The sequence below is a fragment of the Microbispora triticiradicis genome (assembly GCF_005864065.1).
Taxonomy (GTDB): Bacteria; Actinomycetota; Actinomycetes; order Streptosporangiales; family Streptosporangiaceae; genus Microbispora; species Microbispora triticiradicis.
The window spans coordinates 343806-459148 of the sequence record NZ_VANP01000003.1; the positions used below are offsets into that span (position 1 = coordinate 343806).

The window sequence follows — 115343 nt, forward strand, 5'->3', positions numbered from 1 at the left end:
CGGTGGTGGGGGTGGTCGCGGGCGAGGGAAGCGGAGTGGGCTCGGGAGGCGGGCCGAGGGTGGCCGTCGCCGTCCACGCGGCCGCGTAGAGGATCACCCGGGCCGACAGGTTGATCCACAGCAGCAGCCCCACGACCACCGCGAACGTGCCGTACACGGGGTTGTGCAGGGTGCTGGAGAGGATCAGCGCGGCGAGCTGCTTCAGCACCCCGAATCCGACCGCGCCCAGCAACGCGCCCTTGAGCACGACGAGGAACGGCTGCCCCGGTTTGGCCAGCCAGCCGAGGATGACCAGGAAGAGCAGCAGGTCGGCGACGAGGCTCGCGGCCACCCCGGCGAGCCAGACGCCGAGACCGGCGAGTGGTGAGGAGCCGAGGCCGAGCCAGCCGGCGACCGTGCTCGTGGCCCCGGTGGCGAAGCCGCTCGCGATCACCGAGGCGAGCAGGACGACACCCATGAGCACGAGCGCGACGAGGTCGCGCAGCTTGCCGACGAAGTAGTTGAGCGGCGGCTCGCAGGTCATCCAGACGGTGCGCAGGGCCCCGCGCAGCGCGTCCATCGCGCCCAGGCCGGCGTAGACCAGGCCGAGCAGGCCGATGAGCCCGGCCCGCGCCCGCGCCCCGGCGAGCTGGTCGATGTGCAACTGCCCGGCGAGCCCGGGAAGCTGGCTGTTGATCGCCTCCGTGAGCGTGGCGAGCGCGTCCGGGCGGATCGTCACGACGTACCCGAACAGCGCGAAGGCCAGTGCGATCAGCGGGAAGAACGACAGGAACGCGAAGTAGGTGATGGCGCCGGCCAGCCGGTCGCCCGTCTGCACCTGGTAGCGCTGCACGGTCCGGATGAGGTGGTCGAGCGCGCGGAAGCGGATCCGGTTGCGCTCGATCCACACTCGGCCCGTCGCCTTGACCGCGTCCACCCGCCGGGTGACCTGCTCGACGATCCCCAACCTCATCGCGGTTGTCTACCCCGCGGAGCGGGCTCGATGCCTGCTCGCGCGGGCGTGCCGGTCAGTCGAGGGGCGGGGACGGCAGCAGGCCGAGGCGCTCGCGCACCTGGGCCATCGTCTCGCGGGCCACCGCCCGGGCCCGGGCCGCGCCCGCGACCAGCAGCCGGTCGAGCTCGGCCTCGTCGGCCAGCAGCTTCTCCGTACGCTCGCGGATCGGGGCGAACGTCTCGATGACCGCCTCGGCGACCTCCTTCTTGAAGGTGCCGTAGCCCTGCCCGGCGAACCGGGCCTCCAGCTCGGGGATCGGCGTGCCGGTCAGCGCGGAGTGGATCCGCAGCAGGTTGGTGACGCCCGGCTTGTTCTCCTCGTCGGCGACGACCTCGCTGCCGGTGTCGGTCACCGCGCGCATGATCTTCTTGCGCAGCGCGTTCGGCTCCTCCAGGACGTCGATGATGCCCTGCGGGCTCGACGACGACTTGGACATCTTCGCGGTCGGGTCCTGGAGGTCGGTGATCTTCTCGACCTCCTTGAGGATGTAGGGGTTCGGCACCTTGAAGGTCGGGCCGTAGCGGCTGTTGAAGCGCTGCGCGAGGTCGCGGCTGAGCTCCAGGTGCTGCTTCTGGTCCACGCCCACCGGCACCTGGTCGGCCTGGTAGATCAGGATGTCGGCCGCTTGGAGGATCGGGTAGGTGAACAGGCCGACTCCGGCCGAGCTCTCGCCGTACCTGGCGGACTTGTCCTTGAACTGGGTCATCCGCCCGGCCTCGCCCATGCCGGTCTGGCAGATGAGATACCAGGCGAGCTCGCTGTGCTCCCGTACGTGGCTCTGCGCGAACACCGAGGCGCGCTCCGGGTCGAGGCCCGCCCCGAAGAGCTGGGCGGCGGCGACCCTGGTGCGGCGGCGCAGCTCCTCCGGCTTCGGGGAGACCGTCAGCGCGTGCAGGTCGGCGATGAAGAAGAAGGCCTCGTGGGTGTCCTGCAACGCGACGTACTGCCGGACGGCACCGAGGTAGTTCCCCAGGTGGAACGAGTCGGCGGTGGGCTGGATGCCGGACAGGACGCGAGCGAGAGCCATGGGGCAATTCTGTCAGGACTCCCGGGCTGCCCGCGACACGCGCGCCGGGCCCCGGACGGCCGTCAGACGGTCGCGGCCGGGGGCTCTTCGGCGGAGCCCTCCTCCGCGGGGGGATTGCGGGTGACGCGGACGCGGGAGACCCGGCGGCCGTCCATCTCGGTCACGGTCAGCGTGACGCCCGGCGCCTCCGCGACCTCGCCGCGCTGCGGCAGGTGACCGAGGAAGGCCATGACGTAGCCGCCCAGCGTCTCGTACGGCCCGCCGGGCAGCCGCACCGCCGTCTGCGCGTGGAACTCGTCCAGGTTGACCAGCCCGTCGACCTCCACGTCACCGGCGATCACCCGTACGGCGTCGCCACTCTCGTCGTACTCGTCGCGGATGTCGCCGACGAGCTCCTCGACCAGGTCCTCCAGCGTCACGATGCCGTCGGTGCCGCCGTACTCGTCCACCACGATGGCGAGGTGGTGGCCCTCGTCGCGCATCTCGGCGAGCGTGGCGAGCACCCGCTTGCTGGCCGGCACGAGCTTGACCGGCCGGATCGGCACGACCTCGCTGATCGGCTCCAGCCGCCCGGTCCTGACCGGGTCGAGCAGGTCCCGTACGTGGACGAACCCGATGACGTCGTCGTAGGTGTCGCGGTAGACCGGGAAACGGGAGTGCGGCATGGCGGCGGCGAGCACCGCGGCCTCGGCGAGCGGCGTGTCCGCGGCCATGAACTCGACCTCGGTGCGGGGCAGCATGACCTCCCTGAGCTGGCGCTTGCCCGCCGCGAACACCTCGGCGATCACGTCGCGCTCGTCCTGCGTGAGTTCCTTGTGCCCCACGACCATGTCGCGCAGTTCCTCGGTCGTCATGGCCGCCCTGTCGGCGGACGGGTTGCCGCCCACCAGCCGTACGATGCCGTTGGTCGACTTCGACAGCGCCCAGATCACCGGCCGCGACAGCGTGGCGATCCGGTCGAGCAGCGGGGCGGTCATGAGCGACAGGCTCTCCGCCCGCTGACGGCCGAGCCGCTTGGGCGCGAGCTCGCCGAGCACGAGCGTGACGTACGAGATGGCGAGCGTGACCGTCACGAAGGCGGCGGGCGCGGCCACGTCCGGCCGCAGGCCCCACCCCTCCAGGACCGGGGCGAACTCCGGGCCCAGCGCGTCGGCGCCGAGGGCGGCCGACAGCACGGTCGCCACCGTCACGCCGACCTGGATCGCGGACAGGAAGCGGTTGGGGTCGCGGGCGAGCTTCTGCACCCGCGCGCCGCGGCGTCCCTCGCGGCTCAGACGGCGGATCTGGCTCTCCCGCAGGGAGACCATCGCCATCTCGGCCGCCGCGAAGAACCCGCCGATCAGGATGAATATGAGGACCAGGGCGATGGTCACCGCGACGTTGCTCACGTCAGTTGTCCGTTCGGGTGTCAGGCATGCCGGCCGGTCGCCGCGATCTCCGCGGCTCGCAGAGATTGCGGTACTGGTGGCATTTAACCCGCTCCTCAGGGGAAGCGCGTAAGCTAGGTCCCGGGCCTACATAATCAAACACTTTTGAACAGGAGTACACAGTGAAGCTGCTGGTTACTGGTGGAGCCGGGTACATCGGCAGCGTCGTGGCGGCGCAACTCCTGGAGCGCGGGCACGAGGTCACGGTGCTCGACGACCTGTCGACCGGGCACGCCGACGCGGTGCCGCCCGGCGCCTCGTTCGTGCAGGCGTCGATCACCGAGGCCGCGGGGGTGCTCTCCGAGGGGTTCGACGCCGTGCTCCACTTCGCCGCCAAGTCGCTGGTGGGCGAGTCGGTGGAGCGGCCCGGCCTGTACTGGTCGAACAACCTCGGCGGCACGCTGGCGCTGCTCGACGCCATGCGGCGCACGGGGGTGGACCGGATCGTCTTCTCCTCCACCGCCGCGACGTACGGCGAGCCGGAGCGCACGCCCATCGTGGAGACCGACCCGACCCGGCCCGGCAACCCCTACGGCGCGTCCAAGCTCGCCGTGGACACCGCGCTGACCGCCTTCGCCGGCCTGTACGGCCTGGGCGCGGTCAGCCTGCGTTACTTCAACGTGGCCGGAGCGTACGGCGAGTATCGCGAGCGGCACGCGGTCGAGACCCATCTGATCCCCAACATCCTGAAGGTGGCGCTCGGCGAGCGGGAGTCGGTGAGCGTGTTCGGCACCGACTACCCCACCCCGGACGGCACCTGCGTCCGCGACTACGTCCACGTCACGGATCTCGCGGTGGCCCACCTGCTCGCCCTGGACGCCTGCGCGCCCGGGGAGCACCGGATCTACAACCTGGGCAGCGGCAGCGGCTTCTCCGTGAAGGAGGTCGTCGAGGTGTGCCGGGAGGTGACCGGGCACCCCATCCCGGTGACCACCGCCCCGCGCCGCCCCGGCGACCCGGCCGTCCTGGTCGCGTCGCCGGAGAAGATCCAGCGCGAGCTCGGCTGGAAGCAGGCGCACGGCTCCCTGCGCGACATGGTCGCCGACGCCTGGGCCTCCTCCGCCAAGCCCGCCTGAGCCGCCCGGGCCGGCGGCCCGCGTGGTCGGCGGGCGGCGTTATCGGCGGGCGGCGTTATCGGCGGGCGGTGTGATCGGCGGGCGGTGTGATCGGCGGGCGGTGACGGCTCGGACGGCCGGTCAGGCGCGGCGCAGGGCCACGCGCATGCTGGCCTGGTTGTTGGCCGGGCGGCGGTCGCCGAACCGGCGCGAGTAGACGGTGGCCATCGTCGCCACGGCGCGCGAGGCCCGGGACGGCACCCGGAAGACCAGCTTGAGCAGCCCCCGCGACCCCGACCTGATCGGCGGCAGCGAGCAGCCGACGAACTGGCGGTTCCGGTGGCAGCGCGCCCCGGTCGCCGACAGGAGCCGGGCCTCCTGCGGCTGGAAGAACACGTAGGCGTCCCGGACAACCCGGGGCCCCCGGTTGCGCACCTCCGCCCGTACGGCGAACCAGTGCCCGGGACGGGTGTACCGGGTGGAGGAGCTGAACCGCATGGCCAGGTCGGCGCCCTCGTCGACCCTGGTCACCGTCTCGGCCGTGTTGTCGGTCTCGTCGTCGTCCAGCACCTCGGAGGTCAGGTCGGCGCGCGCGCGGAGGGGTCCGTGCGCGCCCGGCCGGATCATGCCCGTGATCGTCATGTCCCCCGAGCCGCCGGGCAGGACGTCGTCGGAGGACCGGCAGACCACCTCGTTGCGGACGGAGCCGGGCCCGCACTCGGCCACGCCGACGTTCAGGATCTGGAAGTCGCGGGGCAGCCGGACCCGCAGCGTCGGCAGCACCGCGTCTCCCGGGCCCTGGTTGTGCACGCTGACGTGGTAGGTCAGCGGCTGCCCGGGTTGCGCCACCTTCGGCGACGCGGTGATCCCGACCATGAGATCGGCGGTCCCCCACCGGCCCTGCGCCGGCGCCGCCCCCGGCGCGGCGAGCGCCGGGTGCGGCGTTCCGGCGACGAAGACACAGACCAAACCCGTGACGACCCTGCGACCCATGCTGCTCCCCCGAAAGCGTGAGATCAATTCAATCGTCCGGGCGGTCCCCGCGACCGCCCGACACGCCGCGCGCGGCCCCGCCGGGGCGGGGTGATCTCACGCCGTGACCAGGTCCTCCCGCGGTGCCGCGGACCGGTCGAGCCGCAGGTCGCGGTTGGGCAGCAGCGCGAGCGCGAGGAGGGCCACCACCGCGCCCGCGACCCCGAGCCAGGGGATCACCGTCGCGGTCGCGGCGGCGTGCGCGGCGGGCAGTCCGTGCGCCGGCGCCTCCCGGGTCACCACCGACGCGTACGCCGTGCCCGCGACGGCCAGTGCGACCGAGCCGCCGATCTGCCGGAAGAACGTCAGGTTCGCGCTGGCCGTGCCGACATACCGGGACGGCACGGACCTCTGGATCGCCACCGTCAGGCCCGAGAGCATGGGCCCCATCCCGAGACCGATCAAGGCCATCCAGACGACGAGCAGCGGTTCCGAGGTGCCGACGGCGAGGTTCGCGCACAACGTGGTGCCCGCCACCAGGAGAACCGTCGCGGCGACGAGCCAGGGCTTGTAGCGGCCGGTGCGGGAGATGAGCGCGCCGGTCACCGCGCTGCCGGCCACCATCGCCAGCATCAGCGGGTAGATGTGCAGCCCGGAGGAGGTGGCGCTGAGGCCGCGTGACTCCTGGAAGTAGCGCGGCAGGAAGACCACTCCCGCGTACATGCAGAACGCGGTGAAGAACGAGGCGACGTTGACCAGCGAGTAGGTGCGGTTCGCGAAGAGATGGAGCGGCACGATGGGCTGCTCCGCCCGGCGCTCGACCGCGACGAAGACCACGAGCAGCGCGAGCGACGCGGCGATCGGCCCGATCACCGGCCCGCTCGTCCAGGTGTGGCCGTCGACGCCCTTCTCGGTCAGCCCGACGAGCAGCGCGCTGATCGCGGCGCTGAAGACGGCGATGCCGAGGTAGTCGGGCCGCGCCCCGCCGTGCCCCGGCCGGTGCGGCAGCCGCCACACGATGATCGCCACCAGGACGGCGCCGATCGGCACGTTCACGTAGAAGGCCCAGCGCCAGCTCGCGTGGTCGGTGAACAGGCCGCCGAGGAACGGCCCGGCGAGGTAGCTCAGCGCCATGACCCCGCCGAGGGCGCCCTGCACGCGCCCGCCGCGCTCCGGCGGGAACAGGTCGACCACCAGCGCGAGCGACAGCGGCAGCAGCGCGCCCGCGCCCAGGCCCTGCAGGCCGCGGAAGGCGATGAGCTGCGCCATGCTCTGCGCGGCGCCCGACAGGATCGAGCCGAGCAGGAACAGCGCCACCCCCACCAGCAGGAGCGGCTTGCGGCCGTACGCGTCGGACAGCCGGCCGTACAGCGGGACCGTGATGGTCGAGGTCAGCAGATAGGCGGTGACCACCCAGGTGTAGAGGCCGGTGCCGCCGAGCTCGCCGACGATCCTGGGCAGCGCGGTGCCGACGATCGTCTGGTCGAGCATCGCGAGGAACATGCCGCCCAGCACGGCGAAGAGGAGGAGTCCGTTCTTGGATCGCATGTGTCGAAGGTGACATGTCAGTGCTTACATGTCAATACGGAGGTATAGTGGGGGGCATGTCCCTGCGCATCGCTCTCCTCGGCCTGCTGACCGCGTACGGCTCGGCGAGCGGCTACGACCTGGCCAAATCGTTCGAGAAGTCCGTGGCCCACGTCTGGCAGGCCGGCCACAGCCAGATCTATCCGGAGCTCGCCAAGATGGCGTCGGACGGGCTGGTGACGGTCGAGGCGGAGGGCGCCCGGGGCCGCAAGATCTACACGATCACCGCGGAGGGCCGCGCCGAGCTGCGCGAATGGCTGCTCGGCCACGATCCCACGGGCCCGGCGCGCAGCGAGGTCGCGCTGCAGGCGTTCCTCGTCCCGCTGCTCGAAACTCCCGAGGCGGTGGCCGTGCTGGAGCGGTTGCGGGCCCACTCGGAACGGAAGCTGGCGCAGCTGGAAGCCCTCTGGACGGCCAAGCACTCGGCGCCCATCCCGGAGGGGACGGCGCGGGTCAAGTTCGGCAATCTCGCCCTGGACCTCGGGATCCGGCAGACCCGCATGGTGCTCCAGTGGGCGGACGACGCCATCGCCGAGGTCCAGGCCCGGTCCTGAAGCGCGCAGTCCTGAAGCGCGCAGTCCTGAAGCGCGCAGTCCTGACGGCAGACGCGCGGGCCGGACTCAGCGGCAGGAGAGCGGGGCCGGGGCCTTCCGTTCTGAGTCGAAGTCGACGTTGCCGAAGTGCTTGCGCAGCAGGCTCCGCATCGTGCCGTCGTCGTACAGGTCCTGGATCGCGCCCTCGACGGCCGCGCAGGTGCGCAGGTCGTTCCTGGGCAGGCCGACGGCGTACCGCTGGTCCCTCAGCCGTACGCCGAGCACCGACAGCTTCAGGCCCGTCTCCCTGTTCGCGAAGCCAGCGATGATCAGGTCGTCTCCGGGGACGGCGTCGACCTTTCCGCTGGTCAGCAGGTTCATGCACTCCGCGTAGTTGCCGGCCGGGACCTGCTCGACGTCCACCCTGCCCGCGACGAGGCGGGCCGTCGCGCTCCCGGCGGGCGCGCACATCCGGCGGCCGGCGAGGTCGTCGAGCCTCCTGACCCGCGAGCCGGCGAGCACCAGCAGGTCGGCGTGGGCCGTGTAGTACGGGCCCGCGAAGGTGACGGCGTCGTCGCGGTTGTCGTCGTAGGAGTACGTCGCGACGACCATGTCCACCACGCCTTCGGCCAGGGCCCGCACCCGTTCGCCGACGCCGATCCGGTGGAAGGTGATCCCGCTCGCGGGGACCTTGAGACGCCTGGCGATGTACGTGGCGAGGTCGACCTCGAACCCGCTGGGTCCCGTCCCCTGCTGCAGGGCGACGCCCGGCAGGTCTCCGCGTACGCCGATGGTGAGCCGCCCGGTGCGCGCCACCTTGTCGAGCACGGACGTGAACGTGTGGCCGGGCCGGGGGCCGCTCGACGACGAGGTTCCCGCCTCGCCGGTCTCGCCGCCGGCGCCCGGGAGGAGGCCCATCCCGTTCGCGACGAGCACGCCCCCACCGGCCAGGACGGCGAGCACGGCCGCGCACGCGGCGATCAGGAGGTTCCTGCGCCGGGACCGCCGGGACGGGGCCGGCCCGGGATCGTGCGGCTCCACCCGCCCCCCGCCGTGCCGCCCTGATCCGTGCGGCTCTGATCCGTGCGGACCCACCCCGTGCGGCCCCGAACCCTGGGGCCCTGATCCGTGCGGCTCTGATCCGTACGGCCCTGATCCGTGCGGTCCGGTCTTCGCGGGCCTGGGCGCGGGGGCGGCGGCACCCGCGTCCCCGCCCGCACGCACGTCGGTGCTGACCGCGGGCGACAGGAACGCACGGGCCGCCTCGGTGTCCCAGGTTCCCACGCTCACCACGGGGCCCGTGGCGTCCTCGTAGCGGTCGCTCCAGGCCGCATCGCGGACCGGATTGTGAGCCGGATCGTGAGCCGTGTTGCGGACCGGGTTGTGGGCCGGATCGTGAGCCATGTTGCGGGCCGGGTTGTGGGCCGCGTTCTGGGCCGCGTTGTGGGCACCGCTGGGAGGGCCGTACCGGGCTCCGCCGGCGGAGTCGCGCGGGCCGCTGCCGGTCGCTCCCGTGAACCGGTGCGGGCCGCTTCGGGCGTCGCCGCCGGACCCGCCGTGCTGACTGCCGTACGAGCCGCCGTGTTGCCCGCCGTACGAGCCGCCGTGCTGGCCGCCGTGCTGAGGGGCCGCGCGTCCGGCGAAGGGCCTGGCCGCGGGATCGGCCGCGTGCGCGGCGCCCTCGGAGAGCACCGTCGTGGACGCGTCGCCCGACGCCGTACGGCCGAGCAGGCGCAGCAGGATCTGGTCGGCGGTCGGGCGCTCGTCCGGCGACTTGCGCAGGCACGCCCGCACCACCCCGGCGAGCGGCTCGGGCAGCGCCGAGGTGTCGATGTCGTGGTTCAGGATGCGGTTGAGCACGGCCGCGATCGAGTCACCGCCGAAGACGACCGTGCCGGTCGCGGCGTACGCGATCGTCGAGGCCCACGAGAAGACGTCGGCGGGGGGCCCGACCTTGCCGCCGGAGATCTGCTCGGGAGCCATGTAGGCGGGCGTGCCGATCGCCCGGCTGGTGATCGTCGCGGTCGAGTCGAGGATGCGGGCGATGCCGAAGTCGACCACCCGGGGCCCGTCGACGGCGAGCAGCACGTTGTCGGGCTTGAAGTCGCGGTGGACGATCCCCGCCTGGTGGATGGCGGTGAGCGCGGTGGCCGTGCCGACGGCCAGGCGCTCCAGCGCCGAGCCCGTCACCGTCCCCCGCTCCTCGACCGTCTCGCGCAGCGACCGCCCGTCGATGAACTCGCTCGCGATGTACGGCGTGTCGCCCTCCAGGTCGGCCGCCATGACCCGCGCGGTGCAGAAACTCGCCACCCGCTGGGCGGCCCGCAGCTCCCGGGCGAAGCGGGACCTGGCGACCGCGTCGCCGCTGAACTTCACGTGCAGCAGCTTCACCGCGGCCTGCTCGCCCGCCTGGTCCTCGCCGAGGTAGACCACGCCCTGGCCGCCCTCGCCGAGACGGCCGGACAGCACGAAGGGACCGAGCCGGGTCGGGTCCCCCGGTTGGAGCGGCGCGATCTGCGGCATCCCCGTTCCCCACGATTCGGCAAAGTACCGGCCAGCAGAACTTTACGGCCCCCGCGCGGCGCTTCCGGTTCCCGATACCACGCCGTGACGTCAGGAAGTCGTGACAATGCGGCGAGCGGTCCCCATCCCCAAGTGACGGAAAAGGGCCGCCCGGAATGTCTCCGGGCGGCTCCCCCTCCTGCCGGGCGGCGGGCGAGCGGCGGCCGGGTCAGACGCGGCGCGCTCCGATGGTCTTCAGCCACTTGTCGCAGTTGCCGCAGGCCTTGCGGGGCTGCCACACCTTTTTGTCCCAGTTCCACGTCTCGGCGTGGAAGTACAGGTTCTTGCCCTGGACATCGCTCAGGACCCGCGCCTTGATCTTGTAGAGGTACTTGTTCATCGCGTCGACCTCGGCGCAGTTGTCCACCGTCCACTCCTCGCCCTGGCCGACCTTGGCGAGGATCTCTTCCATGATCGGATGCTTCTCCGTCTGGGCGAGGTAGGGGTACGCGCCGCTCGTTCCGGTGAAGGTCTGCTGCGTGCCGAGGTCGGCCAGACCGGCGACCACCGTGCCCAGCCCGCCCACCGTCCTGGTCGCCTTCTGGGCCTCCGTACGGGCTTTGGCGATGAAACGCTGGATGGCCTGCTCGGCCTCGAGCCTGTTCGCTTCGGCGACCGCCTTGGCCTTCTCCTCCAGGTACCACGTGAAGCCGCCGTTCCAGTCGTTCTCGTAGACCCACGTGACGAAGGCCGCACGCGCCTCCGCCTCGGATTTCGTCTGGCTCACGAGGGCGCTCTCCAGCGCGCCGAGCCTCTTCCACACCTCCTCGGCGGCCGCCTTGACGTCGCTGCCGATCGTCGCCGTCCTAAGCCACTGGCCGAGCTCGATGCGGGCCTTGCTGGCCCACTCCTTGACCTTCGTCGTGGGCACCGCTTCGTCGGCGGGGTTGTGTGAGGCATGCGTCGTCTCTGCCATCGCGCTTCCTTCGTCGAGGGTCTTCGCCTGTGGTGGCCCGGCCCTCGACCAGGGTCGCCGGAAGCCGTCGGCGTCGGATTGCCGGGCGATCCGGATCCGATTGCCGGCGTACCCGCGGTTGTCCGGCGCGGCGGGAGAACGTCTCCCGGAGAAGGGCGTGACGGCCCATGGACGGCCCGTGGACGCGAATCGGCCTCCGCCCCGACGGGTGTAACCGCGGGCAGAGGCCGATTCTTCGTACCAGGCCGAGTCCTCGTGCTAGGCGGACATCTTCTTCTTCAGGTTCTCGTCGAGAGCCGCGAGGAAGTCCTGCGTGGTCAGCCACTCGGCGTCGCCGCCGACCAGGAGCGCGAGGTCCTTGGTCATCTGGCCGCCCTCGACGGTCTCGACGCAGACCTGCTCCAGCTTCTCGGCGAAGTCGATCACCTCGGGCTGGTTGTCGAGCTTGCCGCGGTGCTGCAGGCCGCGGGTCCAGGCGAAGATCGAGGCGATCGGGTTCGTGGACGTCGGCTTGCCCTGCTGGTGCTGGCGGTAGTGCCGGGTCACCGTGCCGTGCGCGGCCTCGGCCTCGACGGTGCGGCCGTCGGGGGTCATCAGCACGCTGGTCATCAGGCCGAGCGAGCCGAAGCCCTGGGCCACGGTGTCCGACTGGACGTCGCCGTCGTAGTTCTTGCAGGCCCAGACGTACCCGCCCTCCCACTTGAGGGAGGCGGCCACCATGTCGTCGATCAGCCGGTGCTCGTAGGTGATCCCGGCGGCTTCGAAGTCGGCCTTGAACTCGCTCTCGTACACCTCGGCGAAGATGTCCTTGAACCGGCCGTCGTACGCCTTGAGGATCGTGTTCTTGGTCGACAGGTAGACCGGGTAGCCGCGGTTGAGGCCGTACCGCATCGAGGCGCGGGCGAAGTCGCGGATCGACTCGTCCAGGTTGTACATCGCCAGGGCGACGCCGGGGCCGGGGAAGTCGAAGACGTTGAGCTCGATCGGCTCGCCGCCGTCCTTCGGGGTGAAGGTCAACGTCAAGGTGCCCTCGCCCGGCACCTTGAGGTCGGTGGCGCGGTACTGGTCGCCGAAGGCGTGACGGCCGACGACGATCGGCTTGGTCCAGCCGGGCACCAGCCGGGGGACGTTCGACATGATGATCGGCTCGCGGAAGATGACACCGCCGAGGATGTTGCGGATCGTCCCGTTCGGGGACCTCCACATCTTCTTCAGGCCGAACTCCTCGACCCGCGCCTCGTCCGGCGTGATCGTCGCGCACTTGACGCCCACGCCGTACTGCTTGATGGCGTTGGCGGCGTCGATCGTGACCTGGTCGTCGGTGGCGTCGCGGTGCTCAATGCCGAGGTCGTAGTACTTCAGGTCGACGTCGAGGTAGGGAAGGATCAGCTGGTCCTTGATGAACTGCCAGATGATCCGGGTCATCTCGTCGCCGTCGAGCTCGACGACAGGGCCCGCTACCTTGATCTTGGGCATGCGTGGGGTTCCCCTTCTGGTCTGACTGGCCAGCACGTCCTTTTTGAGGCTCACTGGCCGTTGAGGCTATCGGACGGGTGTGGTAAGCCCGCGACGAGGTCGCGTTCCTACGAGTCGTGCAGGCGCAGCAGCATGAGCAGCGAGCCGGCCACGAGCGCCACGCCGAACGCCGCCAGCGTGATCGCGTCGGTCCGCCTGCCGCGGACCGCGAGCACACCCGCCCGCCGGTCCGACGTCGCCAGCCGGGTGACGGACCCGGCGAGGAAGGCGCCTCCCATCACCACTCCGCCGGTCGACACCGGCGCCCCCAGCGCGATCGCGCCCAGACCGGCGGCCACACCGGCCGCCACCACCAGGTACGACCCCCAGGCCGTGCTCTCGCCCGTTCTCACGTCTCTCCCATGCCTGCCACCGCGGTCCTCCATGTCAGCGCTCACCGATGGGCGCCCATTTCTGGTCGCGCTCACCGATGTACTCGCTGTCGGGCCGGATCAGCCGATTGTCGGCGTGCTGCTCGATCACGTGGGCGGTCCACCCCGACATCCGGCTGACCGAGAACACGGGAGTGAACAGATCCGTCGGTATGCCCAGGTAGTGGTAGACGGTGGCCGCGTAGAAGTCCACGTTCGGGTACAGGTGTTTCTCCGCGAGGACGACCTCCTCCATCTCCCGGGACATCCGGTAGTAGGTGTCGTCGCCGGAGGCCTCGGCCAGTTCCTCCGACATCCGCCGCAGGTGCGTCGCCCGGGGGTCCTCCGTCTTGTAGACGCGGTGCCCGAATCCCATGATCTTCTCGCCCGCCGCCAGTCTGTCCCGTACGGCCTGGGCGACGCCGCGCGGGTCCAGCCCTTCCAGCGTACGCATGACCTGCTCGTTCGCGCCTCCGTGCAGGGGCCCCTTGAGCGTGCCGATGGCGGCGACGATGGCCGAGTGCATGTCGGACAGCGTTGCGGCGCACACCCGGGCGGCGAACGTCGAGGCGTTCATGGTGTGGTCGACGTGCAGCACGAGACAGGTGTCGAAGATCTCGGCGGCGCGCCGCTCGGGGCGCCGGCCGGTGATCTGGAGCAGGAAGTTCCCGGCGATGCTCAGCTCGGGATCGATCTCGGGCAGCGTCGCCCCGGTCCGCGCCGCGTGGTAGCGGGCGACCAGGATCGGCTGCTGGGCCGTCAGCCGCGCGGCCTTGCGCAGGTTGGCCTCGGGGGCGTTGGAATCCTTGTCCGGATCGTCCGCGCCGGCCAGGGAAACCAGCGTCCGCAGCGCCTCCATGGGCGCCTGCCTCTCGGCGATCTCGGGGATGTCGCGCTCGACGAGCGTGCCCAGGGTGCGGCCACGCGCCAGTTCCGCGCCGTAGTCGGCGAGTCGCGCCCGGGACGGCAGCGACCCGCGCTGGAGCAGGTGGGCGGTCTCCTCGAAGGTGGTGCGGCCGGCCAGGTCGTGGATGTCGTATCCACGGTAGAAGAGCCGGCCCGCCTTGCCGTCGATGTCGCTCAGCGCCGTGGACGCGGCGACGACGTCGGCGAGTCCTTTGGTGGGCTTGTCTGCAACCTCTCGGGGGGTTCCACCCCCCAAGTCCCCCCCGTCCGAGGAAGTCTGCTTCATAGTATTTCCTCCGCTTATCTCCGCCCGAAGTCTACCCGTGAGCAGGGAAGAAGCCCCTCAAAGGCCCAGATCGATTTCAGGGGAGATTCTGCTTATGGCAAAGGCGATTCCCCCTCGCCACGGGTGGGTAAGCCGCATCTATAGAGAAAGTAACGGCGGGCTACCTGGGGAGGAACTGCCGTGGAGGGGCCGTTCATACGGATCGAGGACAGCGGCGAGGTGGTACCGCTGCGCCCCGACGTCACCACGATCGGTCGCGGCCGGGGCGCGGACATCCGGCTGGCGGATCCGAGCGTGTCACGGCTGCACGCCGAATTCGTGCGTCGCGGGCCCTACCTGTACGTCGTGGACCTGGGCCTGTCCCGCAACGGCACACGGGTGAACGGCAGGCCGATCGCCCGGAGGGTGCTGGACGACGGCGACGTCGTCTCCTTCGGCGCCGCCCGGGCCCGGGTCGGCGGGATCCCGCGTGAGGACCTCGCGCCCGAGGTCGAACTGCGCCGCGCCGCCGCGCCGGAACTGACCCGCCGCGAGGTCGACGTGCTCACCTCGCTGTGCCGCCCCGCCCTGTCGGACGAGGCGTTCGTGGCGCCGGCCACGGCCCGGGAGATCGCCGACGACCTGGTGGTCACCGAGGCGGCGGTCAAGCAGCACCTGCTGCGGCTCTACCAGAAGTTCCGCATCCCGGAGGGCACCAACCGGCGGACCAGGCTGGCCAACGAGGTCGTCGCCCTCGGCCTCGTGCGGCCCACGCCGGTCGTGCCGCCGCAGCGCGCGAGCGGCCCGGCCGAACAGGAGCCGCAACGCGCCCCCGTAGGCCGCCGGGCCTCCTGAGCCGGTGACACACCGGCCGCGTGGAAGTGGAAGCCGTCCATCCCTCGCGGCCGGTGGAGCGTTCCCAACCGGTCGGCGCCGGCACCCGATGGTGACAAAAAGTGATTTATGAGCGAATAGGCTAAGATAAGGGAAGAGTTTTCTCGCACCGGTTGAACCGGGCTCCCCACTCATGGATTCGGTCGATCAGTTCGGGCGGATGGATGACGCGGAAATCGGCGCCGACCACGCCCAGCGCCAGAGCCGGCCAGTCCAGGGAGTCCGCCGTCATCCGCATCCGGCAGCGCTCGTCGTCGATCTCCTCGATCATGCTCCACCTGCCGATCCGTTCACGCACGGTCACGGCCGGGGCGTCGACCAGGACCTCCACCCGGTACGGCCGGGGCAGGTTGTCCCGGCCGGCCCGCACGAACTCGGCGGCGTCGGCGGCGGGCAGTTCCCGGGGCCGGAACCGGGAACCGGTGTGGTGGGGCGCGGCGAGCCGGTCGAGCCGGAAACTGCGCCAGTCATGCCGGACGAGGTCGTAGGCGACCAGGTACCAGCGGCGGCCGAGACAGACCAGCCGATGGGGTTCGACGTGCCGCTCGGTGTGCCTGCCGTCGGAGGCGGTGTAGGAGAAGCGGAGCTGTTCGTCGTCCCGGCACGCCAGCGCGACCGTGGTGAGCACGCCCGGGTCGACGCCCGCCCTGGCCGGGCCGTCCCAGCCGGCGGGCACGGTCATCGCGCGCAGCGCGTCGATCCGGCGTCGCAGCCGGGCCGGCATCACCTGCACCACCTTGGCCAGCGCCCGCACCGAGGACTCGGCGATGCCCTCCACCGCGCCCTGCGCGGCGGCCTGCAGTCCCAGGGCCAGGGCCACCGCCTCGTCGTCGTCGATCACCAGAGGCGGCAGTGCCGCGCCGGCGGCGAGCTGATAGCCGCCGTCCACGCCGCGCTGCGCCTCGACCGGATAGCCCAGTTCCCGCAGCCGGTCGACGTCCCGGCGCAGCGTGCGGACCGAGACCCCCAGCCGTTCGGCCAGTTCGGCGCCCGGCCAGTACCGATGGGTCTGCAGCAGCGACAGCAGCCGCAGCGTCCGCTCGCTGGTATTCGCCATGCCATGATTCTTCCGCAATTGAGGTCAGAAAGTGACCGTTGTGCCGCCTAGCGTGGGTTCTGACCGGCCATACAGGACAGCGAAGGCGGAGAACCATGAGCGAGACCACGACCGTCGGCGAGCCGACCACCCGCGACCTCACCGGCGAGCGCGCGGACCTGCTGGCGATGCTGGCCAAGCAGCGGCACTTCCTGCGCTTCACCACCCGCGACCTCACCGACGAGCAGGCCGGGCGGCGGACCACCGCCAGCGAACTGTGCCTGGGCGGGCTGATCAAGCACGTCACCTCGGTCGAACGGACCTGGGCGCGCTTCATCCTGGAGGGTCCGTCGGCCATGGGTGACTTCACCGCCATGACCGAGGCCGACTGGGCCCGGAGGGCCGACGAGTTCCGGCTGCTGCCCGGCGAGACGCTGGCCGGTGTGCTGGCCGACTACGCCGAGGTCGCCCGCCGGACCGACGAGCTGGTCGCCACCCTGCCCGACCTGGACGCCGCCCAGCCGCTGCCGAAGGCCCCGTGGCACGAGCCCGGCGCGTCGTGGTCGGCCCGCCGGGTGCTGATGCACGTCATGGCCGAGACCGCCCAGCACGCGGGCCACGCCGACATCATCCGTGAGTCCCTCGACGGCGCCAAGAGCATGGGCTGACCCCCCGGCGGAGGCGTGGCGGGGTCAGGAACGCCTCGGCCCTGAGCGCCGCGACGCCGATGCGCGGCAGGTCGCGCGATGCCGGGAAGACCAGGTGTACTGCTCCGGGAGGTTGGTGACGCGGCTGATGGGGGCTGGCCTTTCAGCGCGGTGTGTCCGCGGTGATGGTTGTACATGTGTAGCCAGGGATCAAGTGCGGCGCGGCGTTCGGCTTCTGAGGCGTACGGGCGGGCGTAGGCCCATTCGTCGGCCAGGGTGCGGTGGAAGCGTTCGACCTTGCCGTTGGTTTGGTGCCGGTAGGGGCGGGTGCGCTTGTGGGTGATGCCCAGCTGGGCGCAGGTCTCGCTCCACAGCCGGGAGCGGTAACAGCTGCCGTTGTCGGTCAGTACGCGTTCGATGGCGATGGTGCGGGCCGCGAACCAGGTCTGGGCACGCAGGAGGAATGCGGTGGCTGTTTCCTTGGTTTCATCGGCCAGGATCTCGGTGTAGGCCAGGCGGGTGTGGTCGTCCAGTGCCGTGTGCAGGAAGGCGTGGCCGAGGCGGGGGTTGCCGTGGGCGTTGCGTGAGGTGGTGGGGGTGGTCTGGCGGTTGCGCCGGCCGGCGGCGCGGTCCAGGACGCGGTGGCCGCCACCGTGGGGATGTTGCCCAGCTTCTTGACGTCGATGTGGACTAGTTCGCCCGGGCGGTCGCGCTCGTAGCGGCGGACGGGCGCACCGGTGGCCCGGTCCAGGTGCGTCAGGGGCGGCATTCCGTACCGGATCAGTACCCGGTGCACGGTGGAGGGGGCCAGGCCCAGGCGGGCGGCGAGTCGGGCGGGTCCGAGCCGATGGGTGACGCGCAGCTTGCGGATGCGCCGTTCGGTCCGCTGCGGGGTACGGGCCGGGCTGCGGCGCGGCCGGGACGACCGGTCGGTCATACCGGCTGGGCCCAGTTGTCGATAGCGGCGGGCCCAGCGGGCGGCGGTGGTGTGGGAGACCTGGAAGCGTTCGGCCGCGCGGCGGATGCTCCAGCCGTCCTCGACGATGCAACGCGCGAGCCGGAGTCTGCCGGTTTCAGTCAGCGGGGCATTACGGTGGGGCATGAGGGCCTCCGGGCGATGTGAATCTTGGTCGACTCACACCACGCCAGAAGGCCCTCACCCTTTTCAAGGCCATCGACAGCGTGTCGCCGATCCCCCTCCGCTATCACCAACGTCCATGGTCAGAACACCTAGACGAGTAAGTCCTAAGTCGCTGTGAGGAGCACTGCGGGGAACGGCGAAGGGTGTCGATGATCCGTTTGTGACGACAGACATCAACACCCTTCTCACCGCACTGTACGTCAAGATCGATTACTGGCTGGGGCGTCCGGCCCGGCTCGGACGCCCACCCAAGCTCACCGACGCCGAACTGCTCACCCTGGCCATCGCTCAAGCCCTGCTCGGCATCCGCTCCGAAGCCCGATGACTGCGCTTCCTGCCCAAGCACCTGCCCGGAGCCTTCCCCTACCTGCCCGGCCAATCCGGCTACAACAAGCGCCTGCGCGGTGCACTCCCACTCCTGCAACGCGCCATCCGCGCTCTGGCCCGCGACACCGACCTGTGGAGCGACCCGGTATGGACGATCGACTCCACCCCGGTCGAATGCGGCCGCTCCCGCCCCACCTCCCAGCGCTCTGATCTTGCCGGCTGGGCCGGCTACGGCTACTGCCGCTCCCACTCCCGCTACTTCTGGGGCCTGCGCCTGCACCTGATCTGCACCCCGGCCGGGCTGCCGATCACCTGAGCCCTTGCCACCCCCAAGCTCGACGAACGCCAGGTCCTGATGGCCGTACTCGACCACGATCCGCACCTGCTCGCCGAACGGCCCGACTTACTCATCGTCGCCGACAAGGGGTACGTCTCCGCCGATCTGGACGACTACCTGTCCGAACGCGGGGTGCGACTGCTACGCCCGTCCTACCGCAACCGCACACCCCGCCCCGGCGAGCAGCACCTCAAACCCATCCGCCAGCTCGTCGAATCGGTCAACGACACCCTCAAAGGCCAACTCGACCTGGAACTGCACGGCGGACGCAGCCCGCTGGGCGTCGCCGCCCGCGTCGCTCAACGGATCCTCCCGCTGACCGCGGCCATCTGGCACAACCGCGCCACCAGCCAGCCCATCACCCGATCACTGATCGCCTACGACCACTGACCAGACTTCGGACTTACTCGTCTAGCTCCGGCGCGGCCTCCAGGGCCCGCACGATCAGGAACTCGTTCAGGCCGGGATCGGCCCGGAGGTCACGGCGCATGAGGTCGAGCGACAGCCCGTCGCGTCCCCACGGGACGAAGTGCAGCACGGCCTGGACGTCCCCCGTCTCCTCCCCGCCCCTGGGCCCGGCCCCGGCGGCCGGTGGTGACACCTGCGCCGGGCCGTGGGCCGTCACCACCACGCAACCGGCGTCGGCGGGATCGCCGAACCGGCCCAGTGCCATCGAGAAGCCGCGCTCGGCGGTGGTGCCGCGCCAGGAGACGGCCGCGGCGTGGATGCGGTCCCGCTCGGCCTCGGTCAAGGTCACCGGCCCGCCGTACGTGGCAGGTGTATGCACACGGAACTCTGACCTCTGCAGCTAAAAATTCCTTGGCTGTCGTCCTGCTACAGGACGAATGCGGTCTTAACCCCGCAGCACCTGAAGTCTCATTCCTAAACATTGCGACAGGGACCAAATTGCTAGCACAGAACGATCACAAGAACACGTTGCGTGATGTGTTTTAGATCACATTTTATTTCTTCTTTACATCGAAGCCACCCACTTATACGTTGTGATCGTTTTTATTGAAGATCGTTCCGGTGTCGCGTAGCCGTCCCCCACGCTCGCTTCCTGTGGACGCCATGCGCACGGTCGACTGTGCGCTGACGGAGGTGGACGGGGTGCGACAGAGTCGGTTCGGCCTGGGAAAGCAGGGTCCGGCCCGGTGGCTGATGCGTTTCACGGCGATCGTGACAGTCGCGCTTCTTCCTGGAACGTTACAGCTGCCGGCCTACCCGGCGCCGGTGTCTCCACTGCGCGTTTTCCTAAACCTGCCGAACGTCGTTTCCGGCTCGGCAGACGCCCCGCCGATTCAGCAATCTGGCTCGGCACAGGGGCTGCCGCACCTCGTCGATGCGTCCACGACCGAGCCGAGGGATATGCGGATTCCGGGGCCGCGGCCGAAGAACGACGGAAAGCGTCCAGACGGTGCCCTGCCGGTAGAAGAGCAGCGCACCCCGACCGACGAGCCGGCTGAGGGTGGTCTGAAGTCTCCGCCGCCGCTGCCCAACGAGATGAGCGAAGCCGAGCCCCAGGACAAGCCGGAGAACACACCTCCGCCCGAGGCCGTTCGAGCCCAGGACCTTTCAATTAGGCGCATAAGCACGTCGGGGGTAGGGCTAGCGGCTTCCACCCGGCGTGTGTCGCCCGAATCGGTGACGACCCGATCGCGCACTTCGTCGAGCGCGGCTGAGACGGCGATGGCCGACGGGGCTCCGAGCGTGTCGAACGTGGCGGCATCCGGAACCCAGGGTGCGGGTCTGTGGACGTTTTCCTCGTTGACTCCGTATTTCCAAGCCAGGATCACCGACCCGCTGTGGCGGTCCTCTTTCTTGGCCTACGAGCTTGAGCATGATCCGTCGGTGCCGGCCCAGGGGAGCGGCCTGATTTCTTCCGGAACGGGCACGACGTCGGCTGCGTCGGGGTCCACCACCGGTGTCGGTGTCCCCTCGGGGAAGTTGACCGATGGCTGGCTGGTGCGCTGGCGTGTTCGTGGTGTGACGACGACCGGCGTGGAGGGGGTGTGGTCGGACTGGCAGTCGGCGAAGGTTGATGTCACGAAGCCCTCTGTGTCCGAGCTGTGGGCGACGGGGACAAGGACTTCCGGTTTCTGGACGTTGTCGTCGTCGACGCCGACCTTCCAGGCGAAGATCTCGGACCCGGTGTTTTCCCGGAACTCGTACCTGGGCGCTGAGGTGGAGCACGATCCGTCGGTACCGGCGGAGGGTTCTGGGCTGATTTGGTCAGGGACCGGCACGACCCCGACGACGTTTGATACGCCGACCGCGTCCGTGTCCGTGCCGTCGGCCAAACTGACCGATGGGTGGTCAATTCGGTGGCGTGTTCGTGCTGTGACGACAACGGGTGTGAATGGGCCGTGGTCGGACTGGCAGTCGGCGAAGGTCGACATCAACAAGCCCATGGTCTCGGAGCTGACGGCGACCGGAACCCAAAGCGCAGGTTTGTGGACGCTTTCCTCCTTGACACCGAGGTTCCAGGCCAAGATCACAGAGAAATCGTTCTTCCCATCGTCCTACCTGAGCGCGGAGGTGGAGCACGATCCGTCGGTGCCGGATCAGGGTTCGGGGTTGATCTGGTCGGGGACGGGCACCACCTCGACATCGTGGGACACCTCCTACGCGTCGGTGTCGGTGCCGTCCGGCAAGTTGACCGATGGCTGGCTGGTGCGGTGGCGTGTTCGTGGCGTGACGGTGGCCGGGGTGATTGGGCCCTGGTCGGACTGGCAGTCGTCGAAGCTCGACATCACCAAACCCTCAGTGTCGGAGGTGTCGACGACTGGGATGCAAAGCGCCGGTCTGTGGACGATGTCGTCGTTGACGCCGTCTTTCCGGGCGAAGATATCGGATCAGGCGTTCCGAGGTTCCTACCTCGGAGTTCAGGTGGAGCACGACCCGTCCGCACCGGATGAGGGTTCAGGCTCGATCTGGTCGGGGACGGGCACCACCTCGACCACCCCCGATACCCCGTACACGACCGTGTCGATGCCATCTGGCAAGTTGACCGACGGCTGGGTGGTGCGATGGCGTGTCCGCGGCGTGACGATGACCGGTGTGAACGGCCCATGGTCGGACTGGCAGTCCACCAGGATCGATGTCACCAAGCCCTCGGTGTCGGAGTGGTCGGCGACGGGGACGCAAGGCGTCGGCCTATGGACGTTGTCATCGTTGACGCCGTCTTTCCGCGCGAAGATCTCGGACTCTTCGTTCCTCCGGACGTCATATCTAGGCGCTGAGGTGCAGCACGATCCATCGGTGCCAAGTCAGGGCTCGGGGTTGATCTGGTCGGGCACCGGGACCACTGCAGTGAGTTCTGGGGATATCGCCTCCGTGGCAGTGCCGTCGGGGAAGCTGACCGACGGATGGCTGGTGCGATGGCGTGTCCGCGGCGTGACGGTGACCGGTGTGAACGGCCCATGGTCGGATTGGCAGACAGCCAGGATCGCGGCGAACAAGCCGGCGGGGACAGGTCTCGGGGTGGTCCCTGGGACGAAGACGGGCGACACCTCGTGGGTTATGGCTTCGTCAACTCCATGGCTCTACACGAAGGTGACCGACGCGGGTGGTCTCGCTTCCTTTCTGCAGGCGGAGGTCGAGCATGATCCGTCCAAACCGGGTCAGGGTTCAGGACTGATCTGGTCGGGAACCGCGACCATGTCGTATGCGTCCGGATCGAACGCCTGGGTGCAGGTACCCGCCGGGAAGCTGACCGACGGATGGCTCGTACGCTGGCGGGTGCGAGGCGTCAATACCGCGGGTACGAGCGGGCCCTGGTCCGACTGGCAGACCGCGACCGTGAACCTCGACAAGCCGGCCGTTGCCGCGCCGGGGATAACTCCGGGAACACCGGGAGGTTCCACCTGGACAGCAGGATCGCTCACGCCCTGGTTCTTCGGGACCGTGACCGATCCTCAGGGGCGCAGCTCCTACCTGGGCATCGAGATCGAGCATGATCCGGAGGCAGCCGACCAGGGGTCAGGGCAGATCTACGCCGGGACCGGCACGACGGCGTACCCGTCCGGATCTAACGCCTGGGCGGCAATCCCGTCCGGGAAGCTGTCCGAGGGGTGGAGGATCCGGTGGCGGGTTCGCGGAGTCACCACGAACGGAGCAAACGGTCCGTGGTCCCTGTGGCAGTCCGCGACGGTGTCCGCTCTGCCCTTCCAGGTCTTCTCTCCAGGGGACAACACCCAGGTCGGCACGCTGACGCCGACGCTGTCCGCGCATGCACAGTCCTCCGTGGGCACCAAGGTCGTCTACTGGTTCCAGATCTGCTCGGGCACAAAGGACCACTGGACGTGGTGTGAAAGTTCTTACGAGTGGACCAAGGACGGGACGTTCAACGTGCCGGCCAACAGGTTGCAGTGGGGCAAGACCTACTGGTGGTACGCGAAGGCCGCGACAAGCGCGGCGACGGTGACCTCCCCGTGGAAGACCTTCACCACTGCACCGGAACAGGGAACCATCAACTCCCTGCTGACTGCCGGAACCGAAGGCCGTGAGTTCAATCATGTGAACGGGAACTACTCCCGTCCGGTGACCGACCTGTCCATTCCCACGGCTGGCCTCCCACTGGCCGTGAACCGTACGTACAACAGCCTCGATCCACGCTCCAACGGAGCGTTCGGCTCTGGTTGGACCACCCGTTGGGACATGCGGATCCAGGACGAGGGGCGGGCCATCGCCTACCCGTCAATGGTGGGTCACTGGCGGCTGGGCGACCTCGGCAGTGTGTTCGCGGCGGACGCTTCCGGCCGTGGGTTCAACGCGATCCTCTCGGCCGGGACATCCACGGTCTCGGGGAAGATCGGCGGCGCCATCGCGAAGTCCGGCGGTGCGGTCGCGACGACGCCCAGTCCCGTGCTGCGCACTGATGACAGCTACACCGTCGCCTCCTGGCTGAAGCTGGACGATCGGACGGGCTCATACCAGGTGGCCCAGCAGAATGGCACCAACCGGGCACCGTACTACCTGGGTGTCGACCAAACCACCGGGCAGTTGATGTTCGCCACGTATGCCTCCGACACCGCCGGTTCCGCCCGCACCGCCGTGCTGTCCGGGGTGAACGCCCCCGTCGGAGAGTGGTTCCACGTCGCCGGCGTGTACGACAAGACTGCGGGCGCCATCTCCCTCTATCTCAACGGTGAACTGATGAGGACGGTCACCGGAGTACCGGCGGGCTGGAACGCGACCGGGACAACGGTGCTCGGCAGCGAGATCAAGGGCGCCATCGACGACCTCCGCATGTTCCAGCAGGCCCTGCCCATCGGTCAGATCCGGGAACTGGCCGGCATGAAGACGATCACGCCGCCCGCCACCGTGCTGATAACCTACCCCGACGGCAGTCAACAGCGGTTCGCGTCCAGGGGCGACGGCACCTACGCCTCGCCGCCGGGCACCTTCGCCACCCTGGTCACCTTGGACGACGGCGGCTGGCGCCTCATGGACCAGTCCGCCACGTCCTACTGGTTCGACGTATCCGGGCGACTGACCAAGGTCAGCGACAGGAGAAACCACACCCAGGACCTGGTGTACGGCACTGACGGCAAGCTCCTGAAGGTGACCGCGACCGGGGAGCGCACGCTCACCTTCGGCTGGACCGGCGGCCACGTGACCAGCGTTGCCACCGACCGCGTCGACGGGATGCCCATCATCTGGACGTACGAGTACGACGGTGACAAGCTGATCAAGGCATGCCCTCCGGCCGCGGCAGGCGCGTGCACCACCTACACGTACACGGATGCATCTCGATACCGCAGCGTGGTGCTCGACTCCAGGCCAACCGGCTACTGGCGTCTCAACGAGACCACGAACGCGCTGTACGGCAAAGTGGCCAGCGCTGCCGGGGTGGATACCGGTAAGAGCGACGGCAAGCTGATGGGAAGCTCAGCCAACGCCACCGTGGGTGTGGCGGGCACGCTGGACGGGTCGCCGGACACGGCGATGACTTTCGCGGGAACCGCCGGATCGGAGTACGTGGCACTGCCCGAGGCCACCGTCAGCGGGCTGGGTGGCAGCCTCTCCGTCGAAGCCTGGTTCAGGACCACCGCTTCGGGCACGATCCTCGGCTATCAGAGCTCCCTGGACGACGTGCCCATGATGTTCGCGCTGGGCGTCTACGTCGGTACCGACGGCAGGCTGCGGGGTCAGTTCTGGAACGGAACCATCGCTCCCATCACCTCGCCCGGAAGGGTCAACGACGGGGCCTGGCACCATGTCGTGCTGTCCGGCTCGGAGAACATCCAGACGATGTTCCTCGACGGCCAGCCCGTCGGCGGTCTCGCAGGCAGGATCACCCATACCGGCAGCGACACCATGTGGGACACCCGTATCGGCAATGGATTCGGCGCTCCCGGCTGGCCCTCCACGACCTCGTCGTTCACGACCTTCCCGTTCGCCGGCAGCATCGACGAGGTCGCGGTCTACCCCAAGCCCCTCGGGCTCGCAGAGGTTCGCACGCATTACGTCGCGCGCACGGCCGGGTCGCTGCTGACCAAGGAGACGCAGCCGTCGGGGCGTGTCCACGCGGAGAACACCTATGCCCCGGACGGCGGCCGCCTCAAGACGCACACCGACGACGACGGTGGCACCTGGAAGCTGTCGGACATGGTCTACACCAAGGAGTCGACCACCCAGGTCTCGGCCACGGCCACGGTTACCGACCCGCACAACGGCAGCCTGACCTACGTCACCAACGCCCTGCGCGGATACCGGACCGTCTCCACCACCGACCAACTCGGCAAGACCACCCTGTACGCCTACGACACAGGCGGCTTTCCCGCGAAAATCACCGATCCCAACGGCAATGGGAGAGAGCCGTCGTACAACGCGCGCGGCAATCTGATCGCCAATAAGACCTGCCGCAGCGTTGACACGTGCTTCACGGAGTACTACTCCTACCACCTGAACGTCGATGATCCGTTCGACCCTCGCAACGACCAGCCCCTCGCCTACCGCGACGGTAGGTCGGCATCGGCAACCGATGACACTTATGCCGTCGTCACCACATACAACACCTTCGGGGAGCCGACGAAGAAGACGGTTCCCGCCACGTCGGATTTCCCGCAGGGCCGTTCCCAGACCACCGTCTACACCGACGGCACCGAGCCAGCAGTTGGCGGTGGCACCACACCAGCGGGTCTGGTGAAGTCCGCAAAGGACTTCAAGGGCAACGAGACCACGTACGCGTACACGGCCGCCGGGGACCTTGCCCAAGAAACCGGACCAACAGGTCTGGCCAAGAAGTATGGCTACGACGCTATCGGGCGAGCGATCACCCGTACCGAGGTCTCCAGCGCGAACCCCGACGGGGTCACGACGACCACCGCCTACGATCCGCAGGGTCGTCCGGCGACTATCACGGGCCCAGGAGTCAAGAACGAGGTCACCGGGGTCACCCACACCTTGCGGCAGACCTCCGCCTACGATGCCGACGGCAACCCGCTGGCCGTAACCGTGTCCGACCTGACCGGCGGTGATCTGCAGCGCACCACCACCTACACCTACGATGACTACGGTCGCGCCGACTCCATTACCGACCCCGAGGGCGCCGTCGAGCTGTTCGGTTATGACCACAGGGGACAGAAGGTCAGCTACACCGACCAGCGTGGTTCGGTTTACAACTACACCTACACAGCACGTGGTGAACTCGCAGCGACCACCCTCAAGGGGTGGACCGGCAGCCCGGTAAGCCCGCAAGCGGCCGCCGACGTGATCATGATGTCGTACGCCTATGACCCGGCCGGAAGGCGGGCCTCCCAGACCGATGTGATGGGCCGCACCACCTCGTACACTTACTACAACGATGGCCTGGCCGCGCAAACAATCGCTGTCGGAGCCCGATTGAACGGCTCATCCATTGGCCGCGACGTGGTGCTGGACGCGAAGCTGTACGACCCGGCCGGACATGTCTCCCGGCAGACCGCAGACGGCGGGACTCTGCGGATAGACGCGGTCTACGACGCCGCGGGCCGCCTCACCTCTCAGACAGCCGATCCGGGCACGCTGGCCAGGAAGACGGCGTATGCCTACGACGCCAATGACAACGTCGTCAGCGCCACCAAGACAGCGGCCGGAACCGACCGTGCAGAGACCATCGAATACGCCTACAACGCAGACGACCAGCCGATCAGGCAGATCGTGCACAACGACGGCCAGGACTTGGTCACCGATCTCGCCGTCGACAACCGGAAACTGGTGACAGCTATCACGGATCCGCGCGGAACCGCCTCCGGTGCGAACGGCGCGGACTACAGGACCGACATCCGTTACGACGCGACGGGCAAGGCGGTCGAGCTGAAGCTGCCCCAGGTTCAGGTCGAGCGCAACGGCAGTGCCGCCGAGCCTACACGCCCGACCACCCGGCTCGGCTACAACACCTTCGGAGACCAAACACAAACCATCGATCCAGAGGGACGGGCCCTCGCCTCCACCTTCGACCGGGCGGGGCGCATGGTCTCCCAGGTCATGCCGACCTACACGCCGCCAGGAGGTCAGCCGATCACTCCAACCGTGACGGCGTCCTACAACGCCGCCGGGCAGCAGATCAGCGCGACAGACGCGCGTGGACACACCACGACGGCGCTCTATGACAAGCTCGGCCGAAAGGTCCAGGTGAGCCAGCAGTCGGTGGGCGGTGCAGCGGCCGGCACCTCCGTCTACACCTATGACCTGCTCAGTGAGGTCCTGTCCCTGACCGATCCCACCGGGGCACACTGGGAAGCGACGTACGACGACCTCGGCCGTCAGATCACTACAACGACCTTCGAACGCAAGCCGACCGCGGCGGCTTACGTCACCACTCACGAATACAACGACGCGGACAACCTCACCAAGGTGATCCGGCCGACCGGCGACGCGTCCATGCGCGCCTACAACGCCTTCGGCGAGATGACATCGCATACCGACGCGCTCGGAAACAGAACGACCTTCGACTACGACCTGTCCGGGCGGGTGGTCAAGACGACCAACCCCCTCGGGATGTCCAACACCGCGAAGTACGACCTCGCCGGCAGGCGAATCGAGACAGCAGACGTCGACGCAGGCGGCGCGGTGCTACGCACGCGGAAGTTCGGCTACGACGCCACCGGGAACCAGACCAGCCAGACTACGCCGACGGGTCACAACACCACCCGTGTCTACGACGCGGCCAACCGGCTCATTGAGCAGCACGAGCCGGTCTCCGCCACCGCGACGATCAACACATCGTTCGGCTACGACGCGGCGGGGCAGCAGACCCGATCGACCGACGGGCGGGGCAACGTCACCTACATCACCTACAACAGCCTCGGCCTCGTGGAATCGATGACTGAGCCGAGCACCGCCGCACACCCCAACCTGTCCGACCGCACCTGGACCAACATCTACGACGCGACGGGGAACCAGGTCACCAGCCTGCTTCCCGGTGGCGTCAAGGTGGAGCGCACTTTTGACGAGCTGAACCGACTCGTCAAGCAGAGCGGCAGCGGTGCCGAGGCGGTCACGGAGGACAAGAACTACACCTATGACCTCGCCGGCCGTCTGACGAACGCTGATGAACTGGCCTTCGCGTTGAACGACCGGGGACAGTTGCTCAAGAGCAGCGGACCCGGCGGCGACATCAACGCCTACGCGTACGATGCGGACAACCGACTCGTCCAGCGGGTCGATGCCACCGGTACGGCATCGTTCAGGTGGGATGACGCCGACCGCCTCACCAGCATGAGCGACCCGGTCACATCTGCGACTATCCAGTACGACTATGACAAGGCGGCGCGCCTGACCAGCATGGTTTACGGTGCGAATGGCATCCGCCGGGCCTACTCCTACGACGCGCTGAACCGTCTCACCAGGGACGAGCTCAAGAGCAGCCAGAACTCGCCGATCGCATCGATCGACTACGGCTACGATGCCGACGACAACCTGATCACCAAAACCACGGCCGGCACGGCAGGCGCTGGCACCAACACCTACACCTACGACTGGGCGAATCGTCTCACCTCCTGGACCGCGCCCGACGGCAACACCACGGAATACGGCTGGGACGCCGCAGGCAACCGCATCCGCGCTGGGGACAAGACATACACCTACGACGAACGCAACCGGCTCGTCTCCGGGGACGGCTATGCCTATACGTACACGGCACGTGGCACTCTCGCCGAGTCGTCCAACGGCAAGGTGAAGATCAGCAAATTCGACGCCTTCGACCGTCTTATCCAGGACGACACAGTCACGTACGACTACGACGCCCTCGACCGCATGGCCACCCGCACGGAAAGCGGGCAGACGATGAAGTTCGCCTACGACGGCCAGACGAACGACCTGGTCGCCGTCACCGACAGCAACAACGTCAAGAAGGCGACGTACGGTCGGGACGCGTTGGGGCGAACAGTGAGCCTGTCCGACGGAGGCGGTGGCCAGCTGGCCTTCAGCGACCTGCACGGTGACCTGATCGGCACCTTCACCACCGATGGCGGAGCACTCGTCGACTCGATCGCCTACAACCCCTTTGGCGAGGTAATCGCCCAGACTGGTGCCACACATGACCTCGGATACCAGGGCGGATACACCGACCCAAACACGAAGAAGGTCAACATGGCCGCCCGCTGGTACCAGCCGACCACGGGAAGCTTCATCTCCCGTGATACCTGGTCCCTCGCTGCCGACCCATCGGTCCAGCTCAATCGCTACGTCTATGGCAACGACAACCCTCTCACGAATATAGATCCCGACGGCCACGCTTCCTGCGAAAAGAAACCAAATCAGGAGAAGTGCAAGAAGAAGGTGGCGACTATCAAGAAGGAAGTCGCCAAGAACCATGTGGATTGCGTAGGAACGTACGGAAAGAAGGGTTGCAAGGCAGCAGAGCAGGCATACACCGATTGCCGCCTGTCGGGCGGCTCGCAGAGTAAGTGTGGTGGCTTGGAGGTATACGCCGGCTGCAAGGCCCAGAAGTATTCCAACAAGAACTGCAAAGATGCGCAGGATAAATATGGTGACTGTATCGGCGACGCCGCGCCGAGGTCGATATGCCGATCTGCGTCCGTGCAATATGCAAGCTGCCGAACGGGTTCAAACTCGAAAAATGCTTGCGATCACGCACTAGAGGGATACGTGGACTGCCGGACCTCGGGCGGCCAGGGTCACGATGTGGGAATCTGCACGAGAAGCTCTAACATCTACCTAAGCTGCCGCAAGGGCAGTGGAATTCATGACCACAATTCATGCGAGAGCGCGTCCAAGAGCTACCTCAAATGTCACGAGAGCACCCCTCAAGAAGATTACGTGTGCGCTACCCAGGCCGCGGATTATCTTAGATGCCGGGCAACCGCCTATGAGAGGAGCAAGCACGGCGACACATTCTGCAGTGGAGTCGTGGACGCTAGCATCCGCTGCCTGAAAGAAAACTCTCTCAGTGAGTGCTCCTGGGTGTTCCCCACCTATCTGAAGTGCGCCAAGGAGCACAAGGAGAGTGGTTGTGTAGGAGAAGACGGAGCCACCAGGACAGACTGCGACGAGTACAGCTTCGCAAAGGCCCTCGCCGGAAATGACAAATGTAGGCAGTACCTGAGCAACCAGGACACGAACATGCTTCTCACCGTTCTGTCCTGGACAGCCGTGGGCTCAGGTGCATGCACCATCGCTGGTATCGACACCGTGATCGGCATTCCGGCCTCGGCGGTGTGTGGCGTTATTGGTGCACTTGCTGGTGCCGGCGCCGCCGCCGTCGGTGGCGCCAACAAAGCGGGCCATGGAATCGTGATTGAGTATGGAAAATGCCATTGGGCTCCCTGCATATCCATAAAATCTCAATAGGAGGCGACCCCGCGAAGGGTTCCCATTTTGAGAGCGAAGGGTTCGATAGTATGAGATGGGTCCGTAGGTCAATTGGGGTGGCTGGAGTCCTACTTTGCTTCTCTTCCGCGGTAAGGATGACGAGGGCTCTTCCGGAAGCCGCCCCCTATGCCGTTCCGGTGCTAGTCGGTGGAACCGCCTTGGTGCTTCTCTCACTTATCCTCGCACTCTTCGAAAGAAGATCATGAGTAACCACCAAGACGTTTCCATTCATGGGCCGGCGGGGTCAGCCACGTGGCCGAGAACGCCGTCGCTCCGGGCGGAGGTCGGGCAGAGACCCGGTGCTGAGGCCAAGGCGCCGGCCGACGTGCTGGCCGACTACGCCGAGGTCGCCCGCCGGACCGACGAGCTGGTCGCCGGTCTGCCCGACCTGGACGCCGCCCAGCCGCTGCCGAAGGCCCCGTGGCACGAGCCCGGCGCGTCGTGGTCGGCCCGCCGGGTGCTGATGCACGTCATGGCCGAGACCGCCCAGCACGCGGGCCACGCCGACATCATCCGTGAGTCCCTCGACGGCGCCAAGAGCATGGGCTGACCCCCCGGCGGAGGCGTGGCGGGGTCAGGAACGCCTCGGCCCTGAGCGCCGCGACGCCGATGCGCGGCAGGTCGCGCGATGTGGGGAAGACCAGGAACCGCGGCTCCCACACCGGCCGGAACTTGGCGTTGAACCGGTACAGCGAGTCGATCTGGAACCAGCGGGACAGGAAGACGAGGACACCGCGCCAGGCCCGTGACACCGGCCCCGCGCCCAGCCGCTCCCCCCGCGCCAGCGCGGCCCGGAACACCGCGAAGTTGAGGGACACCCTGGTCACCCCGAGCTCCGGCGCGGCCTCCAGGGCCCTCACGATCAGGAACTCGTTCAGGCCGGGATCGGCCCGGAGATCACGGCGCATGAGGTCGAGCGACAGCCCGTCGCGTCCCCACGGCACGAAGTGCAGCACGGCCCGGACGTCCCCTGTCTCCTCCCCACCTCCGGACCTGGCCCCGGCGGCCGGTGGTGCCGCCGGCGCCGGGCCGTGGGCCGTCACCACCACGCAACCGGCGTCGGCGGGATCGCCGAACCGGCCCAGCGCCATCGAGAAGCCGCGCTCGGCGGTGGTGCCGCGCCAGGAGACGGCCGCGGCGTGGATGCGGTCCCGCTCGGCCTCGGTCAGGTCACCGGCCCGCCGTACGCTGCAGGTGTAGCCAAGACGCTCCACCCGGTGGACCATCTGCCGCACGTTGCGCATGGCCCGGCCCTCCAGGGTGAATCCGGCCACCTCGACGACCGCCTCGTCGCCGAGTTCCAGCGCGCCGAGACCGCCTTCCCGGGTCCACGCCTCGCCCCCGCTCTCGCCACAGCCGATCACGGCCGGGATCCAGGCGTGCCGCCCGGCCTCCTCCAGGAAGCGGCGGATGGCCCCCGGCCAGGCCTCGGCGTCGCCGAGCGGGTCGCCGCTCGCCAGCATCACCCCGGCCACGACGCGGTACGTCACGGCCGCCTTGCCGCTGGGCGAGAAGATCACACTCTTGTCCCTGCGGAGCGCGAAGTAGCCGAGCGAGTCCTGCCCGCCCCACTGGTCGAGCATGGCTCTGAGGCGCCGCTCGTCGCCGGGGGTGAGCGCGGCGGCCGGGCGCTCCGGCCGCAGCGCGAGGTGGATGGTCGTGACGGCCGTAAGGGCGCCGAGCCCGGCGAGCGAGGACGACACCAGGGCGCCGGCGTGCGCCGAGGCGTAGCCGACGGGACCGTCCACGCCCGCGAGGCCGAGGACGACCTGCCGCAGCCGGTCGCCCGGGCCGAGCCGGCCCGCGACGTCACGGGCGTGCGCGGCGACCAGCACCCATCCGATCACGACGTCGAACGCGCCGAGCACGATCAGGTTGCCCAGGGCGCGCCAGCGGGAGCGTGGGTCGGGCAGGGCGTAGAACTCCGCCCTGCTCAGCAGCAGCACCCCGAACAGCAGCAGCGAGACCGACGCGGCGAGGGGGTGCCGCCAGCGCAGCGCCTCCAGGACGGCGCCCACGGGCAGCAGCACCACCACCGCCCGCCAGGCCCTCGCCTTACGCCGCCTGAGGGCGTGGGCCAGCATGATCAGCAGGATTCCGACCAGGAGAGAGGCCGTTTCGGCCAGCGTGGTGACACTCCCCGGCAGAATCCCGGCGATCTCGCTGATCCTGCTCGTACGGAACCGCGGGACGACGCCGTTGACGATGTCCAGGGCCCCGATCAGCAGCGCGGCCCGGCCCGCCGCCGCGGGCACCCAGGGACGCGCAAGCCTCGCATGTACGGAGTGCGTTCGAACACTCACGATATGTGAGGATAAGTGACATCAGCGCCCGCGAAGCGGCGTGATTCTGATCCTTGCCCGGGTCCTTACGCCACCCGGACCGCACCACCCGGAGCACGCCAGCCACCTGGGCCGGCCGGTGCCGTCACTGCCGCTCGGCGGCCTCGACGACGTTGGCCAGCAGCATGGCCCGGGTCATCGGCCCCACCCCGCCGGGGTTGGGGGCGACGAAACCCGCGACCTCGCGGACGTCGGGGGCCACGTCTCCGGCGATCTTCCCGTCGACCCGGGACACGCCCACGTCGAGCACGGCCGCGCCCGGCTTGACCATCTCCGCGGTCACCAGGTGGGGCACCCCGGCCGCGGCGACGACGATGTCCGCCCGGCGTACGTGGGACGCCAGGTCCTGGGTGCCGGTGTGGCAGAGCGTCACGGTGGCGTTCTCCGCGCGCCGGGTGAGCAGCAGGCCCAGCGGCCGGCCCACGGTGATGCCCCGGCCGACGACGACGACCTCGGCGCCCTTGATCGGCACGCCGTACCGCTGGAGCAGCACCACGATGCCGCGCGGGGTGCACGGCAGCGGGGCGTCGACCATGTGGACGAGCCTGCCCAGGTTGACCGGGTGGAGGCCGTCGGCGTCCTTGGCCGGGTCCATCCGCTCGATGAGCGCCTGGGTGTCCAGGTGACGCGGCAGCGGAAGCTGGACGATGTAGCCCGTGCAGGCCGGGTCGGCGTTCAGCTCGTCGACCGCGGCCTCCACGTCGGCCTGGGTGGCGGTGTCCGGAAGGTCCTTCCGGATGGAGGTGATGCCGACCTCCGCGCAGTCGCGGTGCTTGCCCGCGACGTAGATCTGACTGCCCGGGTCCTCACCGACCAGGATCGTGCCCAGCCCGGGGGTGATGCCCCGGTTCGCCAGGGCCTTCACCCGCTCCGCCAGTTCACCCTTGATCGTGGCGGCGGTCGCCTTGCCGTCCAGAAGCCGCGCGGTCATCGCACTCCCCAGTTCGTCCAGGTGGTTCTACTGAGCCCCCTCGCGGCGCTCGATGATCCGGCGGGTGAGAGGGATGAACTCCACGATCTTCCACCCGAAGTACGCGGCCAGGACCGCGATGGGCAGCAGCGCGAGGGGGCTGTTCCACACGCCGTTCATCAGGGCGAAAGAAGTCGTGAGCATGTCAAAGGGCATGGAGGGACTCCGGAGGAAGAAGAGTGGGGCGCTTCAGGCTAACCGCACCACAAGGGTGATCGTGCCGTTTTCGCCCTTCCTGTCCGCCGAGTGCCCCTCAGATCGCGTCACTCCTCCGCTGACCGTGGTCCGGTCAGTGGAAGAAGTGACGGGTGCCGGTGAAGTAGAGCGTGATGCCCGCCTCCTTGGCGGCCTCGATGACCTGGTCGTCGCGGATCGATCCGCCCGGCTCCACGATCGCCTTCACCCCCGCCTCGGTCAGCACCTGCAGGCCGTCCGGGAAGGGGAAGTACGCGTCGGAGGCCCCGACCGATCCGGCCGCGCGCTCACCGGCCCGCGCGACCGCCAGCCGGGCCGAGTCGACCCGGTTGACCTGGCCCATCCCGACGCCGACGGTCGCGCCGCCGGTCGCGAGGAGGATCGCGTTGGACTTCACCGAACGGCAGGCCCGCCAGGCGAAGGCGAGGTCGGCCAGCACCTCGGGCGAGGCCGGCTCGCCGGCCCTGAGCTCCCAGCCGGACGGGTCGTCGCCGGGGGCGTCCACCCGGTCGACCGTCTGCACGAGGAGGCCGCCGTCGACGCGGCGGAACTCCGCGGCGTTCGCGGGCCCCGACGGGCAGGCGAGCAGCCGGATGTTCTTCTTCTCCCGCAGGATCTCCAGCGCGTCCGCCGCGAACGACGGCGCCACCACGACCTCCGTGAAGATCGGCGCGATCTGCTCGGCCAGCTCACGGGTCACCTTGCGGTTCACCGCGATCACCCCGCCGTACGCCGAGACCGGGTCGCACTCGTGCGCCTTGCGGTGCGCCTCGGCCACGTCGGCGCCCACGGCGATGCCGCACGGGTTGGCGTGCTTGATGATGGCGACGGCCGGCTCGGCGAAGTCCCAGGCGGCCCGCCAGGCGGCGTCGGCGTCCACGTAGTTGTTGTAGGACATCTCCTTGCCGTGGAGCTGCTCGGCGTTGGCCAGGCCGTCCGTGCCGCCGGTGTAGAGCGCGGCTCCCTGGTGCGGGTTCTCGCCGTACCGCAGGGCCGCCTTGCGCTTCCACGCCGCGCCCATGAACGACGGCCACTCGCCCTCGGGGGCGTACACGTTGCCGAACCACGACGCCACCGCGACGTCGTACGCCGCGGTGTGCGCGTAGGCCGTGGCGGCGAGCCTCCTGCGCTCGGTCAGCGTGAAGCCGCCCTCCGCGGCCGCGGCCAGCACGTCGCCGTACGCCGCGGGGTCGACGACCACGGCCACCGTGCCGTGGTTCTTGGCGGCGGCCCGGATCATCGCGGGGCCGCCGATGTCGATCTGCTCGACGCACTCGGCGTCCGAGGCGCCGGAGGCGACCGTGGCGGCGAACGGGTAGAGGTTCACCACCGCGAGCTGGAACTGCTCGATCTCCAGCTCCTCCAGCTGCTTGACGTGCGAGGGGTTGCCGCCGTCGGCGAGCAGCCCGGCGTGCACCCGCGGGTGGAGGGTCTTGACCCGGCCGTCCAGGCACTCGGGGAAGCCGGTGAGCGACTCCACCCTGGTGACCGGCACGCCGTAGGAGGCGATCGCGGCGGCGGTGCCGCCGGTCGACACGATCTCCACGCCCGCGGCCTCAAGCCCCCGCGCCAGGTCTTCCAGACCCGTCTTGTCGTAAACGGTGATGAGCGCACGGCGGATGGCGATGCGGGTCACTTCGTGGTCCTTCCTGATGTCGTGCCCTGTGTCCGGTCCTGTGCCGGAGCCGGTTCTGCGACGGGCGCCGGGCGCCGGGCGGCGGCGGCCTGTCCCGCGGCTCGCGCCGTCCCCAGGCGTACGGTCCGCCCGGTCGTGGTCCAGCCCTCGCGGGCCATCCGGCCGACCATCTCGACGAGGAGGCCGCGCTCGACGGTCTTGATCCGCTCGTGCAGCGACTCCTCGTCGTCGCCCTCCCGCACCGGCACCGCCTCCTGGGCGATCACGGGCCCGGTGTCCACGCCCGCGTCGACCAGATGCACGGTGCAGCCGGTGACTCGGACGCCGTACGCGAGCGCGTCGCGCACCGCGTGGGCGCCCGGGAAGGAGGGCAGCAGCGCCGGGTGGGTGTTGACGACCGGGAACGCGGCCAGCACGCGAGGACCGAGGATCTTCATGAACCCGGCGGAGACCACGAGGTCGGGCCGGTGCCCGGCGATGCGCTCCGCCAGGCTCTCGTCCCATTCCTCCCGGGTGGAGTGGTCGCCCACCCTCTCGACGAACGTGGGGACGCCCGCGCGCCCGGCCCGCGCCAGGCCCTCGATGTCGTCGCGGTCGGCCCCGACGGCCACCACCGTCGCGCCGTACGCGTCGTCGGAGGCGGCGTCGAGCAGCGCTTGCAGGTTGGTCCCCGATCCCGAGACGAGGACCACGAGCCGGAAGGACAGGGCGGAACTCCTTCGTGAGCTGGCTTCGTTTTGCAGGTGATTACCGGGAGATGGTTCCTTAGAGATGGTCGCGCGTGGAGGGTGGGCCCTCGACGCAGCTAAAGCGTATCGGGCGCCGGCCATCAGGATTCACGACGGGCTATGCGAACGCGAGGCGAGGAGACCGTGACAACATCCCTTGAGACTTCGGCACCGGCGACCGGAGGGCGAAGGGCGCTGGCCCTGGCCGTCACGGCCATGGTCTTCACCCTGCTGCTGCCGCCCGCGGGGCTGGCGCTGTCGGTCTTCGCGTTCATCGTGGCCGTCCGCGATCTCCGCCTGCTGAACCGCGCACGGCAGGGCATCGGCATGGCGACCGGCGCCGTGGTGCTGTCGTCGCTCGCGTTCGTGCTGGGCGCCGTCACGACGGCCTTCCAGCTCTACTTCTCGGCGGAGCTCAACGCGTACACCGAGTGCCGCAAGGGCGCGGGCACGGTGGCCGCCCAGCAGGAGTGCTCCGACCAGCTCATGCGGGCCTTCGAGGAGAAGCTCGGCATGGCCTGGCCCGCCTCCGTCCCCGCCCCCGCCTGACGGCCCCTCGCCGACGCGCCGGGGGCCGGGCGTTCCTCCGGTTTGCCCCTGACGTACGGGTCAGGGTTTACCGTCGCGGCGGCGTGCGGCGGGGCCGCACGGCCGCTCACGTCGTCGCGCGAGGAGAAGCCCATGTCCGAGACACCGCCCGGCACCGTACGGGAGATCAGGCTCACCGAGGTTCCGTCCGGTCTGCCCGGCCCCGAGCACCTGGCCGTCGTGGAGGTCCCGACGCCTGTGCCGGGAGCCGGTGAGGTCCTGGTGCGCAACCGCTGCTTCCAGGTCTTTCCGGCGCTGCGCACGTTGACGGCCGGGGGCGTGCCGGGCGCGCCCTTTCCGCCCCTGCGGCCGGGGGACACGCTGTTCGGCCCCGCCGTCGGCGAGGTCGTCACGGCCGGGGACGGCGCGAGCCTGCGGCCGGGCGACCTGGTCTCGCACTTCCAGGGCTGGCGCGAGTACGCCGTGGTCCCCGACCCCGAGCCGCTGGACGGCACCCTGCCCGATCCCGCCGCCCACCTCGCTCCAGGGGCTACGGCGTACGCGGCCCTGACGCGGATCGCGGGCCTGCGCCCGGGAGAGACCGTGTTCGTCAGCGGGGGCGCCGGAGGCGTCGGGTCGCTCGCGGGCCAGATCGCCCGCCTGCTGGGCGCGGCGCGCGTGATCGGCAGCACCGGCTCGGCCGCGAAAGCCGAGCGCATGACCGCCGAGCTCGGCTACGACGCGGTCGTCCTCCGCGGCGACGGTCCGTTCGGCGTGCGGCTGGCCGAGGCCGCGCCCGACGGCATCGACGTGGTCGTCGACAACGTCGGCGGCGAGCAGCTCCGTGCGGCGGCCGACGCGGCACGGCCGGGGGCCCGCCTCGTCCTGGTCGGGACCCTGGCCACGCAGCTGTCGGCGGCGTCCACCGGCGCGACCGCCCCCGTGGAGCTGGACACCTTCCGGCTCATCCTCGGGAACATCACCCTTCGCGGCCTGACCGGCGTCGACGCGGCGACCACCGCGGAGTGGAGGGAGCGCTTCGGCGCCTGGCTCCGCTCGGGGTCCATCTCCTTTCCGCACACGCGGATCCCGGGCATCGACCGCGCACCGCAGGCACTGCGTGAGCTCTTCGACGGACGACACGTCGGCACCGTCGTCGTGGAGCCGTGAACAACGCTTAAAGTAGGCGGGATGGGCATGCGGATCGGCGACGCCGCGGCGGCGACGGGGACCACTCCGCGCGCCCTGCGCTTCTACGAGCAGCGTGGGCTGCTCCTCCCGCCGCGCACGGCGTCGGGTCAGCGGGAGTATGGCCCGCGTGAGATCGCCCGCATCCGCCTGGTGCGCCAGTTGCTCGCCCTCGGCCTGACCGTCGAGGACGTCGCCGGCTGCGCCGACCGCCTGGACCTGCTGGAGGGCGACACCCTCCCGCCGTACGGCTCCCCCGGCTGCACGGGCGGCACGGGGGTCGTCCAGCGCCGCATCGCCGCCCTGAACGACGAGATCGGCCGCCTGACCCGGCTGCGGGACCGCCTCGCCTCGAGCGTCCCCGAGCCGGGGGCAGCACCCGAAACCGTGGCCGGGCCCATACCGGAGACTCTGGCATGCCCGAGCCCGTGAACACGCTCGTGGGCGCGGCCGGAGGCATGGGCGAGCACTCCCTGGCCCGGCCCTCCGACGGCGGGCTGTCGTCCGTCAGGCGCGTCCCGCCGCCGGCCGGCCGGTGGGTCGTCAGTCGCGGTCCCAGGCGTAGGGGTCGACGTAGATGACGTGGCCCCCGCGGTCGTCGGTCTCGTCGACGATGTCCGTACGCGGCTTCGGGGCGGCGCCGGCGGGCCGTTTGCGCGGCGGCTCCGGCCGGCCCCGCCGGGCGGTCATGTCGTCGAACGTCTCCGCGGTCGCCGCGGCGTGCTCGTCGGTCCAGTCGTCCCTGATCACGGGGATCGGCTGGGTCTCCGCCTCGGTGGCGTCCAGCCAGTGGCCCGGGAGATGGGCGCCCCGGGCCGGTCGCACCTTCCCGGCCGCCTTGGCGATCACGGCGCCGGCCTTCCTGACCGGCTCCGGCGCGGTCGCCGGCCGCCGGGAGATCAGCCACCAGTTGGCGATGCCGGCCGAGATTCCGGCGGCCACGCCGACCTCCAGCGCGACCGACAGCGCCACCTCCCAGGGGGAGGGCCCGACGGCGGCCAGCCCGGCCCCGCCGAGCGGCCCGCCCGACAGCGCCGCGAGCGTCCCCGCCGCGAGCCCGCTGGTGATCCCGCAGACGAAGCCCCACAGCGGCGCGGCCTCGATCGAGGGGGTCGGCGCGACGCGGGCCGTCACCACGCCCGCGACCGCCCCCGCGGCGAACGGCACCGCGATCACCGACATGACCCACGGGGGCGCGGTGCCGGACGGCGGCAGTGCGCCGAGCAGCGGCAGCATGGGAACCGCGCTCAGCTTGACCCCGGTGGGCGCGACCAGCGTGCCCGCGCCCACCGCGAAGCCGGGTCCCGAGATGTACGCCATTCCCCAGATCACGGCGTTGAAGAAGTAGAGGACCTCCAGGAGCAGGAGCAGCCCACCGCCGACCAGGCCGGGGCTGAGCACCTCCGACATCTGCTGGATCCGGGTGAAGTTCATCGCCACGGCCACGAGCACGAGCACCGCCCCCGCCGTGAGAAGCAGCGCGGTCGCGACGGCCGTACCCGCGACGAGCGAGCGCGGCCGCTCGGGCAGCAGGCGCAGCATCGACCGCCACGGCCCGATCGTGCGGGCGGTGGCCACCGATCCCGTGACGAAGGCCAGCAGCAGGTGGCTGACGAGCGCCTCCCCCGGGAACGGCTGCATGATCTCGTTGCGCGACACCAGGGCGATCACCCCGGCGAGCAGCGCGTACGGCGCGGCCAGCGAGATGCCGGCCTGGGCGATGAGCACGAGCTGGGCGCGGCGGCGGGCGTTCTCGACGTCGCGGGGGGTGCCCTTCGGCAGCCGGGCCGGCATCCTCAACCGCAGGTCGGCGTCGCGTGCCATCCACAGGCCCGCCCGGTAGAGCAGCGCGCCGGGCAGGATCATGAGCCCGATGGGCAACAGGCCCACCCGGCCGCCGGGGATCGCGAATCCTGCGTGGTGGGCGGCCAGCCAGAGCTGGCAGGCCGTGCGGAACACGCCGGGCAGGCCCTCGCCGAAGGGCCCCCGGGGGGCGGCCATCCAGCCGATGAGCGTGAGCGTGGTGAGCACGGCGATGCCGACGCCGAGCGTCCAGAACGCGGCCAGCATGCCGGAGACGGGAAGCGGACGACGGCTCTCCTCGTCGTCGCCGGCGCCACCGCGACCGAGGACGGCGCGGGGACCGGTCCTGATTTGATCGAGAAGTCCCGTCACGCTACCTCATCATCCCAGCGCGGCCGCCGCACTCCACGTCGCCACGCCGTTCACCCCCGCTCGAAATGGGATGATCTTGCAGTCGCCGCCCGCGCCGACTGCTCCCCATACGCGTCGTGACCTCACGCCGGAGGCGTGAGGTCACTAACGGCGCCGGGAGAACGGCTGGGCCGCCGGAACCCCTGAGGACCCGGCGGCCTGCCCGTCACGACTCCTTGGTCACGACATGAGCTCGCGCATGAGGCGGGCGGTCTCGCTGGGAGTGCGGCCGACGCGGACGCCGACCTTCTCCAGGGCCTCCTTCTTGGCCTGGGCGGTGCCGGCGGAGCCGGACACGATCGCGCCGGCGTGGCCCATCGTCTTGCCCTCGGGCGCGGTGAACCCGGCGACGTAGGCGACGACGGGCTTGGTGACGTGCTCGTCGATGTAGGCCGCGGCCCGCTCCTCGGCGTCGCCGCCGATCTCGCCGATCATCACGATCGCGTCGGTCTCCGGGTCGTCCTGGAACGCCTGGAGCGCGTCGATGTGGGTCGTGCCGATGACCGGGTCGCCGCCGATGCCGACGCAGGTGGAGAAGCCGATGTCGCGCAGCTCGTACATGAGCTGGTAGGTCAGCGTGCCCGACTTCGACACCAGGCCCACGCGGCCCTTGGTGGTGATGTCGGCCGGGATGATCCCGGCGTTGGACGCGCCGGGCGAGGCGATGCCGGGGCAGTTCGGCCCGATGATGCGGGTCTTGTTGCCCTTGGAGACGGCGTACGCCCAGAACTCGGTGGTGTCGTGGACCGGCACGCCCTCGGTGATGACCACGCACAGCGGGATCTCGGCGTCGATGGCCTCACGGACGGCCGCCTTGGTGTGCGCCGGGGGCACGAAGACGACGGAGACGTCCGCGCCCGTCTGCTCCATGGCCTCCTTGACCGTGCCGAAGACCGGCAGGCCCTCGTGCGTGACGCCGGCCTTGCGGGCGTTGACGCCGCCCACGACGTTCACCCCGGCGGCGAGCATGCGGCGGGTGTGCTTGGTGCCCTCACCGCCGGTCATGCCCTGAACGATGATCTTGCTGTTCTCGGTGAGCCAGATAGCCATTACGCACCTACCGCGGCGAGCTGGGCGGCGCGCTTGGCCGCTTCGTCCATCGTGTCGACCAGCTCGACGCGCGGGAGCGCGGCGTCGGCCAGGATCTGCCGCCCGAGAGCGGCGTTGTTGCCGTCCAGACGGACGACGAGCGGGTGGGTCACTTCCTCGCCACGGCTCTCCAGCAGCTTGAAGGCCGAGACGATGCCGTTGGCGACCGCGTCGCAGGCGGTGATGCCGCCGAAGACGTTCACGAAGACCGACTTCACCGACGGGTCGGACAGGATGATCTCCAGTCCGTTCGCCATGACCTCGGCCGAGGCCCCGCCGCCGATGTCGAGGAAGTTGGCCGGCTTGGGCCGCCCGGGGAACTCCTCGCCCGCGTACGCCACGACGTCCAGCGTGGACATGACCAGGCCGGCGCCGTTGCCGATGATGCCGACGTCGCCGTCCAGCTTCACGTAGTTGAGGTGCTTCTCCTTGGCCCGGGCCTCCAGCGGGTCCTCCGCGGCCTTGTCGACGTACGTCACGTGCTCCGCCTGGCGGAAGTCCGCGTTGTCGTCGAGGGTGACCTTGCCGTCGAGCGCCTTCACCTGGCCGTCGGCCGACAGGATCATGGGGTTGACCTCGACGAGCGAGGCGTCCTCGTCCACGAAGACGGCCCAGAGCTTCTCGATCAGCTCGGCGGCGCCGTCCAGCGCCTGCTGCGGCAGGCCGCCGGCCACCGCGATCTCGCGGGCCCTGGCGCGGTCGACGCCGGTCAGCGGGCTGACCGGCACCTTCGCCACCTTCTCCGGCGCGGTGTGCGCGACCTCCTCGATGTCCATACCGCCGGAGGCGGAGCAGATCGCGAGGAACGTACGGTTGGCACGGTCGAGGAGGAAGGAGAAGTAGTACTCCTCCGCGATCTGGCTGGCCTCCTCGATCAGGACCTTGTGGACCGTGTGGCCCTTGATGTCCATGCCGAGGATCCGCGTCGCCTTGTCGTACGCGTCGGCGGCGTCGTCGGCCACCTTCACGCCTCCGGCCTTGCCGCGCCCGCCGGTCTTGACCTGGGCCTTGACGACAACGCGTCCGGTGAGCTGCTCGGCAGCCGCCCGCGCCTCGTCCGCGGTGTGCGCCACGATTCCGCGCGGCACCGCGATGCCGTACTCCGCGAAGAGCTCCTTCGCCTGATGTTCGAACAGGTCCACGAGGGTCCGTCCCTTTTGATGTCCGAGGCCGGGCGCCGTCGTCCCGCCCGGCTATTCCGCGCAAGAAGCCTAGTCCCCGCGCGAGCATGGCCTTGTCATCGGGTCACCCGGAGCCTTGCCTTCAACCCTCGATTACGGCAAGGTTGGGCAAAATGCCTAAACGGTGGCGGGAACCGCAGAACGGACCCAGTCCACGATCTCCTGGGTCGTGGAGCCCGGCGTGAATATCCGCGCCACCCCCATCCGCTCCAGCTCGGGGATGTCGGCCTCGGGGATGATGCCGCCGCCGAACACGACGATGTCCTCGGCGTCCTCCTCGCGCAGCACCTCGAAGAGCCGGGCGAAGAGCGTCATGTGGGCGCCCGACAGGATGGACAGCCCGATGGCCGCCGCGTCCTCCTGGATCGCCGTCCGGACGATCTGCTCCGGCGTCTGGTGCAGCCCGGTGTAGACGACCTCCATGCCCGCGTCCCGCAACGCCCGCGCCACGACCTTGACGCCGCGGTCGTGCCCGTCGAGCCCCGGCTTGGCGACGACGACCCGAATCCTGCCTGCCATGAAGACCTCCCAGATGGTGCCGCTGCCCGAAGCGTAACCGCCAGGGCGGCGAACGCTCCCCTGCCCGACGCGGCGCGGCTCAGCCGTCCGCCCGCGCCGCGCGCAGCAGCGCGCGCAGGCCGTCGACGAGCCCCTGCCGCTCCCCCGGGGTCATGGCCCGTACGGCCCGCGCCAGCGGGTCCTCCTCCCGCGGCAGGGCGGTCAGGGCGGCGGCGTGGCCGGCGTCGGTGACGCGGACGAAGACCCGCCGGCGGTCGCGCCGGTCGCGGGCCCGCACCACGAGGCCCCGGTCCTCGACGCGGTCGACGAGCTCGGTCGTCGCGGCCATGGACAGCCGCAACTGCCCGGCCAGCTCGCCCACCGTGAGCGGGCCTTGGGCGACCAGACGGCGCAGGACCGACGCCATGCGCGCCGTGACGTCGCCCTCGCCCACCGGCTGCCCGGACATCCGGAGACACCGGTGGACGGCGGGATAGAGCCGGGAGATCTCCTCGACGGCCGGCCTCTCCTCCATGCGTTCCTTTCGCATGCGAATTATTCGCCCGAAATAATAATCACCCCGCATACCCGCCCTTCATCTGCCATTTCACAGGAAATCTAGATTTCCGTGACTTGTCCGTGATCACGAACCACGAGGATTCCCGGGCCGCTCTTGATGATCAAGGGCACTTACGGGAGGAACCCCACGTGAAGCGAGCATTCATGGCGCTGGCGTGCGCCGCGACGGCCGCGCTCGTCGCGCCCGCCGTCGCCGCCCCCGCCCATGCGCAGACCACCACGGGAAGCCGGGCGCGGCCCGCGAACCCGGTGGCGGCGCTCAAGAAGCAGTTCGTTCCCGGCCGCGGCGTACGCGTCGTCTCGTCCGCCAGGTTGAACTACGGCGGCCTGATCGACGTCAAGTCCGGCGCGAAGGGCGTCGTCGGGTTCGGCCGGTCCGGGGTCGCGTCCTCCGACATCACCACCAAGACCAACTACGGTGGCGGGCTGAGCGATGACGACGAGCTCAAGGGTCTCAACGACCCGATGCGGACCATCACCGTCGGCCGGACGGCGTACGTCTCCGGAGGCGTCTACGCGGACCTGCTGCCCGACGGCAAGTCGTGGCTGCGCCTGCCCGGGCAGGACCCGGACGCGGCGCTGACCGGGATCGGCGGCTTCGTCAACCCGCTCGACCCGCGTGCCCTCCAGGCGGTCCTCGCGACCACCAAGGCCAAGGGCGCGGGCGGTGTCGTCAACGGCGCGCGGACCACGCTCTACCGGGGCACGATCACGGTGAAGCAGCTCGCCGCGGTGGTGCCGTCGCTGCGCAAGGGCCTGCCCTCCAGCATGTCGAAGGGCGTGATCAGCTGGAGGCTGTGGATCGGCGGAGACCAGCTCGTCCGCAAGGTGTCCAGCTCGTTGACGACGACCTTGAAGGTCAAGAAGACGAGCATCGGCATCGAGATGAGCAGCACGACCGCCTTCGGCGGCTGGGGCGGGAAGGTCACGGTGAAGGCGCCGCCGAAGGACCAGGTCGCCAGCACCTCGGACATCGACGGCAGCGTGCCGGACCTGCCGCAGGTCATCGACCTGGGCGACTGATCGGCGCACGGACGCCCGCGGCGGCCGGGCTCCCCGCCCGGCCGCCGCTCAGCGCCTGACGGCCGCCGCGCCCGGCCGCCGCTCACCCGCGCTCAGAGGCTCCCTGCCGCCGCTCAGAGCTTCTCGATGGGCGCGTAGGCGAGCAGCAGGGTCTTCTCCCCGTCCCCACCGAAGTCGATCTTCACTCGGGTCTTCTCGGCGACGCCGTCCACGCTGACGACCGTGCCCAGCCCGAAGCTGTCGTGGGTGACGCGGTCGCCGGGCGACAGGCTCGGCATCTGACGGCCGCCCGCCTTGGGCGCCGGCGCCGTACGGGCGGAGGGGCGGGAGGTCGCGGCGGACCAGGCGGTCTTGCCGGGGTCGCCGCGCCACTCGACCAGGTCGCCCGGCACCTCCGACAGGAAGCGCGAGGCCGGGTTGAACGACGGCGCCCCCCACGAGGACCGCACCGCCGAGCGGGACAGGTAGAGCCGCTGCTTGGCCCGGGTGATGCCGACGTACGCCAGCCTGCGCTCCTCCTCCAGTTCCTTCGGGTCGCTGAGCGAGCGCATGTGGGGGAAGACCCCGTCCTCCATGCCCGTGAGGAACACCACGGGGAACTCCAGGCCCTTGGCGGTGTGCAGGGTCATCAGCGTGACCACCCCGCCGTGCTCGCCGGTCTCGGGGGCGCGATCGCCCGGGGGGACGACCCCCGCGTTCCCGCCCGGGATCTGGTCGGCGTCGGCGACCAGCGAGACCTGCTCCAGGAAGTCGACGAGCGTGCCCTCCGGGTTGGCCTCCTCGAACTCGGCGGCCACCGAGATCAGCTCGTTGAGGTTCTCCAGGCGGCTCTCGTCCTGCGGGTCGCCCGAGGTCTCCAGCTCCGTGCGGTAGCCGGTGACGCGGAGCACCTCCTCCGCGAGGTCGGAGAGCGGAAGCTCCTTGGCCCGCAACTCCTCCAGCATCGCGACGAAGTCCCTGATCGCGTTGAGCGACCGGGTGGCCAGCCCCGGAGCCTCGCCGGCCCGGCGCAGTCCCTCCCAGAAGCCGATGCGCTCCCGGTTCGCGAACGCCTCGACCATCGCCTCGGCCCGGTCGCCGATGCCGCGCTTGGGCACGTTGAGGACCCGCCGCAGCGACACCGTGTCGTTCGGGTTGGCCAGGACCCGCAGGTAGGCGAGCAGGTCCTTGACCTCCTTGCGCTCGTAGAACCGCACCCCGCCCACGACCTTGTACGGCAGGCCGGTGCGGATGAAGATCTCCTCGAAGACGCGGGATGCGGCGTTCGTGCGGTAGAAGATCGCCACGTCGCCCGGCGTGACGTCGTGGTCGTCGCAGAGCCGGTCGATCTCCTGCGCGACGAACATGGCCTCGTCGTGCTCGTTGTCGGCCGCGTAACCGATGATCTTCGATCCCGCGCCCTGGTCGGACCACAGGTTCTTCGGCTTGCGACCCTCGTTGCGGGAGATGACCGAGTTGGCGGCGTTCAGGATTGTCTGCGTGGAGCGGTAGTTCTGCTCCAGCAGGATCGTCCGGGCGTCCGGGTAGTCGCGCTCGAACTCCAGGATGTTGCGGATCGTCGCGCCACGGAAGGCGTAGATCGACTGGTCGGCGTCGCCGACGACGACCAGTTCGGCGGGCTCGACGCCCTCGCGCACCACGTCGCCGTCTGCGGTGCGCACCTCGGGCCGCCCGACCAGCTCGCGGACCAGCGTGTACTGCGCGTGGTTGGTGTCCTGGTACTCGTCGACCATCACGTGCCGGAACCTGCGCCGGTAGTGCTCGGCCACGTCGGGGAAGAGCTGGAACAACGTGACCGTCAGCATGATCAGGTCGTCGAAGTCCATCGCGCCGGCCTCGGTGAGCCGCCGCTGGTAGGTGCGGTAGGCCTCGGCGAGCGTGCGCTCCAGGTGCGTCGACGCCCGGTCGGCCGCCGTCTCGTAGTCGATCAGCTCGTTCTTGAAGTTGCTGACCTGGGCCGAGAACGACCGCGGCGGATAGCGCTTGGGATCGAGGTCGAGCTCGCGGCAGACCATCGCCATGAGCCGCTGGGAGTCGGCCTGGTCGTAGATCGAGAAGCTGGAGGAGAAGCCCAGCCGCTTGGCCTCGCGCCGCAGGATCCGCACGCAGGCGCTGTGGAACGTCATCACCCACATCGCCCTGGACCTCGGGCCGATCAGCTTGTCGACCCGCTCCTTCATCTCGCGGGCGGCCTTGTTGGTGAAGGTGATCGCGAGGATCTCCCCCGGCTGGACGCCGCGTTCCGCCAGCAGGTAGGCGATGCGGTGGGTCAGCACCCGGGTCTTCCCGGAGCCCGCCCCCGCGACGATCAGCAGGGGGCTGCCCTGGTGGGTCACGGCGTCCCGCTGCTGCGGGTTGAGGCCGTCGAGCAAGGGATGGGTGGCGGCTCCGATGGACACGTCCCTAGGGTATGACCGCCCACCGACATCCGGAGCCCACTCACCCGGCAAGGCCCGTTTAAGGTAATTGCCGGACCATGAGGAGGTTGCCCGTGCTGGACGAGGCGGAAATCCGCAAAGTGCTGGTCGTCGTCGCGCACCCCGACGACATCGACTTCGGCGGGGCGGGAACGATCGCCAGGCTGACCGAGGCGGGGGCCGAGGTCGTGTACTGCCTGGTCACCGATGGCGACGCGGGCGGATTCGACCGTCTGGTGGACAACGGCGGCATGGCGGCGCTGCGCCGGGCCGAGCAGACGGCGGCGGCCAAGTGCGTGGGCGTCGGCGACCTGCGCTTCCTGGGATACCAGGACGGGATGGTCGAGCAGACGCTCGGCCTGCGCCGCGACATCACGCGGGTGATCCGCCAGGTCCGGCCGGACCTGGTCGTCACCTCGACCCCCGACCGCAACTACGAGCGGCTCGGGCCGAGCCACCCCGACCACCGGGCCGTCGGCGGCGCCACCCTCGACGCGGTCTATCCCGACGCCCGCAACCCGTACGCCTTCCCCGAACTGCTCACCGACGAGGGCCTGGAGGCCTGGACGGTGCGCGAGGTGTGGCTGAGCGGCGGGATGGCCGTGAACCACTACGTCGACGTGACCTCCACAGTGGACCGGAAGGTCGCCGCCCTGCGCGCCCACGAGAGCCAGACCGCGCACATCCCCGACCTGGACGGCATGATCAAGGGCTGGCTCTCCGCCAACGCCGCCGCCGCGGGCCTCCCCGAGGGCTCGTACGCCGAGGCGTTCCAGCGGGTCGTCACCGCCTGAGCGGGGCGGCGGGGCCGGCGCTCCGGTCGTCCAGGCGGCGGGCGGCCCGGGCGGCGGCGTAGCCGAGGGAGTTCGTCGCCACGTGCAGCAGCGCGGGGGCGAGCAGACCGGCGCGGTGGCGGAGCCCGTGGAACACCAGCCCCGCCAGCGCGGTGGACGCCACCGTCCCCGCCACCAGCCGCCCCGCCTCCACACCGCCCCGGCGGCCGTCACCCGGGGCGGGGTCCTCCCCCGCCGTCAGGCGTCCGAGGGCGGGGTTGGCCCGCGCCATGTCGAGCGCGGGCAGCACGTGCCACACCCCGAACAGGGCGGCCGAGGCGGCGACCGCCGTACGCGCGGGCAGGACCCGGCCGAGCAGGGCCGGGAGCACGCCGCGGAAACCGACCTCCTCCAGCAGCACGGTTCCGAAGGGCACCTGGACCAGGGCCTCCTCCAGCACCCGGCGACGCGACAGCGCCAGCGCCCGCTGGTCGTGGAACAACGGCCGGGTCCGGGGCAGCGCCACGCCGGCCGCGTACCCCGCGGCGACGGCGGCGGCGAGCGCCCCGCCTGTCGCGGCGCCCGCGCGGGCGTCCCGGAAGCCCAGCTCATGCCGGGTCAGCCCGGCCCGCCGGGCGATCAGCAGGAGCGCGCCGGTCGCGGCGGCGGACGTCACCGGGGCCCAGCGCCGGGCGACGCGGTTGTTGAGCAGGTTCGCCGCGGTGAGCACGCCGAGACCCGTCGCGATCGTCCGCCTCACGCCGTCCTCCACCGCCTTCGCACGTGCCCCGCCATCACATCACGCCGCATCGCCACTGTGACCCGCCACGCTCCGCCCGCCGCGCCGCATCGTGCTCCGCCTCGCCGTGCTCCGCCTCGCCGTGCGCCGGCCCCGGCGCGCCGTCCGGCATGCCGTACACGACACGGTCCAGGAGGGATCAGCAGGCCCTCACGCCCTCGTTGTAGCCCTGGGCGAAGTACCCCTGCCGCTGCGGCGGCGTGCCGTGCGCGTCGGGCGCCCACCAGGCGTCGGTGGGGTCGCCGGCCGCTTCGAGGTTGACGAGCAGTTCCTCCTCGTCGCCCTCCTCGGCCCGCAGCGCCCGCGCCTGGATGAGGCCGCCGAGCGTGGCGCCCGCGTAGCAGTCGGCCTGAAGCTCCCGCTGCACGTTGTAGCGGAAGTCGTCCACGAGCTGGGCCTGGACCGCGTGCCCCAGTTCATGCGGGATCACCACGTAGACCGCGCCGTCGCCCATCTGGTCGTACATCGCCTTCAGCCAGGCGGCGTCGTAGGCGACGAAGTGCCCGTACGGGCAGTAGAAGGCGTTCTCCGGCACGGCCTGCTGCCCGCCGCAGTCGGGACCGTCGTTCCCCTCGTACGCGACGAAGCGGGTGATCGGGCGGTAGGTCTCCCCACTCTGGCCGAAGCGGTTCGCCCAGAACCACTCGGTGAGGCACCGGGCGAGCTTCACGTCGCCGGGGAAGTCGTCGCCGGTGCCCTTGCACGGCGTCGCCCGGGCGTCGCCCTGCTGCGCGCGGTCCGGCGGAGGCGACCCGGCGAGCGTGCCGCAGGACGCGACCAGGGTCACCAGGAGGAAGAACGCGGCGAACGCTCGACGGGTCATTCCACTACTGCTACCCCAAATATGGGGAAAAATTTCGCTAAACCCGCCCTTGGTGGTCACACACTCCAGAGGTGGACGGGCTCGTTGGTGTGCATGTGGTCCAGGTACCGCAGGGTCATCCGGCGCAGTGCCTCGTGGTCCCCGCCGAGCGCCCGGGCCGTCCTGACCTGCCAGTCCGCCCCCGTACGGCCGGTCACGCAGCGCCGCTCGATGATGCCGAGCAGCCGGTCGCGCTGGACCGGGTCGACCTCCCACAGGTCCAGCCCGTGATAGGCGAGGGGCAGCAGCCTGCGCAGGATCAGTTCGGCGGCGGGCACCTCCCCCAGGCCCGGCCAGTACAGGCGGGCGTCGAGGCCGTACCGCGCGGCGTTGCGGAGGTTGTCCTCGGCCGCGGCGAAGGACATGCGCGTCCACACGGGCCGTTCGGCCGACGGGAGCACCCGCATGAGCCCGTAGTAGAAGGCCGCGTTGGCGGCGATGTCCGCGACGGTCGGCCCGGCCGGTAACACCCGGTTCTCCACCCGCAGGTGCGGGACGCCGCCGGCCACGTCGTAGACGGGCCGGTTCCAGCGGTAGACGGTGCCGTTGTGCAGCCGGAGCTCGTGCAGCCCGGGCACTCCGCCGCCGTCCAGGACCTGCCTCGGGTCCTCCTCCTCGCACAGCGGCAGCAACGCGGGGAAGTAGCGGACGTTCTCCTCGAACAGATCGAAGACCGAGGTGATCCACCGCTCCCCGAACCACACCCGGGGCCGCACGCCCTGGGCCTTCAGCTCCTCGGGACGGGTGTCGGTGGCCTGCTCGAACAGGCTGATCCTGGTCTCCCGCCACAGCTCCTTGCCGAACAGGAAGGGCGAGTTGGCCGCGACCGCCACCTGCGGGCCCGCGATGACCTGGGCCGCGTTCCAGTGGTCGGCGAACTTCTCCGGGCTCACCTGGAGGTGGAGCTGGACGCTCGTGCACGCCGCCTCGGGGGTGATGCTGTCGGCGTAGGTGTCGAGCACATCGACGCCCTCGATGTGGAGGTGCAGGTCCTCGCCGCGGGCGGCGAAGATCTGCTCGTTCAGCAGCTTGTAGCGCGGATTGGCCGACAGCGTGCCCTCGCTGACGTCGGACTCGCGCAGGGTCGGCAGGATGCCGACCAGCATGAGCTGCCCGCCGACGCGGGCGGCCCGCTCCTGCCCGCGGTTGAGACGGCGCCGTACGGACTCCTCCAGCAGCCGGCTGCCGTCGCCGGACAGCACCTGCGGCGGCACGTTGATCTCGACGTTGAACTGGCCCAGCTCGGTGGCCCAGTCGGGCTCGGCGATGGCGGCCAGGACCTCGGCGTTCTTCATGGCCGGCTCGCCCCGCGCGTCGACCAGGTTCAGCTCGATCTCCATGCCCATCAGCGGCCGTTCGAACTCGAACCGCGACCCCCGCAGCATCTCCGCGAGGATCTCCAGCGACAGCTTGACCTTCTCCCGGTAGCGACGGCGGTCCTCCCGGGTGAAGGACACGGAGGGTACGTCACGGCCCATGCCCGAAGCGTCGCACGCCGAGGGGCGATCACACCAGACGGGCCGACACGGACGGGGTCAGACCAGGCGTCTGGCGGTGGCCCAGCGCGACAACTCGTGCCGGTTGGAGAGCTGCAGCTTGCGCAGCACGCTCGACACGTGGGTCTCGACGGTCTTCACCGAGATGAACAGCTCCTTGGCGATCTCCTTGTACGCGTAGCCGCGCGCGATCAGCCGCAGCACCTCACGCTCCCGCTGGGTGAGCGAGTCGAGCTCGGGATCGATGGGCGGCGCCTCGGTCGAGGCGAACGCGTCGAGCACGAAGCCGGCCAGCCGCGGGGAGAACACCGCGTCGCCCTCCGACACCCGGACGATCGCGTCGGTCAGCTCGGCGCCGCTGATCGTCTTGGTCACGTAGCCCCGGGCGCCGCCCCGGATGACCCCGATCACGTCCTCGGCGGCGTCCGACACCGACAGCGCGAGGAAGCGCACCTGCGATCCCGAGCCGAGCACGCGCCGGAGCACCTCCTGGCCGCCGCCGCCCGGCATGTGCACGTCGAGCAGCACCACGTCGGGCGCCAGCTCGGCGATCGCCGAGACCGCCGACTCGACGTCCTCGGCCTCGCCGATGACCTGGATCGACGGGCCCAGCTCGGCCCGTACGCCGGACCGGAACAGCCGGTGGTCGTCGACGATCAGCACGCGTACGGTCTTCATCAAAATCCTCCGAGGGAACCCCCGCCTCCAGGCGGGAGAGGAATCGGACTTACTACGGAGCAGGGTAGAGGCAGGCGTTTCGCCGCCAGGCGAACCGCCGTAGGAACACATGCACGAGCCTTAACCGATCGTGCAAGATGTGGGGCATGGCGCGGATCGTGAAGCGGGCCTACCGGTACCGCTTCTACCCGACCCCCGAGCAGGCCTGCGAGCTTGCCCGGACGTTCGGGTGCGTACGCCTGGTCTACAACAAGGCCCTGGAGGAACGGACCCGCGCCTACACCGTGGAAGGCCGCCGTGTCTCCTACGTTGAGTCCTCGGCCTCGCTCACGGCATGGAAGCGCAGCAAGGAGCTGGCGTTTCTCAACGAGGTGTCCAGTGTGCCGTTGCAGCAGGCGCTGCGGCACCTGCAGGCGGCGTTCGCGAACTTCTTCGCGCGCCGGGCCAAGTATCCCACCTTCAAGTCGCGCAAGAGGTCCCGAGCGTCGGCGGAGTACACCCGCTCGGCGTTCCGCTGGCGAGATGGCCGGCTCACGTTGGCCAAGATGCACGACCCGCTGGAGATCGCGTGGTCGCGTCCGCTTCCGGAGGGGGCGGAGCCGTCCACGGTGACGGTCTGCCGGGATGCGGCCGGGCGGTGGTTTGTGTCCCTCCTGGTGGAGGAGACGATCCGCTCTCTCGACCCCAGCGAAAGCATGGTGGGTGTGGATGCGGGGATCACGAATCTGCTGGCCCTGTCCCGCCAGATCCCCGGGTTGACCGACAAGGACGGCAGGGTCGCCAATCCCCGGCATGAGCGGGACAGCCGCAGGCGCCTGACCAAGGCCCAGCGCTCGCTGGCCCGCAAAGCCAAGGGCAGCGCGAACCGGGCCAAGGCCAGGCTCAAGGTCGCCCGCATCCACGCGCGGATCACCGACCGCCGCCGCGACTTCCTGCACAAGCTTTCGACTCGGCTCGTCCGCGAGAACCAAGTGGTCGTGATCGAGGACCTGACGGTGCGGAACATGGTGAAGAACCACGCCCTCGCCCGCTCGATCTCGGATGCGAGTTGGAGGGAACTGCGGTCCATGCTGGAGTACAAGGCCAACTGGTATGGGCGGGAGTTGCTGGTGGTAAACCGGTGGTTTCCCTCTTCCAAGTTGTGCTCGGCCTGCGGGGCACTGGCTGAGTCGATGCAGCTGCATGTCCGGACCTGGCAATGCGTCTGCGGGGCGGTCCACGACCGCGACATCAACGCCGCCAAGAACATCCTCGCCGCTGGGCTGGCGGAGAGGTGAAACGCCTGTGGAGCTGGTGTAAGACCTCAACGAGAATCCTCTCGGACGAGGCGACCGGCGGTGAAGCAGGAAGCCCGACCGGCGACGGTTGGAATCCCCTCCCTTCAGGCAGGGGAGATGTCAAGGTTCCCTCTTCATGGTCAGCATGACCTCGGTTCCGTCGCCGGGCTCGGTCCTGACCCGGGCGCTTCCGCCGTTGCGCTCCATCCTGCCGATGATCGACTGGCGGATGCCCATCCGGTCACCGGGGACGTCGTCGAGCACGAAGCCCTTGCCCCGGTCCCGGACGAACACCGTCACCTCGTCGGGCTCGACCTCGGCGTAGACGGAGACGACCGGAGACCCACTGTATTTGCACGCGTTGACCATCGCCTGCCGGGCGGCGTGGAGCAGGGCCACCATGTTCTCGGTCAGCTCGCAGTCGCCCACGCAGACGACCTCGATCTGCACGCCGTGGGCGTCCTCCTCCTCGGCCGCGACCCGGCGTACGGCGGCGGCGAGGGTCGCGTCGGCGTCCTGCTTGGGCTGGTAGAGCCAGTTGCGCAGCTCCCGCTCCTGCGAGCGGGCGAGCCTGGCCACCTCCCGCGCGTCGTGGGCGTTGCGCTGGATGAGGGTCAGCGTGTGCAGCACCGAGTCGTGGACGTGGGCGGCCACCTCGGCCCGCTCCTCCTGCCTGATGCGCTCGGTGCGCTCCCGCTGGAGCTCCTTGACGAGCGAGGCGAGCCAGGGCGCGGCGATCATCAGCATGCCGCCGACGACCACCGCCGTGAAGACCAGCCCGGTCTTCGCCTTGGCCAGCTCACCGCTCGCGGCGAGGAAGCCGATCGCGCCCACGACGACGAGGAGCGCGCCGATGCCGGTGCGGACCCAGGTCGTGCTGACCTGCTTGACCGCTCCGGACATCCAGCGCTGCCGGCGTCCCGGGTCGGCCTGCTGCCACAGGATCAGCGCGCCGATGCCGCCCACGGCGATCGGCCAGGTGCCGAACCCGCCGGTGGACGCGCCGGTCAGCCAGGCGAAGGCCCCGAGCGTCAGCCACAGCACGCCGTACGCCGCGAGCTGCCCCCACTCGCGGGCGGGCTCGCGGCCCTCCACCTCCTCCTTGGGGGTGAACATCCACAGCGCGGCGTACGCCACGAGGCCCAGCCCGTCGACGACGGTGAGCAGCACGAAGGCGAGGCGCAGCACGACGGGGTCGAGCCGCAGCTGGGCGGCGGCGCCCTGGGCGACGCCCGCGACCACCCGGCCCGACACGGGCCGGACCATCCGGGGGAACGCCACGGGGGCGTTAGGCATCTCAGACATCTCGGAAAGCATCGTCACACGTCAGGGAGCATGGGCGCATCAGGGCATGCCCTGATGTGGCCCCTGGGGACTCGGGGACGGCTCAGGGGTTCCCCCGATGGCAGGCCTGCGGCGGACCCGGCCAGGATGGGACCATGACCGAGGCGCCATCCGCTCCCGCTCCCGACCCCGCCGGCCAGCCAGAACCCGAGAGGGTGCTGAGCCGCCACCGCGACGGCCGCGTGATCACAGGCGTGTGCGCGGGCCTCGGCAGGTACACGGGCATGGACCCGGTGCTCTTCCGGGTCGGGTTCGCGGTGCTGGTCCTCGCCTCCGGCATCGGCGTCATGCTGTACGTCGCGGCGTTCCTGCTGATGCGCCGGCCGGACGGCGGCCCCGGCCACCTGGAGCAGTGGACCCGGCGGATGTTCGACGCCGAGACCGTGCTCGCCTTGCTGGCGGCGGTCTTCGCGTTCGGGCTGATCATCAACGTGGCCTCGGGCGGCATCAACCGCGGCACGATCGTCGTCGGCACGCTGCTGGCCATCGTGCTGATGGCCGCGCACGCCCGGGGCGTCGACCTGCTCACCATGGCCAGGTCGATGCCGGAACGGGCGACCGGCCGGCGCGGCATGACCCGGTCCACCCCCGGGTTCGCGCCGTTCGCCCCCTTCGCGCAGGAGCCGTACGCCCCGGCGCCGCAGCCGACCGAGACGACGGCGATGCCGGGAACGTACGGTCCGCAGGCGGCCGGGCGGGGGCCCGAGCCGTCCGCCCGCCGGAGCGCGACCCCCGAGGACACCGCTGAGAACAGCGCCCAGGACACCGCCGTCCGCCGGTTCGCGTCGGAGCCCACGCGGGAAACGGTGACGGAACAGGTGCGGGACACCACGTCAGAGCCCATGTCAGAGCCCGTGTCAGAGCTCGGGGCGGAGCCCACGGGGGACACCGTGTCGGAGCCCGTGCGCGACGTGGACGCCGAGCATGGCGCGGGTTCCGCGGCCCGGGCCGACGCCGACCCGCCGACCCGGGCCTTCGAGACTCCGGCCGGCACGGCCCCGCTGTCCGGGCCGGACGCCCCGGGCTCCGGCCTACGCGACTCCGCCACACACGACCCCGGCCTACGCGACTCCGGCACACACGACTCCGGCACGCGCGACTCCGGCACGCGCGACTCCGGCACGCGCGACTCCGGGCCACTCGGCTTCGGCGCGGGCGGGGGTCCCGTACCGCCGCCTCGGGCCGCGGACGGGTACCGGCGGCTGTCGGACCTGGCCCGCGAGGCGCGGGCGAGCGCGCGAGGCGACCTCGGCTCACCCGGCCAGGCGCCGGGCCGGGCCGCCGGTCAGGGGTACGGAGCCGGCGGATCGCAGGGGTACGGCGCGGGCGAGCCTTTCGCGCCCCACGGCCCGTACACGATGCGGGAGCCGTACCGGCCGCTCGCCACGCCCTACGCGGCGGGCCCGTACGGGCCGCCCGTGGCCCCGCCGCCGCGGCCCAGGAAGCCCAAGCGTCCCAGGTCGTTCGTCAGCGGCCTCACGATATGCCTCGCCCTGATCGTTGGAGGGATCATGGTCACCATGCAACGGACCGGCACCGGCTCGGTCGGCCTCCCGGTCGTCGGCGGGGCGGTGCTCATCACTATCGGCGCGGGCCTGCTCGTCGCCGCCTGGTTCGGGCGAGGCGGCGGGCTGGTCGCCGCCGGCACGATCGTGGCCCTCGTGCTGGTGGGAAGCACGACGGTCAACGGCATTCCCCGCAAGGTCGGCAGCTACGTCTGGCATCCCGTCACCGCCGTGCAGTCGCCCAGCACCTACGAACTGGGCATCGGCGAGGGCAAGCTCGACCTGAGCGACGTCCCGCTGAAGTCGGGCGCCCGGCTGAGGTTCGACGCCTCGGTGTCGCTGGGCCAGCTCACGGTGATCGTCCCGCCCACCGCGCGGATCGAGGTGTACGGCTTCACGAAGCTGGGCGAGGTGCGGATCGACCACACGGTCGAAGACGGCACCAACGTGCGGTTCGACCGCGTCCTGGAGCCCGAGACGCCCGGCAAGGGCGACGCGGCCACGATCGAACTGCACGTCAAGGCGGGCGTCGGAGACGTGGAGGTGCGCCGTGCTGCCTGACCACCACACCGATCCTCGTGCCCAGCGCCCGCGCCGGGTGCACCGTACGAGCTGGATGTGCCTGCTCTCGGGCCTGCTGTTCATCGGCATGGGCATCCGCTACCTGACCGGGCCCGACCCCGACGCGGTCGTGATGGCTCCCCTGCTCGTCGGAGGGCTGGGGTTCGCGGCCTTCATCGCGATCCTCGCGAAGGCCATCCGCCGCTGATCCCCTCCTGCTGACCCCGCCTCCTCGACCCTGGGCCCGGCTTCCGGTCCAGGGTCGGGGTGTTTCACGCCCTGATTCGGGAATCGGCTCGCCAGGAGCATACTCAGTATGCATACTGAGTATCCATGTCGGTACGACACGGCCTGCTCGCCCTGCTGAGTCAGGGCCCGCGTTACGGCTACCAGCTCAAGACCGAGTTCGAGGCGTCCACCGCCGACACCTGCCCGCTCAACATCGGGCAGGTCTACACGACGCTGTCCCGCCTGGAGCGGGACGGCCTCGTGTCCCGCGCCGGGGAGGACGAGCAGGGCCGCGTCCGATACGCCATCACCCCCGACGGGCACGGCGAACTCGACAGGTGGTTCGCCAAACCCGTCTCCCGGGCCGACCGGCCCCGCGACGAACTCGTCGTGAAGCTCGCCATGGCCGCCACCACCCCCGGCGTGGACGTGGCGGCGGTCGTCCAGGCGCAGCGGTCCTCGACGATGCGGACCCTGCAGGAGCTCACGCGCGCCAAGCGGGGCTTCGACGCGTCCGCCGAGACCGCGCAGCGCCTGGTCCTCGATTCGATGATCTTCCAGGCCGAGGCCGAGCAGCGCTGGCTCGACCACTGCGAAGCCGTCCTCGGCGGCCCCTCCGACTCCAGCCCAGCCAAGGAGACCCCGTGACCGAGCGTGAGCCGTCCGCGTCCGCAGCGGACCAGTTACCCCGCCCGGACGGCGAGCCGATCGTCCGCCTCGCGGGCGTCGTCCGCGTCCACGGCGAGGGGCCGCACGCCGTACCCGCCCTGCGGGGCGTCAGCCTCGACGTGCGGGCCGGTGAGCTGGTCGCCGTCATGGGCCCGTCCGGGTCCGGCAAGTCCACCCTGCTCAACCTGGCGGGCGGGCTCGACCGGCCGACCGAGGGGTCCGTCCTGCTCGAAGGCCGCGAGCTGCGTGATCTGCCGCCCAAGCGGCTCGCGGAACTGCGCCGCAGGAGCGCGGGCTACGTGTTCCAGGACCTCAACCTCATCCCGTCGCTGACGGTGGCCGAGAACGTGGCGCTGCCGCGTGAGCTGGACGGCGTGTCCACGGCGAAGGCCCGGCGTGCGGCCCTGCGGGTGCTGGACGAGGTGGGTCTCACGGACCTGGCCGACCGCTATCCCGACGACCTGTCGGGCGGGCAGCGCCAGCGGGCCGCCATCGCCCGGGCGCTGGTCGGCGAGCGCCGCCTGCTCCTCGCGGACGAGCCCACCGGGGCCCTCGACACCCGGGCGGGCGACGAGATCATCCAGGTGCTCCGGCAGCGCGCCGACGCGGGGGCCGCCGTGCTGCTGGTCACCCACGAACCGCGCTACGCCGCCTGGGCCGACCGCGTCGTCTTCCTCCGGGACGGCCGGATCACCGACTCCTCAGACACCGGCGGGACGGACGAGGCCGACGGCATGGGCGTGGTGAGCGCCCGATGAGAGGCCTGCGCGCCGCGCTGCGGATCTCGCGCCGAACCGCCTGGCGTTCCAAGGGGCGCAGCGCGCTGATCCTCGCGATGCTCGCGCTGCCCGTCGCCGTCATCACCTTCACACTGACCACGTTCGCCACCCTGTACACCGCTCACCAAGGGCACTATCCCCTGGGCCGGGCCGACGCGCTGGTGCAGGGCGCCCGCGAGTTGAGCGGCCTCAGGCAGAGCGCGTGGGGAGACAACGTCTCGCTTCGGCCCGGGACGAAGGCGACGCCGTACACGCGGGCGGAGATCGCCGGGTTCCTGCCCGGTAGCCGTCTGATCCCGGTGTCACAGCGGTCCATCCGTTATCTCGCCCCGGGAGGGTACGAGCAGGGGCTCGTCCGGCAGGTGGATCTGCGCGACCCGATGTCCCAGGACACCTTCCGGCTCGTGCGGGGCAGGCTTCCCACCGCTCCCGGTGAGGCCGTCATCTCCGCCCAGCGGCTGGACAAGCAGGTCAGGCCCGGCGTGACGCTCCTCGCGACGGAGGAACGACGCCCACTCAGGATCGTCGGCGTCGCCCTGTTCGCCCAGGTGTGGCCGATGCCCGACGTCGTCGCCTTCCCCGGCAGCCTGCCCGATTCCGGCTTCAGCTCCGGCAACCCCATCAATATGACGTACAGCTGGCTCGTGGACGCGCCGCGTCCGCTGTCGTGGGCGGACGTCCGCCGCCTCAACGCGCGCGGCCTCCTGGTCGCCAGCCGGGCCGTCGCCGACAGCGCTTCGGCCTCCGCGCCGCAGTACGACCTGAGATTCGACAGGTCCACGCTGCCGGTGCTCCCGTGGATGGGGATCGCGCTGCTGCAGGTCGTCCTCGCGGCCGGGCCCGCCTTCGCCGTCGGCCGCCGGCGGCGGGCGCGCGAGTTCGCGCTCGTCGCCGCCCAGGGCGGCTCCCCCGCACAACTGCGGATGATCGCGCTGGCCGACGGCCTGCTCTTCGGCGTCGCCGGCGCCGCGACCGGGGCCGTGATCGGCGTCGTCGCGGTGCCGCTCGCGACTCCAGGGCTCGAGCTGTGGGCGAAGGCCCTGGTGGACCCGTTCATCGTCCCCTGGACCTCGGTCGTGCTGGTCTCGGTGCTCGGGGTCGTCGCCGGGGTGCTGGCCGCCCTCGTCCCCGCCCTCGGCGCGGGCCGTACGGACGCCGCGGCGGTGCTGACCGGCAGGCGCGAGCGGCGCCGCGACCGCGCGGGCCGGCCGCTGCTCGGAGCGGTGCTCGTCGTGGCGGGCCTCACGGCGACGGCGGTGAGCGCCGGGCATGGCGTCCACTGGATCGCAGCCTCGGCTCTGCTCACCCAGCTCGGACTGGTGGCCCTGGTGCCGGCCCTCGTCGGCGCGGTGGGCCGGGCCGCCGCCCGTCTGCCCCTGCCGCTCCGCTTCGCCGTGAGGGATGCCGTACGCAACAGGGGTCGTACGGCGCCCGCCGTCGCCGCGGTGATGACCACGGTCGTGGTGCTCACCGCGACAGGCGTGGCCTGGCAGACCTCGGTCGTTCACTCTTCACCGTTCCAGCGTGACCAGCAGCAGGGGCCGACGGGGTCGTTGCAGATCACCGCACGCGAGATCACTCCGCGGTTGTGGGACCGAATCCGCAACGCCGTACAGCGGGAACTGCCGACGGGTGTCCCGCTGGTCGAAGGACGGGCTCTCGCGACGAAGGCCGGCGTGCCGCTCGGCGTGACCCTGCCGGAGCCGGTCCAGTCAGGGAATCAGCCGATCCCCTTCCTCGGCGATGGGAGCGGCTGGCTGCTGGCCGGAGACGAGGCACTGCTGCGTTACGTACTCGGCCGCGAAGACCCGGAGGCGGTCGCGGCGCTGCACGCGGGTAAGGCGGTCGTGCTCAATCCCACCACCATCCGGGAGGGCAGGATCACGGCACAGATCATGACGCTGTACACGACACCCCCGGACAAGCCCGCGTCGCTCTCCTTTCCGGCCGTCGGGGTGCCGCCCACGGGGCAGGGCTGGGCGCGTGTGGTCGTCTCGCCCGAGGCGGCCGAGAAGCAGGGCTACGGCACCGCCACCACCCTCCTCGCGGTGAACCCCGCGGATTATCGGACGCCACAGGCGACGGTGGACCGGATCACCGCGGCCGTGGAGGCCATCACGTCCCACGCGACGGTCAGGCTGGAGACGCCGCGCGGTCCCGTGGACGACTCGGTGGCCCTGCTCGTGCTCGCCGTGGCGGCCGCCGTGCTCGTGCTGGGGATGACCTTCGTCGCGACCGCGCTGGCCGCCGCCGAGGCCCGGCCCGACCTGGAGACGATGGCCGCGGTGGGGGCGGCTCCCCGGACGAAGCGGGCCGTCGTCGCCGGCCAGGCCCTGGTGATCGCGCTGCTCGGCACGACGATCGGGGTGCTCGCCGGTCTGCCGCCCGGCGTCGCCACGGCCCGGGTGCCGTCCGGGCTGTACCGGCCGGTGATGATGGTGCGGCCCGACGGGGTGCCCGTGGTCGTACACCCGCGGCCGCCGGCGCTCCTGCTCACGATCCCGTGGCCGCTCATCGGCCTGCTCGTGGTCGGGCTGCCCCTGCTGGCCGCGCTCGGCGGCGCCGTGTTCACCCGGTCGCGCCTGCCGCTCCCCCGGCGCAGGGTCACGTGACCTGACGCCGGGGCCGCCGCGCCGCTACGCGCGTGGCGCGCCGGGGGTGAGCGCGTCGCGTACGGCGGCGAGGCAGCGTTCGACGACGGGACGGGGGGCGAAGGCGTAGGTGCCGTCGCCGAACAGCTCGAACGTCATGTGGCCGTCGTACCCCCGGCGCGCGAACGCGGCGAGGTACTCGGCGAGCGGCAGCTCGCCGTCGCCCCACGCGAGGTGCCCCGCCGGGCGGCCGTCGATCAGGTGGACGTGGCGGACGCGGTCGCCGAGCGCGTCGAAGTAGTCGTCGACGCTCTCCCCCGCGACCGCCATGCCGACCGTGTCGAGCACGGCGCCCAGGTTCGGCGCGCCGACCTCGTCCAGCATGCGGGCGAGCGCGCGGGAGTCGTTCAGGAGGTTCGACTCCACCCGCTGCAGCGGTTCGAGCACGCACGACACGCCGAGACCGCCGGCGTACGCGGCGATCTCGGCGAGCGCGTCGGCGGACCGGCGCAGGCCGATCTCCACCGGCTCGTCCTCGTGGCCCCGGCCGGGCGTCAGCAGCAGCAGTCCGGCGCCGAGTTCCGCGCACAGTTCGGCGGCGCGGCGGAACATCGCGATGCTGGCCGCGCGCAGCCGGGTGTCCGGCGAGGCGATGTTGACGGGGTACATCACCTGCTCGGGCGTGAGACAGCGCACCCGCAGGCCGCGTGACTCGACCCGGCGGCGTACGGCCCGGGCCTCGGCGTCGCTCACCCACGGCACGTGGAAGTGCGGGGCGATGCCCCACAGCTCCACCTCCTCGCGGCCGAGATCGGCGGCGTCGTCGAGGAACCGGTCGAACGGCAGGTGCTGGTAGGAGAAGTTCGATCCGGTGATCCGCGGGAAGGACATCGGCGCTCCTGTCGCAGGGGAGGGGGGCGAGGTCATTTTCCGACTCCGTCGGCGAGGCCCTTGACGATGTACCGCTGGCCGACGAAGAACAGCAGCACCACCGGGACGGCGGCGATCGTCATGCCGGCGAAGACGACGGGGAACTCGGTGCCGTGCTTGCTCATCAGGCTCATCAGGCCGACGGGAAGGGTCTGCACGCCGGCGCCGCTGGTGAACACCATCGCGAAGAGGTACTCGTTCCAGGCGAACAGGATGTGCAGCAGGACCGTCGAGACGAGGATCGGCTTGCACATCGGGAGGGTGATCCGCCAGAACGCGGTCCACCGCCCGCAGCCGTCCATCTCGGCCGCCTCGTCCACCTCGCGCGGCAGATCCAGCATGTACGCCCGGATGAGAAACGTGGTGAACGGCACCCGGAAGGCCGTGTAGAGGACGAGCAGCGCCCAGAAGCTGTTGTACAACCCCATCGACTGGAACATCTTGACCAGCGGGACCAGCGCCACGCTCGGGGCGAGCATCAGCCCGCCCAGGATCAGGCCGGTGACCGCCTTGCCGAACGGGATGTCCACCCGGGTCAGCCCGTACGCCGCCCACGCGCTGACGAAGACCGTGGCGACGGTCGACGTCACCGTGACCAGGATGCTGGTGGTGAGGTAGTTGCTGACCCCGCGGTTCCACGCCTTCTGGTAGCTGTCGAAGCTCCAGTGGGAGGGCAGCGCGAAGGGGTTGCCGAAGATCTCGCTGTTGGTCTTGAACCCGTTGACCAGCATCCACAGCAGCGGATAGACCACCACCACGGCGAGGCAGAGCAGGAACGCCCAGAGCAGCAGGCGGGCGATCACCCCGAGGAAGCCGACCCGACTCACCACTCCACCCTTCTCCTGCGGGCGACCCACAGTTGTGCGACGGCGATGGCGAGCGTGACCACGAAGATGACCGTCGCGATCGCGGCCGCGTAGCCGAAGTCGTTGCGGACGAAGCCGCTGCGGTACAGCCAGGTGCCCAGCACCTGGGTCGAGTTGTCCGGCCCGCCGCCGGTCATCACCATGACCTCGTTGAACACCTGGAACGCCCCCGAGATCGTGATCATGATCATCACGCCGGTCATCTCGCGTACCAGGGGAAGGGTCACGTGGAAGAACCGGCGGACGGGTCCGGTGCCGTCGATCGCCGCGGCCTGGTAGATCTCGCGCGGGATGCGCTGGATCGCGACCGCGAACAGCAGGGTCGAGTAGCCGAAGCCCTGCCACTGGCTCATCGCGACGATCGCCGGCATGGCCGTGCTCTCCTCGCCCAGCCACGCGTGCCGGAGCCCGTCGAGGCCGACCCCCTGCAGCAGGTGGTTGAACAGCCCGAGGTTGGGCTCGTAGATGAAGTAGAAGAGCAGGCCGGCGACGGTGAGCGAGATCGCGCTGGGGATGAAGTAGACGGCCCGCAGGGCGCGCTGCCACCGCTCGCTGCGCACGCCCTCGATGAGCGCCGCGAGCACGAGCGAGCCGAACACCTGGAACGCGATCGACACCACCGCGTACAGCACGTTGTTGCCGAGCGACTTCCAGAAGACCGGGTCGTCCACGAGCTTGCCGTAGTTGGCGAGCCCGACGTACTTCTGGCTCCCGCTGAAGATGTCCCACTTGAGCGTGCTGAACCCGAAGTTCTCCACCAGCGGGAAGTACACGAACACCCCGACCAGCACGAGGGCGGGGACCGCCCACGCGAGCCCGGCGGCCCGTCTGCTCATGGCGCGCACCGGCCCGTCCTCCCGGCTACTTCGCCGACGCCGAGGCCTGGCGCACGCTGTCGAGCACCTGCTCGGGGGTCTTGCTCCCGGTGATCAGCGCCTCGCCGCCGGACAGCCACGCGTCGGCGACCTCGGGGACGGTGACCGTGTCGAGCCACGCGGCCAGCTTCGGCGACTTGTTGACGAGCTCGATGCCCTCGAAGACCGCCTTGCTGGAGGTCTCGGGTGTGACGGCTCCGACGACCGTGCTGGGCTGGCCGTACGGCGGCGACGAGAGCGTCTGCGCGTTCTTCGTGCTCGTGACGAACTTCATGAAGTCGATGGCGAGCGGGATGCGCGGCGAGGCGGCGTTGACGAGGTAGCCCTCGGGAGAGCCCTCGACGATCGAGGGGTCGCCGGCCGCCCCCTGCGGCGCGGGAAGCTGGAAGATCCCGAAGTCGTCGGTGGCGAGCTTGCCCTTGGCCGTCTCGTTGTCGAACTCCAGGATCTCCTGGTAGTACATCGCGGACTTGCCGTCTGCGAACGCCTCCTGGGCGGAGGTGTAGAGCACGCCGTTGGTGCCGCTCTTGGTGTCGGTGCAAGTGTCGACCAGGGTCTTGAACTGGCTGAGGGCCTTCGTGTAGCCGGGGTCGTCGAGCTTGGCCGTCGCGGGCTTGAGGTCCGCCTCGAAGGCCGCCGTCGGCACGTCGTACGCGAAGAGCTGCTGCAGGTAGTGCAGGGCCGGCCAGCCGTCCTTGTTGCCGAAGGAGATCGGCTCGTACCCGGCCTTCCGCAGCGCCGCGCAGCTTCCGACGAGCTCCTCGAACGTCTTCGGCACCTGGACCCCGGCCTTGGCGAACGCGGCCTTGTTGTAGCCCATGAACTTGCCGTTGCCGTAGAGCGGGATGCCGTAGTTCTTGCCGTCGTAGGCGAAGGCCGACAGCGCGCCGGGGCTGAAGGTCTTGCCCCAGTCCGTGTCTGGGCCGATCACGCCGGTGAGGTCGGCCGCCCGGCCGCCGCGGACGAAGTTCTCGGCCCAGTTGCCGGTCCACGTGAAGTAGATGTCGGGCAGGGCGTTCGAGGCCGTGAGCGTCTTGGTCTTGTCCTTGATGCTCTGGTCGGTCTCCTGGATGAGCTGGATCTTCACGCCGGGGTGGAGCTTCTCGTACTCCGCGGCCAGGTCCTCGAAGTACGGCTCAAGGGGCTCTCCGGCGAACTTCGTGAGGATGCTCAGCGTGCCCGAGTACTCGGGGCTGGCGGCGGCGTCGGCCGCGGGAGCCTGGTCCGCCTGCCCGCCGCCGGTGCAGCCGGTCAGGACGAGCACCGACGTCCCGGCGAGCGCCGCGAACGCCGTCAGTGCACGAGGGCGCATGGGCTTCCTTTCTCTCGGGGGTCTTCTCGAGGTCCTGTCTGGATCTCTTCGGGAGAGGAGGGACCGCCGGTGCCTGGGCACCCGAGATCCGCCGGGACGCGCCGCCGGCACGACCCGTTCAATGACGGGTGACTGTACAGAGCATGTGATACCGGTACCAGACCTCAGCGGGAAGATTTTTTCTCCCGAGCGCCTACCGCCCCCTTAGACACCGATGAAACAGCAGATCACAGCATCAACAGCCATGAAAACACACCCCGGTGTTGACTCCCGCCCAGTAGGTGTGCCAGCGTCACCTTCTGCGTGAGACCGGTATCAGGCAGGACGGCGCCCCGGTCCGCGGGCAATCCCGAAAGGACGCGAAGCATGCTCGGATTCAACGAGCCGGAATTCCTCTCCCAGATGGCGAGCGCGGTGGCGTTGCGGCCCCAGATCGAGGAACTCGTCGATCGGCTCGTGGACGAGGGATTCGACAACCTCTACCTGGTCGGCGCCGGCGGCACCTACGCGCAGATGTGGCCGTACGAGCGGCTGGCGCGGCAGCGTTCCACCTTCGACGTGCGCGCGGTCATCGCCGCGGAGCTCATCGCCGCGGGCGAGGCGGCGCTCGGCGAGCGCTCGGTGGCGGTCTTCACCTCGGCCTCCGGCACGACCGACGACACCGTGCGGGCCATCGACTACTGCAAGGCCAGGGGCGTCCACACGATCGGCATGACGGGCTACCCCGACTCGCCCGTCGCGCGGAACGTGGACACCGTGCTGCTCACCGAGCCCAAGGCGTGGCCGTTCGACCCGCAGATGCTGGTCTTCATGACCCGGCTGCTGTCCCGGCGGGGCGAGTTCGAGGGCTACGAGAAGCTCGCCGCCGAGCTCGACAAGCTCCCGCAGATCCTGCTGGAGGTGGCGAGGCAGGCCGAGCCGGTCGCCGAGAAGTTCGCCGACGACCACAAGGACACCGGCTACTACTTCCTCGTCGGCGGCGGCAACCTGTGGGCGTACACCTACCTGTACTCCATGTGCGTCCTGGAGGAGATGCAGTGGCTGCGCACCACGCGGGTGCACAGCGCCGAGTTCTTCCACGGCTCGCTCGAACTGCTCGAAGAGGACACCAGCGTCATCGTCTTCCAGGGCGAGGACGAGGCGCGGGGGCTCACCGAGCGCGCGGCGAACTTCGCCAGGCGCATCTCCAAGGACGTCACGGTCTTCGACACCAAGGACTACCCGCTCGACGGGATCAGCCCCGAGTTCCGCGGCCTGCTCGGTCCGCTGGTCCACGACGTGGCGACGGGCCGCGTGAGCAAGCACCTGGAGAGGGTGCGCGACCACTCCCTCGAACTGCGCCGCTACTACCGCGTCATGGACTACTGACCGTCATTCCCCCGTCCCGGGCCTCCGCCGTGCGCCGTGCACGCGCGGGGGCCCGCCCCTCAGGAGCACGTCCATGAGAGTCCTCGGCTTCGGCGACAACGTCGTCGACCGGTTCGTCGACCGCGGCATCGAGTATCCCGGCGGCAACAGCGTGAACGTGGCCGTCTACGCCCATCGCCTCGGCCTCGACGCCGCCTACCTGGGCGTGTTCGGCGACGACGACTTCGGCGACTTCCTGCGCGCGTCGATCGCCGCCCAGGGCGTCGCGATCGACCGCTGCGTCGTACGGCCCGGGGAGAGCGGCGTCTCGACCCTGCGCGTGGACGACGGCGACCGGATCTTCGTCGGCTTCAACGGCGGCGGCGTCACGACCAGGGAGCCGATCGTCCTCGACGACGCCCTCCTGCGGTACGCCGCCTCCTTCGACCTGGTGCACTCCAGCGTGTACTCCGCCGCCGAGAGCGAACTGCCGAAGCTGGCCGGGCTGGACACGCTGGTGAGCTACGACCTGTCCAGCGAGGACGAGTTCCGCACCCCGGCGTACCTCGACCGGATCTGCCCGCACGCCGACCTGGTGCTGCTGTCGTGCTCGCACCTCGACGAGGCCGCCACCCGCGCCCTGCTCGCCGACGCCGTACGGCGGGGCGCGGGGCTCGCGCTCGCCACCCGGGGCGAGGAGGGGGCGATCGCGCACGACGGCCGGGTCATGCTCGCCGCCCCCGCGCAGCGGGTGGCCGAGCCCGGCCTGATGGTCGACACCATGGGCTGCGGCGACGCCTTCCTCGCCGGGTTCGTGGTCCACCTGCTGCGCGCCGGCTGGCGGACCGGGGCCGCGCCGGGACCGGACGCGATCGCGGGCGCCCTGCGCGCCGGCGCGCGCTCGGCCCACGACCAGTGCCTGGTCGAAGGCGCCTTCGGCCACGGGCGGCCCGTCGTCGCTAGCATGTGGTCATCTGGTGACCGCGAGAAGTGAGGACTCCGGCCATGCCGACTGACCGGGGCCAGGCCGCCGGCCGGCCGACGATCTCCGAGGTGGCCGCCGAGGCCGGCGTCGGACGGGCGACCGCCGCCCGCACGCTCGGCGGTTACGGGCACGTCAGCCCCGAGTTGCGGGGGCGCGTGCTCGCCGCGGCCGACAAGCTCGGCTACCGCGCCAACGCACTCGCCCGCAGCATGTCGACGGGCGTGAGCCACACCATCGGGGTGATCGTCGCCGACATCGGCAACCCCTTCTTCGCCGGTGTGGTGCGCGGCATCTGCGACGCCTCACGGGCCGGGGGCTTCGACACCATCGTGCTGAGCACGTACGAGGACCTCGACGAGGAGGTCGCCGCCACGAACGTGCTGATCGACAAGCGCGTCGACGGCATGATCATCGCGTCCGCCGCCGTCGGCGGCCGGGACGTCGGCCACATCAAGGAGGCGCTGAACCGCGGCGTTCCCGTCGTCCTGGTCGACCGGGCCGTCCCGTCGCTCGACCTCGACGCGGTCGTCATCGACAACCGCGACGCGGCGCGCGAGGCGGTCGAGCGGCTGATCGCGGCGGGGCACCGGCGGATCGGCTTCGTGTGGGGACCGCCCATGGAGCGGCCGCCCGCGACCCGCCGCGAGCTGCTGGAGGCCGCGTCCCGCAACCTGTGGACTGACGGCGAGCGCCTGCGCGGCTACCTGGACGCGTTGGACGACGCGCGGATTCCCTTCGATCCCGGCCTGGTGATGGTCGGGCGCAAGGTGGAGGAACGGGTCACCGAGGAGGTCGCCCGCATGCTCGCCCTGCCCGACCGCATCACCGCGCTGTTCTGCACGGAGACCGAGGCGGTCACCGGGGCCCTGCGCGCGCTGCGGGCCGCCGGCCTCGCCTACCCGCGCGACGTCGCCCTGATCGGGTTCGACGACAGCGCGTGGGCGGCGGTCATGGACCCCCCGCTCACGATGATCGAGCAGCCCGTGCACGACCTCGGCGCGAAGGCGGCCCAGGTGCTCCTCGACGGCATCCGGGGCGTCGAGCCGGTCCGGGAGACGCACACGCTGCGCTCGCGCCTCGTCGAGCGCGCCTCCGTCGCCCCTCCCCCATGATCCCGGCGCCGTGATCCCGCCGCCACCTCAGGGGATCAGGCGCGGAGCAGTTCGGGGGTGCGCTGCTGGGGCAGCCCGGCGAGCCGCCGCTGGCCCTCGGTCAGCAGGGCGGCGATCGGCCCCGGCTCCCGCAGCCGGGTGAGCCGGTCACGGTTGTACTTGCGCTGCCGCGCCGTGCGGCGCTTGCTCACCGCCGCCTTGTACGCGCCGACGTGGTCGCGGTCGGCCTTGCGCGCGCCGCTCAGCTCGTAGCCGTACGCGGTGAGCCGCTCGCCCAGCACCTCCTCGCACAGCGAGATCTCCCACGACTCCAGCCGGGCGGCCCACTTGCCCGAGTGGGCGGTGGTGACCTCCTCGTGCGTGTTGCTGTGCCACACCTTGTGCCTGGGCACGGCCAGCTCGGCCACGTGGCGGGGCTCGCACATCGCCGGGTCGTAGTCCTCGCCGAGGAACACGCACAGCTTCTTGAGCTCGGTCTCCGGGTCGGCGGTGAGGTCCTCGTAGCGCAGCTCGTAGAAGGTGCCGTCCGGCAGCCTGCGCGCGTTCCGCCGGCCGAAGTCGACGGCCTCGGCCCAGTTGGCCATCGCGTGCACGGCGTCCTCCTTGTACCAGGGCATCTGCTTCAGCGAGGCCACGCAGTCGCGGCCGTCCCGGACGAGGTGGACGAACTGCGCGTCGGGGAACAACCGCATGAGCATCTCGACGTGCCGGTAGTAGCTGGGCCGCTTGTCGCCCCAGCGCGGCTTGCCGAAGCGCTCGGCGTAGCACTTGAAGACCATGCCGATGACCGAGCCGAAGCTGCCCGGGCCGAGCATGGCCGCCTGGACGAAGTCGGGCCGGCTCAGCCCGAGCTCGTGGAACTTGGTGGTCCGGCCCTCGGCGATCCAGCCCGCCAGGCGGCGCCGGTTGTCGGCCAGCCGCATGTCGCCGTACGCGCGGCGGGAGAAGTAGGCCGGGACGAGGAACCGCGTCTCCGGCGGCACGGCGACGCGCGGGTGCGAGTGCAGCATGAGCTGGAGCATGGTGGTGCCGGAGCGCGGGCAGCCGATGACGAAGACAGGTCTGTCCGAATGCATGAGATCAATCCCCCGTGAAGAAGTTGCCAGTCGTACGGCCGCCGCCCTCCCCCGGGCGCGTCCGTGACGCGGGTCCCACGGCGCGTGCCGTGCGAACGTGTGGAGCCAGCCGCCGGGGCCGGTCAGATCATGATCTTCTCGCGCTCCGCGGCGGTGTCGGGCACCTGGCGGGCCGCCAGCCAGACGCGGTAGACGAGGCTCATCTCGAAGACCAGCAGCAGCCCCCCGGCCACGACGGAGACCGGCACCAGGGCCCGGGCCCCGAGCAGCGGGCCCACGACGAAGACCGCGGCGTGGAACTCGATGCCGCTCATCACATGGGTCCGCACCCGCCGCCGCACCAGGAAGACCCGGAACCGGTCGTACCAGGGGAAGCGGGCGTGGAACGCCTTCTGCAGGTCGACGACCGTGGCGCCGTCCCCGGCCGCGGCCTCGCCGGCGGCCCGTTCGAGCTCGCTGCGCGGCCGGGCGCGCAGGACGCTCTCGGCGAGGACGCACTGGCCGTCCAGGCGCGACTCGACGAGTGCGCGGGTGGCGTCCTTGACCCGCTTGAGCTGCGGGCCGTTGATGTAGCGGAACAGGTCGAGCACGACGACGCCCACCGCGGCGAGCACGAACTCCGGGTCTCCCGAGCGGGAGTACTCCCCGAACCCCCAGCCGAAGGCGCAGCAGACCACCCGCACCCGGTCGCCCACGTAGTCGAGCCACAGCCCGAAGGGCGTCCCCGTGCCCTTCAGCCGGGCGATCTTCCCGTCCATGCAGTCGACCGTGAAGCTCAGGTAGAACAGCGCCGCCCCGGCGACGAGCATGCCCTCCGCGAAGGCGGCCGCCGAGGCGAAACCGACCAGCATGGACAGCCTGGTCAGGCCGTTCGGCGTGACAGAGGTGTGGTTGGCCGCGAGCAGCGCGAGTCGGCAGGCGAGCGGATCGACCATGAAGACGGTCCACCACGAGTCCCTCGGCTTGCGCGTCGCGAGGATGTCGTTCAGCGTGAAGCCCCCCATGCAGGCAACAATGACTACAAGCGGTAGCCGTTCGCCTGCTCTTCTGTAACAGAGAGGGAATCTCGTTGCCACTTCTTGACCGCCACCCGAAGTAGGTAAACCATCCCCCAATCGGGTGGCCGATCCGTTACAGTGCGTGTCCGAGGGGGAGACCATGCCCGTTGTCACGTTGTACCGGCGGCTGCAGGGGCGGTTGCGCGGGCGGCTGCCGGCCGTGGAGCCCACACCGAAAACCGCGCTCATCCGGGCCGACGCGAGCCCGCTGCAGGCCCAGCGCGAGACGCTGGACGTGGTCTGCGCCCTGCTGGCCGAGGCCGCGGTGCCGTACTTCTGCGTGCGCCCGCTGCCTGACCGCCCGCCGGTGGTCGCGGTGCCCGAGGAGGACCGCGACCGCGCGCTCGCCGCGCTCGCCGCCGGCGTCCACCCGCTGTTCGCGGCACGCCAGCCGTACGGCAGGCCGGGGGCGCGGGCCCAGGCGGACGCGGGGCGGATGCGCCCGGTGCGGCGGGCCGCGCCGCTGCTCGGCGACGCCAGGGTCGTGCGGCTGGCCATGTACTTCGCCAGCCCGTCGCGGACGCTCACGCTCGGCCCCGAGAGCGGCCTCGACCTGGAGTTCTGGGCCCGTGAGGGCGACGACCTGGTCGGGCCGCGGCCCAACCCGGCGTGCGACCGCGTCCCGGCCGGCGGCCCGGTGGCGGAGGGCGGCGAGGAGCTGTTCCTGCCCCTCGCGTGCCCGGCCCGCCGCGCCCGCGCCTACCGGACCCGGCCGGAGTTCCTCCGGCGGCTGCTCGACGACATCGACTTCCCGATCGACGCCGTCTACACGTGGGTGGACGGCGCCGATCCCGCCTGGCGGGCCCGCCGCGACCAGGCGCAGCGCGAGGAGGCGCGGCGCGTCGGCGGCCCGCTCAGCGAGATGGCGACCACCGAGGCGCGGTTCACCAGCAGGGACGAGCTCCGCTACTCGCTGCGCTCCCTGCTGATGTACGCCCCCTGGATCAACCGGATATGGATCGTCACCGACGGCCAGACGCCCCCGTGGCTCGACACCACCCACCCGATGGTGTCGGTGGTCGACCACAAGGAGATCTTCACCGATCCGTCGGTGCTGCCGGTGTTCAACTCGCACGCCATCGAGACCCAGCTTCACCACATCGAAGGGCTCAGCGAGCACTTCCTGTACTTCAACGACGACTTCTTCCTGGGCCGGCCGCTGGCGCCGCGGACGTTCTTCGAGGGCAACGGGATCACCCGGTTCTTCCCCAGCACGGTCCACGTGCCCTTCGGCCTGCCGGAGACCGAGGAGTCCCCGGTCCACGCGGCCGGGATGAACAACCGGCGGATCCTGGAGGACCTCAGCGGCCGCACGATCACGCAGAAGCTGAAGCACGTGCCATACGCGCTGCGCAGGTCGCTCATGTACGAGATCGAGGAGCGGTTCGCCGCCGAGTTCCAGGCGACGGCCCGCAGCAGGTTCCGCACGTCGCGGGACATCTCGGTGGTGTCCTCGCTGGCGCACTACTACGGCTACCTCAGCGGGCGGGCGGTCCCCGGCCAGGTCGACTACACGTACGTGGATCTCTCCCTGCCCAAGACGCCCGCCCGGCTGCGCCGCATGCTCGCCCGGCGCAGGCACGACGTGTTCTGCCTGAACGACACGTCGCCGACCGACGACGAGCAGGACGCGCTGCTGGCACGGTTCCTGGAGGCCTACTTCCCGACCCCGGCGCCGTTCGAGCGGTGAGCCCGGCGGCCCCTGCCGCCTCCCGCCGTCACCTCCCGCCCCGGCCGTTCCCGCCTCTTCCGCCACTCGCCCCGGGGCCGTTCGCCCGGATCTCGTCGCGCGCCTCGTACCTCTCGGCGTACAGGCCGCGGAAGGTCCGGCGCCCGGCCGGGACGAACGCGCGGGTCACCACGTCGAGCCGGCGACCGGCCAGTCCCGCCTTGCCGGTGTGGCCGACGACCCAGAGCGTGCGCAGCCCCGAGATGCGGGCGGCCAGCAGCCGCGGGCCGACCTCACGGCCCCCGAAGCTGCCGTCCCGCTCCGGCGACCGGGCCAGCGCGACGTCGTCCAGCCCGCCGAAGACGGACGGGTAGACCGTGGCGTACTTCCTGACCTTCGGGGGCACGAACAGCACCCCGTCTCCCGGCCGCGCGGCGGAGGCGAGCAGCGCCAGGACCGGGCGCGGGTCGTCCTGCCTGCCGTCCGGCCCGCGCGTGGCGAGTTGCCCCGGCGCCGACAACCCGATCCAGGCCGCCAGCGCGGCGACGGCCACGCCGGTGGGCAGCGCGGCGATCCCCGCACCGGCCAGCAGCGCCGCCGCGGGAACGCAGCAGAAGACGTACCGGAAGACGTACACGGGATGAGCGGCCCAGGACGCCGCCAGCAGCACCGTCGCGGGAACGAGCAGCCACGGCAGGGTCACCCGCACCAGGGCCGCGTGGGCGGCCCGTGTGGCGCGGAGGCCGCCGGCCAGGCCGAGGACGAGTCCGAGGAGTGCGAGGGCCCAGGCCAGCGGGGCGACCCCGAGTGCCGTGAGCGCGGTGGCGGCGAGCGGCGCCGGCGGGGCGAGACCCGGCCGGGGCGGCGGGGCCGTCGCGCCGAGATCCCCGAACATCTGGACGGCGAGCCGCCCCACGTCGGCCGCCTCGGGCCGGCGGATCCAGCTCACCTGCCCGCCCTGCCGGGAACCGAGCCAGGCCAGCGGCGCCACGGCCGCCGCCGACGCCGCAGTCGCACAGGCCCATCGCGCGAGCGGTCCCCGCGACAGGACCACGACCACGCCGTGGGCCCCCACGATCAGGAACGCGAAGAGGTTGAGGTAGGCGAGGGCGGTCAGCGCCAGCGCGTATCCGGCCAGCGCCGCCGGGGTGGGCGCCCGCAGCACGCGCAGGAGCAGCAGCGTCACGCCGACGGCCGCGGCCGTCGTCATCGGGTACGGCCGCGCCTCCTGGACGTATCGGGAGAAGATCGGCATGAGGGCCAGGAGCGACCCGCCGTACAGGCCCGCCCGGCGAAGGCCAAGCGCGCGGCCGAGCGCGCCAGTCCCGGCGGCGGCCAGCGCCCCCGCGAGGACCGACGGCAGCCGCAGCGCCACCTCGGCCGTGCCGGAGACGCCGACGACCATGTGCATCAGCGCGTAGTAGAGGCCGTGGACGGCGTCGACCGACTGCAGCAGGTGGGTCATCTGCGGGAGGGTGCGGACGGCGGCGCTCACGGTGGCCGCCTCGTCGCGCCACAGCGGCGGGCCGCCGAGGCCCCACAGCCCGGCGGCGAGCGCGAGCGCGGCCGGAACCCCGGTGACGGCACACGCGCCGGCCTTCTCGCGCAGTGACCGCGCCGACCCCCGAGGCGTGGGCTCGGAGGCGTCCCGCGCGGCCCTTCGGGCGTCGGTCCGCCCGTTCACGGCAGCATGCGCGCGACCACGCGCGCCGAGGCGTGCCCGTCGTCCCAGGGGCAGAACCGCTGGGCGAACTCCGCGTAACGCGCCGAGAACGGCCCGAGGTCGCCGTATCGCAGCACGTCGAGCAGGTCCGCACCGGTCCTGACGACCGGCCCGGGGGCCACGGCCTCGAAGTCGAGGTAGAAGCCGCGTACCTCGTCCCGGTAGTGCTCCAGGTCAGGGGTGAAGAACACCATCGGCCTCCCGGTGCAGGCGAAGTCGAACATCGCCGACGAGTAGTCGGTGACCAGCACGTCCGCGGCCGCCAGCAGATCGGCCATATCCGGATATTTCGAGATGTCGCGGACTCGGTGGCCGAGACCCTCGGGGATCGCCAGGTGCCGCGCCACCAAATAGTGGGCCCGTACGAGCAGCAGGTCGTCGTCGTCCAGCGCCCGGGCCGCCCGGGTGAGGTCCAGGGCGAGCCGACCGGCGCCCTCCGGCTCGTCGTCCCGCCACGTGGGCGCGTAGAGGACGACCCGCCGGTCGTCCGGCACGCCCAGCCGCCGCCGGACGGCCCGGGCGCGCGTGGGGTCGAACAGCACGTCGTTGCGGGGGTAACCCGACTCCAGGACCTCCCCCGCGTAGCCGAACGCGCGGCGCAGCGCGGTGGTCGCGAACGGGCTCGGCGACAGCAGCAGGTCCCAGGTCGCCACCTGCCGGGTCAGCTCCGCCTGCGGCGCCTGCCGCGCGTACGGCATGCCCTCCAGGTCGAGCCCCAGGCGCTTGAGCGGCGTGCCGTGCCACGTCTGCACGACGGTCTGGCCACGCGGCTTGTGGTACCACCCCGGCTGCGTACGCCGGTTGGCCACGACGAAGCGGCTGGTGCTCAGCGCCTCCTCGTGCTCGCGTGAGCCGTGCAGGACCAGGCGTACGCCCGGAGGCACGGTGAACTGCCCGTCCCTGGTGACCCAGACGATCTCGACGTCGGGGTGACGGCGCGACAGTTCCTCCGAGACGGCCCGGGGGTTGCACGAGTACTGGCCGCCGCCGTAGCTGTCGAAGACGGCCGCGTTCCGCAGTTTCGCGCGTCCCCCGGTCCGGCCGCTCGCCCGGGACCGGGCCGCGGCCAGGCGCCTGCGCGTGGCGTACGGCCCCCGTTCGTGCGGGCCGAGGGCCGGGCGCACCACGAGGCTGAGCGCGCCGTCGCGGGCCGTACGGAAGGAGACCTCGTGCAGCCCGGCGACATGCGGCCGGGGCGGGTCGGCGATCAGGGCCGGGCAGAGCCGGACGCGCTCGTCCCCGGCGAGCACGCGCCAGGTGCCGCCGCCGAGCGGCAGCCCGTCAGCCGTCCTGCCGATCACGGCCGTCCATCCGCCCTCGTCCTGGCGGACCGGCCAGGAGTGGTGTTCGGTGCCGCGGTCGAGGGTGATCCGGCCGCCGGGGAACCGGCCCGGTCCCTCCAGGACCGGTTCCCCCGCGTCCGTCCAGCGCACGGCGCCGACATGCACCACGCCGGAGTCGGCGAGCGAGCCGTCACCCGGCACGACCTGGCCGCCGCACACGCCCGGGCCTCCGGGCCCGCCCGCGCCGGTCCGGGCGCCCGGACCGGCGGGCCGGCCGTCATCTGCGGCCGCACCGGCCGTGAGGGTGAGGCCCCGATCCTGCGTGAGGGAGACCCGCACGCCCGCGACGTCGAAGACGCGCTCGCCGGGGGCGCCGGTCGCCCTTCCGGCCCTGGTCACGCCCCGCGCCCGGACCATGGCGTGCAACGTCCATCGACCGGTTCCGGACGCCGAGGCCGCGCGGAGCGCGTCCAGGTCGATCTCGGTGGCGAAGCCGGAGTCGTCGTGGCACACGACCGACTGGCGGGAGTCGGCCGTCACATCGGGGCGGCGGACCCGCCGTACGGGCAGGGCGATCCGCTCCTCCCCCCGCTGGAGCCACAGCTCCGTCCGGCTGTGCCCGCTGTCCAGGTGGGCGATGTACGCGTGGCCGGTCAGCAGGAGCCCGCCGCCCGACGGCCGTACGTCGTCCGCGCGGGCGATCAGCCGCAGGTCGCGGGTCGCGTCGAACAGCGAGCGCGGCACCCGCGGATCACGGCGGAAGGGATAGTCGAGATACCAGCGGCGGCGGACCAGCCCGCGCCGGAGCACTCCCCGGTGCCTGATCTCCGACTCCGCGAACCGGTGCAGCTCCGCCAGTTCCCCGGTCATGCCGTGGGCGGCCAGGAAGATCTGCAGCCGCCTCAGAACCGGCAGCCGCTCCATCGCCTCCCGGTCGAGCCGGGCCAGCGCGTCGGCGAGTCCCGCCGGAAGCCGCCCGGGGGCCGCGCGCAGCACCGCCGCGAGGTCGGGCCCCTCCGCGAGGCGCAGGTCGTAGGTCGTCCGCAGGTTCGGGGCGTGCCGGGCGAGCAGGTCGGCGACGTCCAGCATCGCCCGCAGGCGGCGCAGCGGGTCGGCCTGCGGCCGGGACCCCCGGGTGAGGCACACCACGTCGCCGAGCACGTCGGCGGAGGAGGACAGCACGTGCGCGGGGATCGTCACCGGGAAGTCCTCACCCAGCCCCTCGGGGAAGGCGAACCGGTGCCGGTTCCAGAACTCCCTGCGGAACACCGTGCCGCCCGCGCGCGGGTCGTCCAGCAGCTTCGGGTGCCGGGTGATGTGCGTACGCAACCGCGCCGCCGATCCCGCCACCGATCCCGACGCCGAGAACGCCCCCGACGCCGTCGCGCCCGTCCCCGAGCCCGTCGCGGAACCGGTCGAACGTCCCGTTTCCGGGCCTGTGGCGGCCCCGCCGGACGCGTACGGGCTCCAGCGGCGGATCCTGCCGCAGGCGAGGTCGGAGCCGGTGTGGTCGAGGGCGTCGACCAGCGTGCGGTAGGCGTCGGCGGGGACGACGGAGCCGGGGTCGGCGAAGGCGAGATAGCGGCCGGTGGCGAAGGCCGCGCCCGCGTTGCGAGCCGCGCCCGGGTCGTCGCCGCCGTCGCCGAGCGCGAGAAGCGTGAACCGCGGGCCGGGGGCCCGCAGCCCTTCCGGCCGCCCGGCGAGGATCACCTCGATGTCGTCGAGAGTCTGGTCGTGCAGGGACTTGAGGCACTCCTCGGCGTGTTCCTCCCCGCCGTGCAGCGGGACGACCACCGAGAGCCTGGGAGGCGCTGTCACGCCGTCAGGATGCCGAGGCACGGCGAGGCGACACCCCGCCGATCTCAATTGCCTTACGGTTCCTTGGCACATCCTTGACCATCCGGCCGATCGACGGGCGCCGGATACCGCCATCGCCGGGCTCAGCGGAACACGAGGTCCACGAGCCGGGCGGCGGCGTGCCCGTCGATCGCGGGACGGTACCTGCGGAGGAACGCGCCGAGCGCGTCCCGGTGCTTGTCGGCGATCTCGTCCAGGCGGGTGAGCGCCTCGGCCACCTCGTCGGCGCCGCGCAGCGTCGGGCCCGGCGCCTCCGGATGGAGGCACAGGTCGTGTGGCGCGCCGGGGTGGAGGAGCATCGGACGCCCCGTGACCGCGAACTCGACCATCGCCGCGACGTCCCCGGTCACCAGGACGTCGGCGGCGAGGAACAACTCCTGCGGATCCGGATGGCCGGTGACGTCCACGACACCGCCTGCCCTTCCCCACGACCCCCGTCCGAGATCGGTGGCCCCACCGGAGGAGCCGATTGGAGAGCCGCCCGAGGAGCGCGCGTGAGAACGGGCGAAGGGCCGGGCGGCGGCCGGCGACGGCCCGCGGACCAGCAGTACGCAGTCGTCCGGAAGGGCGGCGGCGAGACGGCCGGGGTCGAGCGCGACGTGCTCCCCCGGCACGTACAGCACGGCCGTACAGCCCTCCCGCAGGCCGAGACGGCACCGCACCTCGGCGGCGCGTTCGCGGGCGCCGGGGCCGGCCAGCAGGTCGTCACCCGGCAGGCCGGTCTCCAGGACCTCCCCCTCGAAGCCGGACGTCCGCCGCAGCCAGGGCGTCCACCAGGGACCCGGGCTGACGAGGTGGGTCCACTGGTCCGCCCCGAAGTCGCCTCCGGGGCCGTCCTCCGCGCCGCCCGGCCATCCGGTCGCGTGGCCCGCGACGCCGTCCCCCGGAGTAGCCACGGAGTCGTCGGCGCAGGCCCTCCGTCCGGCGCCCGCGACGCCGTCCCCGGCGTCGGCCACGCAACTCACGGCGCCGGGCGGTCGCCCGGCGGGCGGACCGGCGGTGGGCGTGGCGGTGGGCGTGGCGGTGGGCGTGGCGAGGGCGAGTGCGGTCGCCGGGCCCTGCCAGGTCTGGACCACCACCTGACCCGGCCTGCGCTCGAACCAGGCGGGCAACGGCGCGTCGGTGACGATGTAGCGGCATCGGGCGAGGGCCTCGTAGTGCTCCCGTCCCAGCGTCCGCACCGGTTCGACGTCGTCCGGAAGGGCGACCTGACCATCCCGCACGCTCCACAGCAACGGCAGGTCCGTCCCGCGCCGCCGCAGTTCCTCGCACACCGCCCTCGGGCTGCCGCCGAAACGCGTGCCGCCTCCTCCTTCGAACAGGACGGCCTCCCGCAGCGGCCGTCCCCGCATCTGCGGGTACGTCCGCGTGCGCAGCGTCCGCTGGGCCCTCTTTCCCCGCTCGTCGGCGGTCAGGTCGCCGCTGACCGTCAGCACGGCGCGGCCCGGACCCGGCACGACGATCCCGAACGTACGGCGGGCCGTCTGGTGGATCGCCGGCACGTCGGTGTCGAACTCCAGGGGCAGGTCCACCGGCTCGGCCCGCTCGATCGGCCACACCGGCCCCAGCGGCTCTCCAGGCGCTGTCGGTTCCAGGGGCGCGATCGGCCTCAGCGGCACGACCGGCACGACCGGCACGACCGGCGCAAGTGGCCCCAGCGGCTCCGGCGAACCCGGCCGTCCGGCCGCCCCGGCCGACGCCTGGGGGTCCGGAACCGGGCGGGCGCGGACCGACAGCGCGTACCGCCCGCGTGGCAGCGGCAGCCGCCCGGCCGGGCCGGCGACCTCCTCGGGCGTGAGCCGCGCGCGGAACCGGGTTCCGGAGCCCTCGATCGGCAGCGACCACTCGCCGTACCCGGTGAGTACGGGGTCGAGCGCGGTCACCACCAGCGCGGACACCTCGTGCGGCACGGCGAACCCGCCCTCGACGAGCAGTTCGCCTCCTCCTCCTCGCCCGGCGGGCAGCCACTCGGCGAGGTCGGCGTAGGCCGCCATGGGCTGGTCGCGCAGCACCAGGCCGCCGGTCCGGTCACGGAACACGACGATCTCCCGGCCGGCCAGGCCGTACCGGCCGAGGGGCACGTCGTCGGCGACGGTCACCGGCGTCGCCTCACCTCCCGCGGCGCGCACCTCGACCTCCCAGCACGTGTACGGCACGGCGACCTCCGGCGGCACCGTGTGGCGGGACGCGGGCAGCAGGTCGCGCAGATCGACCACGGCCTCGAACGTGCGCCGGTCGACGTTCACGGGGTACGTGCGGGGCACGCCTCCGGGGCGCCGGGTGACCTGGAGCTCCGGGCACGGGCCGAGGTCGTTGACGACGTGTCCCACAAGCCGCAGGCGGCCGTCGCGTACCTCGCCGGTGACCACCCGAGCGGTCTCCCGTCCGGCGCGCAGGACCAGGTCGCCCGTCTCGCCGAGCAGCGGGGCGACGTAGTGGTCGGGGCCGGCGCTCCGGTAGCCCGCCTCCTCCGCCATGGACGTGGAGGCGCGCGGATCTGACAGCCGCCCGCGCCGGACGACGCCCCGGTGGAGGACCCGGAGCTCGACGTGCCACCGTCCGAGCCTGCCGGGCCGGGCGAGCGCCGCGGGGTCGATCGTGATCCGGAAACCGCCCCAGTCCCGTTCCGCGCCCTTCGCCGACACCCGGGCCCTGGTCACGGCGGCCGGGACCCGGATCCGGCGGCCGGTCCGTTCGTGGACGAGCGCGGCGAAGACCTGCTGGTGGATGCGCCGGGTCGGACGGAGGTACGGCGGAGCCGTGCGGCCCTCGATCACGAGCGCGCCGTCCTCCCACCGGATCGCGTCGATGCGGTGCCGGGGGACGAGTTCGTCCCTGGCCCTGGTGACGGCGGCCGGGATGTCGCGCGCGGAGTCGCGCACAGGGTCACGCCCGGAGACGCGCGTGAGGGGGACGTTCAGGTGGTAACCGCCCATCCTGCGGACGAGCCGCCGGTCGGGCTCCACCTCCCGGTCCCAGGCGAGGACGTCCAGCAGGTCGGCCAGGCGGCGTTCCCGCACCAGATGCCACTCCACCCGCCGCAGGGCGGGCAGGTCGTCGAGGACGCACTGCGCCACCTCCTCGAGATAGCGGCCGGCGAGGTCGAGGAAGTGGTGCTGGAAGGCGCGGGACCCCTGGTCCAGCACGTCGAGGAAGTTCGTCAGGTCTGCGTCGAGAACGGCGTGGTCCCAGGCGTGGATGTGCGCGGTGAAGTTGTGCTCGCTCAGGAAACGGCGCACCTCGGTGACGGCGGCGAACCGGCCCTCCAGATGCCCGGCCCGGGTCTTGTCCTGCGTGATCGAAGGAGCGGTCGAAGGAACCGCCGAGGGAGTCGCCGAGGGTCCGCCGGCCTCGCGCCGCCGCCAGAGGTAGACCGGGGCGGGCAGCACGTCGACCGACCGCGCCAGGAAGTGGGCGCGCAACGCCACCGCGATGTCCTCGTACAGCACGCCCTCGGGAAAGGCGAAGCCGTGGGCGTCCCAGAACGACCGGCGCCAGAGCTTGTTGGTGACCAGCCGGTCGCGCAGCAGCGCGTGCCTGCGGGTGATGTGGGTGGCGTCCGCCGCGTCGGCGAAGACGGGCCGGTGCATGGCCGACTGGCGGGCGCCCCGGCCGTCCAGCCGCAGCACGTTGCCGGTGGCGAGGTCGGACCCGGTCCGCTCCAGGGACGCCAGGAGGTATTCGAGGGCGTGCGCGGGCAGCAGGTCGTCGCTGTCGAGGAACATGAGGTGGTCCCCGGTCGCGTGGCGCACCCCCGTGTTGCGTGCCGCGCCGAGCCCGGCGTTGGCCTGCCGGACCAGCCGGAACCGCGCGTCCCTCGCGGCGAATCCGGCGGCGATGCCGGCGCTGCCGTCGGGCGATCCGTCGTCGACCATGACGACCTCGACGTCCTCCCAGGTCTGCGCGGCGACCGAGGCCAGGCAGGCGGCGAGGTACGGTTCCACGTCGTAGATCGGGACGATCACACTGATGCGGGGCACGGGCGGTCCTTTCGCACGAGGGCGCGCAGGCGCCGGCGCAGCAGGCGGGCGGTACGGCGCAGCGGCCGTGCCCCGAAACGACGGCCCCCGAAACGACGGGAGCCGGAACGGCGGAGCCCGAGACGACCGGCCCAGGAACCTTCGGACCCCGAACGACCGGACCCGGAACGGCGGAGCCCGAGACGACCGGCCCAGGAACCTTCGGACCCCGAACGACCGGACCGGGAACGGCCCAACCCGGAACGACCGGAACTGCCCCCGGCGCCCGGCGAGGTACCGGAACCACCCGTCCAGGCGCGGCCCGGACCAGGTGGGGCGGCGCCCCCGGCCTTCCCCGTGCTCCCGGCACCACCGGTGCCACCGGCGCTCCCCGCACTCGCCGCGCTCTCCGCGGGCAGGAGCCCCCACTTGTCGCCGGCGTCCCACACCGTGCCGAACATCTCGTGGATGAGGTCGTCGAGGTCGTCTCCCGGCCGGGCGCAGCGGCGGGCGCGGGTGACGGCGGCCGTGCGCTCCAGCCGGGCGTGGACGACCTCGCCGTCCTCCCGTTCGTCCAGGGCGAGGGAGACGATCCCCAGCCGCTGCCGGTCGGCATGCTTGACGACCGCCCCGATGGTGCCGCGCGACGGGACCCAGCCCGGCGGGCAGTGGAAGCGGAACGGCACCGGGAAGCAGTCGTCCGGCACGGTCTCCCGGAACCGGACCCGGGGCTCGCCCTCGTAGCAGGCCAGCATCAGGCGCAGGTCGAGCGACGGATCCCCGAGCGGGTCCCGCCGCCCGCCGCGGAGCCGGCCCCACGGCCCGGTCACGGTAACCCGCACGTCCGGCAGGCGCCCCGCGAGCACGCCGTCGACCGTCGCCCTGACCTCCTCGAACGAGGCGTCCTCCGCGGCGACCACGACCTCGACGTACGGCACGAGGTAGGTGCGGTGGGGATGCCTGCGCAGCCAGCGGAAGACGGGCACGCGTTCGGCCAGGTAGGGCCAGTTGTGCCGCTTCACCTCCGGCTCGCGGCGCATCACCGTCGAGCGGCCGAGGTGCCAGCACCGGGCCCGGCGGTCGGGCACGAAGACGGCCCCCGCCTGGGCGAGCCGGTAGCCCAGTTCGGTGTCCTCCCCGAGGACGAGCGACGCGTCCAGACCCCCGGCGGCCCGCAGCAGCGCCGCGGGCAGCGACGCCGTGGCCCCGACCATGACGGAGAACGCGGTGAAGCCCGCCGCGCGCAGGTCGTCGGTCTGGTCCCAGCGCCCCTCGGTCCACTGCGGGGTGGTGTCCTCCTCGGCGAACAGCTTGTCCACCGTGCCCGCCTCGACGGCGGCGAGCACCTCGCTCGCCGGGATCTCGTCCAGGCCCGGCACGAACCTCAGGTGCCCGAGCACGACCAGGTGGTCCGCGAGGTGGTGCCAGCGCATCTGTGCCTCGACGTGCTCGGGGAACAGCACGAGGTCGGCGTCGAGATAGAGGATCACCTGGCCCTCGGCCGCCTCCGCCCCGGCCGCGCAGGCGCTCGCCCTCCCCCACGCCCCGTCGCGCGGGCGGACCACCCGCAGCCGCTCCGGCACGGGCCAGGCGTCGGGCGAGGGTTCAGCGCGGGGCGCGGTGGAGGGGCCGGTGGACGGCTCGGCGGACGGGACGGATGGCGGCGGCGCGGGCCGCTCGCCGTCGTCCACCACCACGACCTCCGTCAGGTGGGCCGGGTAGGTCTGCCGGGCCAGGCTCGCCAGGGTCAGCGGCAGCGTGTGCTCCGCACGGTGGGCGGGGATGACCACGCTCACCGTGAGCGTGGGGGTCCACTCCCCCGGCGCAGGCGGCTGCCCGAGCACCCCGTAGTCGTTGAGCGGGATGCGCACGCCCCCCGTCACGTCCTCACCTCCGCCCGCCATTGGGCACCGTCCTTCATCAGTCCGTTGAAGACCAGCCCGCGCCACTGCTCCTGGTAGGACGCGAGGAACGACTGCACCGGCTGGCGCCAGGTGTGGCCGTACGCGCTGCGGCGGCGCAGCACGTAGCCGAACCCGTGGGTGCGGTAGATGCGGCCGCCCGCCGCCTCGACGGCCTGCAGAAGCTGGCCGTCGACCGTCCTCGGCAGCGGCCGGAAGCCGCCGGCCGCCTCGAACGCGGCCCGGGTGACCAGCATCGTCCCCCCGGCCACCAGCGGCGCGAAGCGCTCGGTGCCGATGCACCGCCTGATCGTCACGTCGAGTTGCTCCAGGTAGACGAACTCTGCGGCCGACCCGACCAGGTCGGCGCCGCTGTAGAGCCGGGCGAGCAGGAGATCGGCGAGGTGGTCGGGGCCGTACCAGTCGTCGTCGTCCACCTTCGCGAGGTACGACCCGGACGCGGCGGCCGCCATCCGGTTCAGGACCTCGCCGAACGGTGTCGTCGCGGGCGCCTCGATCACGGTGACCGGCAGCGGCGTACGGGGAAGCGGCGCCTCCCGCGCGGTGAAGCCGTGGAGCCCCACGATCAGTTCGGCCGTCATGCCGCGCTGGCGCTCCATCTGCTCGAAGGCGAAGGGGAGCATCTCCGGGCGGCGGGTGCAGAGCAGGATCGACACCCGTGGTGCCGGCGGCACCGACAGGCCGGCGTCCGCGGCGAGCCGCCGCCAGCACGCGACCGAGCCGTGCTCGCGCAGCGCGGTCCTGCGCAGCCGGATGCTGATCTCCTCCCGGCGCAGGTCGGACGCGAGCGCCTCGGGGGTCACGGCGGCGAGGGCGGCGGTGAGCGGGGGGCCCAGCGCCTCGTCACGCGCCGGGTCGGGCTCGGTGAGCACCGGGATCCCGGCGGCCGCCAGCGCGGCCACGACGCGCGCCATGACCGGCGCGGGCCCGGCGGAAGCGGGCCCGGCAGAGGCCGGCACCGCGACCCCCCGGACGTCGCGCAGGCGGGCGACGTCCACGTCCGTGACGCGCCCGCCGGGCGGCAGCCGTACGAGAGTGGTGGGGCCGCAGGTGACGGCGAACCCGTCCCGGTGCGGCGTGAGCTCCGCGACTCCCTCCTCGGGGTGCGGCCGGAACCCGATCGGGTTGACGACGGCCTCGTCCACCGGTGGGACGCGGGACGCGCCGGCGCGCACCAGCACATCGCAGCCGGGGGCGTCGCGGCGGTCCGGCACCGGGCCGTCAGCGGGCGCGAGGGTGGCGTTGGCGTCGCCGGGCCGCCAGTCGGCCGCGTCCGCGCCCGCCAGCCCGGCCACGGGCGTGGTGGTCCCGGCCGCGCCGAAGAGGCCGTACGCGACGTGGGCCAGGATCTCCCCGGCGGCGACGGGCTCGGAGAAGGCGGCCTCCAGGTGCCAGCCGCGCCCGCGGCGGGCGACCCGCAGCCCGGTCAGCAGGCGCCAGCAGGGGGCCTGCCCGGCGGCCGGCAGCGGCCGGCCCGCCCAGGGCGGCACGTCCGCGACGGCGATCCGCACGCGCGGCGCCCGCGGCAGCAGGACCCGCAGCGGCACGGCCCTGCGCAGGTCGGCCGGGGACCGTGCCGCGAGCACCACGCACCCCGTCTCCTGCACAGGCCCGGTCTCCGGCACGGACACCGTCTCCCGCACGAATGCTGCCGCCCGCACGGACGCTGTCTCCCGCACGGACGCGCTCTCCGGCAGGGACGCCGTCTCCTGTGCGGGCACGATCTCCTGCGCGGGCGCGGGGACGGGAAGATGCTCCAGCGGCGTCCACGGGCCGGAGAAGCCCTCGACGAGGCGGCCGAGCAGCGACGGACAGGATTCGAACCCGATCCACGTCCCCCACGCCGACCGGGTGGCGGCTCGCCTCACCCGCCCTCCTCACGCTGCGCGGTTCCTCATCCGACCGGCCCAGCATCGCGAACCGCACCCGTGCGGGTGCCGCCTTAGTCCCTTCCTTGGCCGAAGGTTTAATCCTCCCGCCGGGTCCCGGCGCGGGGTTCTCACACGAGACGTAATCGGACTGCAACGGAGGAAGTGGCACGAGACGCGTTACGATGCCGCGTTGTAGATTCCCGAGGAGTACCCCCATGGCCGTACGTCGTCTGATCCCCCTCGCGGTCGCGTGCGCCCTCGCGACGGCCGCCGCCCTCCCCGCCCCCGCCCACGCTCGCGCGGCCCGTGAGCCGTTCTGCGCGACCCACAAGTGCATCGCCCTGACCTTCGACGATGGTCCGGGGCAGTACAACCAGACACTGCTGAAGACCCTCGCCACGTATAAGGCGAAGGCCACGTTCTTCCTGATCGGCTCCGAGGTGAAGAAGCACCCGAAGCTCACCCAGGCCATCGCCAAGGCCGGTCACGAGATCGGCAACCACTCGTGGGACGGCAGGTATCTGACCGAGCTCACGTACGCCGAGATCAACAAGAAGATCGGCGACACCCAGCGGCTGATCACGAAGACGACCGGGAAGGCGCCGGTGGTCTTCCGCGCGCCCGGCGGGCTGCGCAACGGCGGCGTGGAGGAGCTCACCGCCAAGTTCGGGCTCATTCAGATCCCGGGCACGACCGCCACGAAGGACTACATCAAGGACTACCGGAACGTGGACTTCCTCACCTCACGCGCCCTGGAGATCGCCGGGGAGGGCGAGGTCGTCCTGATGCACGAGACGGTCAAGGAGACCGTGGAGTCGATGCCGAAGGTGCTCAAGGAGCTGACCGCGCAGGGCTACCACTTCGTGACCGTGTCCACCCTGCTGGAGGGCGAGGAGCTCATCCCGGGACAGGTATATCCCGACCCGTCGCGTGACTCGATGACGATGACCGTCGAGTGAACCGCCGGCCCAGGCGCTGGGCCGGCGACTCCACGAAGCGGTAGGTCAGCCAGCTCAGCGTGAGCGTCCCGGCGAGGTAGCCGAGCGTGAGGACCGCCCGGCCGGGGTCGGTCACCGACTTCAGGTCCCCGACGAGCGCGTTGAGATACCTCAGCAGCGGATGGTGCAGCAGGTACACCGAATAGCTGATCAGGCCGAGCCAGGTCAGCACGCCGGGTACGCGTCTGCCGCGCAGCGCCATGCCGATCGCGAACGTCACCCCGGCGAGCACGATCGTGGTGATCCACACGTCGGGCTGCACCCACCACCAGCCGGCCTGCACCGACCATACGGGCGCGGCGGCCACGAGGACCGCCGCGGCCACGACCGGGCCGAGCCCGGCCGTGCCCCGCTCCCAGCGGTACAGCGCGGTCCCCGTGAACATCACCGCGAGGATGGCCGCGCCGAACCACGGCACGAAGCTGCCGAACAGCAGCAGCACGAGCGCCATCAGGCCCAGCGCGTACGCCGCGGCAGTGCGGAACCGGCCGATGACCAGGCAGGCCAGGCCCGCGACGAAGACCACGCAGGCCGCGACGGCCGGCCAGTGACCGGGCAGCAGCGGCGCCGAGAGCACCAGTCCGGCGACGACGGCGACCACCCCGAAGACGATCGCCAGCGCCCCGCTGCGCCGGTGCATCCCGCCCGCGAACAACGCGGTCACCAGCAGGTAGAACACCATCTCGTACGACAGCGTCCACATCGGGTCGGCGACAGCGCCGACGTGGACGACGTCGAGCAGCATGCTCAGGTGCGCTGCCACGGCCGAGGGGTGGCGGGGCACCTCCTGGCGCACCGGCACCCAGATCGCCATGACCAGCACGACGGCGATCACCAGCAGATAGAGCGGATAGAGGCGGAAGACCCGGCTGATCCAGAACGCGCCCACGTCGCCCCTCTTCTCCAGAGACGCGGGGATGATGTACCCGCTGACCAGGAAGAAGACCAGCACGCCGTACATGCCGAGGCTGAACCAGTAGGGGCGGAGCGACGGCATCACCCAGGGCAGCGCGTGCTCGGCGACCACCGCCATCGCCCCGATCCCGCGCAGCGCGTCCAGCCAGGCCAGCCGACCGGCCCCGGCGGGGCGTTCGGCGGCCTGTTCGGCGGGGCGTTGCGCAGGGTGCGGTGGCGTGGTGCCGGGCCGCGGGGTCTCGCGCTCTGTGGCAGTCACCGCGCCACACTATCCGGCCGCGCCGGATTCACACCGGTTATTACCGGTCACTCCCATTCAATGGTGCCCGGCGGCTTGCTCGTCACGTCGAGCACCACCCGGTTGACCTCCCGCACCTCGTTGGTGATCCGGGTGGAGATGCGGGCCAGCACGTCGTACGGCACCCGCGACCAGTCGGCGGTCATCGCGTCCTCGGAGGTCACCGGGCGCAGGACGACCGGATGGCCGTAGGTGCGGCCGTCGCCCTGCACGCCGACCGAGCGGACGTCGGCCAGCAGCACGACCGGGCACTGCCAGATGTCGCGGTCGAGACCGGCGCGGGTCAGCTCCTCACGGGCGATGGCGTCGGCCTCGCGCAGCAGGTCGAGGCGCTCGCGGGTGACCTCGCCGATGATCCGGATGCCGAGGCCGGGCCCGGGGAACGGCTGACGCCAGACCATCGCCGGGGGCAGGCCGAGCTCCTCGCCGGCCCGCCGCACCTCGTCCTTGAACAATGTGCGCAACGGCTCGACCAGCTGGAACTTCAGATCGTCGGGGAGCCCGCCGACGTTGTGGTGGGACTTGATGTTGGCGGTTCCGGTGCCGCCGCCCGACTCCACGACGTCCGGATAGAGGGTGCCCTGGACGAGGAAGTCCACCGGCCCGTCGGCGATGATCGCGCGGGCCTCGTCCTCGAAGACCCGGATGAACTCCCGGCCGATGATCTTGCGCTTCTCCTCGGGGTCGGTCACTCCCGACAGGGCCTTGAGGAAGCGCTCGGAGGCGTCCACGACCCGCAGTTTGACGCCGGTGGCCTCGACGAAGTCGCGCTCGACCTGCTCGGCCTCGCCCTTGCGCAGCAGGCCGTGGTCGACGAAGACGCAGGTCAGCCGGTCGCCGATGGCCCGCTGGACGATCGCGGCGGCCACGGCGGAGTCGACGCCGCCCGACAGCCCGCAGACCGCCCGGCCCTCGCCCACCTGGGCGCGCACGGCCTCCACGGCGTCCTCGACGATGTTGAGCATGGTCCACGAGGGGCGGCAGCCGGCCGCCTCCAGGAAGTGCTTGAGCACCTGCTGCCCGTGCTCGGAGTGCAGCACCTCGGGATGGAACTGCACGCCGTACAGGCCGCGGGAGGGGTCCTCCATCGCGGCGACCGGGGTGGCGGAGGTGGCGGCGGTGACGGTGAACCCGGCCGGAGCGCCGACCACCGAGTCGCCGTGCGACATCCAGACCGTCTGCGCGACGGGCAGCCCGGCGAACAGCAGGCCCTCCTGAAGGACCTCGAGCGAGGTCCCGCCGAACTCGGCGGCGCCGGTCTTGGCGACCTCGCCGCCGAGGGCCCTGGCCATGGCCTGGAAGCCGTAGCAGATGCCGAAGGTCGGCACCCCGGTCTCGAACAGGCCGTCCGGCACGGGCGGGGCGCCCTCGGCGTACACCGACGACGGGCCGCCGGACAGGATGATGGCCTTGGGCTTCCTTTCCAGCATCTCGGAGACCGGCATCGTCGAAGGGACGATCTCGGAGTAGACGTGGCACTCACGCACCCGTCGCGCGATCAGCTGCGCGTACTGCGCGCCGAAGTCCACGACGAGGACGGTGTCGAAGTCGGACACTGGAAGGGACCCCCAAGAAGGCTGCGAGGCGGTGACGCCAGTCTATCGGCGCGGTGACGCGCCCCGCCCGCGCCCGCCCCGCCCGCGCTCACTCCTCCCACGCCCGCCGTCCGCGCCGGGGGGTACGCCGTCCCCGGCGGGCGGCGGCATACGGCCGGCGGAGAGGTGGGTCAGGACGTGCCGTCGCGCGGGGCCTCGCCGCCGTGGGTGACGCCGCCGTGGGTGACGCCGGCGATCGGCAGGCGGAGGGCGCCCGGCGCGGCGGCGGGCACCACCGGCCTGACCGGCCGCACCGGCGCGACCCGCCGGTACGGCGAGCCGGGGGCGGGACGCGGGTCGGGCTCGCCCTTGTTGGGCCACAGCGCCATCGCCCGCTCGGCCTGGGCGGTGATCGTCAGCGAGGGGTTCACGCCGAGGTTGGCCGAGACGGCCGAGCCGTCCACGACGTGCAGGCCCTCGTACCCGTAGACGCGGTGGTAGGGGTCGACGACCCCGGTCTCGGGCGAGTCGCCGATCGCGCAGCCGCCGAGGAAGTGCGCGGTCGCCGGGATGTCGAAGAGGTCGAGCCAGGAGCCGCCCGGCAGGCCGCCGATCTCCTCGGCCGCGAGGCGCACGGCCCGGTGCCCCGCGGGGATCCAGGTGGGGTTGGGCTCGCCGTGGCCCGGACCCGCCCTGAGCCTGCCGCCTCTGAGCGAGAGCGTGATCGAGTTGTCCTTGGCCTGCATCACCAGGGCGATCACCGCGCGCTCCGACCACCTGCGGTGGTTGAACAGCCGGAGCAGCAGGTGCGGGCGGCGCAGCGCCGCCCCGAGGAACCCCAGCCAGCGCGGGGCCCGGCCGCCGCCGTCGACCAGCAGCGTACGCAACAGGCCCATCACGTTGGAGCCGTCGCCGTACCGGACCGGCTCGATGTGCGTCTCGGCGTCGGGGTGGATCGAGGAGGTGATCGCCACGCCCCGGTTGAGCTTCACACCCTTGGTGTCCGGCCGCTCGAACCCGAGTAGGGCCTCGGAGTTCGTCCTGGTCAGCGCGCCGAGCCGGGGGGAGATACGCGGCAGCGTGGTCGCCCTGAGCCGGTGCAGCAGGTGCTGGGTGCCGTACGTCCCGGCGGCGAAGACCACCTGCGCGGCGGTCAGGGTGCGGGTGCGCCCGAACGGGCCGGTCCGCCGCACCGTGATCGCGTAGCCGCCCTCGATCGGGCGCACGCCGGTCACCGTGGTCTCCGGGTGGACCCTCGCCCCGGCCTTCTCGGCCAGGTGGAGGTAGTTCTTGGTCAGCATGTTCTTGGCGCCGTGTCGGCAGCCGGTCATGCACTCGCCGCACTCGACGCAGCCGCGGCGGCGCGGTCCCACGCCGCCGAAGTAGGGATCGTCGACCTCGGCCCCGGGCTCGCCGAAGAACACCCCGACGGGGGCGAGGCGGAAGGTGTGGCCGACGCCCATCCGCTCGGCGACCTTCTGCATGACCTCGTCGGCGGCGGTGACGGTCGGGTTCTCCACCACGCCGAGCATCCGCCTGGCCTGGTCGTAGTACGGCCCGAGCTCGGCCTTCCAGTCGGTGATGTGCGCCCACTGGGGATCGCGGAAGAACGGATCGAGCGGCTGGTAGAGGGTGTTGGCGTAGACGAGCGAGCCGCCGCCGACCCCGGCGCCGGCCAGCACCATCACGCCGTTCGTCCCGCGCAGGACGTGGATGCGCTGGATGCCCCTGAGCCCGAGCGCGGGGGCCCACAGGAAGTCCCTGACCCGCCAGGAGGTCTTCGGCAGGGTCGTCTCGTCGAACCTCCGGCCGGCCTCCAGGACGCCGACCGTGTAGCCCTTCTCGCTGAGCCGCAGCGCGGCCACGCTCCCGCCGAACCCCGACCCGATCACCGCGACGTCGTAGTCCAACGCCCTGCCCTTTCTCACTTGAGGTGCAGGCGCTTCATGGTCTTGAGCAGCCCGGCGAGCGTGTCGGCGTACCTCTCGTAGGTCATGCCGAGGATCGGCTCGAAGCCCAGCCAGGTGGCCTGGCTGGCCACCGTCTGCACCTCGGTGTACTTCAGCAGGCCCTCCGAGCCGTGGCGGCGGCCGAGGCCGGACGACTTCATCCCGCCCATCGGCGCGTCGTAGGACGCGTACGCCGAGGCGTACCCCTCGTTGATGTTGACGGTGCCCGCCTTGATCCGGGCCGCGAGACGGCGGCCCCGCGCGACGTCCCCGGTCCAGATCGACGCGTTCAGCCCGTACGCCGTGTCGTTGGCCGCGTGGACCGCCTCGTCCTCGTCCCTGAAGCGGTAGAGCGACACGACCGGCCCGAACGTCTCGTCCCGGCAGACGGCCATGTCCTCGGTGACGCCCTCCAGGATCGTCGGCTCGTAGAACAGCGGGCCGAGGTCGGGGCGGGGACGACCGCCGGTCAGCACGGTCGCGCCCTTGGCGACCGCGTCGGCGACGTGCGCGGAGACCGCGTCGACCTGCCGCCGGTGGGTGAGCGAGCCCATCTGGACGTCCCAGTCGAGACCGGCGCCGATCTTCATGTTCTCCGCCGCCCGGACGAACTTGTCGCGGAAGGGGTCGGCGACCGACTCGTGCACGTAGAGCCGCTCCATCGAGATGCAGAGCTGCCCGGCGTTGGTGAAGCAGGCCCTGATCGCACCCTGGGCGGCCACGTCGAGGTCGGCGTCGTCCAGCACGACCATCGGGTTCTTGCCGCCGAGCTCCAGCGAGCAGCCGACCAGCCGCCTGGCCGCCTCCTCGGCGATCCTGCGCCCGCCGCGCGTCGAGCCGGTGAACGCGACGTAGTCCGCGCCGTCCAGCAGCGGATCGCCGACGTCCTCCGGGTCGCCCAGCACGACCTGCCAGATTTCGCGCGGCATGCCCAGCTCGGCCAGCAGGTCGACGGTCCACAGCGTGGACAGCGGCGTCTGCGTGTCCGGCTTGTGGACGACGGCGTTGCCCGCGATCAGCGCGGGCACCACGTCGGTCACCCCCAGGGCCAGGGGGTAGTTCCACGGGCTGATCACCGCGACCACGCCCTTGGGGTGACGCAGCTCGGCCGCGCGCGTGGCGATCGGGAAGATGCCCTGCCTGCCCTGCGACTCCAGCAGGCCCGGGGCACGCCGCGCGAAGTAGAGCGCGCAGCCCGCTACGTCGAGGAGCTCCTCGTACGCGTGCCGGCGCGCCTTCCCGGTCTCCCACTGCACGACGTCGAGCAGCTCACTGCGGCGGTCGAGTATCGCGTCGTGCAGCCGCAGGAAGGGCTTGGTCCGCTCACGGACCGGCAGCGCCGCCCACGCGTCCTGTGCCGCCCGGGCCCTGTCGTACGCCGCGCGGACGTCCTCGGGCGCGGAGATCGGGACCTCGGCGAGGAGCTCGCCGGTGAAGGGCGCGAAGATCTCCCGCGTCTTACCCTCGGAGGAGACGTGTGTGAGAATCCGCTCGACCATGGCCGCGTCGAGCAGCCGATTCATGGCACCCATGCCGGAAGAATATTCCGGAGGACCGCCTCTGGCTACCGGTAGGTAATGACCCGCACGCTGCGGCGGAGGTCCGGCGCCCGGATCCGTCCGTACGATCACCCGCCCGTCGGCCGACGGGTGATCGCAGAAGATTCGTGCGGGATTCAGGCGTCCAGCACCTCGCGGAGCCTCTCGCCGAACTCGGCGGGGTGGGTGCTGAGGCCGGTGTGCCCGCCGGGGAAGTGGACGAGCGGCGTGCCGAACCGCTCGGCCAGGAAGGCGGCGGGGCGGTAGGGAAGCTCACCGGCCGAGTCCGCGCCGGCCGCGAGCACGAGCCGGTCGGACAGGGCCTCCAGGCGGTCCACGGCCGGGGTGTAGGCCATGAAGCTCGGCACGATACGCCCGAGGAAGTAGGGCATGTCCGCCATCGTCCGCTCGACCCGGGCCGCCGCCTCAGGTGGCAGCTCAGCGGGCTTCGGGGGGTCGACGGGGGCGTCCACGGCGGCGGTGTCGGCCTCGGCGGGATCGGCACCGGGCCGCCTGAGGCCGGCCGCGAACACCGCGGCCGCGGGCATCAGCCCCTCCCGCTGGAACGTGTCCCGTACGCGGGCGAGCAGCGCCCGGTGCTCGGCGGCGTCCGGCAGCACCTCCACCACCGGCGGCTCGTGCGCCACGACGCGTCCGACCCGCTCGGGATGGGTGGTCAGCAGGTGCAGCGCGACGATCGCGCCGGAACTGCAGCCGGCAACGCGGGCGGGCGCGTCCGGAGACAGCAGTTCCAGCAGCCGGAACGCGTCGTCGGCGTGCTGCGCGACCCGCTGCTCGGCCTCCGGGTCGTCAAGAGGGCTGCGGGACAGGCCGCGCGGGTCGTAGGACACGACCGTGTAGCCGGTGGCCAGATCGTCGGCGACGCCGTCGAAGGAGGCCGCGCCGCCCGTGCCGCCGGGGATCAGCAGCAGGAGCGGGCCCTCGCCGCGCACCTCGTAGTGCAGGGTGGCCCCGTCCACGCGCAGGTGGCCGATGGTCGGGCTGGTCATGCGGGTCTCCTTCGTCGCGTCCGGGCCGGTGGCTGGGACGGGAGTGGGTGTTCAGGAGGGGGGCCGGTGGTCAGGACGGGGGCCAGTGCGTCAGAAGGGTGTGCAGGGCGTCGAGACAGCGGACCCAGGAGTCCTCCGCCGGGCGGCTGTGCGCGAACCCGCCCGCGGCCTCAAGGCTGGTGAAGCCGTGGAACGTGCTGCGCATCAGCCGGACCGCGTCGGTCAGGTCGGGTTCGTCCAGCGCGTAGGCCCGCAGCATGCTGTAGGTCAGCTCGACGGCGCGTCGCGGGCCGGTGGCCCGGGCCACGAGCTCGGGATCGATCCGTATCGGGATCTGCGTCGCCGTGTAGCGGCCCGGGTGGTCGCGGGCGTACTCGCGCCAGGCGTTCGCGTACGCCACCAGCGCGTCCTTGCCGGCCCGCCCGGCGATCGCCTCCGCGATGCGGATGGTCTTCTCGTCCGCCGCCAGCAGCGCGATCCGCCCGCGCAGGTCCTCCAGGCTGCGGACGTGCGCGTAGAGGCTGGCGTCCTTCACCCCGAGCCGCCGCGCCACGGCCGACATGGTCACGTGCTCGAGCCCGACCTCGTCCGCCAGTTCGGCGCCGGTGAGCGTCACGCGGTCCGCCGTCAGCCCGGCCCGTGCCATACGCCCGCCACCCTTCTCTTCCTAGCAGATTTCCTAATAATCCTAGACTATAGCTTGGGGCCCAAGCCGGAGGAAGCGGTTCCGGCCGTCGAACCGGGGCCGGACGTGATCCGTCTAGGGGGCATGAGGACATCGATCCGTACGGCGGGCGTGCTCGCCGCCCTGCTCGCGACGGGAGTCACGGGCTGCGCGGGCGGCCGTACGACGCAGGACCCCCCGCCGTCTCCGGTGGACCTGACCGGGAAGGTGCGGCTCGTCTCGTACACCGACTGCGCCGAGATGACGGACGGGCTGCGCCGGGCCGCCGCGCGGAACGTGACGCCCTGGGGCTTCGGCGACGCCATGCTCTTCGCGGCCCGCGAGGACGCGAGCGCGGCGAAGCAGGCGACGCCCGAGCAGTCGTTCTCCACCACCAACACGCACGAGGCGGGCGTGGACGAGCCCGACCTGGTCAAGACCGACGGCGACCGGGTGATCACGGTCACCGGCGGCGTGCTGCGCGTCGTGGACGCGCGGACCAGGCGGGTCACCGGGACGCTGCGGCTCGTCGCAGGCGACCAGGCGTGGGCCGAGGCCGATCTGCTGGTCCACGGCGACCGCGCGCTCGTGCTGTTCCAGGGCGGGGTGATCCCGTTCGGGGTGAAGGCCGCGGCCCGGGTCGGTCCCGGCGGCCCGAGGTACGTGCTCGTGGACCTGTCCGGCGAGCCGCGCGTCCTCGCCGCGATGACCGCGCACGGGCAGCACGTCGACGCCAGGCAGTCCGGCTCCACGGTGCGGCTCGTCGTCCGGTCCCAGCCGGAGATCGCCCTTCCGGTGCCGAAGGAGGGCGCGTCGGAGCGGGAGATGCTCGACGCCAACCGCCGGGCCGTGCTGGCCGCCCCCGCCGACGCGTGGCTGCCGTCGTACGAGATCGAGACGGGCGGCGGCGAGGCCGGCGGCGCGGGCCGCACCGAGCGGGTCGGCTGTGACCGGATCAACCACCCCGACAGCTTCACCGGCACCTCGATGCTGACCGTCCACACGATCGACCTGGCCGCCGCCACGCCGTTCGGTTCGACGTCACCGATCGCGGTCGCGGCCGACGGCGACACGGTGTACGGGACGGCGGGCAGCCTCTACGTCACCAGCAATCCGCAGTGGTGGACGGCCCGCCCGATCGACGTGGTGCCGGTCCCGGAAGCCTCAGGGCCGGAAAGCCCGGAGGCCGCGCCCACGCCCACCGCGCCGCCCGAGCGTACGGAGGTGCACCGCTTCGACGTCTCCGGCCCCGGCGCGCCGCGTTACGTCACATCGGGTTCGGTGCCGGGACGGCTGCTGAACCAGTACTCCCTGTCGGAGTACGACGGCCGTCTGCGGGTGGCGACGACCAGCGGCGCCGAGGTGTTCGGCGCGAGCCCGAGCACGAGCGAGAGCGGCGTGTACGTGCTCGACGCCGGCACGCTCGCCCCGACCGGCTCGGTGACGGGTCTCGGCAGGGGCGAGCGGATCTACTCGGTGCGGTTCATGGACGACCTCGGCTACGTCGTGACCTTCCGTCAGACCGACCCCCTGTACGCGCTGGACCTGCGGGATCCGGCCGCGCCGAAGGTAACGGGCGAGCTCAAGATCACCGGTTTCTCCGCCTATCTCCACCCGGCGGGCGAGGGACGGCTCATCGGCATCGGCCAGGAGGCGAGCGAGGCGGGCCGGGCGCTCGGCACCCAGATCTCGCTGTTCGACGTCGCCGACCCGGCCGCGCCCGCGGTGCTGTCGCGGTTCCACCGGAAGGACTCCGGCTCGGAGGCCGAGTGGGACCCGCACGCCTTCCTCTACTGGCCCGCCACCGGGCTGGCCGTGCTCCCGCTGCAGAGCTGGGCCGGCGGCGAGATCACGGAGACCGCCGCCCTCGCGCTGCGGGTCGGCGACCGGGCGATCACCGAGCTGGGCGTCGTGACCCATCCGAAGCCCGCCGCGAAGAAGGGCTTCGCCCCCGACGGCCAGGGCATCCGCCGTTCCCTCGTCATCGGTGACGACCTGTGGACCCTCTCCGGCGCCGGCCTCAAGGTCAGCGACGCCGCCACCCTGGCCGACCGGGCGTGGATCCCCTTCGGCTGACGGCGCCCCTGTCACTGAAATACGGTTAAGCGAACCGTATTTCAGTGACGGGGTGAACGCTTTTGGTAGCCAAACCGGGACACATCTTCGATCGGGACAGGGAGTGGGAGGCACTGACCTCCTTCGCGACCGGCACCCAGGCAGAGGTGGCCTTCGGCGTCGTCAGCGGCCGCCGCAGGCAGGGAAAGACCTTTCTGCTCAAGAACCTGGCCGAGGCTCTCGGCGGTTTCTACTTCGAGGCGACGGAAGGCACGGAGATCGAGCTGCTCCGCCTGTTCGGCATGGCCTTGGCCAGACACACCGGCTCCCCGGTGGGTTACCCGTTCGCGGACTGGCGGGACGCGCTCGCCTTCTTCTTCTCGTTGGCCGAAGACGGCCCGAAACCACTGATCATCGACGAGTTCCCGTACCTGATGAAGGCCAACCCGGCCCTGCCGTCCCTGCTCAAGCAGGAGATCGACCTGCGTGGCCGCACGCACGGAGGCACGAGCAACGCACGGGTGCTCATCTGCGGCTCCGCGCTGTCGGTCATGGGCAAGATCCTCTCCGGACAGGCGCCGCTGCGGGGCCGGGCCCGCCTGGAGCTCGTGATCGAGTCGCTGCCCTACCGGGACGCCTCCGCGTTCTGGGGTGTGCCGGACGATCCGCGCCTGGCGACGATGCTCCATGCGGTCGTCGGCGGCACCCCGGCCTACCGGGACGAGTTCGTCCAGGGCGACCGGCCGGAGTCGGTCGAGGACTTCGACCGATGGGTGGTCCGTACGGTCCTCGACCGGAGGACGTCGATCTTCCGGGAAGGCCGCTACCTGCTGGCCGAAGAGCCCGACATCCGTGACCCCGCCCTCTACCACTCCGTTCTCTCCGCGGTCGCGGCGGGGAACAACACCTGGGGCGGCATCGCCGGCCACATCGGGTACAGGTCCTCCGACATCGCCCACCCGCTCAACGTGCTGGAGGACTGCGGGCTGCTGGTCAGGGAGAAGGACGCCTTCCGGTCGGGACGGACGCGGTACCGCATCGCGGAGCCGCTCATCACCTTCTACCAGGCGATCATGCGTCCGGAGTGGTCGGACCTCGGCCTCGGCCTCGCCGAGGAGGTCTGGCGGCGCTCCCGGCAGCGTTTCCTGTCGAAGGTGATGGGGCCGCACTTCGAGACGCTCTGCCGGGAGTACGCGTTGCGCCACGGCCGGGAGCACTTCGGTGAGGGCGGCATCGGCGAGGTCGCGGCCGGCACGGTGGCCGACCCCGTGGCCAGGACCCAGATCGACGTGGACGTGGCCGTCCTCGGCCCCGCCTATCCCGGCGAACCCCGGGCCGTCAGGTCGCTGGGTGAGGCCAAGTGGGACAAGCTCATGGGCGTGCGCCATCTGGAGCGCCTTCGCCGGGCCCGAGACCTGCTGTCGGCGAAGGGCTACGAGACCTTCGGAACCGTGCTGGCCTGCTACAGCGGAGCCGGCTTCGACGACGACCTCCGGGCCGAGGCCGCGCGGGATCCTGCCGTCCTCCTCGTGGACCTGCCGGCGCTGTACGGGCGCGCCTGATCGGCGAGGACGGACACTCGCCGGCGCGACACGAGCAGGGCCGGGCGGGCGTGGCTTCCCTTCTCCTAAGAAGTCAGGCGGTCCCGGGCGCCTTCGCGAGGTCGCGCGGGGGCGCGACGGGGACGATCTCCGGCGCGCCGAGGCGGATCGCGTCGGCCTCCTGGTCGGTGTCCTGCTCCTGGGAGGCCCGCTCCGCCTCGACCCGCTTGGTGTAGTACTCGACCTCCCGCTTGACCTGATCGGCGTCCCAGCCGAGCGGGCCGGCCATGAGCTCGGCGGCCTCCTGGGCGACGGCGGTCCCCCGATGGAAGGTCTCGATCGAGATGCGGGTGCGCCGGGTCAGCGCGTCGTTGAGGTGCCCGGCGCCCTCGTGCGTGGCGGCGTACACGATCTCCGCGCGCAGGTAGTCGTCCGCGCCGTCGAGCGGCCGGCCCAGCGAGGGGTCCTGCTCGACGAGCGCCAGCACCTCGTCGATCAGCGAGCCGTACCGCTCCAAGAGGTGCTCGATCCGGGCCACGTGCAGCCCGGAGGACCGCGCCAGGCGGTGGCGGGAGTTCCACAGGGCCTGGTAGCCCTCCGCCCCGGCGAGCGGCACCTGGTCGGTGCACGACGGCGGGACGCGCTGGTCGAGCCCGTGCGCGACCGCGTCCACGGCGTCCGCCGCCATGACGCGGTACGTCGTGAACTTGCCGCCCGCCACCATGACGAGCCCGGCCACGGGGTGGGTGACGACGTGCTCGCGCGAGAGCTTGCTGGTCTCCTCGGACTCCCCGGCCAGCAGCGGGCGCAGCCCGGCGTACACGCCCTCGACGTCGTCCCTGGTCAGCGGCACCGAAAGGACCGAGTTGACCCGGTCGAGCAGATAGTCGATGTCCGTGCGGGAGGCGGCCGGGTGGGCCTTGTCGAGCGTCCAGCGGGTGTCGGTGGTCCCGACGATCCAGTGCCGGCCCCACGGGATGACGAACAGCACGGACTTCTCCGTACGCATGATCAGCCCGCTGAGCGAGTGGATGCGGTCGCGCGGCACCACGAGGTGGATGCCCTTGGACGCGCGCACGTGGATCTGCCCCCGGCCGCCGACTAGCTGCTGGATGTCGTCGGTCCAGACGCCGGTGGCGTTGACGACCTGGCGGGCGCGCACGTCGAAGTCCGCGCCCGTCTCCAGGTCGCACACGCGCACCCCGGTGACCCGCTCCCCCTCGCGCAGGAACCCCACGGCCTGCACCCGCGAGGCGACGTGCGCGCCGTACGTCGCGGCGGTGCGCAGCATCGTCATCACGAAGCGGGCGTCGTCGACCTGGGCGTCCCAGTACTGCACAGCCCCGGTGAACGCCGACCTGCGCAGCGAGGGGGCGACCCGCAGCGCCTGGCGCCGGGTGAGGTGCCGGTGTCCGGGCACCCCGCGGGTGAGGCCGAAGGAGAGCCCCAGCGTGTCGTACAGGACGAGCCCGGCACCGATGTACGGCCGCTCCCAGCCCTGGTGCGTGAGCGGGAACAGGAACGGCACCGGCCTGACCAGGTGCGGCGCGATCCGCTTCAGCAGCAGGGACCGTTCCCTCAGCGCCTCTCTGACGAGGTCGAAGTTGAGCTGCTCCAGATAGCGGAGCCCGCCGTGGATCAGCTTGGAGGACCGCGACGACGTGCCGGAGGCGAAGTCGCGCGCCTCCACCAGCCCCACCGAGAGCCCGCGGGTCGCGGCGTCGAGCGCGACGCCCGCCCCGACCACCCCGCCGCCGATCACGACCACGTCGAGTTCCTGCGCCGCCATCCGCGCCAGGGCGGCGGTCCGTTCCTCCGGGCCGAGCCGCCCCGTCCCCATCCTCGCCGTCATAGGGCTCCCTCTGTACGCCCTTCGCCTCTGCCGTGGTAAATCTACCCGCCGGTAGTTACCCCGGAATCCCCCTATGTCCCACCCTTCTGAAGGATCTACCGAGAAGCCGGGGACCCCAGCCCATGCGGTGACACCCCGCGCGGCGGGCTCGGGCCGTACGCGGAAGGATGGGCGGCATGAGCGTGACTCTCTCCGATGCCCGTGTCGTCACTCCCGACGGCGTCCACGACGGCTGGCTCACCATCGAGGACGGCAGGATCACCCACATCGGGCGCGGGCAGGCGCCTCGCGACGGGCACGGCCTGGGCGGGCGCACGGTCGTCCCCGGCTTCGTGGACATCCACAGCCACGGCGGCGCGGGCGGGAGCTTCCCGGACGGCGACCCGGAGACCGCCGCCGAGGCCGCCGCCCTCCACCTGGGCCGCGGCTCGACCACCCTCGTGGCCAGCCTGGTCACCGCCGCGCCCGGCACGCTCGCGCGGGCCGCGTCGGTGCTCGCCGACCTGTGCGAGCAGGGCCTCGTCGCCGGCATCCACTTCGAGGGGCCGTACATCGCGAGGTCGCGCTGCGGCGCGCACGAGCCCACGCTGCTGCGCGAGCCCGACGTGGCGGAGTTCCGGGCGCTGGTGAAGGCCGGTCGGGGCCATGTCCGGATGCTGACGATCGCGCCGGAACTGCCGAGCGCGCTCGACGTGGTGAGGGAGGCCGTCGCCGAGGGCGTCGTCGCCGCGCTCGGCCACAGCGACGCCACCTACGAGCAGACGCTCGACGGCGTCGAGGCGGGCGCGACCGTGGCGACCCACCTCTACAACGCGTTGCCGCCGCTGGGCCACCGCGCGCCCGGGCCGGTCGCGGCGCTGCTGCAGGACGAGCGGGTGACGGTCGAACTGATCAACGACGGCGTCCACGTCCATCCGGCCATGCTGCGCCTGGCCATGGACGCCGCGGGCGCGGACCGCACCGCGCTGATCACCGACGCGATGGCGGCGGCGGGCATGGGCGACGGACGCTATCCGCTCGGCCCGATGACGGTGGACGTGAAGGACGGCGTGGCCCGCCTCGCCGAGGGAGGCGCGATCGCCGGGAGCACGCTCACCATGGACGTGGCGTTCCGCCGTACGGTGCGGGAGGTCGGGCGCTCACTCGTGGACGCCGCCCGGATGGCCTCCCTCACCCCCGCCCGGGTCCTCGGCCTGGACGGTGAGACCGGCTCGATCACCGTCGGCAGATACGCCGACCTCGTCGTGCTCGACGAGGACCTGGACGTCGCGGGTGTGATGAAGCGCGGCGTCTGGGTCCGCCGCCCCTGACCGAGCCCACCCCCGAACGCGGGGCGCCGGCCCTGGTCGGGTTCGGAGAAGCCGAGGGCCGGGCCGCTCCGCGGCCCGGCCCTCCCTGGCGACGGCTCAGCGCTGGGGCGGCGCGACGACGACCTCGACGCGCTGGAACTCCTTGAGGTCGGAGTATCCGGCCGTGGCCATCGTGCGCCGCAGCGCGCCGAGCAGGTTCATCGAGCCGTCGGCCAGCGACGACGGGCCGTGCAGGATCTCCCGCAGCGTGCCGATCGTGCCGAACTCGACCCGCTTGCCGCGCGGAAGCTCGGGGTGGTGGGCCTCCGAACCCCAGTGGAAGCCGCGGCCGGGGGCCTCGCTGGCCCGGGCGAGCGGGGAGCCCACCATCACGGCGTCGGCGCCGCAGGCGATGGCCTTGGCGATGTCGCCGGAGCCCCCCATGCCGCCGTCGGCGACGACGTGGACGTACCGGCCGCCCGACTCGTCCATGTAGTCGCGGCGGGCCGCCGCGACGTCGGAGATCGCGGTGGCCATCGGCACGACCACGCCGAGCACGTTGCGGGTGGTGTGCGAGGCGCCGCCGCCGAAGCCGACCAGCACGCCGGCCGCGCCGGTCCGCATGAGGTGCAGCGCGGCGGTGTACGTCGCGCAGCCGCCCACGATCACCGGGACGTCGAGTTCGTAGATGAACTGCTTGAGGTTGAGCGGCTCGGCCCGGCCGGACACGTGCTCGGCGGAGACGGTCGTGCCGCGGATGACGAAGATGTCCACGCCCGCGTCGATGACGGCCTTGTGGTGCTGCACCGTCCGCTGGGGCGACAGCCGTACGGCGGTGGTGACGCCCCCGGCGCGGATCTCCTCGATCCGGCGGCCGATCAGCTCGTCCTTGATGGGCGCCGTGTAGATCTCCTGCAGCCGTCTGGTCGCGGCGGCCCGGTCGAGGGTGGCGACCTCCTCCAGCAGCGGCGCCGGGTCCTCGTAGCGGGTCCAGAGCCCTTCCAGGTCGAGCACGCCGAGGCCGCCCAGGCGGCCGATCTCGATCGCCGTCGCGGGCGACACGACGCTGTCCATCGGGCTCGCCACGAGCGGAGAGTCGAAGCGGTAGGCGTCGATCTGCCAGGAGATCGACACCTCCTCCGGGTCGCGGGTGCGCCGGGAGGGCACGATGCCGATCTCGTCCAGCGCGTAGCCCCGTCGCCCGCTCTTGCCGCGCCCGATCTCCTGTGTCATATCGCCTTTTCTTCCGTTTCTTCCGGTACTGGCCTATCGCCGATGGTAGTTCGGGGCCTCGACCGTCATCTGGATGTCATGCGGGTGGCTCTCCTTGAGCCCGGCCATCGTGATCGGCATGAGCTGCGCCTTCTCGTGCAGCTCCTCAATCGTCCGGGAGCCGGTGTACCACATGCCCTGCCGGAGGCCGCCGACGAGCTGGTGGGCCACCGCCGCGGCCGGGCCGCGGTAGGGCACCTGGCCCTCGATGCCCTCGGGGATGTACTTGTCCTCACCGGACACGTCGGCCTGCGCGTACCGGTCCTTGCTGAACGACGCGCCGCCGCGCTCGCGGTTGCGCACCGCGCCGAGCGAGCCCATGCCGCGGTACGACTTGAACTGCTTGCCGTTGATGAAGATCAGCTCGCCGGGCGACTCCTCGCAGCCGGCGAGCAGTGAGCCCAGCATGACCGTGTCGGCCCCGGCGGCCAGCGCCTTGGCGATGTCGCCCGAGTACTGCAGGCCGCCGTCGCCGATCACCGGGATGCCGGCCGGGCCGCAGGCCAGCGCCGCCTCGTAGATCGCGGTGAGCTGGGGCGCGCCCACCCCCGCGACGACCCGGGTGGTGCAGATCGAGCCGGGCCCCACGCCCACCTTGACGGCGTCGGCGCCCGCGTCGACCAGCGCCTGCGCCCCCGCGCGGGTGGCCACGTTGCCGCCGATGACGTCGACCCGCCCGTTGTTGGCCTTGACCTTGGCGATCATGTCGCACACGCCGCGCGAGTGCCCGTGCGCCGTGTCGACGATGATGACGTCGGCGCCCGCGTCGATGAGGGCCATCGCGCGCTCCTCGGCGTCGCCCGCCACGCCCACCGCGGCGCCGACCATGAGGCGCCCGTCGGCGTCCTTGGTGGCGAGCGGGTACTGCTCGCTCTTGGTGAAGTCCTTGACCGTGATCAGGCCCTGGAGGCGGCCCGCCTCGTCCACGAGGGGGAGCTTCTCGACCTTGTTCTGCCGCAGCAGCCGGAAGGCCTCCTCGCGGTCGACGCCCACCGGAGCCGTCACCAGCGGCATCGGGGTCATGACGTCGCGCACGGCCTTGCCCTGGTCGCTCTCGAAGCGCATGTCGCGGTTGGTGACGATGCCCACGAGCACGCCGTCCGCGTCGGTGACCGGGACTCCGGAGATCCGGTAGGTCGCGCACAGCCGTTCGACGTCTGCGAGGGTGTCCTCGGGGGAGCAGGTGACGGGGTTGGTCACCATTCCCGCCTCCGACCGCTTGACCAGGTCGACCTGCTGCGCCTGCTCCTCGATGGAGAGGTTGCGGTGGAGAATGCCGATTCCGCCCTGCCGCGCCATGGCGACCGCCATGCGCGCCTCGGTGACCGTGTCCATCGCGGCCGAGACCAGCGGGATGCGCAGCGTGACGTTCCGGGACAGCCGGGTCGTCGTGTCGGCCTCGCCCGGCTGCAGGTCCGAATAGGCGGGAACGAGGAGCACGTCGTCGAACGTGAGTCCCGGTTCGGTGAACTTGGCCATCTGACTGCACCCTCCTGCCCTGGATCCCTCGCCAGACCCGAGGTCAGTCTAGTGGCCGCCCCAAACCGCACCGGGCACACCTGTCAAGGGGGACGGCACAAAAAGTGGGGGGACCGGATTCCGGTCCCCCCACTCAGGCGCGTCCCGCCCGCCGCACTCGTCGAGCCCCCCTCCGCGCCCGGCCGAGGCGGCGTTCCGGTTAACGCTGCGTTAAGGATGCGTCACGCAGCGTCCATGCGCAATGTCGCAAGTTGCAACTGCACAAAGATGCATTCCCCGCTATTTCGAAGATCCACCCGGAACAAATACAAACCATCGCATTCATACATAAACAATCGGGCGTGGTGATGCCGAATGTGCGAACGGAACGGACAACACGAAAAGGCCGGGCTATTCTCACGGCCCGAGGCGTGACGGGGATGTGAGCGGGGGGTTCGCGCTTCCGGCCAGTGCGACCACCGACGGAGCGAGCATGAGTACGACGGGAAACGCCACCCCGCGGACCGGCCCATTCGAAAGCCTCGGGCTCTCCCCCGGCCAGGCGGCCCTCTACGCGGCCGCGCTCCGCCTCCACCGGGCCACCCCGGCAGAGCTCGCCGAGGCCGTCGACCGGCCCGCCGCCGACGTGCTCGACGCCCTCGACGCCCTCGTACGGCTCGGCGCGGTCGACCGGTGGCGGGAGGAGGTCGTCGCGCGGCATCCCGCCGCGGTGATCGGGCGGCTGGTCACCGAGCGGCTGGACCGCATGGCGCGGGAGAGCCGGCGACTCGACGAGATGATCGCGGCGGCCGGGCGCCTGACCCGCCACTACGACACCGGGCGCGACTGGCGGGGCGGGGGGTTGCCGGTCGAGCCGGTCAGCGGCGCCGACGCGCTCTACGAGAGCGTCATCGGCCACGCGCTGCAGGCGCCTCCCGCCGATCTGGTCATGGCGGTCCCGGACCACCGCACCGTGGTGCGCTTCGCGGACGCCCACAGCGCGCAGTGGATCCGGGCCGCCGCGGACGGCGTCGTGCGGCTGCGTGCGATCGTCCCGCACGCCGCTCTGTCGTCTCCCGCCGTACGGGAGATGTATGAACGGTTCACGGCGGCGGGGGCGAATCTGCGCGCGCTCGACGAGGTGCCGAGCTGGTTCCTGGCGCTCGGCGACGGCACCGCTTGGCTGCCCGCCCAGTGGGGCGTTCCCCTGCCCGACAACGCCTACAACTGCTGCGTCGTCCACGCCCCGGCGGCGGCGGGAGCCCTGCGGGCGCTGTTCGGGGAGCTGTGGGCCCGGGCCGCCCCGATCTCCCCGCACAGCGGCGCCCGGCAGGTGCTGCGACTCGCCGCGCAGGGGCTGTCCGACGACGCCGTCGCCCGCTGTCTCGGCGTGTCCGTACGCACGGTACGGGCCAGATTCGCCGAGGCGATGGCGGAGCTGGGCACCCAATCACGCTTCCACGCCGGGGTCGAGGCGGCCCGCCGCGGCTGGCTGTGACCCGGCCGCGGACCCCGCCGCGAGGCACGCTGCCGGAGCGAAGGGCCTGACGAGCAGATGAGGCGCACTTTCGCTCCTGGAGGGGGCCGTGGTCATAAGGTGGGATGCGTGCTGGAAGACGTCCCCCGCGACCCGTTCGCGGATGACCCTGACGACCCCGCGGCGGAGCTCGGGTCGGCTGACGACGTGGAACCGCTGACGCTCGCCGAGCGCGACGAGGCACTGACCGATCTCGCCGACGTGGAGGTCTTCCGTTCCCTGCTCGAACCCCAGGGCGTGCTCGGGCTGGTCCTCGACTGCCCCGAGTGCGGCGAGCAGCACTACTTCGACTGGGACCTACTGCGCGGCAACCTGCGCCAGATGATCGACAACGGCCGGCCGCAGGTCCACGAGCCCGCCTTCCAGCCCGATCCGTCCGACTACGTGAGCTGGGAGTACGCCCGGGGCTACGTGGACGGCGTGATCGACACGGAGGAGAGCCGCTGACTGTCCACATCGGCGACCAGGGCGCCGAGCAGCCGGAGGGCCGCGTCGGTCCCGCTCAGGGCCTCCCGGCGGGCGAGGGCGTCGAGGAGGGCGTCCGTCCGCGTTACGTCGCCCTCCATGTCGGCATCGCCGTACGACCCGGGAAGGCCCGCCGTACGACGACGTTTCATGGTCACGCAATCGACTCCAGCTCGGCCAGCTGCCGGAGCCTGGCGAGCGCACGATGCTGCGCGACCCGGACGGCACCAGGGGTCATGCCGAGTACATTACCCGTCTCCTCGGCGGAAAGGCCCGAGACGACCCGCAGGATGAGAAGCTCGCGCTGGGTGTCCGGCAGCCGGGCCAGCAGGTCCCGGGCGTGCTGCGCCTCGATGTAGCGCACCACGGTCTCCTCCGGCCCCGGGCCCTCGTCGGGCCCGTCCGGCAGGTCCTGCGTCGGCACCGCGGAGCGCACCGAACTGCGCAACGCGTCCGCCACCTTGTGCGAAGCGATGCCGAACACGAACGAGGCGAAGGGGCGGCCCATGTCGCGGTAGCGCGGCAGCGCCGACAGCACCGCGATGCACACCTCCTGAGCCACGTCGTCGGCGATGTGGTACTGACCGGAGACCCTCCCCAGCCGGGCCCTGCAGTACCGGACCACCATCGGGCGCAGTTGTCCCAGCAGTGATTCGATCGCGGTGCGATCTCCTTGTACGGCAAGGCTGGTCAGTTCCCTGAGGTCGGACTCATCCGATCTCGTCGCAAGCCTTACCCCAGTTGCGGCGTCGGCGACGCATCCCTCGGTCACGTTAGGCATGATGCCCGCCGCGATCGTTCATGTCGTCATGGTTAACGGCTACGGATTGGTCACATTGACGCGGCGATAACCCTTTGTAATCAATCGACCACGCGACCGTTGGAACATTCCAACCAGAATGACCAAAACGAGAGATATATACCGGATGCCTTGACAGGTAATAAGAAGTATGCGGCGTCTGCCTATTGCCGCGCGGCGCCTCCGGTGCGTACGTCACCGGTATGGACCGCACCGGCCGGGCGCGCCCCCGCCGGGGAGCCGGCGCGCACGCCGCCGGTATAGACCGCGCCACCCGGTCGGGCGCCGGCCCTCATCGGAGGGTGGAGGAGACCACCCGGGGCGCGCGGCCGGCGCCGAGGTAGAAGACGCCGGGGAAGCCGCGCGTCTCGAACTGCCCGCTGACGTTGCGGCGCAGCGTCGAGTGCTCGATGCGCAGCGTGCCGCTGCGGTCGTTGCTGACGAAGAACACCGCCCCGCCGCCCTCGTTGGCGTGGTTGCCGGTCATCAGCGAGCCGGCGATCCGGATGGTGTACCTGTTGCCGTCCGCGTACACGGCCCCGCCGTTGCCGCCCCCGAGGGTTCCGGCCTTGGCCGGGTTGGCGCCGCGTCCGACCGCCCGGTTCCCGATGAAGACGCTGTTGAGGATCTGCCAGGACACGCCGATGCCGCTCAGCGCTCCCCCGTTCGAGCACACCCCGTTCTCGAAGGTGCTGCCCGCGACGTACACCGGCAGGTCGTGCCACTGGTCGAGCACGCGGATCGCCGCGCCGCCGAGGTCGGGGCCGGTGCGGTCGCAGCGGTTGCGGACGAACCGCGAGTTGACCACCGTGAGCCTGCCGCCGCGGGCGAAGACCGCGCCGCCACCGCCGCCGTCGGTCCTCTCGCCGGTGGAGTCGCCGTCGGCGAACGTCAGGTTCTGCAGGGTCAGCGCGGGTGTCCGCTGGTCGTCGCAGTGCGAGGTCGTCCACACCTGGGCCCGGTCACAGGTGTTCATGTAGAGGATGCGCCGTCTGCCCGCGCCGCTGAGCGTCACCTTCCCGCCGCCGTCGACGACGACCCGGGCGCTGGTGTTGCGGACCTTCGCCGTGGCGGTGAGCCTGATGGTCACCGGGCGGGGGCCGCAGGAGAAGGTGATGACGCCGCCGCGGGCGACGGCCCTGACGAAGGCCTGGGAGGTGCAGCTCGCGGGCGTGCCCCGGCCGACGACGGTGGTGGGGCGCGAGACGTCCGCGGGCCGCGCCTCGGGCGGCACGGGCACCTTTCCTCCGAGGCTCCCCGCCCGCGTTCCCCCGAGACTCGCCGCCTGCGCCGGTACGGATTCCGCGACGGCGGGCGGAGCCGCCACCCCGGCCGGCGTCAGCCCGGCCAGCGTCAGCCCGGCCAGCGTCGCCCCGCGAATGGAGAGACGGGCACCCGGCACCAGCGCGGCGGCAAGAGTCCTGCGTCCGAATCGCACGCCGACGATCGTATTGACCCAGATTCGGCAGATAGGTGGTTTCGGGGAAACTCCCGGAGAAAGCGCGCGCCCCGCGGTCCACCCGTGAGGGCGGCGCGGGGCGCGGTTGCCGATTCGATCGGTCGCCTCTGCCGAGCGGCTCCCGATCGATCGCCTTCGATCAGTGACCGTCGAACAGGCCGTCGATCAGTGGCCGTGACCGTGACCGTGACCGTGACCGCCGGCGGCGGCCGGGGCCTCCTCCTCGGGCTTGTCCACGACGAGGGCCTCGGTGGTCAGCAGCATGCCGGCGATGGACGCGGCGTTCTGCACGGCCGAGCGGGTCACCTTGACGGGGTCGATGACGCCCTGGGCCACCAGGTCGCCGTACTCGCCGGTGGCGGCGTTCAGACCCTCGCCGGCGTTCAGCGCGGCGATCTTCGCCGTGACGACGTACCCCTCCAGGCCCGCGTTCTCGGCGATCCAGCGCGCGGGCTCAACCAGGGCCTTGCGGACGATCGAGACGCCGGTGGCCTCGTCGCCGGTCAGGCCGAGGTTGTCGAGCTCCTTGGACACGTGCACGAGCGCGGAGCCGCCACCGGAGACGATGCCCTCCTCGATCGCGGCGCGGGTCGCGGAGATCGCGTCCTCCAGGCGGTGCTTCTTCTCCTTCAGCTCCACCTCGGTCGCGGCGCCGACACGCAGCACGCAGACACCGCCGGCGAGCTTGGCGAGGCGCTCCTGGAGCTTCTCGCGGTCCCAGTCGGAGTCGGACTGCTCGATCGCGATCTTGATCTCGCGGATGCGGTCCTCGATCGCCTGGGCGTCACCGGCGCCGTCCACGACCGTGGTGGTGTCCTTGTTGACCACGACGCGGCGGGCCGTGCCGAGGACCTCCAGGCCCACGTGCTCCAGCTTCAGGCCGATCTCCTCGCTGACGACCTGGCCGCCCGTGAGGGTGGCGATGTCCTGCAGCATGGCCTTGCGGCGGTCGCCGAAGCCCGGAGCCTTGACGGCGACGGAGGTGAAGGTGCCGCGGATCTTGTTGGTCACCAGGACGGCCAGGGCCTCGCCCTCGACGTCCTCGGCGATGACCAGAAGCTGCCGCTTGGTCTGGGCGACCTTCTCCAGCAGCGGGAGGAAGTCCGCGATGGAGGAAATCTTGCCCTGGTGGATCAGGACGTACGGCTCCTCGAGCACCGACTCCATGCGCTCGGGGTCGGTGACCATGTAGTGCGACAGGTAGCCCTTGTCGAACTGGAGACCCTCGGTGAACTCCAGCTCCAGGCCCATCGCGTTGGACTCCTCGACGGTGATGACACCGTCCTTGCCCACCTTGTCGAAGGCCTCGGCGATCAGGCCGCCGATCTTCGCGTCCTGCGCGGAGATCGTCGCGACGTTGGCGATCTCCTTCTTGTCCTCGACGTGGCGGGCGCTGCCGAGCAGCCGCTCGCTGACGGCCTGCGCGGCCTTATCGATGCCGCGCTTGAGCGACAGCGGCTGCGCGCCGGCCGCCACGTTGCGCAGGCCCTCGCGGACCATGGCCTGGGCCAGGACGGTCGCGGTGGTGGTGCCGTCACCCGCGATGTCGTTGGTCTTGGTCGCCACCTCCTTGGCGAGCTGGGCGCCCAGGTTCTCGTACGGCTTCTCCAGCTCGACCTCGCGAGCGATGGTGACACCGTCGTTCGTGATCGTCGGGGCACCGAACTTCTTGTCGATGACGACGTTGCGGCCGCGCGGGCCGAGGGTCACCTTGACGGCGTCGGCGAGAGCGTTCACACCACGCTCGAGAGCGCGCCGCGCGTCCTCTTCGAACTCCAGGATCTTCGGCATTCAGGTCTCCTTGTGAGCACGTAGGAGCCCCGGGTAAGTGGACCCGGGGCTCCTCATGGCTTGCGCGGCCTACTACTTCTCGATGATGGCGAGCACGTCGCGAGCCGAGAGCACCAGGTACTCCTCGCCGCCGTACTTGACCTCGGTGCCGCCGTACTTGCTGTAGAGGACGACGTCGCCCTCCTTGACGTCGAGCGGAATGCGCTTCTCGCCGTCCTCGTCCCAGTTGCCCGGGCCCACGGCGAGCACGCGGCCCTCCTGGGGCTTCTCCTTGGCGGTGTCCGGGATGACCAGGCCGGAGGCGGTGGTCTGCTCGGCCTCAAGCGGCTGGACCACGATGCGGTCGCCGAGCGGCTTAACGGGAACCTTGGTGGCGGTCGTCACGATCGGACCTCCCCTTCAGATTGCGATGAATGAGCTGAAGAGGCGACCAGCGGCCTGCCGTCGCGGGTGTCAGACCTGTCTCGTCGCTGTTGGCACTCTCAATGGCAGAGTGCCAACACGAAACAGTATGCAAGTGGCGCGTGACAGTCAACACGAACCCGCCCCGCAGGTCAGACCCACCTCCCGGCAACGCGTCCGAGAGCCCCCGTTCAGCCCTCCGCCGCCTGCGCGTCACCACCGCGACCCCGGCGCCCTACGGCGGCGACTCCGGCCCGCGGGCCGGTCAGGCGCGGGTGGCGTACGAACCGGAGCGGACGTCGTCGACGAGGCCGGGCCGGCTGGGGTTCCAGCCGAGCTCCTTCCTCGCGAGGTCGCCGCTCACCACCTGGCTCAGGGCGAGGCCCTCGGCGAACGGGCGGCCGAGCACCTCGCTCGCCTCGTCGATCGGCCACGGCACGGCCTTCCCGCTGCGGCCGGCGGCCGCGGCGGCGTCGGCCACGCTCACCGCCTCCTCAGCGACCGCGTGGAAGAGGCTGCCCGGCGCGGCCTTCTCGATCGCGAGCACGATCAGGTCCGCCAGGTCGTCCACGTGCACGGTCGACCAGGTCGGCGCCGGGCCGCCCGCGTGGACGTACCTGCCGTCCTCCCCGCCGGGGGCGGCGAGCAGGGCGGGGATTCCCACGCCCCGGCCGTAGACGACGCCGGGCCGGACGACGACTCCGCCCCCGTCCAGCACAAGCCTCTCCACCCGCGGCCGGTAGCCGGACAGGGCGATCGGGTCCACCGGGGCGTTCTCGTCCGCCGCCTCGGTGGTGGCGCCGAGCACCCACACGCCGCTGATGTAGACCAGTCGCGCGCCGCCGCCGGCCAGCGCCTCGATCGCGGCGACGTCCACCGCCTCGTCCCCGACGGGGTTCGCGGCGTGGACGACGACGTCGATGTCGGAGGTCACCGCCTTCGCGAGCGTCTCGGGCTCATGGAGGTCGCCGTGGCGCACCTCGCCGGGCAGGGCGGCCTCGCGCGGCTTCGGCCGGACCAGCGCCACCACGTCGTGCCCGTGCTCGGAGAGCCGCTCCGCGAGCGCCGACCCGATGTACCCCGTCGCGCCGAGAACCAGGACCTTCATCGTTTCACCTCTAAAATTTCGACGTTTGACTTTTCGATTCGGAGGTTAGCTTAGGAGGGGTCGACATTTCAACGTCGAAGTGAGCGTTACGATGAGACGAGGAGGAGCGGCGGGTGGACCTTCGGCCGCGCGCATCATGGACGACAACCTCATGAACGGCACCGCCGGGAACGGCACAGTGGACGACGCCGTGAACGACGCCGTCGACCAGATCCTCAGCGGCTGGGCCCGGGTGCGTCCGGACGTGGACTGTTCGGCGATGGGCGTCGCCGGGCGGATCTCTCGGGCGTCCCGCCTGCTGGAGAAGGGCGTCAAGGAGCACTTCGCCCGGTACGACCTGGAGCCGTGGGAGTTCGACGTGCTCGCCACCCTTTTCCGCGCCAACTTCGAGCACCGGCTCTGCATGGGCGACCTCGCCGCAGCCGCGATGGTGAGCTCGGCGGCCCTCACCAACCGGGTGGACCGCCTCACCGCCAAGGGGCTGGTGCACCGGGAGGTCTCGCCGTCGAACCGCCGCATGGTCCTGATCACCCTCACTGACCGGGGCCACGCGATGGTCGACGAGTTGCTGGAGGGCCACGTGGCCAACGAGAACCGGCTGCTCGCCGGTCTCACCCCGGAGGACCGGGAGCAACTGTCCGGCCTGCTCTGCAAGCTGCTCGCCTCCCTCGGCGACGTACGCACCGACGTACGCACCTGCTGAGCATCGGCCGCGGGCGATAGCGTCGCGAACGTGGACCTGGAAGCCTTCCGCATGCTGCTCGCCCCCGCCGGACGCGGGGCCCTGGACGACGCCGTGAGAATCCTCGCCGACGGCGCGGACCCGGTGGCGGCCGCGAGCGCGCTGCGCCGATCCCACTCCCCCGAGCTCACCGCCGCGGCGCTCACCCAGGCGTCGCTGCGGCGGCGTGCCGAGGCGAAGTTCGGCGCCGACGCCGCCGTCATGTACTTCACCCCGCACGGACTCGAGCAGGCCACGCGGCCCGAGGTCGCCGCCCACCGCGCCGCCAGGATCGGCGCCGCCGGGATCAGCGCCGCCGGAGCGGGGCCGGGCGTGCTCGACGTGTGCTGCGGCATCGGCGGCGACCTGCTCGCGCTGGCCCGCGCGGGATGCGCGGTGGACGCGCTGGACCTCGACCCGCTGACCGTGGAGATCGCCCGTGCCAACGTGGCGGCGCTCGGCCTGTCCTCCCTGGTGACCGTGCGTACGGCGGACGCCGCGACGGCCGGCCCGGCGGGATATGACCTGCTGTTCGCCGACCCGGCCAGGAGGGGGGCGAGAGGACGGACGTTCGACCCGATGGCCTACTCCCCCGCGTGGCCGGTGGTGCTCGACCTCGTCGCCCGGGCTCGGGCCGCCTGCCTGAAGACGGCCCCCGGCATTCCGTACGAGTTCATCCCGGAGGGCGCCGAGGCCGAATGGGTGTCGTATCGGGGTGAGGTGAAGGAGGCGGCCATCTGGACCGGGATGGGCATGGGTGGCCGCCGCGCCACCCTGCTGCCCTCCGGCGCCACGCTCACGGCCTCGGGCGCGGAGGCGGAGACCGGACCGGTGAGCCGGTATCTCTACGAGCCCGACGGCGCCGCCGTACGGGCGCACCTGGTCGCCGAGGTGGCGGCCCTCGTGTCGGGCCACCTCGTCGATCCGCGCATCGCCTACATCACCGGCGATCGCCTCGTGCCCACGCCGTGGGCGGCGTGTTACGAGGTCACCGACGTGATGCCCTTCTCGCTAAAACGGCTGCGCGCCGCACTGCGCGAGCGGGGCGTCGGCACGGTGACGATCAAGAAACGCGGATCCGCGGTCGACGTCGAACGCCTGCGGAAGGACCTGCGGCTGTCCGGGAACGAGTCCGTGGTGATAGTGCTCACCCGGATCGAGGACCGGCCCTTCGCGCTGCTTTGTCAGCCTGTGACCAGCCAGAAGGGCTGAACTCCCGGCAATTCACCGGCAATCATCGCCTTTCTCAGTCCACGCCTGATGGCTGCGGGTCAGGGCCTAAAGTTGGCCGTCGGGCAGTGCCGCCTGCTCGTTCGTCTGCGCGAGACCGGGCCGAACCCACGTTTCGGCGAGCTGAAGGAGCATTCTCGGTGGAGCATTCCAGCCACAACCTCCTCCAGGCGGGCAGCCAGACCGCCATCTCCGACCGGATGCGCGAACTGCTCGCCCGGGCGGCCCAGGACCACGTCTACGAGCAGCGGACGCAGGGCGCCGCGCTCGACGACATCCGCCAGCGGCTGGAGGGCATGGAATGGCTGCTCCGCGAGGTGCGCGAGCGTGAGCTCGGCGGCCTCGGCGCCGCGCTGGAGGCGATCACGCAGCGGCTCGACGACCTGGCGGCCCGGCCGCCGGCCTGGGCCGAAGGTCTCGCTCAGCACGTGGAACTGCTGCGCGGCCACGTGGAGGAGGCCGGCGGCCGGACGCAGGGGCTGGCCGACCGGATGACGGAGTTCGCGCACCGGCTCGGCAAGTTCCAGGGCGGCATGGAGGCGGCCGCCGGGCGCTTCACCCGGCTCGACAAGGCCCTCGCCTCGCTCACCGAGCGGACCGAACGGCTGGAGGCCGTGGTGATCGAGCGGCTGGACGGCGTGACCGCCACCGTGGCCGGGCTGAGCGCCGGAGTGGGAGACGTCGCGGCGAGCGTGGACGAGATGAGCACGACCCTGGCGGGCATGAACGCCGACCTCACCCTCACGGCGGGGGCGGTGGCGCCGCTCGCGGAGGCGGTGCGGAGCAGGCCCGACCGCGAGCAGATCGCCGAGACCGTCTCGGACGCGGTCACCCGCGCCATGGAGCCCGCGCATGGCGACGTGGCCCGCCGGCTGGCCGCGCTGGAGGAGACCATGCTGGCGCTCGCGGAGGTCCTGCTACGCCCCGCTCACAGCTCTGCTCACGGCTCGGCCCACGGTCACGCCCGCGACCGCACCGACTGACCCCGTCGTCTCTCAGACGTGGACGACGGTGATCGGGAGGGACGAGTCGGCCGGGATCCGCAGCGTCGAGGGCGAGGCTCCGGCCGCGACCAGGTCGGCGCCGAGCGCCGCCACCATCGCGCCGTTGTCCGTGCACAGGCCCGGCCGCGGCACCCGCAGGCGCACCCCCGCCGCGTCGCAGCGCTCCTGGGCCAGCGCCCGCAGCCGCGAGTTGGCCGCCACGCCACCCCCGATCAGCAGGTCCTTCACGTCGTAGCGGGCACACGCCTGCAGCGCCTTGCGGGTGAGCACGTCCACGACCGCCTCCTGGAACGACGCGGCGACGTCGGCCACCGGCACCGGCTCGCCCGACGCCTCGCGGGCCTCGACCCACCGGGCGACGGCCGTCTTCAGGCCGGAGAAGGAGAAGTCGAGCGTGCCGTCGTCGTACTTGCCGCGCGGGAAGGCCATCGCCGAGCCCGAGCCCTCACGGGCCGCCCGGTCGATGTACGGCCCGCCGGGGAACGGCAGCCCCAGCACCCGGGCCACCTTGTCGAACGCCTCGCCCGCCGCGTCGTCCACGGTCGAGCCGAGCGAGATCACGTCCTGCGCGACGTCCGGCACGAGGAGCAGCGAGGAGTGCCCGCCCGACACCAGCAGCGCGATCGCGGGCTTGGGCAGCGGTCCGTGTTCGAGCTGGTCGACGGCGACGTGCGCCGCGAGGTGGTTCACCCCGTAGAGCGGGACGCCGAGGCCCAGCGCGTACGCCTTGGCGGCGGCCACGCCGACCAGCAGCGCCCCCGCGAGACCCGGGCCCGCCGTCACGGCGACCGCGTCGATGTCGGAGAACCGCAGCCCGGCGGCGGTCAGCGCGCTCTCGACCGTCGGCGTCATCGCCTCCAGGTGCGCCCGTGAGGCCACCTCGGGCACCACCCCGCCGAACCGGGCGTGTTCGTCCATGCTGGAGGCGATGGTGTTGGCCAGCAGCGTGTGGCCGCGGACGATGCCCACGCCCGTCTCGTCGCAGGACGTCTCGATCCCCAGCACGATCGGCTCGTCGCGCCCCATAGTGACCTCCTCTGTGTTTCCCGCTCACCATCGGGACGCTCACTCCCGATGTCTTCCCTCGTCGCTCGGAGTCGCTCGTCCCTCGCTCCCCGCTCGCTCCGCAGTCCAGACACCGGCGCGTCCCTCCGGATCACTCGCTCTGTGTTTCCCCGCGCGCTCCGCAGTCCGGACACCGGCGCGCCTCGCCGGATCACTCGCTGGTCGCAAGGTCCTTCGTCATCGTGATGGCGTCCGTACCGTCCTCGTAGTAGCGCCTTCGCAGGCCGAGGCGGCGGAAGCCGAACCGCTCGTACATCGCCTGTGCCGGGGGGTTGTCCGCCCGCACCTCAAGGAACACCGAGGTCGCACCGCGCCGCGCCGCCTCGGCGAGCAGCCCGTCCATCAGCGCGGCGCCGACGCCGGCGCGGCGGTGCGCGGCGAGGACGGCGATCGTCTGCACGTCCGCCTGGTCGGCCGCCACCGCGAGCCCGGCGTACCCCACGACCCGCCCGTCCACCTCGGCGACGAGGTAGTGCCGGGTGCGCGGCTGGTCGCGCAGCTCGCCCCGCATCATGGCCTCGCTCCAGGCGTCCGCCGGGAACGTGGTCCGCTCGATCTCCATGACGGCGGGCAGGTCCTCGGCGGTCATCTGACGCAGGACGGCCTCCGCCTGCCTCACGGCGTTCTCCCGGCGCGGGTCACGCCGTCACCCGCTTCGGCGCGCCGGGCACCTGCGCGTCGGGACGCCGCAGGTAGATGGGCCGCGGCGGGCCGAGCACGGAGAGCTCCCGCGCCTTCTCGACGGAGTCGACGCGCCCCTCGGGCACGCGGGCGATCTCGGCCGCCTCCTCCTCGCTCAGCGTGGCGAGGCGCCCGGCCGCCAGGGCCGCGAGCGCGCCGGCCGACGGGTGCAGCGGGCCGCGTGTCCGGTCGGCGCCGATGACGTCCGCGTACATGGCGCCGCCCGCGCCGATCACCGGCAGTTCGCCGGGCAGGTCGTGCGGCCGGTCCACGCGCGGCCCGTCGAGCCGCGTGCGCGGGTCGCCGTACCGGGCCCAGAAGACCTCCTTGCGGCGCGCGTCGGTCGCGACCAGGAAGGGCCCGCTCTCCTCCACGGCGTA

At 71.4% G+C, this 115343-nt stretch carries 85 protein-coding genes and 4 pseudogenes (2 of these 89 cut by a window edge); 31 read left to right on the forward strand and 58 right to left on the reverse strand.

Annotated elements, in window-relative coordinates:
- From FED44_RS09665 to FED44_RS09675, 3 genes are all read right to left on the reverse strand, one after another.
- A protein-coding gene (locus FED44_RS09665) for a YihY/virulence factor BrkB family protein (RefSeq protein ID WP_111698367.1) crosses the window boundary here: on the reverse strand, positions 1–952 show its 5' portion. It extends 11 nt beyond the left edge of the window; only the first 952 of its 963 coding nucleotides appear in the window; its start codon is at positions 950–952; its stop codon lies off the left edge, out of view.
- A gap of 55 nt (positions 953–1007) precedes the next feature.
- Positions 1008–2021 (reverse strand): tryptophan--tRNA ligase, encoded by a 1014-nt coding sequence (gene trpS / locus FED44_RS09670; protein WP_111698369.1) that lies wholly within the window; start codon positions 2019–2021, stop codon positions 1008–1010.
- A gap of 62 nt (positions 2022–2083) precedes the next feature.
- Positions 2084–3409: a hemolysin family protein gene (locus FED44_RS09675; RefSeq protein WP_111698371.1), complete on the reverse strand. Its 1326-nt coding sequence runs from the start codon at positions 3407–3409 to the stop codon at positions 2084–2086.
- A gap of 161 nt (positions 3410–3570) precedes the next feature.
- Here FED44_RS09675 and galE point away from each other — a divergent pair, with 161 nt between their 5' ends.
- Entirely contained in the window at positions 3571–4524 is a 954-nt protein-coding gene (gene galE, locus FED44_RS09680) for a UDP-glucose 4-epimerase GalE (RefSeq protein ID WP_138460445.1), read from the forward strand.
- A gap of 120 nt (positions 4525–4644) precedes the next feature.
- Here galE and FED44_RS09685 read toward each other — a convergent pair whose 3' ends face one another.
- Positions 4645–5496: a CARDB domain-containing protein gene (locus FED44_RS09685; RefSeq protein WP_111698374.1), complete on the reverse strand. Its 852-nt coding sequence runs from the start codon at positions 5494–5496 to the stop codon at positions 4645–4647.
- A gap of 96 nt (positions 5497–5592) precedes the next feature.
- A complete protein-coding gene (locus FED44_RS09690; RefSeq protein ID WP_111698376.1) occupies positions 5593–7023 on the reverse strand; it encodes an MDR family MFS transporter in 1431 nt (476 codons plus the stop codon).
- 56 nt (positions 7024–7079) lie between these two features.
- Between FED44_RS09690 and FED44_RS09695 the strand changes: the two genes are divergently transcribed.
- Positions 7080–7616, forward strand: coding sequence for a PadR family transcriptional regulator (locus tag FED44_RS09695; protein WP_111698378.1), 537 nt, complete (start codon positions 7080–7082; stop codon positions 7614–7616).
- Between the two features lie 66 nt (positions 7617–7682).
- Here FED44_RS09695 and FED44_RS09700 read toward each other — a convergent pair whose 3' ends face one another.
- The 5 genes from FED44_RS09700 to FED44_RS09720 form a co-directional block, all read right to left on the reverse strand.
- Positions 7683–10118, reverse strand: coding sequence for a serine/threonine-protein kinase (locus tag FED44_RS09700; protein WP_138460446.1), 2436 nt, complete (start codon positions 10116–10118; stop codon positions 7683–7685).
- 208 nt (positions 10119–10326) lie between these two features.
- Positions 10327–11073: a YwqJ-related putative deaminase gene (locus tag FED44_RS09705; protein WP_138460447.1), complete on the reverse strand. Its 747-nt coding sequence runs from the start codon at positions 11071–11073 to the stop codon at positions 10327–10329.
- A gap of 258 nt (positions 11074–11331) precedes the next feature.
- Positions 11332–12549, reverse strand: coding sequence for an NADP-dependent isocitrate dehydrogenase (locus tag FED44_RS09710; RefSeq protein ID WP_111698384.1), 1218 nt, complete (start codon positions 12547–12549; stop codon positions 11332–11334).
- Positions 12550–12656: 107 nt separating this feature from the next.
- Positions 12657–12941, reverse strand: coding sequence for a DUF3017 domain-containing protein (locus FED44_RS09715; RefSeq protein ID WP_165900501.1), 285 nt, complete (start codon positions 12939–12941; stop codon positions 12657–12659).
- A 34-nt stretch (positions 12942–12975) separates the two neighbouring features.
- Entirely contained in the window at positions 12976–14151 is a 1176-nt protein-coding gene (locus FED44_RS09720) for a citrate/2-methylcitrate synthase (protein WP_138460448.1), read from the reverse strand.
- Positions 14152–14331: 180 nt separating this feature from the next.
- Here FED44_RS09720 and FED44_RS09725 point away from each other — a divergent pair, with 180 nt between their 5' ends.
- Positions 14332–14985, forward strand: a complete 654-nt coding sequence (locus FED44_RS09725; protein WP_111698390.1) for an FHA domain-containing protein — start codon at positions 14332–14334, stop codon at positions 14983–14985.
- Positions 14986–15106: 121 nt separating this feature from the next.
- Here the strand turns inward: FED44_RS09725 and FED44_RS09730 are convergent, their stop codons facing one another.
- Positions 15107–16081 carry a helix-turn-helix transcriptional regulator gene (locus FED44_RS09730; protein ID WP_138460449.1) on the reverse strand — a complete coding sequence of 325 codons (975 nt, stop codon included), beginning with the start codon at positions 16079–16081 and terminating at the stop codon, positions 15107–15109.
- 95 nt (positions 16082–16176) lie between these two features.
- Between FED44_RS09730 and FED44_RS09735 the strand changes: the two genes are divergently transcribed.
- The gene (locus FED44_RS09735) at positions 16177–16728 is read left to right on the forward strand and encodes a DinB family protein (protein WP_111698394.1); all 552 of its coding nucleotides are present in this window, start codon (positions 16177–16179) and stop codon (positions 16726–16728) included.
- Positions 16729–16824: 96 nt separating this feature from the next.
- Here the strand turns inward: FED44_RS09735 and FED44_RS09740 are convergent.
- A pseudogene (locus FED44_RS09740) lies at positions 16825–17809 on the reverse strand (IS481 family transposase); the annotation flags it as partial.
- 199 nt (positions 17810–18008) lie between these two features.
- Here FED44_RS09740 and FED44_RS38405 point away from each other — a divergent pair.
- A pseudogene (locus FED44_RS38405) lies at positions 18009–18902 on the forward strand (IS982 family transposase).
- Positions 18903–18915: 13 nt separating this feature from the next.
- On the opposite strand, the gene FED44_RS09750 reads toward FED44_RS38405, so the two are convergent.
- Positions 18916–19269: a phosphatidylglycerol lysyltransferase domain-containing protein gene (locus FED44_RS09750; RefSeq protein WP_244301817.1), complete on the reverse strand. Its 354-nt coding sequence runs from the start codon at positions 19267–19269 to the stop codon at positions 18916–18918.
- Positions 19270–19583: 314 nt separating this feature from the next.
- Here FED44_RS09750 and FED44_RS09755 point away from each other — a divergent pair, with 314 nt between their 5' ends.
- Together FED44_RS09755 and FED44_RS38055 are read left to right on the forward strand one after the other, a co-directional pair.
- Entirely contained in the window at positions 19584–30311 is a 10728-nt protein-coding gene (locus FED44_RS09755) for a LamG-like jellyroll fold domain-containing protein (RefSeq protein ID WP_138460451.1), read from the forward strand.
- Positions 30312–30534: 223 nt separating this feature from the next.
- On the forward strand, positions 30535–30882 hold the full coding sequence (locus tag FED44_RS38055; protein WP_208758901.1) for a mycothiol transferase: 348 nt from the start codon (positions 30535–30537) through the stop codon (positions 30880–30882).
- On the opposite strand, the gene FED44_RS09765 is transcribed toward FED44_RS38055, so the two are convergent.
- The 5 genes from FED44_RS09765 to purN all read right to left on the reverse strand — a co-directional run bounded on the left by FED44_RS09765 (position 30842) and on the right by purN (position 36182).
- Positions 30842–32635 (reverse strand): phosphatidylglycerol lysyltransferase domain-containing protein, encoded by a 1794-nt coding sequence (locus FED44_RS09765; RefSeq protein WP_208758902.1) that lies wholly within the window; start codon positions 32633–32635, stop codon positions 30842–30844. The genes FED44_RS38055 and FED44_RS09765 overlap by 41 nt on opposite strands.
- 124 nt (positions 32636–32759) lie before the next feature.
- A complete protein-coding gene (locus tag FED44_RS09770) occupies positions 32760–33605 on the reverse strand; it encodes a bifunctional methylenetetrahydrofolate dehydrogenase/methenyltetrahydrofolate cyclohydrolase (RefSeq protein ID WP_111698398.1) in 846 nt (281 codons plus the stop codon).
- A gap of 27 nt (positions 33606–33632) precedes the next feature.
- Positions 33633–33788 (reverse strand): hypothetical protein, encoded by a 156-nt coding sequence (locus FED44_RS35720; protein ID WP_165900492.1) that lies wholly within the window; start codon positions 33786–33788, stop codon positions 33633–33635.
- Positions 33789–33933: 145 nt separating this feature from the next.
- A complete protein-coding gene (purH, locus tag FED44_RS09775; RefSeq protein WP_138460453.1) occupies positions 33934–35475 on the reverse strand; it encodes a bifunctional phosphoribosylaminoimidazolecarboxamide formyltransferase/IMP cyclohydrolase in 1542 nt (513 codons plus the stop codon).
- Complete coding sequence (gene purN, locus FED44_RS09780) at positions 35472–36182, reverse strand: phosphoribosylglycinamide formyltransferase (protein ID WP_222867874.1); 711 nt, start codon at positions 36180–36182, stop codon at positions 35472–35474. The genes purH and purN overlap by 4 nt, the downstream gene beginning before the upstream one ends.
- Positions 36183–36347: 165 nt before the next feature.
- On the opposite strand from purN, the gene FED44_RS09785 reads away from it, so the two are divergent.
- The 3 genes from FED44_RS09785 (at position 36348) to FED44_RS09795 (ending at position 38351) form a co-directional block, all read left to right on the forward strand.
- Positions 36348–36752, forward strand: coding sequence for a hypothetical protein (locus tag FED44_RS09785; protein WP_111698470.1), 405 nt, complete (start codon positions 36348–36350; stop codon positions 36750–36752).
- Positions 36753–36884: 132 nt separating this feature from the next.
- Positions 36885–37901: an MDR family NADP-dependent oxidoreductase gene (locus FED44_RS09790; protein ID WP_138460454.1), complete on the forward strand. Its 1017-nt coding sequence runs from the start codon at positions 36885–36887 to the stop codon at positions 37899–37901.
- Positions 37902–37922: 21 nt separating this feature from the next.
- Positions 37923–38351, forward strand: coding sequence for a MerR family transcriptional regulator (locus FED44_RS09795; protein WP_244301818.1), 429 nt, complete (start codon positions 37923–37925; stop codon positions 38349–38351).
- A 111-nt stretch (positions 38352–38462) separates the two neighbouring features.
- Here FED44_RS09795 and FED44_RS09800 read toward each other — a convergent pair whose 3' ends face one another.
- From FED44_RS09800 to FED44_RS09820, 5 genes are all read right to left on the reverse strand, one after another.
- Positions 38463–40094: a cell division protein PerM gene (locus FED44_RS09800; protein ID WP_111698406.1), complete on the reverse strand. Its 1632-nt coding sequence runs from the start codon at positions 40092–40094 to the stop codon at positions 38463–38465.
- A 219-nt stretch (positions 40095–40313) separates the two neighbouring features.
- Entirely contained in the window at positions 40314–41183 is an 870-nt protein-coding gene (gene sucD / locus FED44_RS09805) for a succinate--CoA ligase subunit alpha (protein WP_111698408.1), read from the reverse strand.
- Positions 41183–42364, reverse strand: a complete 1182-nt coding sequence (gene sucC, locus FED44_RS09810; protein WP_138460455.1) for an ADP-forming succinate--CoA ligase subunit beta — start codon at positions 42362–42364, stop codon at positions 41183–41185. The genes sucD and sucC overlap by 1 nt, the downstream gene beginning before the upstream one ends.
- A 156-nt stretch (positions 42365–42520) precedes the next feature.
- Positions 42521–42922, reverse strand: a complete 402-nt coding sequence (locus tag FED44_RS09815; RefSeq protein ID WP_111698412.1) for a cobalamin B12-binding domain-containing protein — start codon at positions 42920–42922, stop codon at positions 42521–42523.
- A 79-nt stretch (positions 42923–43001) separates the two neighbouring features.
- A complete protein-coding gene (locus FED44_RS09820; protein ID WP_165900502.1) occupies positions 43002–43451 on the reverse strand; it encodes a MarR family transcriptional regulator in 450 nt (149 codons plus the stop codon).
- A gap of 158 nt (positions 43452–43609) precedes the next feature.
- On the opposite strand from FED44_RS09820, the gene FED44_RS09825 reads away from it, so the two are divergent.
- The gene (locus tag FED44_RS09825) at positions 43610–44503 is read left to right on the forward strand and encodes a hypothetical protein (protein ID WP_138460456.1); all 894 of its coding nucleotides are present in this window, start codon (positions 43610–43612) and stop codon (positions 44501–44503) included.
- Positions 44504–44616: 113 nt separating this feature from the next.
- Here FED44_RS09825 and pcrA read toward each other — a convergent pair whose 3' ends face one another.
- Positions 44617–46902: a DNA helicase PcrA gene (gene pcrA, locus FED44_RS09830; protein WP_464515798.1), complete on the reverse strand. Its 2286-nt coding sequence runs from the start codon at positions 46900–46902 to the stop codon at positions 44617–44619.
- A 77-nt stretch (positions 46903–46979) separates the two neighbouring features.
- Here pcrA and FED44_RS09835 point away from each other — a divergent pair, with 77 nt between their 5' ends.
- Positions 46980–47714 carry a PIG-L deacetylase family protein gene (locus FED44_RS09835; RefSeq protein WP_244301819.1) on the forward strand — a complete coding sequence of 245 codons (735 nt, stop codon included), beginning with the start codon at positions 46980–46982 and terminating at the stop codon, positions 47712–47714.
- Here the strand turns inward: FED44_RS09835 and FED44_RS09840 are convergent.
- From FED44_RS09840 to FED44_RS09855, 4 genes are all read right to left on the reverse strand, one after another.
- A complete protein-coding gene (locus FED44_RS09840; RefSeq protein WP_138460457.1) occupies positions 47704–48453 on the reverse strand; it encodes a CPBP family glutamic-type intramembrane protease in 750 nt (249 codons plus the stop codon). The two genes, FED44_RS09835 and FED44_RS09840, sit on opposite strands and share 11 nt — an antisense overlap.
- Before the next feature lie 178 nt (positions 48454–48631).
- The gene (locus FED44_RS09845) at positions 48632–49315 is read right to left on the reverse strand and encodes a neutral zinc metallopeptidase (protein ID WP_138460458.1); all 684 of its coding nucleotides are present in this window, start codon (positions 49313–49315) and stop codon (positions 48632–48634) included.
- 56 nt (positions 49316–49371) lie between these two features.
- Positions 49372–50832 (reverse strand): glutamate-cysteine ligase family protein, encoded by a 1461-nt coding sequence (locus tag FED44_RS09850; protein ID WP_138460459.1) that lies wholly within the window; start codon positions 50830–50832, stop codon positions 49372–49374.
- Positions 50833–50889: 57 nt separating this feature from the next.
- Positions 50890–51528 (reverse strand): response regulator, encoded by a 639-nt coding sequence (locus tag FED44_RS09855; protein ID WP_111698424.1) that lies wholly within the window; start codon positions 51526–51528, stop codon positions 50890–50892.
- 146 nt (positions 51529–51674) lie between these two features.
- Here FED44_RS09855 and FED44_RS09860 point away from each other — a divergent pair.
- Positions 51675–52892: pseudogene (locus tag FED44_RS09860) on the forward strand (RNA-guided endonuclease InsQ/TnpB family protein); the annotation flags it as partial.
- A 33-nt stretch (positions 52893–52925) separates the two neighbouring features.
- Here the strand turns inward: FED44_RS09860 and FED44_RS09865 are convergent.
- Positions 52926–54101, reverse strand: coding sequence for an ATP-binding protein (locus FED44_RS09865; RefSeq protein WP_165900503.1), 1176 nt, complete (start codon positions 54099–54101; stop codon positions 52926–52928).
- Positions 54102–54244: 143 nt separating this feature from the next.
- Here FED44_RS09865 and FED44_RS38410 point away from each other — a divergent pair.
- The 5 genes and pseudogenes from FED44_RS38410 to FED44_RS09890 form a co-directional block, all read left to right on the forward strand.
- A pseudogene (locus tag FED44_RS38410) lies at positions 54245–54454 on the forward strand (PspC domain-containing protein); the annotation flags it as partial.
- A 1750-nt stretch (positions 54455–56204) separates the two neighbouring features.
- Positions 56205–56423, forward strand: a complete 219-nt coding sequence (locus FED44_RS09875) for a hypothetical protein (RefSeq protein ID WP_111698430.1) — start codon at positions 56205–56207, stop codon at positions 56421–56423.
- 125 nt (positions 56424–56548) lie between these two features.
- Entirely contained in the window at positions 56549–57091 is a 543-nt protein-coding gene (locus tag FED44_RS09880) for a PadR family transcriptional regulator (RefSeq protein WP_111698432.1), read from the forward strand.
- 59 nt (positions 57092–57150) lie between these two features.
- On the forward strand, positions 57151–57870 hold the full coding sequence (locus tag FED44_RS09885; RefSeq protein WP_208758923.1) for an ABC transporter ATP-binding protein: 720 nt from the start codon (positions 57151–57153) through the stop codon (positions 57868–57870).
- The gene (locus FED44_RS09890) at positions 57867–60503 is read left to right on the forward strand and encodes an FtsX-like permease family protein (RefSeq protein WP_138460463.1); all 2637 of its coding nucleotides are present in this window, start codon (positions 57867–57869) and stop codon (positions 60501–60503) included. The genes FED44_RS09885 and FED44_RS09890 overlap by 4 nt, the downstream gene beginning before the upstream one ends.
- 24 nt (positions 60504–60527) lie before the next feature.
- Here the strand turns inward: FED44_RS09890 and FED44_RS09895 are convergent, their stop codons facing one another.
- Genes FED44_RS09895 through FED44_RS09910 form a run of 4 tightly spaced genes read right to left on the reverse strand, consistent with a single transcriptional unit; the run spans position 60528 to position 64465 of the window.
- On the reverse strand, positions 60528–61373 hold the full coding sequence (locus FED44_RS09895) for a sugar phosphate isomerase/epimerase family protein (RefSeq protein WP_138460464.1): 846 nt from the start codon (positions 61371–61373) through the stop codon (positions 60528–60530).
- Between the two features lie 32 nt (positions 61374–61405).
- Positions 61406–62239, reverse strand: coding sequence for a carbohydrate ABC transporter permease (locus tag FED44_RS09900; protein ID WP_244301820.1), 834 nt, complete (start codon positions 62237–62239; stop codon positions 61406–61408).
- A complete protein-coding gene (locus FED44_RS09905) occupies positions 62236–63114 on the reverse strand; it encodes a carbohydrate ABC transporter permease (protein WP_111698479.1) in 879 nt (292 codons plus the stop codon). The genes FED44_RS09900 and FED44_RS09905 overlap by 4 nt, the downstream gene beginning before the upstream one ends.
- Positions 63115–63139: 25 nt before the next feature.
- On the reverse strand, positions 63140–64465 hold the full coding sequence (locus tag FED44_RS09910; protein WP_138460465.1) for an ABC transporter substrate-binding protein: 1326 nt from the start codon (positions 64463–64465) through the stop codon (positions 63140–63142).
- A gap of 366 nt (positions 64466–64831) precedes the next feature.
- On the opposite strand from FED44_RS09910, the gene FED44_RS09915 reads away from it, so the two are divergent.
- The 3 genes from FED44_RS09915 (at position 64832) to FED44_RS09925 (ending at position 67909) form a co-directional block, all read left to right on the forward strand.
- A complete protein-coding gene (locus FED44_RS09915) occupies positions 64832–65833 on the forward strand; it encodes an SIS domain-containing protein (protein ID WP_138460466.1) in 1002 nt (333 codons plus the stop codon).
- A 73-nt stretch (positions 65834–65906) separates the two neighbouring features.
- Positions 65907–66806 carry a PfkB family carbohydrate kinase gene (locus FED44_RS09920; RefSeq protein ID WP_138460467.1) on the forward strand — a complete coding sequence of 300 codons (900 nt, stop codon included), beginning with the start codon at positions 65907–65909 and terminating at the stop codon, positions 66804–66806.
- An 11-nt stretch (positions 66807–66817) separates the two neighbouring features.
- On the forward strand, positions 66818–67909 hold the full coding sequence (locus FED44_RS09925; RefSeq protein ID WP_138460468.1) for a LacI family DNA-binding transcriptional regulator: 1092 nt from the start codon (positions 66818–66820) through the stop codon (positions 67907–67909).
- A gap of 35 nt (positions 67910–67944) precedes the next feature.
- Here FED44_RS09925 and FED44_RS09930 read toward each other — a convergent pair whose 3' ends face one another.
- Both FED44_RS09930 and FED44_RS09935 read right to left on the reverse strand, forming a co-directional pair.
- The gene (locus FED44_RS09930; protein ID WP_138460469.1) at positions 67945–68985 is read right to left on the reverse strand and encodes a sulfotransferase family protein; all 1041 of its coding nucleotides are present in this window, start codon (positions 68983–68985) and stop codon (positions 67945–67947) included.
- Between the two features lie 122 nt (positions 68986–69107).
- On the reverse strand, positions 69108–69989 hold the full coding sequence (locus FED44_RS09935) for a CDP-alcohol phosphatidyltransferase family protein (RefSeq protein WP_111698452.1): 882 nt from the start codon (positions 69987–69989) through the stop codon (positions 69108–69110).
- Between the two features lie 154 nt (positions 69990–70143).
- Between FED44_RS09935 and FED44_RS09940 the strand changes: the two genes are divergently transcribed.
- Complete coding sequence (locus FED44_RS09940; protein WP_138460470.1) at positions 70144–71733, forward strand: stealth family protein; 1590 nt, start codon at positions 70144–70146, stop codon at positions 71731–71733.
- 28 nt (positions 71734–71761) lie between these two features.
- On the opposite strand, the gene FED44_RS09945 is transcribed toward FED44_RS09940, so the two are convergent.
- From FED44_RS09945 to FED44_RS09965, 5 genes are all read right to left on the reverse strand, one after another.
- A complete protein-coding gene (locus tag FED44_RS09945) occupies positions 71762–73396 on the reverse strand; it encodes a hypothetical protein (protein WP_138460471.1) in 1635 nt (544 codons plus the stop codon).
- On the reverse strand, positions 73393–76536 hold the full coding sequence (locus tag FED44_RS09950) for a CDP-glycerol glycerophosphotransferase family protein (protein WP_167521437.1): 3144 nt from the start codon (positions 76534–76536) through the stop codon (positions 73393–73395). Before FED44_RS09950 ends, FED44_RS09945 begins: the two co-directional genes overlap by 4 nt.
- A gap of 122 nt (positions 76537–76658) precedes the next feature.
- Positions 76659–80555, reverse strand: a complete 3897-nt coding sequence (locus tag FED44_RS09955) for a bifunctional glycosyltransferase/CDP-glycerol:glycerophosphate glycerophosphotransferase (RefSeq protein ID WP_167521438.1) — start codon at positions 80553–80555, stop codon at positions 76659–76661.
- The gene (locus FED44_RS09960; protein ID WP_167521439.1) at positions 80537–82417 is read right to left on the reverse strand and encodes a glycosyltransferase; all 1881 of its coding nucleotides are present in this window, start codon (positions 82415–82417) and stop codon (positions 80537–80539) included. The genes FED44_RS09955 and FED44_RS09960 overlap by 19 nt, the downstream gene beginning before the upstream one ends.
- Positions 82414–84324, reverse strand: coding sequence for a glycosyltransferase family protein (locus tag FED44_RS09965; RefSeq protein WP_138460475.1), 1911 nt, complete (start codon positions 84322–84324; stop codon positions 82414–82416). The genes FED44_RS09960 and FED44_RS09965 overlap by 4 nt, the downstream gene beginning before the upstream one ends.
- A 218-nt stretch (positions 84325–84542) precedes the next feature.
- Between FED44_RS09965 and FED44_RS09970 the strand changes: the two genes are divergently transcribed.
- Positions 84543–85286 (forward strand): polysaccharide deacetylase family protein, encoded by a 744-nt coding sequence (locus FED44_RS09970; RefSeq protein WP_165900777.1) that lies wholly within the window; start codon positions 84543–84545, stop codon positions 85284–85286.
- On the opposite strand, the gene FED44_RS09975 is transcribed toward FED44_RS09970, so the two are convergent.
- From FED44_RS09975 to FED44_RS10000, 6 genes are all read right to left on the reverse strand, one after another.
- Entirely contained in the window at positions 85225–86499 is a 1275-nt protein-coding gene (locus tag FED44_RS09975; protein WP_244301821.1) for an acyltransferase family protein, read from the reverse strand. The genes FED44_RS09970 and FED44_RS09975 overlap by 62 nt on opposite strands.
- Positions 86500–86546: 47 nt before the next feature.
- Complete coding sequence (gene guaA / locus FED44_RS09980) at positions 86547–88094, reverse strand: glutamine-hydrolyzing GMP synthase (protein ID WP_117408215.1); 1548 nt, start codon at positions 88092–88094, stop codon at positions 86547–86549.
- Positions 88095–88264: 170 nt separating this feature from the next.
- The gene (locus FED44_RS09985) at positions 88265–90001 is read right to left on the reverse strand and encodes a GMC family oxidoreductase (protein WP_279633862.1); all 1737 of its coding nucleotides are present in this window, start codon (positions 89999–90001) and stop codon (positions 88265–88267) included.
- Positions 89998–91554 carry a succinic semialdehyde dehydrogenase gene (locus tag FED44_RS09990; RefSeq protein WP_138460477.1) on the reverse strand — a complete coding sequence of 519 codons (1557 nt, stop codon included), beginning with the start codon at positions 91552–91554 and terminating at the stop codon, positions 89998–90000. Before FED44_RS09990 ends, FED44_RS09985 begins: the two co-directional genes overlap by 4 nt.
- 143 nt (positions 91555–91697) lie before the next feature.
- Positions 91698–92570 carry an alpha/beta fold hydrolase gene (locus FED44_RS09995; protein WP_138460478.1) on the reverse strand — a complete coding sequence of 291 codons (873 nt, stop codon included), beginning with the start codon at positions 92568–92570 and terminating at the stop codon, positions 91698–91700.
- Between the two features lie 70 nt (positions 92571–92640).
- On the reverse strand, positions 92641–93216 hold the full coding sequence (locus FED44_RS10000) for a TetR/AcrR family transcriptional regulator (protein WP_117408219.1): 576 nt from the start codon (positions 93214–93216) through the stop codon (positions 92641–92643).
- Positions 93217–93339: 123 nt separating this feature from the next.
- Here FED44_RS10000 and FED44_RS10005 point away from each other — a divergent pair, with 123 nt between their 5' ends.
- Together FED44_RS10005 and FED44_RS10010 are read left to right on the forward strand one after the other, a co-directional pair.
- Positions 93340–95310 carry a beta-propeller domain-containing protein gene (locus FED44_RS10005; RefSeq protein WP_138460479.1) on the forward strand — a complete coding sequence of 657 codons (1971 nt, stop codon included), beginning with the start codon at positions 93340–93342 and terminating at the stop codon, positions 95308–95310.
- A gap of 62 nt (positions 95311–95372) precedes the next feature.
- Positions 95373–96851 (forward strand): AAA family ATPase, encoded by a 1479-nt coding sequence (locus tag FED44_RS10010; protein WP_138460480.1) that lies wholly within the window; start codon positions 95373–95375, stop codon positions 96849–96851.
- 73 nt (positions 96852–96924) lie between these two features.
- Here FED44_RS10010 and FED44_RS10015 read toward each other — a convergent pair whose 3' ends face one another.
- The gene (locus FED44_RS10015) at positions 96925–98682 is read right to left on the reverse strand and encodes a glycerol-3-phosphate dehydrogenase/oxidase (RefSeq protein ID WP_138460481.1); all 1758 of its coding nucleotides are present in this window, start codon (positions 98680–98682) and stop codon (positions 96925–96927) included.
- 176 nt (positions 98683–98858) lie between these two features.
- On the opposite strand from FED44_RS10015, the gene nagA reads away from it, so the two are divergent.
- Positions 98859–99992: an N-acetylglucosamine-6-phosphate deacetylase gene (gene nagA / locus FED44_RS10020; RefSeq protein WP_138460482.1), complete on the forward strand. Its 1134-nt coding sequence runs from the start codon at positions 98859–98861 to the stop codon at positions 99990–99992.
- 96 nt (positions 99993–100088) lie between these two features.
- On the opposite strand, the gene FED44_RS10025 is transcribed toward nagA, so the two are convergent.
- Together FED44_RS10025 and guaB are read right to left on the reverse strand one after the other, a co-directional pair.
- Positions 100089–101204 carry a GuaB3 family IMP dehydrogenase-related protein gene (locus FED44_RS10025; RefSeq protein ID WP_138460483.1) on the reverse strand — a complete coding sequence of 372 codons (1116 nt, stop codon included), beginning with the start codon at positions 101202–101204 and terminating at the stop codon, positions 100089–100091.
- 33 nt (positions 101205–101237) lie between these two features.
- Positions 101238–102722 carry an IMP dehydrogenase gene (gene guaB, locus FED44_RS10030; RefSeq protein WP_138460484.1) on the reverse strand — a complete coding sequence of 495 codons (1485 nt, stop codon included), beginning with the start codon at positions 102720–102722 and terminating at the stop codon, positions 101238–101240.
- 472 nt (positions 102723–103194) lie between these two features.
- Here guaB and FED44_RS10035 point away from each other — a divergent pair, with 472 nt between their 5' ends.
- Positions 103195–104199: a helix-turn-helix transcriptional regulator gene (locus FED44_RS10035; RefSeq protein ID WP_111699859.1), complete on the forward strand. Its 1005-nt coding sequence runs from the start codon at positions 103195–103197 to the stop codon at positions 104197–104199.
- A gap of 108 nt (positions 104200–104307) precedes the next feature.
- On the forward strand, positions 104308–104685 hold the full coding sequence (locus FED44_RS10040; protein WP_111699860.1) for a DUF5319 family protein: 378 nt from the start codon (positions 104308–104310) through the stop codon (positions 104683–104685).
- Here the strand turns inward: FED44_RS10040 and FED44_RS10045 are convergent.
- The 6 genes from FED44_RS10045 to FED44_RS10070 all read right to left on the reverse strand — a co-directional run bounded on the left by FED44_RS10045 (position 104646) and on the right by FED44_RS10070 (position 110262).
- Positions 104646–104861: a hypothetical protein gene (locus FED44_RS10045; RefSeq protein ID WP_117408103.1), complete on the reverse strand. Its 216-nt coding sequence runs from the start codon at positions 104859–104861 to the stop codon at positions 104646–104648. The genes FED44_RS10040 and FED44_RS10045 overlap by 40 nt on opposite strands.
- Positions 104858–105484 (reverse strand): sigma-70 family RNA polymerase sigma factor, encoded by a 627-nt coding sequence (locus FED44_RS10050; RefSeq protein ID WP_111699861.1) that lies wholly within the window; start codon positions 105482–105484, stop codon positions 104858–104860. Before FED44_RS10050 ends, FED44_RS10045 begins: the two co-directional genes overlap by 4 nt.
- A gap of 310 nt (positions 105485–105794) precedes the next feature.
- Positions 105795–106940: a hypothetical protein gene (locus tag FED44_RS10055; RefSeq protein ID WP_208758903.1), complete on the reverse strand. Its 1146-nt coding sequence runs from the start codon at positions 106938–106940 to the stop codon at positions 105795–105797.
- Between the two features lie 186 nt (positions 106941–107126).
- On the reverse strand, positions 107127–108752 hold the full coding sequence (gene groL, locus FED44_RS10060; protein WP_138460485.1) for a chaperonin GroEL: 1626 nt from the start codon (positions 108750–108752) through the stop codon (positions 107127–107129).
- A 72-nt stretch (positions 108753–108824) separates the two neighbouring features.
- A complete protein-coding gene (gene groES / locus FED44_RS10065; RefSeq protein ID WP_030508383.1) occupies positions 108825–109136 on the reverse strand; it encodes a co-chaperone GroES in 312 nt (103 codons plus the stop codon).
- A gap of 283 nt (positions 109137–109419) precedes the next feature.
- A complete protein-coding gene (locus FED44_RS10070) occupies positions 109420–110262 on the reverse strand; it encodes an NAD-dependent epimerase/dehydratase family protein (RefSeq protein ID WP_138460486.1) in 843 nt (280 codons plus the stop codon).
- Between the two features lie 91 nt (positions 110263–110353).
- Here FED44_RS10070 and FED44_RS10075 point away from each other — a divergent pair, with 91 nt between their 5' ends.
- The 3 genes from FED44_RS10075 to FED44_RS10085 all read left to right on the forward strand — a co-directional run bounded on the left by FED44_RS10075 (position 110354) and on the right by FED44_RS10085 (position 113196).
- Positions 110354–110965: a MarR family winged helix-turn-helix transcriptional regulator gene (locus FED44_RS10075; RefSeq protein WP_316246871.1), complete on the forward strand. Its 612-nt coding sequence runs from the start codon at positions 110354–110356 to the stop codon at positions 110963–110965.
- A gap of 30 nt (positions 110966–110995) precedes the next feature.
- Positions 110996–112195, forward strand: coding sequence for a class I SAM-dependent methyltransferase (locus FED44_RS10080; RefSeq protein WP_244301822.1), 1200 nt, complete (start codon positions 110996–110998; stop codon positions 112193–112195).
- A 158-nt stretch (positions 112196–112353) separates the two neighbouring features.
- The gene (locus FED44_RS10085; protein WP_138460487.1) at positions 112354–113196 is read left to right on the forward strand and encodes a hypothetical protein; all 843 of its coding nucleotides are present in this window, start codon (positions 112354–112356) and stop codon (positions 113194–113196) included.
- Positions 113197–113208: 12 nt separating this feature from the next.
- Here FED44_RS10085 and tsaD read toward each other — a convergent pair whose 3' ends face one another.
- The 3 genes from tsaD to tsaB form a co-directional block, all read right to left on the reverse strand.
- Positions 113209–114243 carry a tRNA (adenosine(37)-N6)-threonylcarbamoyltransferase complex transferase subunit TsaD gene (gene tsaD, locus FED44_RS10090; RefSeq protein ID WP_138460488.1) on the reverse strand — a complete coding sequence of 345 codons (1035 nt, stop codon included), beginning with the start codon at positions 114241–114243 and terminating at the stop codon, positions 113209–113211.
- A 190-nt stretch (positions 114244–114433) separates the two neighbouring features.
- The gene (gene rimI / locus FED44_RS10095; RefSeq protein ID WP_396699482.1) at positions 114434–114901 is read right to left on the reverse strand and encodes a ribosomal protein S18-alanine N-acetyltransferase; all 468 of its coding nucleotides are present in this window, start codon (positions 114899–114901) and stop codon (positions 114434–114436) included.
- 19 nt (positions 114902–114920) lie between these two features.
- Positions 114921–115343: the 3' portion of a tRNA (adenosine(37)-N6)-threonylcarbamoyltransferase complex dimerization subunit type 1 TsaB gene (tsaB, locus tag FED44_RS10100; protein WP_111699975.1), read on the reverse strand. The gene runs 300 nt beyond the window's last position; only the last 423 of its 723 coding nucleotides appear in the window; its start codon lies beyond the right edge, outside the window; its stop codon occupies positions 114921–114923.

Coding starts and splice junctions, on each gene's coding strand:
- trpS (WP_111698369.1), bottom strand. CDS start 2,021: ATGGCTCTCGCTCGCGTCCTGTCCGGCATCCAGCCCACCGCCGACTCG.
- FED44_RS09685 (WP_111698374.1), bottom strand. CDS start 5,496: ATGGGTCGCAGGGTCGTCACGGGTTTGGTCTGTGTCTTCGTCGCCGGA.
- FED44_RS09690 (WP_111698376.1), bottom strand. CDS start 7,023: ATGCGATCCAAGAACGGACTCCTCCTCTTCGCCGTGCTGGGCGGCATG.
- FED44_RS09695 (WP_111698378.1), top strand. CDS start 7,080: ATGTCCCTGCGCATCGCTCTCCTCGGCCTGCTGACCGCGTACGGCTCG.
- FED44_RS09700 (WP_138460446.1), bottom strand. CDS start 10,118: ATGCCGCAGATCGCGCCGCTCCAACCGGGGGACCCGACCCGGCTCGGT.
- FED44_RS09705 (WP_138460447.1), bottom strand. CDS start 11,073: ATGGCAGAGACGACGCATGCCTCACACAACCCCGCCGACGAAGCGGTG.
- FED44_RS09710 (WP_111698384.1), bottom strand. CDS start 12,549: ATGCCCAAGATCAAGGTAGCGGGCCCTGTCGTCGAGCTCGACGGCGAC.
- FED44_RS09720 (WP_138460448.1), bottom strand. CDS start 14,151: ATGAAGCAGACTTCCTCGGACGGGGGGGACTTGGGGGGTGGAACCCCC.
- FED44_RS09730 (WP_138460449.1), bottom strand. CDS start 16,081: ATGGCGAATACCAGCGAGCGGACGCTGCGGCTGCTGTCGCTGCTGCAG.
- FED44_RS09735 (WP_111698394.1), top strand. CDS start 16,177: ATGAGCGAGACCACGACCGTCGGCGAGCCGACCACCCGCGACCTCACC.
- FED44_RS09755 (WP_138460451.1), top strand. CDS start 19,584: ATGCGCACGGTCGACTGTGCGCTGACGGAGGTGGACGGGGTGCGACAG.
- FED44_RS38055 (WP_208758901.1), top strand. CDS start 30,535: ATGAGTAACCACCAAGACGTTTCCATTCATGGGCCGGCGGGGTCAGCC.
- FED44_RS09770 (WP_111698398.1), bottom strand. CDS start 33,605: ATGACCGCGCGGCTTCTGGACGGCAAGGCGACCGCCGCCACGATCAAG.
- FED44_RS35720 (WP_165900492.1), bottom strand. CDS start 33,788: ATGCTCACGACTTCTTTCGCCCTGATGAACGGCGTGTGGAACAGCCCC.
- FED44_RS09790 (WP_138460454.1), top strand. CDS start 36,885: ATGTCCGAGACACCGCCCGGCACCGTACGGGAGATCAGGCTCACCGAG.
- FED44_RS09795 (WP_244301818.1), top strand. CDS start 37,923: ATGGGCATGCGGATCGGCGACGCCGCGGCGGCGACGGGGACCACTCCG.
- sucD (WP_111698408.1), bottom strand. CDS start 41,183: ATGGCTATCTGGCTCACCGAGAACAGCAAGATCATCGTTCAGGGCATG.
- FED44_RS09815 (WP_111698412.1), bottom strand. CDS start 42,922: ATGGCAGGCAGGATTCGGGTCGTCGTCGCCAAGCCGGGGCTCGACGGG.
- FED44_RS09820 (WP_165900502.1), bottom strand. CDS start 43,451: ATGCGAAAGGAACGCATGGAGGAGAGGCCGGCCGTCGAGGAGATCTCC.
- FED44_RS09835 (WP_244301819.1), top strand. CDS start 46,980: ATGAGGAGGTTGCCCGTGCTGGACGAGGCGGAAATCCGCAAAGTGCTG.
- FED44_RS09845 (WP_138460458.1), bottom strand. CDS start 49,315: ATGACCCGTCGAGCGTTCGCCGCGTTCTTCCTCCTGGTGACCCTGGTC.
- FED44_RS09850 (WP_138460459.1), bottom strand. CDS start 50,832: ATGGGCCGTGACGTACCCTCCGTGTCCTTCACCCGGGAGGACCGCCGT.
- FED44_RS09855 (WP_111698424.1), bottom strand. CDS start 51,528: ATGAAGACCGTACGCGTGCTGATCGTCGACGACCACCGGCTGTTCCGG.
- FED44_RS09865 (WP_165900503.1), bottom strand. CDS start 54,101: ATGCCTAACGCCCCCGTGGCGTTCCCCCGGATGGTCCGGCCCGTGTCG.
- FED44_RS09880 (WP_111698432.1), top strand. CDS start 56,549: ATGTCGGTACGACACGGCCTGCTCGCCCTGCTGAGTCAGGGCCCGCGT.
- FED44_RS09890 (WP_138460463.1), top strand. CDS start 57,867: ATGAGAGGCCTGCGCGCCGCGCTGCGGATCTCGCGCCGAACCGCCTGG.
- FED44_RS09895 (WP_138460464.1), bottom strand. CDS start 61,373: ATGTCCTTCCCGCGGATCACCGGATCGAACTTCTCCTACCAGCACCTG.
- FED44_RS09905 (WP_111698479.1), bottom strand. CDS start 63,114: ATGAGCAGACGGGCCGCCGGGCTCGCGTGGGCGGTCCCCGCCCTCGTG.
- FED44_RS09910 (WP_138460465.1), bottom strand. CDS start 64,465: ATGCGCCCTCGTGCACTGACGGCGTTCGCGGCGCTCGCCGGGACGTCG.
- FED44_RS09915 (WP_138460466.1), top strand. CDS start 64,832: ATGCTCGGATTCAACGAGCCGGAATTCCTCTCCCAGATGGCGAGCGCG.
- FED44_RS09920 (WP_138460467.1), top strand. CDS start 65,907: ATGAGAGTCCTCGGCTTCGGCGACAACGTCGTCGACCGGTTCGTCGAC.
- FED44_RS09925 (WP_138460468.1), top strand. CDS start 66,818: ATGCCGACTGACCGGGGCCAGGCCGCCGGCCGGCCGACGATCTCCGAG.
- FED44_RS09930 (WP_138460469.1), bottom strand. CDS start 68,985: ATGCATTCGGACAGACCTGTCTTCGTCATCGGCTGCCCGCGCTCCGGC.
- FED44_RS09935 (WP_111698452.1), bottom strand. CDS start 69,989: ATGGGGGGCTTCACGCTGAACGACATCCTCGCGACGCGCAAGCCGAGG.
- FED44_RS09940 (WP_138460470.1), top strand. CDS start 70,144: ATGCCCGTTGTCACGTTGTACCGGCGGCTGCAGGGGCGGTTGCGCGGG.
- FED44_RS09970 (WP_165900777.1), top strand. CDS start 84,543: ATGGCCGTACGTCGTCTGATCCCCCTCGCGGTCGCGTGCGCCCTCGCG.
- FED44_RS09990 (WP_138460477.1), bottom strand. CDS start 91,554: ATGGGTGCCATGAATCGGCTGCTCGACGCGGCCATGGTCGAGCGGATT.
- FED44_RS09995 (WP_138460478.1), bottom strand. CDS start 92,570: ATGACCAGCCCGACCATCGGCCACCTGCGCGTGGACGGGGCCACCCTG.
- FED44_RS10000 (WP_117408219.1), bottom strand. CDS start 93,216: ATGGCACGGGCCGGGCTGACGGCGGACCGCGTGACGCTCACCGGCGCC.
- FED44_RS10005 (WP_138460479.1), top strand. CDS start 93,340: ATGAGGACATCGATCCGTACGGCGGGCGTGCTCGCCGCCCTGCTCGCG.
- FED44_RS10015 (WP_138460481.1), bottom strand. CDS start 98,682: ATGACGGCGAGGATGGGGACGGGGCGGCTCGGCCCGGAGGAACGGACC.
- nagA (WP_138460482.1), top strand. CDS start 98,859: ATGAGCGTGACTCTCTCCGATGCCCGTGTCGTCACTCCCGACGGCGTC.
- FED44_RS10025 (WP_138460483.1), bottom strand. CDS start 101,204: ATGACACAGGAGATCGGGCGCGGCAAGAGCGGGCGACGGGGCTACGCG.
- guaB (WP_138460484.1), bottom strand. CDS start 102,722: ATGGCCAAGTTCACCGAACCGGGACTCACGTTCGACGACGTGCTCCTC.
- FED44_RS10035 (WP_111699859.1), top strand. CDS start 103,195: ATGAGTACGACGGGAAACGCCACCCCGCGGACCGGCCCATTCGAAAGC.
- FED44_RS10050 (WP_111699861.1), bottom strand. CDS start 105,484: ATGCCTAACGTGACCGAGGGATGCGTCGCCGACGCCGCAACTGGGGTA.
- groL (WP_138460485.1), bottom strand. CDS start 108,752: ATGCCGAAGATCCTGGAGTTCGAAGAGGACGCGCGGCGCGCTCTCGAG.
- FED44_RS10070 (WP_138460486.1), bottom strand. CDS start 110,262: ATGAAGGTCCTGGTTCTCGGCGCGACGGGGTACATCGGGTCGGCGCTC.
- FED44_RS10075 (WP_316246871.1), top strand. CDS start 110,354: ATGAGACGAGGAGGAGCGGCGGGTGGACCTTCGGCCGCGCGCATCATG.
- tsaD (WP_138460488.1), bottom strand. CDS start 114,243: ATGGGGCGCGACGAGCCGATCGTGCTGGGGATCGAGACGTCCTGCGAC.